The 115,343-nt window shown below is 46.2% G+C and carries 103 protein-coding genes (1 of these 103 running past the window's edge); 58 read left to right on the top strand and 45 right to left on the bottom strand.

The features are described from left to right. The 11 genes from porM to pgi all read right to left on the bottom strand — a co-directional run. A protein-coding gene (gene porM, locus I5M27_RS14875) for a type IX secretion system motor protein PorM/GldM (protein WP_200507118.1) crosses the window boundary here: on the bottom strand, positions 1-652 show its 5' portion. 929 nt of this gene lie to the left of the window's left edge; the window shows 652 of its 1,581 coding nt (coding positions 1-652); its start codon is at positions 650-652; its stop codon lies beyond the left edge, outside the window. A 61-nt stretch (positions 653-713) separates the two neighbouring features. After that, entirely contained in the window at positions 714-1,502 is a 789-nt protein-coding gene (gene porL, locus I5M27_RS14870) for a type IX secretion system motor protein PorL/GldL (protein ID WP_200507117.1), read from the bottom strand. Between the two features lie 66 nt (positions 1,503-1,568). Further along, entirely contained in the window at positions 1,569-2,585 is a 1,017-nt protein-coding gene (porK, locus tag I5M27_RS14865) for a T9SS ring complex lipoprotein PorK/GldK (RefSeq protein WP_200507116.1), read from the bottom strand. A gap of 207 nt (positions 2,586-2,792) precedes the next feature. Next, entirely contained in the window at positions 2,793-3,761 is a 969-nt protein-coding gene (locus I5M27_RS14860; protein ID WP_200507115.1) for a PorP/SprF family type IX secretion system membrane protein, read from the bottom strand. Positions 3,762-3,919: 158 nt separating this feature from the next. Then, the gene (locus I5M27_RS14855) at positions 3,920-4,714 is read right to left on the bottom strand and encodes a uroporphyrinogen-III synthase (protein WP_200507114.1); all 795 of its coding nucleotides are present in this window, start codon (positions 4,712-4,714) and stop codon (positions 3,920-3,922) included. Between the two features lie 55 nt (positions 4,715-4,769). Continuing rightward, complete coding sequence (locus tag I5M27_RS14850; protein ID WP_317193603.1) at positions 4,770-5,966, bottom strand: DUF4271 domain-containing protein; 1,197 nt, start codon at positions 5,964-5,966, stop codon at positions 4,770-4,772. Beyond that, complete coding sequence (locus tag I5M27_RS14845) at positions 5,944-6,987, bottom strand: MraY family glycosyltransferase (protein ID WP_234462540.1); 1,044 nt, start codon at positions 6,985-6,987, stop codon at positions 5,944-5,946. Before I5M27_RS14845 ends, I5M27_RS14850 begins: the two co-directional genes overlap by 23 nt. Before the next feature lie 140 nt (positions 6,988-7,127). Further along, the gene (locus I5M27_RS14840) at positions 7,128-7,532 is read right to left on the bottom strand and encodes a hypothetical protein (protein ID WP_200507113.1); all 405 of its coding nucleotides are present in this window, start codon (positions 7,530-7,532) and stop codon (positions 7,128-7,130) included. Next, positions 7,516-8,259 carry a lipoyl(octanoyl) transferase LipB gene (lipB, locus tag I5M27_RS14835; protein WP_200507112.1) on the bottom strand — a complete coding sequence of 248 codons (744 nt, stop codon included), beginning with the start codon at positions 8,257-8,259 and terminating at the stop codon, positions 7,516-7,518. Before lipB ends, I5M27_RS14840 begins: the two co-directional genes overlap by 17 nt. Positions 8,260-8,298: 39 nt before the next feature. Then, positions 8,299-9,276: a type I phosphomannose isomerase catalytic subunit gene (locus tag I5M27_RS14830; protein WP_200507111.1), complete on the bottom strand. Its 978-nt coding sequence runs from the start codon at positions 9,274-9,276 to the stop codon at positions 8,299-8,301. A gap of 58 nt (positions 9,277-9,334) precedes the next feature. Next, positions 9,335-10,987 (bottom strand): glucose-6-phosphate isomerase, encoded by a 1,653-nt coding sequence (gene pgi / locus I5M27_RS14825; protein WP_200507110.1) that lies wholly within the window; start codon positions 10,985-10,987, stop codon positions 9,335-9,337. Positions 10,988-11,104: 117 nt separating this feature from the next. Here pgi and I5M27_RS14820 point away from each other — a divergent pair, with 117 nt between their 5' ends. Continuing rightward, entirely contained in the window at positions 11,105-11,461 is a 357-nt protein-coding gene (locus tag I5M27_RS14820; RefSeq protein WP_200507109.1) for a YraN family protein, read from the top strand. Positions 11,462-11,598: 137 nt separating this feature from the next. Here the strand turns inward: I5M27_RS14820 and I5M27_RS14815 are convergent, their stop codons facing one another. Continuing rightward, positions 11,599-12,531, bottom strand: coding sequence for a toxin-antitoxin system YwqK family antitoxin (locus tag I5M27_RS14815; RefSeq protein ID WP_200507108.1), 933 nt, complete (start codon positions 12,529-12,531; stop codon positions 11,599-11,601). A 330-nt stretch (positions 12,532-12,861) separates the two neighbouring features. Between I5M27_RS14815 and I5M27_RS14810 the strand changes: the two genes are divergently transcribed. Then, positions 12,862-14,286, top strand: a complete 1,425-nt coding sequence (locus I5M27_RS14810) for an MATE family efflux transporter (RefSeq protein WP_200507107.1) — start codon at positions 12,862-12,864, stop codon at positions 14,284-14,286. 59 nt (positions 14,287-14,345) lie between these two features. Here I5M27_RS14810 and I5M27_RS14805 read toward each other — a convergent pair whose 3' ends face one another. After that, positions 14,346-15,038 (bottom strand): hypothetical protein, encoded by a 693-nt coding sequence (locus tag I5M27_RS14805; RefSeq protein WP_200507106.1) that lies wholly within the window; start codon positions 15,036-15,038, stop codon positions 14,346-14,348. A 190-nt stretch (positions 15,039-15,228) separates the two neighbouring features. After that, on the bottom strand, positions 15,229-17,055 hold the full coding sequence (gene htpG / locus I5M27_RS14800; RefSeq protein WP_200507105.1) for a molecular chaperone HtpG: 1,827 nt from the start codon (positions 17,053-17,055) through the stop codon (positions 15,229-15,231). 258 nt (positions 17,056-17,313) lie between these two features. Between htpG and I5M27_RS14795 the strand changes: the two genes are divergently transcribed. From I5M27_RS14795 to I5M27_RS14770, 6 genes are all read left to right on the top strand, one after another. Further along, positions 17,314-17,718, top strand: a complete 405-nt coding sequence (locus I5M27_RS14795) for a hypothetical protein (RefSeq protein WP_200507104.1) — start codon at positions 17,314-17,316, stop codon at positions 17,716-17,718. A 231-nt stretch (positions 17,719-17,949) separates the two neighbouring features. After that, positions 17,950-18,354: a hypothetical protein gene (locus tag I5M27_RS14790; protein WP_200507103.1), complete on the top strand. Its 405-nt coding sequence runs from the start codon at positions 17,950-17,952 to the stop codon at positions 18,352-18,354. 74 nt (positions 18,355-18,428) lie between these two features. Then, positions 18,429-18,743, top strand: a complete 315-nt coding sequence (locus I5M27_RS14785; protein ID WP_200507102.1) for a hypothetical protein — start codon at positions 18,429-18,431, stop codon at positions 18,741-18,743. Positions 18,744-19,029: 286 nt separating this feature from the next. Beyond that, complete coding sequence (locus tag I5M27_RS14780; RefSeq protein WP_200507101.1) at positions 19,030-21,483, top strand: TonB-dependent receptor; 2,454 nt, start codon at positions 19,030-19,032, stop codon at positions 21,481-21,483. Positions 21,484-21,656: 173 nt separating this feature from the next. Continuing rightward, the gene (locus I5M27_RS14775; RefSeq protein WP_200507100.1) at positions 21,657-22,886 is read left to right on the top strand and encodes an MFS transporter; all 1,230 of its coding nucleotides are present in this window, start codon (positions 21,657-21,659) and stop codon (positions 22,884-22,886) included. Positions 22,887-22,948: 62 nt separating this feature from the next. After that, a complete protein-coding gene (locus I5M27_RS14770; protein ID WP_200507099.1) occupies positions 22,949-23,254 on the top strand; it encodes a DUF4286 family protein in 306 nt (101 codons plus the stop codon). A 59-nt stretch (positions 23,255-23,313) separates the two neighbouring features. On the opposite strand, the gene I5M27_RS14765 is transcribed toward I5M27_RS14770, so the two are convergent. Beyond that, positions 23,314-23,799, bottom strand: a complete 486-nt coding sequence (locus I5M27_RS14765) for a GNAT family N-acetyltransferase (protein WP_200507098.1) — start codon at positions 23,797-23,799, stop codon at positions 23,314-23,316. A gap of 304 nt (positions 23,800-24,103) precedes the next feature. On the opposite strand from I5M27_RS14765, the gene I5M27_RS14760 reads away from it, so the two are divergent. Next, positions 24,104-25,180 (top strand): sensor histidine kinase, encoded by a 1,077-nt coding sequence (locus I5M27_RS14760; RefSeq protein WP_200507097.1) that lies wholly within the window; start codon positions 24,104-24,106, stop codon positions 25,178-25,180. Positions 25,181-25,287: 107 nt separating this feature from the next. On the opposite strand, the gene I5M27_RS14755 is transcribed toward I5M27_RS14760, so the two are convergent. Further along, a complete protein-coding gene (locus I5M27_RS14755; protein ID WP_200507096.1) occupies positions 25,288-27,504 on the bottom strand; it encodes a prolyl oligopeptidase family serine peptidase in 2,217 nt (738 codons plus the stop codon). A gap of 285 nt (positions 27,505-27,789) precedes the next feature. Here I5M27_RS14755 and I5M27_RS14750 point away from each other — a divergent pair, with 285 nt between their 5' ends. Beyond that, the gene (locus I5M27_RS14750; protein WP_200507095.1) at positions 27,790-28,659 is read left to right on the top strand and encodes a glycosyltransferase family protein; all 870 of its coding nucleotides are present in this window, start codon (positions 27,790-27,792) and stop codon (positions 28,657-28,659) included. Between the two features lie 750 nt (positions 28,660-29,409). Here the strand turns inward: I5M27_RS14750 and I5M27_RS14745 are convergent. Together I5M27_RS14745 and I5M27_RS14740 are read right to left on the bottom strand one after the other, a co-directional pair. Beyond that, positions 29,410-29,652, bottom strand: a complete 243-nt coding sequence (locus I5M27_RS14745; protein ID WP_200507094.1) for a DUF6952 family protein — start codon at positions 29,650-29,652, stop codon at positions 29,410-29,412. 6 nt (positions 29,653-29,658) lie between these two features. Continuing rightward, on the bottom strand, positions 29,659-29,976 hold the full coding sequence (locus tag I5M27_RS14740; RefSeq protein ID WP_200507093.1) for a thioredoxin family protein: 318 nt from the start codon (positions 29,974-29,976) through the stop codon (positions 29,659-29,661). Positions 29,977-30,186: 210 nt separating this feature from the next. Between I5M27_RS14740 and I5M27_RS14735 the strand changes: the two genes are divergently transcribed. Continuing rightward, positions 30,187-31,953, top strand: a complete 1,767-nt coding sequence (locus I5M27_RS14735; RefSeq protein WP_200507092.1) for an APC family permease — start codon at positions 30,187-30,189, stop codon at positions 31,951-31,953. A 53-nt stretch (positions 31,954-32,006) separates the two neighbouring features. Here I5M27_RS14735 and I5M27_RS14730 read toward each other — a convergent pair whose 3' ends face one another. Then, positions 32,007-32,576 (bottom strand): hypothetical protein, encoded by a 570-nt coding sequence (locus I5M27_RS14730; RefSeq protein ID WP_200507091.1) that lies wholly within the window; start codon positions 32,574-32,576, stop codon positions 32,007-32,009. A gap of 86 nt (positions 32,577-32,662) precedes the next feature. Between I5M27_RS14730 and prfA the strand changes: the two genes are divergently transcribed. From prfA to I5M27_RS14700, 6 genes are all read left to right on the top strand, one after another. Next, a complete protein-coding gene (prfA, locus tag I5M27_RS14725; protein WP_200507090.1) occupies positions 32,663-33,733 on the top strand; it encodes a peptide chain release factor 1 in 1,071 nt (356 codons plus the stop codon). A gap of 148 nt (positions 33,734-33,881) precedes the next feature. After that, positions 33,882-34,442: a hypothetical protein gene (locus I5M27_RS14720; RefSeq protein ID WP_200507089.1), complete on the top strand. Its 561-nt coding sequence runs from the start codon at positions 33,882-33,884 to the stop codon at positions 34,440-34,442. 110 nt (positions 34,443-34,552) lie between these two features. Then, the gene (locus I5M27_RS14715) at positions 34,553-35,071 is read left to right on the top strand and encodes a HEAT repeat domain-containing protein (protein WP_200507088.1); all 519 of its coding nucleotides are present in this window, start codon (positions 34,553-34,555) and stop codon (positions 35,069-35,071) included. A gap of 245 nt (positions 35,072-35,316) precedes the next feature. Next, the gene (locus tag I5M27_RS14710; RefSeq protein ID WP_200507087.1) at positions 35,317-36,741 is read left to right on the top strand and encodes a choice-of-anchor Q domain-containing protein; all 1,425 of its coding nucleotides are present in this window, start codon (positions 35,317-35,319) and stop codon (positions 36,739-36,741) included. 9 nt (positions 36,742-36,750) lie between these two features. Then, the gene (locus I5M27_RS14705; protein WP_200507086.1) at positions 36,751-37,173 is read left to right on the top strand and encodes a secondary thiamine-phosphate synthase enzyme YjbQ; all 423 of its coding nucleotides are present in this window, start codon (positions 36,751-36,753) and stop codon (positions 37,171-37,173) included. A 124-nt stretch (positions 37,174-37,297) separates the two neighbouring features. Then, entirely contained in the window at positions 37,298-37,516 is a 219-nt protein-coding gene (locus I5M27_RS14700; protein ID WP_200507085.1) for a hypothetical protein, read from the top strand. A 309-nt stretch (positions 37,517-37,825) separates the two neighbouring features. On the opposite strand, the gene I5M27_RS14695 is transcribed toward I5M27_RS14700, so the two are convergent. Then, complete coding sequence (locus tag I5M27_RS14695) at positions 37,826-39,232, bottom strand: hypothetical protein (protein WP_200507084.1); 1,407 nt, start codon at positions 39,230-39,232, stop codon at positions 37,826-37,828. A gap of 74 nt (positions 39,233-39,306) precedes the next feature. Here I5M27_RS14695 and rbfA point away from each other — a divergent pair, with 74 nt between their 5' ends. The 5 genes from rbfA (at position 39,307) to I5M27_RS14670 (ending at position 43,628) form a co-directional block, all read left to right on the top strand. After that, entirely contained in the window at positions 39,307-39,744 is a 438-nt protein-coding gene (gene rbfA, locus I5M27_RS14690; protein WP_200507083.1) for a 30S ribosome-binding factor RbfA, read from the top strand. Between the two features lie 149 nt (positions 39,745-39,893). Further along, the gene (locus I5M27_RS14685; protein WP_200507082.1) at positions 39,894-40,706 is read left to right on the top strand and encodes a class I SAM-dependent methyltransferase; all 813 of its coding nucleotides are present in this window, start codon (positions 39,894-39,896) and stop codon (positions 40,704-40,706) included. Positions 40,707-40,769: 63 nt separating this feature from the next. Next, the gene (locus tag I5M27_RS14680; protein ID WP_200507081.1) at positions 40,770-41,234 is read left to right on the top strand and encodes a hypothetical protein; all 465 of its coding nucleotides are present in this window, start codon (positions 40,770-40,772) and stop codon (positions 41,232-41,234) included. Positions 41,235-41,353: 119 nt separating this feature from the next. After that, positions 41,354-42,103, top strand: coding sequence for a DUF4262 domain-containing protein (locus I5M27_RS14675; protein ID WP_200507080.1), 750 nt, complete (start codon positions 41,354-41,356; stop codon positions 42,101-42,103). A 301-nt stretch (positions 42,104-42,404) separates the two neighbouring features. After that, on the top strand, positions 42,405-43,628 hold the full coding sequence (locus tag I5M27_RS14670; RefSeq protein ID WP_200507079.1) for an ABC transporter permease: 1,224 nt from the start codon (positions 42,405-42,407) through the stop codon (positions 43,626-43,628). Positions 43,629-44,214: 586 nt separating this feature from the next. Here the strand turns inward: I5M27_RS14670 and I5M27_RS14665 are convergent. Further along, positions 44,215-46,644 carry an outer membrane beta-barrel family protein gene (locus I5M27_RS14665; protein ID WP_200507078.1) on the bottom strand — a complete coding sequence of 810 codons (2,430 nt, stop codon included), beginning with the start codon at positions 46,642-46,644 and terminating at the stop codon, positions 44,215-44,217. Positions 46,645-47,005: 361 nt separating this feature from the next. Here I5M27_RS14665 and I5M27_RS14660 point away from each other — a divergent pair, with 361 nt between their 5' ends. The 6 genes from I5M27_RS14660 (at position 47,006) to I5M27_RS14635 (ending at position 54,867) form a co-directional block, all read left to right on the top strand. Then, positions 47,006-49,930, top strand: coding sequence for a DEAD/DEAH box helicase (locus I5M27_RS14660; RefSeq protein WP_200507077.1), 2,925 nt, complete (start codon positions 47,006-47,008; stop codon positions 49,928-49,930). 514 nt (positions 49,931-50,444) lie between these two features. Beyond that, positions 50,445-51,923 (top strand): 1-hydroxycarotenoid 3,4-desaturase CrtD, encoded by a 1,479-nt coding sequence (gene crtD / locus I5M27_RS14655; RefSeq protein ID WP_200507076.1) that lies wholly within the window; start codon positions 50,445-50,447, stop codon positions 51,921-51,923. Continuing rightward, entirely contained in the window at positions 51,910-52,590 is a 681-nt protein-coding gene (locus I5M27_RS14650) for a carotenoid biosynthesis protein (protein ID WP_200507075.1), read from the top strand. The genes crtD and I5M27_RS14650 overlap by 14 nt, the downstream gene beginning before the upstream one ends. Positions 52,591-52,679: 89 nt before the next feature. Continuing rightward, positions 52,680-53,291, top strand: a complete 612-nt coding sequence (locus tag I5M27_RS14645; RefSeq protein ID WP_200507074.1) for a TetR/AcrR family transcriptional regulator — start codon at positions 52,680-52,682, stop codon at positions 53,289-53,291. A 182-nt stretch (positions 53,292-53,473) separates the two neighbouring features. Beyond that, positions 53,474-54,085: a TetR/AcrR family transcriptional regulator gene (locus I5M27_RS14640; protein WP_200507073.1), complete on the top strand. Its 612-nt coding sequence runs from the start codon at positions 53,474-53,476 to the stop codon at positions 54,083-54,085. 182 nt (positions 54,086-54,267) lie between these two features. Further along, positions 54,268-54,867 (top strand): TetR/AcrR family transcriptional regulator, encoded by a 600-nt coding sequence (locus I5M27_RS14635; RefSeq protein ID WP_200507072.1) that lies wholly within the window; start codon positions 54,268-54,270, stop codon positions 54,865-54,867. A gap of 94 nt (positions 54,868-54,961) precedes the next feature. On the opposite strand, the gene I5M27_RS14630 is transcribed toward I5M27_RS14635, so the two are convergent. The 5 genes from I5M27_RS14630 to I5M27_RS14610 all read right to left on the bottom strand — a co-directional run bounded on the left by I5M27_RS14630 (position 54,962) and on the right by I5M27_RS14610 (position 59,645). Beyond that, positions 54,962-56,329 carry an FAD-dependent oxidoreductase gene (locus I5M27_RS14630; protein WP_200507071.1) on the bottom strand — a complete coding sequence of 456 codons (1,368 nt, stop codon included), beginning with the start codon at positions 56,327-56,329 and terminating at the stop codon, positions 54,962-54,964. 106 nt (positions 56,330-56,435) lie between these two features. Further along, a complete protein-coding gene (locus I5M27_RS14625) occupies positions 56,436-56,666 on the bottom strand; it encodes a hypothetical protein (protein WP_200507070.1) in 231 nt (76 codons plus the stop codon). Positions 56,667-57,197: 531 nt separating this feature from the next. Then, positions 57,198-57,686, bottom strand: a complete 489-nt coding sequence (locus I5M27_RS14620; RefSeq protein WP_200507069.1) for a YybH family protein — start codon at positions 57,684-57,686, stop codon at positions 57,198-57,200. Between the two features lie 278 nt (positions 57,687-57,964). After that, complete coding sequence (locus I5M27_RS14615) at positions 57,965-58,717, bottom strand: hypothetical protein (protein ID WP_200507068.1); 753 nt, start codon at positions 58,715-58,717, stop codon at positions 57,965-57,967. A gap of 169 nt (positions 58,718-58,886) precedes the next feature. After that, positions 58,887-59,645, bottom strand: a complete 759-nt coding sequence (locus I5M27_RS14610) for a DUF3575 domain-containing protein (protein WP_200507067.1) — start codon at positions 59,643-59,645, stop codon at positions 58,887-58,889. 83 nt (positions 59,646-59,728) lie between these two features. Here I5M27_RS14610 and I5M27_RS14605 point away from each other — a divergent pair, with 83 nt between their 5' ends. Then, positions 59,729-61,291, top strand: a complete 1,563-nt coding sequence (locus I5M27_RS14605; protein ID WP_200507066.1) for a hypothetical protein — start codon at positions 59,729-59,731, stop codon at positions 61,289-61,291. 337 nt (positions 61,292-61,628) lie between these two features. Here the strand turns inward: I5M27_RS14605 and I5M27_RS14600 are convergent, their stop codons facing one another. The 3 genes from I5M27_RS14600 to kynU form a co-directional block, all read right to left on the bottom strand. Next, positions 61,629-61,865 (bottom strand): hypothetical protein, encoded by a 237-nt coding sequence (locus I5M27_RS14600; protein ID WP_200507065.1) that lies wholly within the window; start codon positions 61,863-61,865, stop codon positions 61,629-61,631. A 78-nt stretch (positions 61,866-61,943) separates the two neighbouring features. After that, positions 61,944-62,288 carry a hypothetical protein gene (locus I5M27_RS14595; protein WP_200507064.1) on the bottom strand — a complete coding sequence of 115 codons (345 nt, stop codon included), beginning with the start codon at positions 62,286-62,288 and terminating at the stop codon, positions 61,944-61,946. 122 nt (positions 62,289-62,410) lie between these two features. Then, positions 62,411-63,682, bottom strand: a complete 1,272-nt coding sequence (kynU, locus tag I5M27_RS14590; RefSeq protein WP_200507063.1) for a kynureninase — start codon at positions 63,680-63,682, stop codon at positions 62,411-62,413. A gap of 237 nt (positions 63,683-63,919) precedes the next feature. On the opposite strand from kynU, the gene I5M27_RS14585 reads away from it, so the two are divergent. The 3 genes from I5M27_RS14585 (at position 63,920) to I5M27_RS14575 (ending at position 65,506) form a co-directional block, all read left to right on the top strand. Beyond that, the gene (locus I5M27_RS14585) at positions 63,920-64,447 is read left to right on the top strand and encodes a P-loop NTPase family protein (RefSeq protein ID WP_200507062.1); all 528 of its coding nucleotides are present in this window, start codon (positions 63,920-63,922) and stop codon (positions 64,445-64,447) included. Positions 64,448-64,582: 135 nt separating this feature from the next. After that, entirely contained in the window at positions 64,583-65,125 is a 543-nt protein-coding gene (locus tag I5M27_RS14580) for a GNAT family N-acetyltransferase (RefSeq protein ID WP_200507061.1), read from the top strand. 9 nt (positions 65,126-65,134) lie between these two features. Continuing rightward, positions 65,135-65,506: a VOC family protein gene (locus tag I5M27_RS14575; protein ID WP_200507060.1), complete on the top strand. Its 372-nt coding sequence runs from the start codon at positions 65,135-65,137 to the stop codon at positions 65,504-65,506. Positions 65,507-65,608: 102 nt separating this feature from the next. On the opposite strand, the gene I5M27_RS14570 is transcribed toward I5M27_RS14575, so the two are convergent. Both I5M27_RS14570 and I5M27_RS14565 read right to left on the bottom strand, forming a co-directional pair. Beyond that, positions 65,609-66,676, bottom strand: coding sequence for an amidohydrolase family protein (locus I5M27_RS14570; protein ID WP_200507059.1), 1,068 nt, complete (start codon positions 66,674-66,676; stop codon positions 65,609-65,611). A 211-nt stretch (positions 66,677-66,887) separates the two neighbouring features. Then, positions 66,888-67,424, bottom strand: a complete 537-nt coding sequence (locus tag I5M27_RS14565) for a 3-hydroxyanthranilate 3,4-dioxygenase (protein ID WP_200507058.1) — start codon at positions 67,422-67,424, stop codon at positions 66,888-66,890. 185 nt (positions 67,425-67,609) lie between these two features. On the opposite strand from I5M27_RS14565, the gene I5M27_RS14560 reads away from it, so the two are divergent. From I5M27_RS14560 to I5M27_RS14525, 8 genes are all read left to right on the top strand, one after another. Continuing rightward, positions 67,610-68,398: an SDR family oxidoreductase gene (locus tag I5M27_RS14560; protein ID WP_200507057.1), complete on the top strand. Its 789-nt coding sequence runs from the start codon at positions 67,610-67,612 to the stop codon at positions 68,396-68,398. A 41-nt stretch (positions 68,399-68,439) separates the two neighbouring features. After that, entirely contained in the window at positions 68,440-69,168 is a 729-nt protein-coding gene (locus tag I5M27_RS14555; RefSeq protein WP_200507056.1) for a glycosyltransferase family 2 protein, read from the top strand. A gap of 183 nt (positions 69,169-69,351) precedes the next feature. After that, complete coding sequence (locus I5M27_RS14550; RefSeq protein WP_200507055.1) at positions 69,352-71,613, top strand: hypothetical protein; 2,262 nt, start codon at positions 69,352-69,354, stop codon at positions 71,611-71,613. Positions 71,614-71,872: 259 nt separating this feature from the next. Next, positions 71,873-73,189, top strand: a complete 1,317-nt coding sequence (locus I5M27_RS14545) for a hypothetical protein (protein WP_200507054.1) — start codon at positions 71,873-71,875, stop codon at positions 73,187-73,189. 253 nt (positions 73,190-73,442) lie between these two features. Then, on the top strand, positions 73,443-74,162 hold the full coding sequence (locus tag I5M27_RS14540; protein WP_200507053.1) for a glycosyltransferase family 2 protein: 720 nt from the start codon (positions 73,443-73,445) through the stop codon (positions 74,160-74,162). A 58-nt stretch (positions 74,163-74,220) separates the two neighbouring features. Next, positions 74,221-75,738 carry a DUF2079 domain-containing protein gene (locus tag I5M27_RS14535; protein ID WP_200507052.1) on the top strand — a complete coding sequence of 506 codons (1,518 nt, stop codon included), beginning with the start codon at positions 74,221-74,223 and terminating at the stop codon, positions 75,736-75,738. A 29-nt stretch (positions 75,739-75,767) separates the two neighbouring features. Next, positions 75,768-76,250, top strand: a complete 483-nt coding sequence (locus tag I5M27_RS14530; protein ID WP_200507051.1) for a hypothetical protein — start codon at positions 75,768-75,770, stop codon at positions 76,248-76,250. A gap of 96 nt (positions 76,251-76,346) precedes the next feature. Beyond that, positions 76,347-78,644, top strand: a complete 2,298-nt coding sequence (locus tag I5M27_RS14525; RefSeq protein ID WP_200507050.1) for a hypothetical protein — start codon at positions 76,347-76,349, stop codon at positions 78,642-78,644. A gap of 161 nt (positions 78,645-78,805) precedes the next feature. Here the strand turns inward: I5M27_RS14525 and I5M27_RS14520 are convergent, their stop codons facing one another. Continuing rightward, positions 78,806-80,680, bottom strand: a complete 1,875-nt coding sequence (locus I5M27_RS14520) for a hypothetical protein (RefSeq protein WP_200507049.1) — start codon at positions 80,678-80,680, stop codon at positions 78,806-78,808. Positions 80,681-80,881: 201 nt separating this feature from the next. Here I5M27_RS14520 and I5M27_RS14515 point away from each other — a divergent pair, with 201 nt between their 5' ends. From I5M27_RS14515 to I5M27_RS14505, 3 genes are all read left to right on the top strand, one after another. After that, positions 80,882-82,324, top strand: a complete 1,443-nt coding sequence (locus I5M27_RS14515) for an aldehyde dehydrogenase (protein ID WP_200507048.1) — start codon at positions 80,882-80,884, stop codon at positions 82,322-82,324. 54 nt (positions 82,325-82,378) lie between these two features. Continuing rightward, on the top strand, positions 82,379-82,711 hold the full coding sequence (locus I5M27_RS14510) for a DUF3817 domain-containing protein (protein ID WP_200507047.1): 333 nt from the start codon (positions 82,379-82,381) through the stop codon (positions 82,709-82,711). A gap of 160 nt (positions 82,712-82,871) precedes the next feature. Continuing rightward, positions 82,872-83,600, top strand: coding sequence for a hypothetical protein (locus tag I5M27_RS14505; protein ID WP_200507046.1), 729 nt, complete (start codon positions 82,872-82,874; stop codon positions 83,598-83,600). A 62-nt stretch (positions 83,601-83,662) separates the two neighbouring features. Here the strand turns inward: I5M27_RS14505 and I5M27_RS14500 are convergent, their stop codons facing one another. Both I5M27_RS14500 and I5M27_RS14495 read right to left on the bottom strand, forming a co-directional pair. After that, entirely contained in the window at positions 83,663-84,631 is a 969-nt protein-coding gene (locus I5M27_RS14500; protein ID WP_200507045.1) for a glycosyltransferase family 2 protein, read from the bottom strand. Between the two features lie 46 nt (positions 84,632-84,677). After that, positions 84,678-86,885, bottom strand: a complete 2,208-nt coding sequence (locus I5M27_RS14495) for a S9 family peptidase (protein WP_200507044.1) — start codon at positions 86,883-86,885, stop codon at positions 84,678-84,680. Positions 86,886-87,080: 195 nt separating this feature from the next. Here I5M27_RS14495 and I5M27_RS14490 point away from each other — a divergent pair, with 195 nt between their 5' ends. Further along, complete coding sequence (locus I5M27_RS14490) at positions 87,081-87,728, top strand: hypothetical protein (protein ID WP_200507043.1); 648 nt, start codon at positions 87,081-87,083, stop codon at positions 87,726-87,728. A gap of 468 nt (positions 87,729-88,196) precedes the next feature. Here the strand turns inward: I5M27_RS14490 and I5M27_RS14485 are convergent, their stop codons facing one another. Next, positions 88,197-89,720: an OmpP1/FadL family transporter gene (locus tag I5M27_RS14485; RefSeq protein ID WP_200507042.1), complete on the bottom strand. Its 1,524-nt coding sequence runs from the start codon at positions 89,718-89,720 to the stop codon at positions 88,197-88,199. Between the two features lie 18 nt (positions 89,721-89,738). Beyond that, a complete protein-coding gene (locus I5M27_RS14480; protein WP_200507041.1) occupies positions 89,739-91,025 on the bottom strand; it encodes a hypothetical protein in 1,287 nt (428 codons plus the stop codon). 212 nt (positions 91,026-91,237) lie between these two features. Between I5M27_RS14480 and proS the strand changes: the two genes are divergently transcribed. Further along, a complete protein-coding gene (gene proS, locus I5M27_RS14475; protein ID WP_200507040.1) occupies positions 91,238-92,716 on the top strand; it encodes a proline--tRNA ligase in 1,479 nt (492 codons plus the stop codon). 102 nt (positions 92,717-92,818) lie between these two features. On the opposite strand, the gene I5M27_RS14470 is transcribed toward proS, so the two are convergent. Continuing rightward, the gene (locus I5M27_RS14470; RefSeq protein ID WP_200507039.1) at positions 92,819-93,391 is read right to left on the bottom strand and encodes a hypothetical protein; all 573 of its coding nucleotides are present in this window, start codon (positions 93,389-93,391) and stop codon (positions 92,819-92,821) included. A gap of 362 nt (positions 93,392-93,753) precedes the next feature. Between I5M27_RS14470 and I5M27_RS14465 the strand changes: the two genes are divergently transcribed. From I5M27_RS14465 to I5M27_RS14435, 7 genes are all read left to right on the top strand, one after another. Beyond that, on the top strand, positions 93,754-94,230 hold the full coding sequence (locus tag I5M27_RS14465) for an NfeD family protein (protein ID WP_200507038.1): 477 nt from the start codon (positions 93,754-93,756) through the stop codon (positions 94,228-94,230). A gap of 205 nt (positions 94,231-94,435) precedes the next feature. Beyond that, the gene (gene floA / locus I5M27_RS14460) at positions 94,436-95,443 is read left to right on the top strand and encodes a flotillin-like protein FloA (RefSeq protein WP_200507037.1); all 1,008 of its coding nucleotides are present in this window, start codon (positions 94,436-94,438) and stop codon (positions 95,441-95,443) included. A 14-nt stretch (positions 95,444-95,457) separates the two neighbouring features. Continuing rightward, positions 95,458-96,024 carry a Crp/Fnr family transcriptional regulator gene (locus I5M27_RS14455; protein ID WP_200507036.1) on the top strand — a complete coding sequence of 189 codons (567 nt, stop codon included), beginning with the start codon at positions 95,458-95,460 and terminating at the stop codon, positions 96,022-96,024. Positions 96,025-96,096: 72 nt separating this feature from the next. Continuing rightward, complete coding sequence (locus I5M27_RS14450) at positions 96,097-96,429, top strand: DMT family transporter (protein WP_200507035.1); 333 nt, start codon at positions 96,097-96,099, stop codon at positions 96,427-96,429. Positions 96,430-96,519: 90 nt separating this feature from the next. After that, positions 96,520-96,987, top strand: a complete 468-nt coding sequence (locus tag I5M27_RS14445; protein WP_200507034.1) for a CYTH domain-containing protein — start codon at positions 96,520-96,522, stop codon at positions 96,985-96,987. Positions 96,988-97,011: 24 nt separating this feature from the next. After that, positions 97,012-97,392, top strand: coding sequence for an SRPBCC domain-containing protein (locus I5M27_RS14440; RefSeq protein WP_200507033.1), 381 nt, complete (start codon positions 97,012-97,014; stop codon positions 97,390-97,392). Positions 97,393-97,445: 53 nt separating this feature from the next. Next, the gene (locus tag I5M27_RS14435; RefSeq protein WP_200507032.1) at positions 97,446-97,673 is read left to right on the top strand and encodes a VF530 family protein; all 228 of its coding nucleotides are present in this window, start codon (positions 97,446-97,448) and stop codon (positions 97,671-97,673) included. A 127-nt stretch (positions 97,674-97,800) separates the two neighbouring features. Here the strand turns inward: I5M27_RS14435 and I5M27_RS14430 are convergent, their stop codons facing one another. Next, on the bottom strand, positions 97,801-99,834 hold the full coding sequence (locus I5M27_RS14430) for an OmpA family protein (protein WP_200507031.1): 2,034 nt from the start codon (positions 99,832-99,834) through the stop codon (positions 97,801-97,803). A 457-nt stretch (positions 99,835-100,291) separates the two neighbouring features. On the opposite strand from I5M27_RS14430, the gene I5M27_RS14425 reads away from it, so the two are divergent. Then, positions 100,292-102,196, top strand: coding sequence for a hypothetical protein (locus I5M27_RS14425; protein WP_200507030.1), 1,905 nt, complete (start codon positions 100,292-100,294; stop codon positions 102,194-102,196). Positions 102,197-102,474: 278 nt separating this feature from the next. Here the strand turns inward: I5M27_RS14425 and I5M27_RS14420 are convergent, their stop codons facing one another. Then, complete coding sequence (locus I5M27_RS14420) at positions 102,475-103,314, bottom strand: hypothetical protein (protein ID WP_200507029.1); 840 nt, start codon at positions 103,312-103,314, stop codon at positions 102,475-102,477. A 105-nt stretch (positions 103,315-103,419) separates the two neighbouring features. Between I5M27_RS14420 and I5M27_RS14415 the strand changes: the two genes are divergently transcribed. Both I5M27_RS14415 and chrA read left to right on the top strand, forming a co-directional pair. Further along, positions 103,420-104,394 (top strand): isopenicillin N synthase family dioxygenase, encoded by a 975-nt coding sequence (locus I5M27_RS14415; protein ID WP_200507028.1) that lies wholly within the window; start codon positions 103,420-103,422, stop codon positions 104,392-104,394. 113 nt (positions 104,395-104,507) lie between these two features. Continuing rightward, entirely contained in the window at positions 104,508-105,680 is a 1,173-nt protein-coding gene (gene chrA, locus I5M27_RS14410; RefSeq protein WP_200507027.1) for a chromate efflux transporter, read from the top strand. A gap of 178 nt (positions 105,681-105,858) precedes the next feature. Here the strand turns inward: chrA and rfbA are convergent, their stop codons facing one another. The 6 genes from rfbA to prmC form a co-directional block, all read right to left on the bottom strand. Next, complete coding sequence (gene rfbA / locus I5M27_RS14405; RefSeq protein WP_200507026.1) at positions 105,859-106,737, bottom strand: glucose-1-phosphate thymidylyltransferase RfbA; 879 nt, start codon at positions 106,735-106,737, stop codon at positions 105,859-105,861. A gap of 96 nt (positions 106,738-106,833) precedes the next feature. Beyond that, positions 106,834-107,835, bottom strand: a complete 1,002-nt coding sequence (locus tag I5M27_RS14400; protein ID WP_200507025.1) for an SDR family oxidoreductase — start codon at positions 107,833-107,835, stop codon at positions 106,834-106,836. A gap of 140 nt (positions 107,836-107,975) precedes the next feature. Further along, the gene (gene rfbB, locus I5M27_RS14395) at positions 107,976-109,022 is read right to left on the bottom strand and encodes a dTDP-glucose 4,6-dehydratase (protein WP_200507024.1); all 1,047 of its coding nucleotides are present in this window, start codon (positions 109,020-109,022) and stop codon (positions 107,976-107,978) included. Positions 109,023-109,033: 11 nt separating this feature from the next. Beyond that, positions 109,034-110,074: a UDP-glucose 4-epimerase GalE gene (galE, locus tag I5M27_RS14390; protein WP_200507023.1), complete on the bottom strand. Its 1,041-nt coding sequence runs from the start codon at positions 110,072-110,074 to the stop codon at positions 109,034-109,036. Between the two features lie 18 nt (positions 110,075-110,092). Further along, on the bottom strand, positions 110,093-111,385 hold the full coding sequence (locus I5M27_RS14385; RefSeq protein WP_200507022.1) for a nucleotide sugar dehydrogenase: 1,293 nt from the start codon (positions 111,383-111,385) through the stop codon (positions 110,093-110,095). A 170-nt stretch (positions 111,386-111,555) separates the two neighbouring features. Further along, positions 111,556-112,422, bottom strand: a complete 867-nt coding sequence (gene prmC, locus I5M27_RS14380) for a peptide chain release factor N(5)-glutamine methyltransferase (protein ID WP_200507021.1) — start codon at positions 112,420-112,422, stop codon at positions 111,556-111,558. A gap of 189 nt (positions 112,423-112,611) precedes the next feature. Between prmC and ribD the strand changes: the two genes are divergently transcribed. The 3 genes from ribD (at position 112,612) to I5M27_RS14365 (ending at position 114,873) form a co-directional block, all read left to right on the top strand. Beyond that, the gene (gene ribD / locus I5M27_RS14375) at positions 112,612-113,649 is read left to right on the top strand and encodes a bifunctional diaminohydroxyphosphoribosylaminopyrimidine deaminase/5-amino-6-(5-phosphoribosylamino)uracil reductase RibD (RefSeq protein ID WP_200507020.1); all 1,038 of its coding nucleotides are present in this window, start codon (positions 112,612-112,614) and stop codon (positions 113,647-113,649) included. 187 nt (positions 113,650-113,836) lie between these two features. Continuing rightward, a complete protein-coding gene (locus tag I5M27_RS14370) occupies positions 113,837-114,319 on the top strand; it encodes a GAF domain-containing protein (protein WP_200507019.1) in 483 nt (160 codons plus the stop codon). 29 nt (positions 114,320-114,348) lie between these two features. After that, the gene (locus I5M27_RS14365) at positions 114,349-114,873 is read left to right on the top strand and encodes an energy transducer TonB (protein WP_200507018.1); all 525 of its coding nucleotides are present in this window, start codon (positions 114,349-114,351) and stop codon (positions 114,871-114,873) included. Positions 114,874-115,343: the final 470 nt, after the last annotated feature.

Raw genomic sequence — 115,343 nt, 5'->3', positions numbered from 1 at the left:
AAGCCAAAGTAGAAAGAGCGTCAGCTTCATATTTCAGAATCTCGCTTTCTTTCTGAGCAATTACCGCTAAAGCTGCAGTTAATGGGGTTGCTTCGAAGTTTAGTTCAGCAAAATCTTTACCTTTAGAGTTTACATCTTTGCTGGCAACTGGATCTTCTTTCGCATCAATTGCTAATTTAGGTACAGTTGGATTATAAGCTTTCATAAAGCTAGCGTATTGATTCAGTTTGTCCTTCATCTTATACGCCTCCCCATTCTTATTAGGGCCGATCATGATATTAGCCACTTTATCTTCCGCATTCGGATCTTTATATTGGCCATTTTCCATACCGCCGGAAGCATCTACCAATTTTTTCCGGGTTGCCTCCAAATAGGTAATGATCTCAGCAGTTTTAGTACGTACCTGATTAGCATCGTCAACGACTTTTTTATCGGCTGCACGGTTACCAGCTTTGGTTACCGCAGCTTCAATTCCTTTTGTTACGTTAACGTTATTGGTGATAGTTTTACGGTTTACGTCCATTAAACTGTCATCCAGGAATTTAAATTTCAACATGATTGATGAACTCACCTGTAGCGCGAGCAGAGCGGTTAGTACCAAGTACATCATACCGATCAGCTTTTGCCGAGGTGTTTCTTTTCCTCCAGCCATAGTTATGCCTTATTTAAAAAATTAAAACTGAGTCTATGTTATTCTTTGATAGCAGAGAGGATTAACCTCTCATTGCAGCCAGCATATTGCCGTACACGTTGTTCAGGGAGCTCAGGTTCTGCGTTAACTTCGCAACCTCATCCTTGAACTGAGCAGTGTCTTTGCTTGCATCTGTCAGGTTTTCCATAGCGGCGCTCAGGCTGCCATAGAATTTATTCATAGACTTCAGGTGGTTGTTGGCATCCTGGAGTTCCATTTCATAAACGGCATTCAGGGCACCTAAATTCTTGGTTACGTTCTGAACCTGCTCATGATATTCGCGGGCATCGGTAGTAGCTCCAGCCATTTGGGTGATCGCTTCTACAGTATGCGAATAAGCTTCGTTGATTTTCTCTAATGAATTGGCTGCTGACTTTACTTTAGAAGTATATTCATCAGTAGCTAAAGTTGCATCGCTTAGGTCAGCCATCTGCGCAGTTGTAGCGCTTAAACGGGATAAACCCTGGCCTAATGAGCCGATTGCATCTGGTGTAACGTTTGCATCTTTCAGCATGTCGTCTAACTTCTTGGTTAAGGAACCGCCGTTAGCACCGCCAACTGCAGTATCACCCTGATAGTCATCAGCTAATTGTGGATAAACGCGTGCCCAATCCGGATCGTGTGGTTGTGGCTGGAAAGCACTTAAGAAGAAGATAGCTGCCTCAGTTAAAAGACCTACGGTAAGCATCAAACCGGCACCTTCCCAGTGCTGGATTTTGAAAAGTGCTCCTACGATTACGATTGCTGCACCAATACCATAGATCTTAGGCATTAATACGTCAAACAGGAAATTGCCGCCTTTTTTGCTCATTGTTTAAGAGTGTTTAATTGTTTAAAGTGATGAAAGTTTAATTAATTAGAATTGGGTTAATCTCGGTTAAAATTCGCTTCCGGATGAACGGCCTAAATAGATCATGGCGCTACGGAAACCAATATAGGAACGGGCCGAATCCTGATATTCAAAATTACGGGTACCTGTTTCCAAGAAGTAAGCGATATCTTTCCAGGAGCCGCCACGAACGATCTTACGCGGTTCGCTATCGTTGTAATAGGTAGGGTTCAAATCCCAAACTACCGGTACAGCAGCTTCGTAGTAAGCATCTTCACACCATTCGGAAACGTTTCCAGACATATCGTATAATCCAAAATCGTTCGGGAAGTAAGCACCTACAGGGCCGGTATAGGTATAACCATCGCTGTAATAATCACCACGACCTGGTTTAAAGTTGGCCAGCATACAACCTTTTGCGTTTCTCAGGTAAGGGCCACCCCAAGGGAAAGCTGCCATATCGCGGCCACCGCGGGAAGCATATTCCCATTCTGCTTCTGAAGGCAGACGGAAGTTAGGCATAGGTGCCATACCATTTTCTTTATTGTAAGTATTTTTCAGCTTGGTTCTCCAGTCGCAGAAATACTTAGCTGCAAACCAGTCTACTCCCACTACCGGATAGTCATCAAAAGCCGGATGTGTGTAGTAGTATTCCATAAGCGGATCGCCCATGTGATAAGTAAAATCGCGTACCCAAACTGTAGTATCCGGATATAATTCCGTCATTACATATTCTTCGCCTAATACATCAATAGAATCCTGGCGGATCGCATTCATGAACTGGCGATACTCGTTGTTGGTAACCTCCGTTTCATCCATGTAGAAACCGCCAATCGTAACCTGCTTGTTGAGGTTAGTCATAGAAGCCGCAATGTCTTCATCGGTTTGACCCATATGGAATGTCCCGCCCGGGCATGGCACCATCCCGAAGGGCACCTCCTGAGGATTGAATTCAGGGCGGTCCTGGGCGCCGATCACATCGCCTTGTGGACCTTTTCGCATACCGCAGCTTCCTAATAAGGCAATCATTAGCGCCACAGAAGACAATTTCACGAATTTGTTCATGATGACTAAAAAAGAATAAAAATTATGGTAATGGGTACTAGTTACAGTTTTACTAATTAGCAAATATATAAAGGGCAATTATTAAATACAATAGTAATTGCCCTTTATGCTAAAAATTATTTTAAAAACGCAGTTAAGTGCTATTTATTATAGACTCCTTAACACAAATTAATATGATCGGTAGAAAGCGTTGTTGCAGACAGCGTATTAGAAGCTGTAGCGTGGCGTTCTGATTGCCGGCTTGGTAGCCAGCGGAGACTGTGGAATTCTGTATGACAGCATGATTTCGTGTGAGCCCATTTCCTTGGCTTCTTCTCCGAAAGTGGTAAGGTCGAAAGCATAGCCTAAGCGAATAGCATTATCTTTCATAAAGCTGATACCAGCCATACCGGTTACAGCTTCCTGATGACGATAATTCAAACCAACCCAGTATTTTCCATTGAAAGTACCACGGGCACCCAGATCAAATGAAGGGTCGCTGTTCAGATCGTATTTTACGAGCGCAGTTGGCGTTACTACCACAGATGCTGAAGCATCGATATCGTAACCAGCTGTCAAGTACAAGTGACGGGCGGAAGTAAGGGATGCAGTTCCATCTTTACCTAAAACTTTTTCTGCCTCGAACTGGTATTTGCTACCCATTAAGTTATCAGCACCTACACCAACATAATATTTATCGGCCTGGTACCACAAACCTGCTCCCAGGTCAAATTTAGTATCGTTGCTGTTGAACGGAATATGCGGGTCACCAGCATCCATGTAGCGATAATCGCCTTTAGAAAGGTTGGTTACAATTGCCTGACCGCCAATACCCAGTTTACCACTACCCAATGCCAGATGATAAGCATAAGAAAGTGAACCAGTCTTTACTTTGGTAGCGCCATATTCTTCAGCAAGCAGGTTTACACCTATGCCACCTTTAATAGCCCGAACCGGAATAGAAACGTTGAAAAGCGCCGTTTTCGGTGAACCACCTTCATCAAAATCGCCATCGTAGTTAAACCACTGGTATCTCCCGATCATGTTGAATTCAGTAGCATTTCTCATACCGGAATAGCCGGGACTTAAATACATTCCATTAAAACCGTAATGGCTGAACTGTGGCTTCTGCTGCGCCATAGCACTGCCACCTGCTAACAGAGAGAAAAAGAAAACCGCGTATAAAAATCGTTTCATAGAACAGGGAAAAAGGTTTAAAATTTATTTTAGCTGACTACCAGTGGTATAGTGGTTTCAAATTTAAATAAATTTAGCTCAAAAGCAAAAGCTAAAAAAAAAAGATGCTCTTTTTTTTTGAACATCTTTTTATGGAATACTGCTACCGTTTTTTAATCCTATTTCTTGGCACTTTGTTGCTTCTGAATGTACAATTCTATCGCGCCGGTCATAGATGGAGCATTTGGCATCGGCGCTTCAATATCTAATTCCAGGCCGGCATCGCGCACTGCCTGGGCTGTGGTAGGACCGAAAGCAGCAATGCGGGTATTGTTTTGCACAAAATCCGGGAAGTTTATAAAAAGCGAACTAATACCGGATGGCGAAAAGAATGCGATACAGTCATATTTTACTTCTGCCAGGTCCGAAAGATCGGAAGCTACGGTCTTGTAAATTACTGCTTCGGTAAAATCGAGATTGTTGGCTGCCATAAAATCCGGAATATCATTCTTGCGGATGTTAGAACAAGGGTACAAAAACTTTTCATTTTTATGCTTCTTAATGATCTCGAACAGATCAGTAGCGGTTTTTTCGCCGGTAAACAATTTACGTTTGCGCAGCACAATGTATTTTTGCAGGTAATATGCGGTTTGCTCCGAAATGCAGAAATACTTCATCTCGGCCGGCATTTCCACTTTTGCTTCCTGGCAGATCCGGAAGAAATGATCTACGGCATTGCGGCTCGTAAAAATAATGGCCGTATAGTCCAGTAAATTAATCTTATCCTTCCGGAATTCTTTGTAAGGTACCGGATCTACCTGAATAAACTCCCGAAAATCAACTTTAATCCCGTATTTTTTGGCAATTGCTAAATATGGAGAATTATCGTTGGTAGGTTTTGGTTGGGTAACCAATATGCTTTGGATCTTCTTCGCGTTTTTGCTCACTCCCAGCTTTTCTTTACTCTCAGCCATATTTCTTATAAATGTTAGATCAGTCGGAAAGAACCGGTTTGTTATAAAGCCATATTTAAGCGTAGTTAAATATGATCAATTTTAACATAACAGACAGGGGTATTATTTCCGTGGCGCAAATGTACGAAAATAAATGCAGGTTTCGAAGGGAGGCTTTTTTATTTAAGGTGTAAACGATCCGTAACGTAGTTACGATCAGCAAGGTAGATACCGCCAGGGTAGAAATCAGTAAAACAGTATCGGAATGCGTGGCATTGAAGGCCAGATAAAGCAACATGACAAACGGTAGGAAAACGCCCATAAAAAGTATGCTGCGCAGAAATTCGCGGTACTGGGTTAACACCAGGGCTGAAAGATCGAAAATATAGCCCATGAGTTGCAGGAAAAGGAATTTCAGAAAGATAAAGCCGAAAATAATAATGGCGTAGTAAGCAATGCGGGAAGTGATATCAGATTCTGAAACCCAGAAGATGCGGTTAAAGATAAAGCTGTTCTGAATATTGGTATGAATGGCTACTATGAGCAGGGCAAACGACAATGAAAAAGCAACCACAAACAAAATACTCGACCAGCTACTGATCGGCTTGGCCAGAAAACCTTCTTCGAGCGAAGTTTGCCGAAACAAGTTCCCAACCCGGAAAACGCTATTAAAATCGGTTGAAAAACTCGTACGTAAACTCCCGTAGATCAACCCGATCAGGAGTAAAAATAAAATAAAGGCGTTTTGATTAAGGGTAGCGCGGGGCTTGTTTTTAATCGGTTCGGCGGTGGCACCAGCCAAGGCGTTTAAAGATTCTTCTTCGGAAAGATTTTTAAAATCTGATAGCTTTGGCAAAACATCCGGGCTCCAGACAGCCAGCAAATACTTTTTTTCCTGCGCCGGTAAGCTAATTATTCCGGTTAAATTAATAGTATAATTAGCAGTAGAGTCGGCCTTAAAAATGAGGCGGTTATCTAAAAAAAGCGAAAGACCGCGACTTGCCGGAAACGTAATTTCGAAAGGATAACCGGGCCGGAGGCGCACCCATTGATAAAACGCCCGCTTGCCGGCATTATCAGCGGGCACAAAGGGCACCAATTGTTTTTTGCTGCCCTCGTAAACCAGCCAGTCTGAAGAAAGCGTATTGGTAGATGTTACCGCAACCGGTTTCCGATCGGGAGTTTGCGCCTGAACCGGCAGGATTACTTTAAAAGCCAATAAAGCCGTTAAAAGCCAGCCTGCAACTTTATTAAGAAGCAATGGTCTGCGCACCTCTTGCTTTGTAAACACCCAGAAACAAACTTAAAACCAGCGAGAAGGCCAATAAAGCCGAGAGCAGGTATAAATTTCCCCAATCCGAAAAACTCAGCACAAACAGAATTACAATGGCGTTAATAAAACCAAGTAACAAAACGGTGCTCATCTGCCGGAAACCCATAGCTAAAATGCGGTGGTGAATGTGGTTTTTATCGGGTGCAAACGGCGACATGCCTTTCATAACCCGGATAAACGAAACCCGAAGCGTATCGAAAAGGGGAATAAAAAGAATACCTAACGCAACCGAAGGAGCAGAATCTACGGCCCGCATTTCGATGAACTGAATGGTAAGAATTGAAATAATGAAGCCGCAGACCAGCGAGCCGGTATCGCCCATAAAAATGGTAGCTTTATGAAAATTGTACCGCAGAAAACCCAGCAAGCCGCCTACCAGGCAAAGCGATACCATGGCATAATTCCCGAATTTTTCGCCCCCGAACTGGTAAAAATACCACCCGAGCGTTGCCGCAATAATGGTTACGATCGTGCCTGCCAAACCATCTAAACCGTCTATCAGGTTAATAGCATTAGTAACCCCGATAATAACCAGAAAAGTAAAGGCGTAACTCATGCCGATCGGCAGGGTTTCGATACCGAAAACGCCCTGAAAACTGGTTATGCGAATATTAGCCATGAACATGACAATGCCGGTGGCCAGCAGCTGCACTACAAATTTCTTGAATGCCGAAATGGTTACCAGGTCGTCTTTCAGACCGATAAAGAACAGGATGATACAGCCGGCCAGCAATTGTTGTACGCCGTTACCCAAGTCGCCGAAAATGGTAAGCGCAGAAGTAAAACCCGCAAAAACGGCTACGCCACCCAGGCGCGGCGTAAGCGACTCGTGAACGGTACGCAGGTTGGGCTGATCGAGAATATTTTTGAGGTGTGCCACGTAAATAATGGATGGCACGGCAAAAATAGCGATCAGGAAAGCCCAGCTGAACGATAAAAGATAATTGATCGGGATAATCATGGTGTGTGCTACGCAAAAGTAAAAAAATTACTTCCTTTTCCTACTTCCGGGTTGTTTTTTTATCTGTGGCGGTTTGGCAAAGTTTTGTGATCCATACGCAGGTTAAACTACTTTTTCAAGCAAAAACCATAGCGTTTTTTTTAGTAATGCAAAATTCCTTTGGCATTCAAAAGCGAAATATCTACGAGGTTTTCGGCAATGATAGATTCCGGCACAAATATGTATTTCTTATCGAATATCTTTTCGCCCACGTAATAGCTAACCCAGTATTCGTTCGTAATATGAAAAATGGCCGGATCGATGGGTTCTACTTTTACGGCACTTTTGGGCGGAACCTGCTCGAACAGGTGGCGAAGCACCGAGGTTTTCACTTCCACGCCTTCGTGTATGCCGTAGCCTTTAGAAGCCACTAATACGTTATCGAGGTAATAAGGATTATTGTTCAGCAGAAACACATTCCAGAGATCTTCCCCTACTTCATTCTGCTCTACGGCAATAGCAATGGCTACGCCTTCTACCGGCTCAAAATTAATATGCGCTTTCATCAGCATTTATATGCAGGGCCGCTTCGAAAAGTTGCGACAGATGATTTAATAGTTTTTCTTCTACCTCTGCCATGGGTATTTCCCGGCCCAGTTCTTTCTGCATAGAGGTAACGGCTTTATCGGTTATCCCACAGGGCACAATGTAATTGAAATATTCCAGATCGGTATTTACGTTAAGCGCAAAACCGTGCATGGTTACCCAGCGGCTGCATTTCACGCCCATAGCGCAGATCTTGCGGGGTTGCTTCTGCGCTTCATGATCGAGCCACACGCCCGTTAAACCGGCAATGCGGCCGGCCGTTATTCCGTATTCGGCCAGCATTAAAATTACGGCTTCCTCCAGCAAACGCAGGTATTTATGAATATCGTTGAAGAAATTATCGAGGTCGAAGATCGGGTAACCAACCAGCTGCCCGGGACCGTGATACGTAATATCGCCGCCGCGATTAATTTTATAAAATGTAGCGCCTTTTTGTTTCAGAAAAGCCTCGTTTATAAGCAGGTTATTTTCCGAACCGCTTTTGCCCAGGGTATAAACATGCGGGTGCTGGCAGAAAATAAGGTAATTGGGCGTTACTTTTTCTTCTTCCGGCGATACCGTTTTGCGGTTATAGGTCTTCAGTTCCAGGCTTTCAGCAAAGAGCTTTTCCTGAAAATCCCAGGCTTCCTGATAATCTATCGTGCCGAGGTGGATGAAGTTGACTTCTTTATTTAAGGTATGATTCACGGTGTAGGGGCTTCTGGAAAGATATCTGCGTTTGCAAAGTTACGCGAAACATTCGAGCATTTTAAATTCTTCTAAAGGCCTGATGGTTATTTGCTTAATGGCAGCCGGCAATAAATAGCAATCGCCGGTTTTCAGGGCAATTTCCGTACCGTTATACTGCAAAACCGCTTTTCCCTGCACGCAGATCAGGATCACAAACGAATCGTGAAGGGTATAATCACGGGTTAGCGGCTGATCGAGGTGCAATAAATTGGTGGTAAAATAATTGCTTTTCGCCAGTTCAACCGGCTTATTCAATTCATCCTGATAGGTGTTTTTATAGGAAGGATAATGCTGGTAATCGATCGCGGCCAAGGCTTCTTCGGTATGCAGTTCGCGTTTGTTACCCTCGTCATCGGTGCGGTCGAAATCGTAAATGCGGTAGGTAATATCGCTGCTTTGCTGAATTTCAGCTAATAGCAAACCCTTGCCAATGGTATGTACGCGGCCTCCGGGAATAAAAAACACATCGCCGGCTTTCACGTCTTCCTTGTTCAGGATTTCACCCAGGCGGTTTCCTTCCAGGTGTTTCAAATAGGTTGGCTCATCCATTTCGCGGTTAAAGCCACTGATCAGCGTAGCGCCTTCGTCAGCCTGCATGATGTACCAGACTTCGGTCTTGCCCAGACTTTTATGGCGGCTCCAGGCAATTTCATCGTTGGGATGCACCTGAATAGAAAGATCCTCGTTGGCATCGATGAATTTTACCAGCAACGGAAATTCGTCGCCGGATTTTTCGTAATTTTTCTCGCCCAGCAACTCGCCTTTGTAGTTTCTGATAAGCTCCGACAGGGTTTTGCCGGCCAAAGGCCCTTCCGCCACTACCGATTCATTCTCTTTCACGCCGGAAATCTCCCAGGTTTCGCCGCAGTTTTTTAGCGGAGCGAACTCTTTATGGAGTACGGTTCTGATTTTTTCTCCCCCCCAGATCTTTTCTTTGAATATGGTTTTAAATTTCAGCGGATATAATTCGGACATTTCTTTTAATCAACACAACGCCGGAGCGCATTATTTTATCTTTAAACGGCGGCTAAAACTACCGGCGCATGGTTTTCCAGGCATTTATCAGCCCGTTGGTAGAAGCATCGTGCGAGGTGATCTCTTTTTCATTTTGTAGCTCCGGAAGCACTTTTTTGGCCAGCTGTTTTCCTAATTCCACGCCCCACTGGTCATAGCTATAGATATTCCAGATAACGCCCTGCACAAATATTTTATGTTCGTACATGGCAATTAAACTGCCCAGCGTACGCGGATCGAGCTTTTTAAACAGAATAGAATTGGTTGGTTTGTTGCCGGGAAAAACTTTGAAAGGCGCCAGTTCCTCTATTTCTTCTTCCGTTTTTCCTTCTTTCCGAAGTTCTTCGGTAACTTCTTCCATGGTTTTGCCATTCATTAAGGCTTCGGTCTGGGCTATAAAATTGGAAAGCAGGATTTCATGGTGTTCACCCAGCGGATTCTGACTGATAGCGGGCACGAGAAAATCGGCAGGAATGAGATGCGTGCCCTGGTGAATAAGCTGGTAAAAAGCGTGCTGCCCGTTTACGCCGGGTTCCCCCCACACTATCGGGCCAGTTTTATAGCCTACTTCCCTACCGTTCCGGTTTACGGACTTGCCGTTGCTTTCCATATTGGCCTGCTGGAAATAAGCCGGAAAACGGTGCATGTATTGGTTATAGGGCAGAATTACTTCGGTGCAGGCGTTAAAAAAGTCGGAATACCAGATACCGATCAGTGCCAGTAATACCGGAATATTGTTTCTAAACTCGGTCTCGCGGAAATGTTTATCCATCGCATGGGCGCCTTCGAGCAATTGTACGAAATTTTCAAAGCCCAACATACAGGCAATGGAAAGCCCGATGGAAGACCACAATGAAAAACGGCCGCCCACCCAATCCCAGAAAACAAACATGTTCTCTTCGGCAATGCCAAAGGCTTTTACAGCTTCCAGGTTAGTAGAAATGGCTACGAAATGTTTGGCTACTTCTTTTTCAACTTTGGCAGATTCCAGAAACCATTTTTTAGCCGAGGCGGCATTGGTCATGGTTTCCTGGGTGGTGAACGTTTTGGAAGCAATGAGAAATAACGTGGTTTCCGGATCCACTTTTTTCAGCACCTCTACCAGATGCGTGCCATCGATATTGGAAACAAAAAAAGCTTCGAGATGCGGTTGCTTATAAGGCTTAAGCGCTTCGGTTACCATATAAGGCCCCAGATCGGAACCACCAATGCCGATGTTCACAATAGACTTTATGGGTTTGCCGGTATAGCCTTTCCAGTTACCATTTATGATGCTTTCGGAGAATTTTTTTACCTGCTCCAGCACCCGGTTCACTTCGGGCATTACATCCTGACCGTCTACCATTACCGGTTCATTAGAACGGTTGCGCAAAGCTGTATGTAAAACGGCCCGGTTCTCGAGCTTGTTTATTTTATCGCCGGCAAACATTCTCTCCATGGCATCGGGCAGTTCACACTCCCGGGCCAGTTCGAGCAAGGCTTGCAGGGTTGCTTCGTCGAGCAGATTTTTTGAATAATCTACCAGCATGGTTTCGAAGCGGGCAGAGAAGGTAGCAAAACGGCCCGGATCTTCCGCAAAAAGCGTTTTGATATGCTGGTCTTTTAATGCTGCATAGCAATGCCCTAATTTTTCCCAGGCATGGGTCTCTACAGGATCTATGTTTTTCAGCATGCGTTTTTCTTGTGTATCAGCAAAATTAGCAACTATCATGGACATAACGCTACGTAATTTGCGTATACCAGTTTGGCTGGCTACGAGGTTGAAGATAAAGTTAAAAAACTAAACCGCATGGCAGAACATCATAAATTAGGCGCGACTGGTGAAACGCTCGCAGCTAACCACCTGATAAATAAAGGCTTTAGCATTCTGGCACAAAATTACCGATATAAAAAAGCCGAAGTTGACCTGATTGCCTGTAAAGATAATTTACTGGTATTTGTCGAAATAAAAACCCGCAGTTCCGATAAATTTGGTTTCCCGGAAACATTTGTCAGCCCCCGGAAGATCGAACTTTTTCTGATGGCTGCCGACGAATACATTTTTCAGCAGAACTGGCTTCACGACATCCGCTTCGATATTATTTCAGTAACGGCTATGGGCAAAGGCACTTTCAATATTCATCACATTGAAGATGCTTTTCATTAACTTCTTAAGCAGCTGAAATGTTTAAAGAATTTTATGTTGTAATAATATGAAGACTTTTGAGAGCTGAAACCATAGCGTTTTTTACGACCGTATTTCAATCCCGGACTATGGAACAAGGTAGCAATTTAACAATTGCATTATTTCTGCTGGTCGCGTTTATCGAGTTTTCCTTTCTGGTAGATCAGCGAGTTATTTTTGTTCCACTCGCGGTATAAATAAGGCTCGAAAGGTTCGTCGTAGGCCGATTCCGGATATTTATATTCGTAGCGCTTGCGGTTCCGGAAAGGCCAGAATTCAATCCAGGAACCCACTTTTTTACCTTTTTCGTATTGGCCTTCCCGTTCCAGCAGACCATCGGGCCGGAACTTCACGTAATCGCCTTCCACTTCGCCGTTCATATACGGAATAACTTCTTTCACTTTCTGCTGGGCAGCATCGTAATACGTGATCTGGGCATCGCGCGGGAAGCCTTTCTCGAAATGCGTTTTGCCTAAAAGCAGGCCGTCGCGGTTATATTTTTCCCAACGCAGATGCTTGGTTCCGACGTAAAAATAACCTTCTTCAAGCACTTTCCCGTTCTGCAGTTTCTTATAATGCCCGTGCAGGATCTTGGAAACTTTGGGATCGATGGTGCGGCCTTTGAAGATCTTCCGGCGGCGGACATTGTAATAGTATTTGGCCGGCGCATAAGCGCTGGGTTCTTTGTAAGTGCGCAGGTAATGGAACACTTCGGTAACCGCGCCTTTGCCGGAACCGCTTCGTGCCACGCCTTTTTTAATGCGGTAGCCCAGAAAAACCTTCTTTTTCTTTTTAGTTTTCTTTTCTTCCTTAACCGTGCTTTTTGCTCCGGCAAGCGCCGCCGCTTCAGCCGCCTGCCTTACCGAATCCTGCGGCGTGGCTTTTACCAGCGTATCGGGTTTGGCTCCGGCTGGGGCCGTTGCATTTTTTACCTCTCCGGGTTTAGGCTCCGGCTTGGGTTTCATATCTACGTTGTAATTGCGCTGCGAACAGGCAACCATACTCAGCAGGAAAAAAAACGGTATTATTTTATTCAGAAAAACTAAACGCATTGGCAGGAAAATTCAATAATCAGCTAAGAGCTAAAACGTAAAGATGGCAATATTTCGTATTCCGGCAAAAACGTTGTTTAGCGAAGTTTGTTATTATTCTTTATGAGAAGAAATACCGGGAACGCATAAACCTGAAACAGAAAATTTCATTACCTCGTTAATCTTTGCATTTTAATTCCATAAATTTGCATTTCAGACATTACATTTTATGATTGTTTTAGCCGCCGCCCGCATCCGTTAGCCAGGGCACTTCTCTTCTTATTTTTAAAAACAGGCAGCTTATCTGAAAACGCTGCCCGGTATTTTCTGCGATCATAAATTTTTACGAACATGTCTTTTACTGAAGTTTCTAAAACGAAGCGGCCTTCCCTATTTTCCATAATAAAACAGGCGCTGCAAGGCGGCGAAGAAGATTTTACTACCGGCAGCATCCGTCGCGCTGTAATTTTGCTGGCCATTCCCATGATGCTCGAAATGGTGATGGAATCGGTGTTTGCTTTGGTAGACCTGTACTTTGTAGGCCATTTGCACAACAGCAGCTTCGCCATTCAAACCGTTGGCTTAACCGAATCGGTCCTGACGGTAATTTATTCGCTGGCCATTGGCATCAGCATGGCGGCCACGGCTATGGTTTCGCGGCGGGTTGGTGAAAAAGATTATGCCGCCGCCGCCAAAGCCGGCATGCAGGCTATTCTCATTGCAACCGGCTTAAATGTAGTGATCAGCATTTTCGGCGTGGTTTATGCAAACGAAATCCTGCTCCTAATGGGCGCTTCGCCGGAAGCTGCCGCGCATGGCACGCTGTTTATGCAGATCATGATGGGCAGCAGCATTTTTATTATGCTGTTGTTTCTGATAAACGGGATTTTCCGGGGCGCCGGTAACGCGGCTATTGCCATGAAAAGCTTAACGGTTGCGAACGTAGCCAACATTATTTTCTGCCCCATTTTCATCAACGGCCTCGGTCCCATTCCGGCGTTTGGGTTAACCGGCGCCGCCATTGCTACTACCCTGGGAAGAGGGTTGGGGGTAGCGTACCAACTTTACCATTTATTCAACGGGAAGCATTTGCTGAAGATCTACTTTTCGCATTTCATTCCCGACTGGGCCCAGATAAAAGCCATTGCTGAAGTGGCCGCGCCCGCCGTTTTGCAGTTCGTAATTGCTTCCTGCAGCTGGATCTTTCTGGCGCAACTGGTAGCGACCACCGGCGGCGACCACGGCTCAGCGGGTTACCAGACAGCCTTGCGTTTGCTGATGTTTTTTATGCTGCCGGCCTGGGGTTTGAGCAATGCCGCGGCTACGCTGGTTGGTCAGAATCTTGGAGCGCAGCAAATAAAACGGGCCGAAGATTCGGTGATAACGACCGCGAAATACAACGTCATTTTCATGGCCGTAATTACGGTGCTGAGTTTAAGCGGCGCGCACATTTTCGTTGCTTTCTTTACCAACGATGTACAGGTGCAGGAAGTCGCTATTCAGGCCATCCGAATCATGAGCGTGGGCTATATTTTCTACGGCATCGGCATGGTTTTAATCAACGCTTTCAACGGTGCCGGCGATACCTGGACTCCAACCTGGGTAAACTTTTTCGGCTTCTGGCTTTTCCAGATCCCGCTGGCGTATTTCCTGGCCAAAGGAATGGATTTTGGTCCAACGGGCGTGTTCATTGCTATTCCGGTTGCCGAAACTTCTATTACCATTGCCGGCATTATTCTCTTTAAAAAAGGAAGGTGGAAAAGGGTGAAGATCTAAAAATGCTATGGTTTGATCATAAAAAAGTAAGCCTGAACAATCTGATCAGGCCTACTTTTTTAGTTTTTTAGATCCAGGTCTTTCCCTGAAAGCAGTTGCCGGATGGCCGCCAAATGCGCCAGCAGCACTACCGGAACAATAAACCCAGCCAGCCAGACAAACGGGAAATACAGGATGGCAATATTCGGTTGGTCAAAAGCAAACTGCTGAATTGGTGTTGGCGCGGAAAGGATTGCGTTGATCACAATATTGAACAGCAAACCCAGACAAACGAAGTTCCAGATCAATATTACCTTCGGGCTCAGGCTCTTTTTAACGAAGGCAAAATAATAAACCAGGGGCGCCGTTAACCCGGAAATTATATCAAAATTCCGGCCTTCAAACGTCATCAGTTCGGGCACGCCTTTATAGAGAAAAAGCCAGTACAAAACCAGTTCTACCGGCACTCTTACTATGTGCAGTAAAGTTAAAAATTTCAGATTGAGGCTGTCTAAAAATTGCTTCCCTTTGGTGAAAAAAAAAAAGGAAATAATAAACAACACTACGGGCGGCGCCTGCAATACTAACCGGGGCGGAACGGTATGGGTAACGGCAAAAAAACCGGTTAAAGCCAGCGCCATTTGAATTACCAAAAACAAAAGCGCAATTATTAAAGCCACGCGGGAACGGTTCGTGGCGCGGTAAAAAAACCAACCGGTTAAGCCGGTGGTCAGGATGAAGAACGCCGGTATGTAGAAAGGCAGATTTCCCATTACGTTGTTAAACGCAAAAGCCTTCCTCAGAGGAATATCTGCTGCCTAAATAAATCCAGCCAATTACTTCTTAATGCCTCTTAAAACTGCTATGCTTTTAAAGCAAAAAAGTCCGCTTATGCAGCGGACTTTTTTGATGGGGTATTACGAAAAAGTCCTCCCCTGTTTTTAGGAGAGGATTTAGACGTGGTTACTCTTTCTCGATCAGCTCCACGCTCCGCTTCACGAACGCTGTAAGGGCCGCCCCCGAAAGCAAATTCTGCGAAAGTAAAGCCAGATCAAACGCCTGACGGGCAATTTTTTCCTTGCTTTCTTCGCGGGCTTTTAAAATGCGCTGGATGATTGGGTGGTTGCCGTTCACGCTCACGTTATAAGAATCCGGCATGTTGCCCATGAACATCATGCCGCCGCCACCGGTTTTGGCCATGTCTTTCATGCGGCGCATAAACTCAGGCATGGTAATGATTACCGGCTGGTCTTCCGGGGAAAGCGGCTCAATGGAAACCATCATGTTCTTGTTATCGATGGCTTTTTCGAAGATCTCTTTCAGCTTGGTTTTTTCGTCTTCAGAAAGCACCATGTCTTTCGTTTCATCTTTTTCGATCAGCTTATCGATCGTTTCAGAATCCACGCGCTTCAGGGTAGTTTTTTCTACTTTCTGCTCCAGCAATCCGATGAAGTGGCTGTCAATCACGCTGTCCAGTTTCAGCACATCATAGCTACGGTTCTGGGCGGCTTCGATAAAGGCGTGCTGTTTTTCTTCGTCGGTAGCGTAGATCCAAACCTGGTTGCCGTCTTTAGCGGTCTGGTTAGCCTGCACGAAAGTCTTGTATTCCTCCATCGTGAAAAACTTACCATCGATATTCTGCAACAGCCCGAAATCTTTGGCTTTGTCATAGAACTTTTCGTCGCTCAACATACCGTATTTCACGAACACGTTAATGTCGTTCCATTTGGCTTCGTAACCGGCCCGGTCTTTTTTGAAGATCTCGTTCAGCTTGTCGGCCACCTTCTTCGTGATGTAAGTATTGATCTTTTTCACGTTGCTGTCGGCCTGCAGGAAGCTGCGGCTTACATTCAGCGGAATGTCCGGTGAATCGATCACGCCGTGCAACAGCATCAGGAATTCCGGCACCACGTCTTTTACCTCGTCGGTAATGAAAACCTGCTTGCTGTAAAGCTGGATCTTGTTTTTGGTGAATTCGAACTCGTTCTTGATCTTCGGAAAATAAAGAATGCCGGTCAGGTTGAACGGATAATCTACGTTCAAATGGATCCAGAAAAGCGGCGGCTCGGAGAACGGGTAAAGCTCGCTGTAGAATTTGGTGTAATCTTCGTCGGTTAATTCAGAAGGCTGCTTCGTCCAGATCGGGTTCGGATTGTTGATCACTTCACCTTCGAACTCTACTTCCACCGGCAGGAATTTGCAGTATTTGGTCAGAATAGTGCGCAAACGGGACGGCTCCAGAAACTCATCCGAATCAGCGGCTACGTTCAGAATAATATCGGTGCCGCGTTCGGTTTTCTCGGAAGCGGTTATTTCAAATTCAGTAGAACCGTCGCAGATCCAACGCGCCGCTTCGGTGCCTTCTTTGAACGATTTGGTGTCGATTTCCACGGTTTCGGCTACCATAAATGCCGAGTAGAAACCCAAACCAAACTGACCGATGATCTGGTTCGCATCGGGCTTATCTTTGTATTTCTCTACGAATTCGGTAGCGCCGGAAAAAGCGATCTGGTTGATGTATTTCTTGATTTCTTCGGCCGTCATCCCAATGCCGCGGTCCGAAATAACGATCTTGCGGGCTTCTTTATCCACGCTAACCTTTACTTTCAGGTCTTCGCCTACTTCGCCTTTATACTCTCCAATGGCCGATAAACGCTTCAGTTTCTGGGTAGCATCCACGGCATTTGAAACCAGCTCGCGCAGGAAAATCTCATGATCGGAATACAGGAATTTTTTAATGATCGGGAAAATGTTCTCGGTGTGGATCGAGATCGTACCTTTTTCTGCCATAATTTTATAATGTGCTTATGAATGAATGTGCTAATGTTTTATTTAAAACGCTATACTTTTTGCCTGAAAAAGTGCTTAACCGGCAAAGCCCGCTTTTCAAAAGTTGTTCCAGCCTGAAATTTATGACAGGATGGCAGGTGTTTTGGTTTAATTTTTGCTCTGTGAGGGGCTTTTCATCAGCAGGCTTTCTGAAAAAATTACAGCCCGGTATTTAACCTTACTTAAAACTATTTGAATAAACTTTTACCTCCATCCCTAATGCTTAGTTTAAAATATATCCGGATCCGCAACGAACGCCCGCTGGAGCAACGGCTGGCCAGCATCTGGCGGGCCGCCTGCACAGAATTCAAAATTCCCTGCATCCTTATTTACCTCGAAGAAAATGCTGCCTACATTTCGGCCAACCTGAAACACTTAGCCGAAAAGCCGGACTTCCAAGAAAAAAAAGCCTTTACCCAGCAAACGTTGCAGGCGCTTCAGTACCAATATACCGGCAGCGCCCGGGGCTACTGGAAACACAACGACTATTATTATACCTTCGAAGCCATTCCGCGCAGCGAAGCCCAGGCGCTGGCAACCGAGATTTTCCAAACCCTGATAGCCGAAGTTCCTGAAACTGCAGCGGAAAAAACGCTGAAACCAGTTCCGTTAGCGAAATCATGAAAGCGGCAGGAGCACCTGAAAGATCAGCTGGAGATATGACTCGCTTTGCAACTTGCACTTTTTTTATTTTATGATTTGATAATATTGAGATAACCTAAAGGCCGCTTCTGAAAATGGCATAAATTGACAACCTTTAATGTATTATCCGGTTGAAACCTTTATCTGACAATTACTATATTTTTATTCATAAAGATATGGTTTCGGTTAATTCACTTTAGATAGTTGTATCAGATGCACAGCTCAAAATATATCCAGATCCGCAAAGAGAGAAGTGTAGAACAGCGCCTGGCCAGTATCTGGCTCGATGCCTGTTCGGAACTAGAAATTCCCTGCATTCTGATCTACCAGAGCCACTGGAATGCATACATTTCGCTGAATCTAAAGTTTATTCCGGAGAGTTTGCTTCAGAGCCTAGACTCTGAACAGCTTCAGGAAAAGCTAAGCCAGATACAGCAGAAATATACGAATACCGCCACCGGTTATTGCCAGCACAACAGCACCTATCACACCTTCGATTCTATTCCGAACACCTTTGCCGCCCAGGCGGCGGCCGAAATTTTTGACACCATTATGGATCCCGGCTATTTCCAGGAACATGTTTTAAGACTGGAAGAGCAACAACTGAGCGCTTTATAACGCCCGTCGTAAAAAAGCTGAAAGGGAATTCCTGCTTAATTTTGTATCTTTGCTGCCAGTATTAAGATTATAACGTGTTCCGGCAATTCCTTGCATATTTCCTGCTCTTGCTTTTCTGCCGCGTTCTGGCGCCGGAAGAAGCCGTGCTGGCTTTGCACAGCCACGAACACACTACCTGCGCCCACGACGAAAACGTAACGCACTTCGATGTAAAGCACACGCATTGCCAGGTAGATAATTTTTTCGATGCCCCTTTTCAGCCGGCCACCCAGCACTTTAAATTTGTCCGGCCACTGGAATTTGCGGTGCATGCTTTTGTTTACCAGTCGGTCTGGAAATTTACTTTCCCCAATAACGTTTGCCTTCGCGGCCCGCCCGCATTAAGCTAAATTTTCTTTTTAGCCTGCTTTTCCTGTAAGCCGGAAACTGCTGATCTTGCTTTGATCCTGAAAGAACCGGGTATTGCTGCGCGTATAAGCTATATTTTTCTTTTAGCCTGGTAACGCAAGCAAACAGCAAACAGCATTTCCTCCTTCCGAAAAACGCTATGCTTTCAGGCCAAAAAACTGGTTTGAAACGGCATTGCAGGCTCCTGTTATTTAGTTTAATTATTGGCTTTAAGCGCTACCGGCACTTTTTAGTGCTCCGGGCATAGCGTTTTGCAACGTACCTTATATGAAATTCCCTTTCTTATTTATCCTGCTTTTTATCGCTTTAAAGGCCTTTCCGCAAAACAGCCTTTCCGGCAAAATAACCGACCAAACCACCCAGGAACCCATAATTGGCGCCACCATTTATTTACCCGACCTGCGCCAGGGTGCCTCTACTAATGTGGACGGTGCGTATGAAGTAATAAACCTGCCCAAAGGCAAATTCCTGGCGCAGATCCGTTACGTAGGCTATAATGCGATCACCAAATACGTAACCATAAACGGTGAAACCTCGGTGGATTTCACGCTTTCGCCATCGGTTACCGAACTGGGCGCAGTGATCATTACCGGCGTTTCGGCGTCTACGCAACGGCACCAGAACCCGGTTCCTACCGAAGTGGTTACCCACGACGAACTTCAGCAACGCACTGCTACCAACGTAGTAGATGCCATTGCCAAGACACCCGGGATTTCGCAGATCAGCACCGGCGCAGCCATTTCCAAACCCGTGATCAGGGGTTTAAGTGGCAACCGGGTGGTAACGTTAAACAACGGCATGCGTCAGGAAGGGCAGCAGTGGGGCGACGAACACGGCATTGAAATAGACGAATTTTCGGTGGACCGCGCCGAGATCGTAAAAGGCCCCGGCAGCATCATGTATGGGTCCGATGCCATGGCCGGCGTCATAAATTTTATATCTCCGGACCCGGTAGAGAATGGCAGGATCATTGGTTCCTATTCCGGAAATTATCAGACGAACAACAACCTGATCGGCAATTCGCTTTTCAACGCGGGCAACCTGAACGGCTTTAACTGGCAAGCGCGCGCGAGCCACAAAATTGCCGGCAACTACCAGAACCGTTACGACGGCAAGGTGTACAATTCCGGTTTCGAGGAAAAAAGCGCCAGCGGTTACGTGGGCATTAATAAAAGCTGGGGGTTTTCGCACTTAAATTTCAGCACCTTCAACCAGGAAATTGGTTTAGTGGAAGGCGAACGCGACTCTCTGGGCAACTTCTTAAAACTTGCTGAAATAGACGGCGAAGAAAAAGAAGTGGCGGTAACTTCCAAAGACCTGAAAGGCTACCACATCCACGAACCTTACCAGACCATCAACCATTTACGGTTTTCATCGCAGAATAACTTTATTCTGGGCCGTTCGCGCGCTACCTTAAACGTGGACTGGCAACGCAACCTGCGGCAGGAATTTGGCCACCACCACGCCGAAGAAGATCACGACCACGGCCATGACCACGGACACGACGAAGCGGAAAGCGCCGGTTTAATTTTTGATCTGCAAACCTGGGGCTACGATGCCAAATATTTCTTACCCGAATTTTCGGGCTGGAATACGACCGTCGGCCTATCCGGAATGCACCAGAATAACCAGAACAAAGGCGAAGAATTCCTGATCCCGGAGTACCGCCTCACCGACCTGGGCGTTTTCGGTTTCATTACCAACAACCACCCTACCCTGCACGTAAGCGGCGGCCTGCGTTTCGACCAACGGAATTTACATTCCGGGGAATTGCTTTTAACCGAAGAAGAAACGCCCACCGAAAACCCTACCGAAGCTTCCGAAACAAAATTCAAGGGCTTCGAACGCAACTTTTCCAGCATTTCGGCCAGTGCCGGCGCAGCCTACGATTTTTCCGAAAAACTTACCGGTAAATTGAATGTGGCGCGCGGTTTCCGGGCTCCTAATATTGCAGAACTCGCTTCTAATGGTCGCCACGAAGGCAGCTTACGGTTCGAAATCGGCAACCCCGATCTGAAACCCGAGACCAGTTTACAACTTGATGCGGGGCTGATCCTGGAAACCGAACACGTAAACTTCGAACTTACCGGTTTCAGCAACCACATTCAGCACTACATTTTCCCGGAAAAGCTGCGCAGCGTTTTGGGCAGCGATTCTATAAGTGATGAAGCAGAACCGGTGCCCACCTTTAAATTCACGCAGGGCAATGCGCATTTATTCGGCGGCGAGATTATGGTGGATCTGCACCCGCACCCTTTAGACTGGCTGCATTTTGAAAACAGCTTTTCTTTTGTGCGCGGCCGCCAGCTAAACCAGCCCGATTCTACCGGCAACCTGCCCTTCATTCCCGCGCCGCGTTTGCAATCGGAGCTCCGCATTGATTTCAGCCCTAAAAATGCCCTGGTGAAAAACTGGTTTGCCCGCCTGGAAATGGAACATTATTTTGCCCAAAACCACTTTTATGCCGCCAACCAGACCGAAACCGCTACGCCCGGCTACACGCTTTTTAACCTGGGCGCAGGAATAGATGTACCGAACGGTAAAAATGCTACGCTGTTTTCTGTGTACCTAACGGCCAACAATCTTTTCGATAAAGCTTACCAGCACCATTTAAGCCGCCTGAAATACGCCGCCATAAACGAAGCCACCGGCCGCCCCGGCGTGTTCAATATGGGCCGGAACGTGAGCTTTAAAGTAATTGTGCCGCTGAGTTTTAAGTAACCCCACCCAGCCCTCTCCTGAATCAGGGAGGGCTTTTATCGGATAATGTAGCAACCACCCCCAGCTCCTCCTTGAAAAGGAAGGGTTGGGGGTGATTGTTTTCTTTCCCCTCATTTTGAAATACCACAATTTCGCCGTTACTTTTAAGCCCCAATTTCCTAGCGTTTTTATTTATGTCCGAAGATTTTAAAACGAACCGTTCTGTAATCTTAAATACTGCCGTAATTGTGGCTGCCTTAGGGTACTTTGTAGATATTTACGACCTGATTTTGTTCAGTGTGGTGCGGGTGCAAAGCTTAACCGATCTGGGCATTCCGGCGGCCGAAAACCTGGACAAAGGCGTGCTGCTCATAAACATGCAAATGGCGGGCATGCTGATCGGGGGAATTTTATGGGGCATTCTGGGTGATAAACGCGGCCGGCTAACGGTACTTTTCGGCTCGATCTTACTTTATTCCTTAGCCAATATTGCCAACGGTTTTGTGCAGAATATCGAGCAATATGCCCTTTTACGGTTTATTGCGGGGGTAGGCCTGGCCGGTGAATTAGGTGCGGGCGTAACCTTGGTTTCGGAAGTGTTGCCGAAGGAAAAACGCGGCCTGGGAACCATGATCGTGGCTACGGTGGGCGTTTCCGGGGCTTTGCTGGCGTTTTGGGTAGGCGATTTTTTTGGCTGGCGGAACGCGTATTTTATTGGCGGCGGCCTGGGTTTGCTGCTTTTGTTTCTGCGGGTGAGCGTTTACGAAAGTGGCATGTTCAAAAACCTGCAAGAAACCGGCGTAAGCCGCGGCAATTTCTTCAGTTTGTTTACCAACGGGCAGCGCTTTAAAAAGTATTTGATGTGCATTCTGGTGGGCATTCCGCTGTGGTACGTGATCGGGATCTTAATTACGTTTTCGCCCGAATTTGGCAGAAGTTTAGGCGTGCAGGGCGAAGTTTCGGCGGGGAAAGCGGTTTTCTATTCTTATTTCGGCTTGATCTTTGGCGATTTTCTGAGCGGTTATTTAAGCCAGATCCTGAAAAGCCGCAACAAAGTAGTGGTGATTTTCCTGCTTGCCAGCGCCACCATGATCGCGGTATTTTTCCTGAGCCAGAACGTTTCGCTGCCCATTTTTTACTTTGTTTGCTTCGGGCTGGGCATTACCTCGGGTTTCTGGGCGGTTTTCGTTACCATTGCCGCCGAGCAGTTCGGCACCAACCTGCGCGCTACCGTTGCCACCACCGTCCCGAATTTTGTACGCGGCTCGGTAGTGCCCATGACCTTAGCTTTCAGCGCCATGCGGCAGGGATTCGGGTTGCAGACCAGCGCCATTATTCTGGCGGCCGTAACCATTACGCTGGCTTTAATTTCGGTAAGCCAGTTAAAAGAAAGCTTCGGGAAAGACCTGGATTACTACGAATAGGAATTTTCCGGCAACTACGCTTGTTCCGTTAATGTTTAAAATTGGATTCGTAAATTTGTACCATGATCATATACAACGTAACCGTTAGCATCGAGAATTCTGTGGCCGAAGAATGGCTTAAATGGATGAAAGAAGTGCATATTCCGGAAGTGATGGCCACTACCTATTTCATTAAAAGCCAGATTGCCCGGGTAATGGAAGATGAAGACCACGGCGGCACCAGCTACGCCATTCAGTACACCGCCCGCAACCTGGAAGATTTAATGGAATACCAGCGCGACCACGCCCCGGCCCTGCAAGCCAAACATTCCGAACGCTACAAAGACCGCTACGTAGCCTTCCGCACCGTGCTTGAAATTATTGACTAAGCTTAAAACGCTATTGTTTTTAAACGAAAAACCCCGAAGCAATTCGGGGTTTTGTTTTTTCAGACTCTTTGTTTCCAGTTATATTCGTGCAGCTCTTTATCGTTCATGCGGCAGTTTATCCATTCCGGGTCTAAATTGGCTTTGGCTTTCTGGTAGAACTTAATGGCTGGTTCGTTCCACTCCAAAACCTGCCAGGCAAACCGTTTCGCGCCCAGTTTTTCTGCTTTTCGGGCCACTGCATCGAAAAGCTTCTTACCAATGCCAAAGCGCCGGTACTTCTCGGTAACCACCAGGTCTTCGAGGTAAATGGTTTTGCCTTTCCAGGTAGAATACGCCGTAAAATAAATGGCAATGCCAATAATACCCACCTCGTTTTCTGCTACAAAGAATTTAAAGATCGGGTTTTTGCCAAAACCATCTTCGCGCATCATGTCCAGACTATTGGTTACTTCCTGCGGCGCTTTTTCGTATTCGGCCAACTCCTGAATTAACGCCAGCGTTTGCGGCAGATCTTCTTCTTTCCCTTCGCGGATGGTGATGTTCATAGATTTAATGTAAAAATGTGGAAATGAAAACGGTAGGGTTTTAGGGTGAAAAAGTAAAGATAGACAATTGAGGAACGAATTTTTGGTGAATCTGTACAAGCTGGAGTTCCTCTTTTGGCGGTGGCATCATAATTTGTTTAAAGTTTTTTAAATCTGAGGGTGAAGCAAGCATATTGCGTAACAACCAAATAAATTTACTTCCAAAAAAGGTTGTGTTACTGTATTCATACGTATAGCCATTAATTAAATCTCCTTTCTGGCTAAAGGTTAACACCGTTTCCCTAAACAACCGATCTAAAACCCAATGCAAGAAGTAAAAATAACCCTGGAAGACCAGATAGAACTATTGCCCGATGCAGTACTGATCGTAAACCAGAAAGGCAAACTGGTAGAAGTAAACCTGGAGGTCTACACGATTTTCGGCTATCGCCCGGACGAATTGATCGGGATGGACCTGACTGTATTGCTACCGGTACGTTATCGGGCTTTTCTCAAGAAGTATTTTAAGAAGTATTTCGAAAACCCTACCAAGCGCCGGATGAAATCGGGCGATGACCTGTACGGCCTCCGAAAAAATGGGAAAGAAATAGACATAAACATCTCGCTGGCACCAATTGAGGTAGGTTCTGAAACAATGGCCATGGCGGTAATCCGCGATATTTCGGAGGTTAAACTACTGGAGCGGGTATTGCTAAAAAAGAACGAAGACCTGAGCCTGACCAATACCCAGTTAGAAAGGCTGGGTTATATAATTGCTCACGACTTAAAATCGCCGCTGCTCAACATCCATGCCCTCTTAACCTTCCTGGAACGTGAATTGGCGAGTCATTCTACACCAATTATAAACGGCTATATAAAAGATATGAAAGACATTTCCTTGTCTATGATGGATCTGATTGCCGGCGTAGCCGATTATTCCCGCATCGGTTTTCAGGAAAACATAGAGCAGCAGGTTGATCTGAACCTTATTCTGAAAGAGGTGCAGGCATTGGTTCATTTCCCGCCGAATTTCCGGTTTATTGTTATAGGGCCGTTGCCGGTAATTAAAGGCAATAAAACCAAAATAATCCAGGTTTTCCTGAATCTGGTAAACAACGCCATGAAATATAACGATAAACCGGAAGGCATTATTGAAGTACGGGCCGAAGCCGGGGAAAAGGTGTGTAACATTAGCATTGCCGATAACGGCCCGGGCGTACCCGAAGAATTACGAAAAAAGATCTTCGAATTGTTCAGGCAAGGTTTGGTTGAACAGAAAGGATCGCAGGGAATTGGCCTGGCCGTGGTAAAGAAAATCATTGAAAGCCAGGGCGGCACTATCAGGGTAGAAACCAGCCGGCTAGGCGGCGCCGACTTTATTTTCACGTGGCCCTGCACCTAATGCACCTGCCCCAAAACGCTATCCTTTTCTCCCTGAAAACTAAAAATCAGCAGCAACGAAACGCTACTGCTGATTTTTAAAAAAGTCTGGAATCCAGATACTACAACCTATTTTCCAGCATACGGATCTACGCCCATGTTGTAATAAGCGAACGACCAGATATCGGCCCATTCCTGTATCTGCAGCGAAGTTGGTTTGCCGGCGCCGTGGCCCGCTTTCACATCTACTCTGATCAGGTACGGGTTCGTTCCTCCGCCTTTGGCCTGCAATTCGGAAATGAATTTAAAGCTGTGCGATGGCACTACGCGGTCGTCGTGATCTGCCGTGGTAACCATGGTAGCCGGGTAAGCCACGCCTGCTTTAATGTTGTGCAGCGGCGAGAATTTGTACAGGTTTTCGAACTGCGCTTTATCGTCTGATGAACCATATTCCGGTACCCAGGCCCAGCCAATGGTGAATTTATGGAAACGCAGCATGTCCAGTACGCCTACGCCCGGGAAAGCCACTTTTGCCAGATCCGGTTTTTGGATCATGGTTGCGCCCACCAGTAAACCACCGTTCGAGCGTCCGGAAATAGCCAGCTTTTCAGTGGAAGTATAGCCTTCTTTTTTCAGGTATTCGCCGGCTGCTATAAAGTCATCGAACACGTTTTGCTTGTTCGGGGTCATGCCGCCTTTGTGCCATTTTTCGCCGTATTCGCCGCCGCCGCGCAGGTTTGGCATGGCATAAACACCACCATTTTCCAGCCACAGCAAATTAACCGCACTGAAACTTGGGGTAAGCGAAATATTGAAACCGCCGTACGCATACAGATAGGTCGGGTTCTGGCCATCCATTTTCAGGCCTTTTTTGTGCACAATAAACATGGGCACCTTGGTTCCGTCTTTGCTGGTGTAGAAAACCTGCTTGGTTTCGTAGGCTTCCGGGTTTATATCCAGTTTTGGCTGCCAGTATAATTCGCTTTTGTTGTTGGCAATGTCGTAGCGGTAAACTGTAGTCGGGTAGGTGAAAGAAGTAAAGGTGTAGAACGTTTCCTTATCGTCTTTATCGCCGGCAAAACCTGCTACCGTACCAATAGCCGGGAATTCCAGTTCGTTTTGTTTCTTACCGTTCACATCGTAAACAATAACCTGACTGGCCGCATCTTTCAGGAACGTAGCCATGATTTTTCCGCCTACCATCGTAACGCCCGTCATTACATTCTGGCTTTCCGGAATAACGGTTTTCCAGTTCGATTCGGCCGGTTTTTTCGGGTCGAGCAATACCACTTTGTAATTCGGCGCATTTTTATTGGTATGTACCAAAAGCTTGTCGCCCACGTTATCGATCACGTTATATTCCGATTCGTAAGTGGTTACCAGCCAGTTGATCTTGCCTTTCGGGTCTTTCAGATCTTTGTAAGCCAGCGTTCCGCCAGAAGTTCCTTCCGAACCATAAATGAGCAGGAAACGCTCGTCTTCGGTGGTTTGGGCGCTGAAGTTCAGCAAAGGTTTTTCCTTGTTTTCGTAGATCAGCTTATCGGTGCTTTGCGGCGTACCGATCTTGTGGAAATAGATCTTATGGAATTCGTTTTTATTGGAAAGGGCTTTGTCTTTTGGAGCATCGTAGCGGCTGTAGTAAAAACCATCGCCCTGCCAGGCCGCGCTGCTGAACTTGATCCATTCCAGTTTATCGGCGAGCGGCTTTTTCGTAGCCACATCCATCACATACCAGGTATTCCAGTCGGAACCGCCGCCGGAAGTGCCGTACGCCATGTACTTGTTATTTTTCGAGAATTTAAAGCCCGAAAGCGAAGTCGTGCCATCGGCCGAAAGCTTGTTCGGGTCCAGGAAAACTTCTTCCTGCCCGTTCAGGCCCGTTTTTTTATACAGCACTGCCTGGTTTTGCAGGCCGTCGTTTTTAAAGAAATAGAAATTATTCCCTTTTTTGAAAGGCGCGCTCAGTTTTTCGTAATTCCAGAGTTGGGTTAAACGCTCCTTAATTCTATCGCGGAAGGGAATTTGCGCCAGGTAACCAAACGTCACTTTGTTTTGGGCCTCTACCCATTGGGCCGTTTCCTGAGAATACTGGTCTTCGAGCCAGCGGTACGGGTCCGTAACGTTGGTGCCGAAATACTCATCAGTCTGATCCCCTTTTTTGGTTTCCGGATAATCGAGGCGCTGTTTTAAAGGTTCCGGAATTTCTTTCGTTTTCACTTCCGTTACCATGGCCGGATTTCCTTTCACTTTCACGTCGGAGCCTTCTATTTTCATTTTTGTTTCAGCAGATTTGCAGGCATTTAGCGCCGTAGCGCCGGCCAGCAAAAACAGAGTTGCTTTTTTCATAATGGCAGAAAAATGTTTACCCGGCTAAGTTACGCAATTTTTACCCCACCCCAACGGCTGATTCAGGAGAGGGAGTTTTTTTCTTTTCGCCTCGTTCAGGTTAATTAAAAAGGACATGCGGCTTTTTTGGCTTTAAACCATACCGTTTTTCAGGAAAATTTAGACTAGCGCAGGGTTTAAACCCTATGCTACTTTGAATTCACGCATTCCAAATCCCTTCCCCTGAATCAACCATTAGGGTGGGGTAAATTCCTTACCTTTGCCCTCTCAATTTCTGAAAGCCACATGAAAGTTTCCGGTTTCACCTTCGTAAAAAACGCCGTGCAGTTCAGCTACCCCATCGTGGAAGCCATCACCTCCATCCTGCCGGTCTGCGACGAATTTATTGTAAGCGTTGGCGATTGCGAAGACGGCACCCTGGAACTGATCCAAAGCATCAATTCGCCCAAGATAAAGATCATCCGCAGCGTTTGGGACAACAGTCTGCGCGAAGGCGGGAAAGTGCTGGCCGTAGAAACGAACAAAGCTTTAGATGCCATTTCCGAAGACAGCGATTGGGCTTTTTACATTCAGGGCGACGAAGTGGTGCACGAAAAGTACCTGGATACCATTAAACAGGAAATGCAGCGCTGGAAAGACAAACCGGAAGTGGAAGGCCTGCTTTTTAAATACCTGCACTTTTACGGCACTTACGATTTTGTGGCTAACTCGCGCGGCTGGTACCGCCACGAGATCCGTATCATCCGCAACGATAAAGCCATCCGGAGTTTTAAAGATGCACAGGGTTTCCGGAAGAACGACCGCAAACTGCGCGTAAAACCCATAGATGCTTACGTATACCATTACGGCTGGGTAAAACACCCCGCCGATATGAAAAAGAAGGAAGCCACTTTTCATAAACTCTGGCACGACGATGCCTGGGTAAAAGAAAAAGTAGAAACCTCCGCCGTGTTCGATTATTCTAAAATAGACAGCCTGGGTAAATTTACAGGCACGCACCCGGCCGTAATGCAAAAGCGCCTGCAGGAAGTAAACTGGCACCTCAACTTCGACCCCAGCCGCAAAAACCTGAGTCTGAAAAAACGCCTGCTGCACTGGTTCGAACAAAAAACCGGCGTGCGCCTATTTGAATATAAAAACTACCAGATCATTTAAAAAACGGTAGGGTTTAGGGCTGAAAAACTCTGAATCAGGATTTTCAGAAACGAAGTTCGGAGCATCCAATTAAAGGATTTACAGAATTTAAGATCAGTATTTAATGTATGGGCACCTCTTGTGGGTGCCCTTTCACGTTATCCGATTTCATGTTTATGTCCGGACACGATTTTAAAGATTTAAAGGATAGGCAGGATTTTCCTTTGTAGTTTCCTGTTTTAGATTTAGCAATCGCCAGTGCAGGTCCACCACCCCAACCCCTCCTATCCGGGAGGCGAGCTTGAAAACCGTCAGCTGAAGCATACGGCAATGAATATTCTAAACCTTTTCTTCTTTCACGCATTTCGCCAGCGCAGCGTAACTTGAAAATCGCGCACTGCGAGCAAGTAAAATAAGAAGAAGTTCACGACGAAGGGAAACCGACACCAGTTTCTGTTCCAAAGACTTTGGATTAACCGGTGGCTTTAGCCAGCCCGGAAGGGCAGGTGAATCCACAGCTTTGGAGCAGAAACGAAGCCGCCCGGCTTGAGGGAAAAGCTAACGATGAAAAAACTAGTTAGTAATTAAAACCAGCAAGCTACCTATGATAAACGCTATGCTTTTCAGCCTAAAAAGTATGTAACCAGAAAACACCAACAACGGCAATAAATGATTCACTCTAAAAACGCTATCCTTTCCGCACTAAAAACTAAAAAGCCGCCCGAAAAATCTCCGAAACGGCCTTTATTCAATAATTCTCCAATCCAATCATTAAGAGATCGAAGCCCGTACTTTCTTCGTGTATTCGCGCAGCGCGGTGGTGAAATCGGTTTTATAATCTTCCATGTGGTTGAGGATGAAAATGGCCGCAAAAATATGGGTCAGTTTTTCGCCTTCATCGTCGCCGGGAATATCAAAACCAACGGGTTTTTCGTCGAGCAACGCTTCTTCGGCCTGTACCAGCTGGTGCAGCGTGTGGTTCTCTACAATGTGTTTTATAGCCGGAATTTTCATAATACGCTAGTTTAATTTATGGATCAAAGCAGTCACGGCTTCTTCTTTACTCGCTGCCACAGTATCTACCAGTTCGCCATTCCTGAAAACCGCAAAGAAAGGCAGGTTGGTTACGTTAGCGGCCTTCCGGGCTTCCGGATTGGTTTCGGCGTTCACGTCTAAAAAAGCAATGCCTTTAAAATCTTCACTCTCCGACATGCGCTTGAATTTAGGCGAAAACAGCCGGCAATTGCCGCACCAGTCGGCGTAATATTTCACTACCACTTTCTCGTTTTCTGCCAGTTGCGCGGCAAACTCAGTATCGGTTACTTGCTGTACAGCCATAAAAATGCTATCGTTTTAAGGTAAAAACTACTTCAGAATAAACATACTGCCCGTATACATAAAAGTTGCAAGAGCAGCACGCCGCAAAGATAGCCACAGCCTGCCAAGGAAAGCAATTATCCGAACAACAATTCTGCATTAGCCCGCGTACCTTACAAGCCCTTTATTTTTCCGCGTTCCGAACCATTTCTTTACTATCCGCCCAACCTTATGGATAAAGACTTGACCCATGCTGTAGCCCCGGCGCACGCGCCCAAGCTAACCGAACTGCCTGCTACAGCCATTTGCGGTAACGATATTACTTCCTCCTGCTTATATGTTTCGTCGCTGGCTATTATTTATTCGGGTCAATATGCCTGGATAGCGCTTTTAATGGTGGGCGGCGTGCTTTTTTTATTCCGCAAAATTTACGGCGAAGTAGTAGGGGCTTTACCTTTAAACGGCGGCGCTTACAATGCCCTGCTGAATACTACCAGTAAAAGAACGGCTTCGCTGGCAGCTTGTTTAACCTTGCTTTCTTACATGGCTACGGCCGTAATTTCTGCCTCCGAAGGCATGCATTATGTGCACCACCTCTGGAACGGGTTGCCGGTAATGTACGCTACGGTTGGTTTGCTGGCTTTTTTCATGGGGCTAACCATCATGGGCATTGGCGAATCTTCTATTGTGGCGGTGGTTATTTTTATTACGCATATTGCCACGCTTACCTTGCTCATCGTGATCGGGGCTATCTTTCTTTTCAATCACGGCTTCGAAATTCTGCAGCTCAATTACAGCCACCCGGTTGAAGAAAGTATCTGGCAGGCTTTATTTTTCGGGTTTTGTGCCGCCATGCTCGGCATTTCGGGATTTGAAAGCTCGGCCAATTTTGTGGAAGAACAGGCGCCCGGCGTATTTTTAAAGACCCTACGCAACATGTGGCTGGCCGTTACGGTTTTCAACCCGCTTACCGCCTTTCTAGCCCTGGCCATTATCCCCATTTCGCAGGTTGCCCCCCACAAAGAAGCCTTACTGGCCTACCTGGGCGAAGTGGCCGGCGGGCCCTGGCTGGCAACGTTGGTTTCTATAAATGCCGCTATGGTGTTGAGTGGTGCCGTGTTAACTTCTTATGTGGGCGTAACCGGTTTGGTGCACCGCATGACCTTAGACCGCTGTTTGCCGCAATTTCTGTTAAAAACCAACCGCAGAGGAACCGCTTACCTCATCATGATCGCTTTTTTTCTGCTTTGCGTTTCTATTTTACTCATAACCCAGGGCAATTTAGGCGCTTTAGCAGGCGTATATACCATCTCGTTTCTTTCGGTTATGGCCCTGTTTGGTTTCGGAAATATTCTGCTTAAAATAAAACGCAACCGCCTGCCGCGCCCGGTGCGGGCTACGCCTATAACAGTTATGCTGGCTATTGCCGCGGTTGGCGCTGCACTTATTGGAAATGCGATTTTAAACCCGGCCTACGTATTGGTTTTTCTGCAGTATTTTATTCCAACGGCCGCCCTGGTTTTTATTATGCTTTACCGCACTACTTTACTGGGAATAATTGCTTATGCCGTGCGGCAGATAAGAGGCCCGTTTGCCCGTTACCTGCCTTTCAATTCTTACATGGTAAAGAGGCTAATCGGCCAGATCCGAAGCCAGGAATTCGTGTTCTTTACCCGGGGCGACAATATTGCCAACATAAACAAGGTAATGCGCTACATAGACGAAAACGAGCACACCCGCCGCATTAAAATTGTGAACGTGATAAAAGAAGGCGAAATACCGGATAAAAAACTGATCCACGAAGTAGATGTGCTGGACCGCGCTTACCCAAGTTTTGTGGTAGATTTTGTGATCATAAAAGGCCATTTCGGGCCCGAACTCATCCAGGAACTTTCCGACAAATGGCACATCCCCAAAAACTTCATGTTCATCGGCTCCCCCGGCGACCGCTTTATTTACGGCCTTGAAGAACTGGGCGGTGTAAGGCTGGTAATCTGATACAGATCCGCAAAAAATGATCTTGCCACATATAGGAGAATATCCAGGAGAGGTTACCAGTTCGGCCCCTTCGCCGGTTTTGGCTTCACTTTCACGGTCTTAATTTCAATTAAGCGCTGCTTCGGCATTCTAAAAACCCAGAAACCCTGTTGCCCCGCTTTTTCCGGTGCACAAACCAGTTCCTTATTTTTAACCGGCCGCACGTACAAAAGGCTATCGGTTAAGGTCTGAAAAGTAGCCGGCAATTTGCCTTCGTTCTCCGAAAGCTCGTTGCGGTATTTGCGTAATTCCGCCATTTCATTTTCCAGTTTTTTCAAATCTTCCGCATCCGCAACCATAACCGCCCGGCCGTGGTACTTCTGCTGAAACTGCCGGTATGGTTTGGTAAAAACAAAATTGCAGGCCGAATCTTTAGCCGCTAATTCCTGCTGGTTTTTAAACACCAGCGTCAATACACTATCGGCTACCCGTTGCGTTTCAGCAGCAATCTGCTCGCGGCTCATGCGTTTTACTTTTCGTTGTTCCACGGCCAAAGCCACTTCTTTCAGGTTATCCAGAGGCTTGGGTTTACACGAAAAACCAAAAAACGCTAGCAAAAACGAACAAAAAAGTACTGATCTCATGTTAACAAGGTTGGTAAATAATACCGGGAATAAAATTTCTCCGCTGCTATTTACTATCTTTGCAGTAAAATCCCAATTCCGGAGTAATGTTAGATAAATTAGAAGCCATAAAAGAACGTTTTGAAGAAGTAAGTCAGCTCCTCATCCAGCCCGATGCCATGGAAGACCTGAAACGCTTCAAAACGCTGAATAAAGAATACAAAGATCTGGAAAAGATCGTAATCGAATATAAAAATTACCAGAACCTGCTCGGCAACATCGAGAACGCCAAACAGGTTATTGCTACCGAAAAAGACGAGGAGTTCCGCGAAATGGCCAAGGAAGAACTCGACGAATTGCTGCCGCAGCGCGAAATTATGGAGGAGCAGATCAAAGAAATGCTCATCCCCAAAGATCCCAACGACAGCAAAGACATCATCGTGGAGATCCGCGCGGGTGCGGGCGGCGACGAAGCTTCTATTTTTGCCGGCGACATTCAACGCATGTACTACCGTTTTGCTGAAAAGCAGGGCTGGAAAACCGAACTTATTGATGCGACCGAAGGTACTTCCGGCGGTTACAAAGAGATCATTTTCGGGGTTTCCGGCGAAGACGTTTACGGCAAAATGAAATACGAATCGGGTGTGCACCGCGTGCAGCGCGTTCCGGCCACCGAAACCCAGGGTCGCATTCACACTTCCGTAGCTTCGGTGGTAGTACTGCCAGAGGTAGAAGAATTTGACGTGCAGCTCGACATGAACGACATCCGGAAAGACCTTTTCTGTTCTTCCGGTCCGGGTGGTCAGTCTGTAAACACTACGTATTCTGCGGTTCGCTTAACGCACTTACCTTCCGGTTTGGTAGCGCAGTGCCAGGACCAGAAATCGCAGATGAAAAACTTCGAGAAAGCCCTGAAAGTATTGCGTTCGCGCGTATACGAAGTAGAATTGGCCAAGAAACTCGAAGCCGAAGGTGCCCAGCGTAAAACTATGGTGGGCGGCGGCGACCGTTCCGACAAGATCCGTACCTACAACTATCCGCAAGGCCGTGTAACCGATCACCGCATTGGCTACACCGTTTACAACCTCCCAACCGTGATGGACGGCGGCATCGAAGATTTCATTTCCGAACTTCGCCTGGCCGAAAACGCTGAGCGTCTGAAAGAAGGAGCGGTTTAAGAAGATTTGAAGATTTGAAAATGTGGAGATTTGAAAATGTGGAGATTTGAAAATGATTTCTGCTAAAGATAAAGGAGCCGGTAGCAGAGATGTTATCGGCTTTTTTGTTAGCTTTCGCTTTTACAACTCAAGATGATTGCTCTTAACTATGAAGCTCGCAGGTATGGAAATAGAAAAAATTATTGCAGAGATTAAATCATTAAAACCTTCAATAGAAGAAGTAAGCAGTAGTTATAAGGAGGCAGATGAAGATTATTGGAATTATTTGTTGGATAACTTTAATGTAAATTATGATCTTCAATGTAATACTTTTAGCAACCTGATTGACGATCTAATTTCCTGTACAGACCTTGACAAGGTTGATTTTGGAGGCATACGTTTTAATAACGAAATCACAAGTTTACAAGTCGAGAATTTAGCATTAAAATCAATAGCTTCTTTCCAGGAAAATAGATTAGCAGTAAATACTACATATGATGAATTCTTCTATATCGATTTTTATGACCCTAATGATGAGCCGATAATAGTAAGGGAAAAATTCAATGGTGTCAATTTCATTTCAGCAATGCTTTATTTATTGGAACTAGATACCAATTTTAAATTTAAGAATCAGAAAATTGATAAAGATGCGCTAGATAAATTATCTAATTTGGCTGGAGGCACTGGATACAAAAAGTTTTTTGAAATCGTTTTATCTCAATATGAATAATATACATTCAAGGAGTTTATTAATGAAGTATAATGTAAAACGGTATCCCTTTCATCAAAAAACTCATAACAGTATCTTTTCAGCTTTCTTATCTTCCGAAATTGAAATCCATGAACTTTGCCGAACTACTTTCCGATAAAATCCAGAAACCGAAAGCTAAAACCGAGATCCTGAGCTACTGGCTGGCCGAAAATCCACCGGAATTAACCAGTCTCATCGAATTTGCCAGAACCGCCAAAGATCCCGTAAAAGCCACATGCATCGAAGCCATCGAGTTTGCTACCAAACAAAAGCCCGAAATTGCCGATCTGAAATGCCTTGATTTTGTTTCGGAAACGCTTACCGCCAAAGCCCCGCGCCTGAAATGGGAATCGGCAAAAGTGATTGGCAACGTGGCGCACCTGTTCCCCGAAAACCTGGAAACCGCCGTTACAAACCTGCTCGTCAATACCGAACACGAAGGAACCGTAGTGCGCTGGTCGGCTGCTTTTGCGCTAGGCCAGATCCTCAAAACCAAAGCCCCGGTCACCAAAGACCTTATTCCCGCCGCCGAAAATATTGCCAGCCGTGAAGAAAAAAACAGCATCCGGAAATTCTACCTCGATGCATTGAAGCAGATAAAAAAGTAAAATCCGAGATCCGTTAGTTAAAGCAGACGGCAGGGAATACCTGAAAAACGCTATGCCTTTCAACTAAAAAACTAAAAGCCGGCCGCAGAAATGTTACCGGCTTTTTCTATCATAAAAACCTATCTTTGTCCGTTAAGGTAAAACGGTATGGTTTTGCACCCAAAAACTGCCTGAACCAAAACTGCTGCTGGCAAACTTCTTTTAAAAAAATAGCACTAGCACATTAAAAAATTAGCACATTAAAAATGAAATACTGCTTCGCGGCCCTTGTTCCTTTGCTTCTGCTTTTCTCGGTTTTCAGCTGCAAACCCGACGACGAAATCCTTACCCGCGATGCCGGCGCTAAACTCGAATTTTCAACCGATACTATTTTCTTCGACACCGTTTTTGTTTCTACCGGCAGCGTGAGCAAACGCCTTAAGATCTATAACCGTAACAAAAAAGCCGTAAAAATAGACCAGATAAAATTAGAAAAACTCGGCGCCTCCGATTTCGACCTCATCATAGACGGCGAAGCCAAAGACATGGCATCGGGCATCACGCTCCGCGGCGAAGACAGCTTATTGATTTTAGTAAAAGTTTACGTCGATCCGAACAATTCCGCCAAGCCGTTTATCATCGAAGACAACCTGCAATTCGAAACCAATGGCAACCGCCAGCAGGTTGTTTTGCGCGCCTACGGCCAGAACGCTAACTTTTTCCGCAACGAAGAACTCGACTGCAATTCCGTTTGGGAAGGCCCGAAAGCCTATGTTTTATATGGCATTGTGGTGGTTCCCGAAAACTGCACGCTTACCATCCGGCCGGGCACGAAAGTTTATGGGCACGCGGGCGCAATTTTATATGTGCAGGGCACTTTAAAGGTAGAAGGAACCGCCGGCAAACGTGTTTTCTTCCAGAACGACCGCCGCGATTCTGCTTTTGCCAACGTACCAGGTCAATGGGAAGGGCTTTTCTTCGACACCATGAGCCGCAATAATAAAATTCAGTTCACCGAAATAAAAAATGCAACGTATGGCCTAAGGCTTATCAATTTTGACGGCAACCAGTCTGAAATTGAAAATACGGTTATAAAAAATATATTCTACGCCGGAATATTAGGCTTAGATACCGATGTAAAACTTACCAACTCGTTAATAACCAATTGCGGCCAGTACGCATTTGCCGGAATTGGCGGCGGAAAATACGATTTCAATTACTGCACCATTGCCAATTACACCCCGGAATTTAAACGCGATAACGAAGCGGTTGCCTTTTCCGACAGCGCAATTTACGATAATGCCCTGCGGCCTATTAAAGACCCGATCGTAACGTTCAGAAACAGCATTATCTGGAACGGAACCCGCAACGGAAAAATGGAAAACGAACTTTTATTCCTCACCCGCGAAGGCCTGAAAAACGTAACGATCCAGAATAGCCTGATCCAGACCACAAAATATCAGAACGAAGCCAAATTTACCGGCAACGGCAACCTGCTGAACCAGGATCCCAAATTCGTGCAACCCGGCGACGGCTTTGTTCCGGCCCGCAAAATCAATTACAGCCTCAAAGAAGATTCTCCGGCCATTGGCGGCGCCCGCAACGGCGTGAATATAGATCTGACCGGCGAGCCGCGCCCGCAAGGCTCCAATCCGAACCCAGACATGGGCGCTTACGAAAACAAAGACTAAAAAAACGCTATGGTTTGGCTCCAGAAAAGTATCCGTTTCCCTGCTGTGCCGCGCGGCTTTCATTTAATTACCGATCTGCTTGAAGCCCAGCTTCCAGAACTCGAGCAAATTGAAGTCGGTCTGGCGCATATTTTCATCCAGCATACCTCCGCCAGCCTCACCATCTCCGAAAATGCTGACCCGGATGTCAGAAAAGACTTCGAAAGTCATTTCAACGTACTGGCCCCGGAAAACGCCCCCTACTACCGCCACACTTTTGAAGGCCCCGATGACATGCCCGCGCATTTAAAAGCTGCCCTGTTAGGCACCTCCGTAACCATTCCCATCACCAAAGGGCGCTTCAATTTAGGCACCTGGCAAGGCGTTTATCTCTGCGAACACCGCAACCACGCCGGCAAACGCACCGTGATCGTTACGTTGCAAGGAAATTGATGCAGCAAACTGCTTTGATCGGCAAACGTGTTCAACCACCCAACCTTTATCTCACTCCAACCCTCTCCTGATTCAGGGGAGGGAGATTTCGTCTGTACCGTTAGCTGAAGCAAACGGGAATGATTTGTCTGAACACGATTTTAAGGATTTTTGGGATGAACAGGATTATTTGGCTGAATTTGGATTTATAGGATTCAGGAATTTAAGGATTATTTGTCTGAATCCACAAATAGAATTTCTTTGTAAAACAACCTTTGTGGTTGCCTTTCTTAGACTTTCTGCCATCACGGATATCGCCAGCGCAACGCTCTCGAAAATCACGCTATCTGAGAGAGTAAACTAAAAAGAAGCTAACTAAGGAGGAAACTGACACCAGTTTCTGTGAGAGCGGCCTCCAAGACTTCCGGTGCCACAGGCAGCCCGCAAGGGCAGGAAGGGTTGCAGCCGCGAACGCAGAAACGAAGCCACCCGGCTGGAGGGAGAAAGTTTAATTAATAATTAAAAATTAATAATTAAGAACTAAAGCTTGCTATGATAAACGGTATCCTTTCAAGTATAAAAACTCTTTAGCAAACTTAGTAATTAGCTTAAATAGATCCCTCCTATCGTCGAGATGACAAAGAAAAAAAGGCTATACTTTTAACCTTCAAAACTATCGTTTCAACCGATACAACCCCACTGCACCAGCCGGCTCATACCTGCCAAAAACCAGCGGCAGCTTATAAGCCAGTTCCGGCATTAAATGCACCTCATCTACAATAAACTCAGGCGGGTTCTGCACAATGTTTTCCTGAATGGCTAAAACAGCTTCGTAGGTATCTAAATTCCTGAAATCCTTTTGTGCCAGGCTCCAGTTCAGGTACGGCGAAGCAGCATAATTATAGGCGTAATACTGAAAATCAGGCCCTAAAACCAACAGCTGGCCATTTACGATCTTCTTGTATTTTTCGTCAGTTTTGAGGTGCAGCGCACTCGTGTTAATGTTTAAATATTGCTCAATGTGCAGCGGAACTGCGTAGCGCACCGCCAGCAGCAGCGTAAGTAAAACCAGGAAAATTACTTCCGGGATCCACCAGCGGGCACCGGGGCGGAAAAGGTAAAAACTATAATACGCCAGCACCGGCAGGAAATAAATAAAATTCAGTACCGAGATCTGGGGCGAAGCCAGCAGCATAACCACCGCTACCCAAAACCAGACGAACATCAGCTGCTGCATTTTCTGCTGAAAAACCAGGCCCTGGTTCGCGCTGGCCGCCATAAAAATTCCCGCCAGTATCAGCAGCAATGGCAGCGCCAGCAATTTCAGAAGATCGGCGAGCGGCAACTGCAAATGAAAACTGAACAAGCCTTCCGCCGATAAATAAAATTCCTGAAAATTATCGAGCGCGCCGTTGTAGAGATAATACGTAGCCACCACCGCAAACGGGAAAAAGAAACCGGTGAGCAACAGCAGGAAACTCCGGAAAGTATTGGAGGCAAACGAAGCCACCGCAAAATAAGCCACGATCAGGAAAAACGAGAACGGCAGGTAACTCAGCGCGGCCAGCCCGATAAAAAAACCAGCCTTAAAAAGCTTCGGATTGTTAGAGCCTTCCTTGGAAACAATAACCAGGTAGCGAATGGAAAATACCAGGAAAGTTTGCCCCAAAAGCACCGGCGAAAGGGTATCGAATTCGAAGAAAAAACTCCCGCCCAGCATGTAGAGAAGCGCCGGCAAGTACGTTTTCTGCGCAAAAACGTGTTGCCGGTTAAAAATAAAATTCATGTTCAGTGCCTGGAAAAGCAGTAAAAATGCCGCCACCAGCCGGTACATTAAAAGCGAACGGCCGTCCAGCAGATCTATTACCCAAAAAACCAAAGCCGCCAGCGGTCCGGTGGTATCGAACACGTCGCGGTACATGGCGGCGCCTTCCTGCAGGCGTTCGCCGAGCACCATAAATTTAAGTTCGGGTAAGGTAACCGGCACGCCCATGAGCACCAACGGCAGGTTTATGGCTACAAAAAGCAGCAACAAAAAAATGGGCCGGGTAACGAATGCGCTGTTAAAAAATCGGATCACAGTAAAAAGCTACGGCTTACGAGCCGTTTATTCCCGTAAAATTGCCAAATTAATCCGATATATTTGCAGTTCTTATGGAAAGTAAAAGACAACAAAAATTTGCGCGCCTGCTGCAGAAAGAACTCGCCGAAGTGTTTCAGCGCGATGTTCCGCACCTTTTCAACGGCGCTTATATCAGCATCAGTACCGTGCGCACCTCGCCTGACCTGGGTGTGGTGAAAGTATATTTAAGTTTACTGCTGGCAAAAGAACCAAAGGAAGTCATTGCCACCGTGCGCGAAAACACCAAGGCCATTCGCCACGCGCTGGCGCAACGCATTAAAAACCAGGTGCGCGTAATTCCGGAACTCAATTTCTTTTTAGACGACAGCGCCGAATACGCCGCCAAAATGGACAAGATCATTTCCGATCTCGATATTCCGGCCGCACCCGCAGAAGATGAAAACAACGATGGCATTCCGGACAACGATTTTACCAGAGCCGAATCGGACGAAGACGAGGAAGAAATTTAATACCCGGAAGAAAGTAGAAAGATAAAGGACTTTTTAAGCCCGAAACCCTAGCGTTTTTTCTTTTGAAAAGAGCAACAGCAATTAATAGTTAAGCCCGAATACTGCGAATAATTATTAATTCTTAATTATTAATTCTTAATTAAACAGAAATGCAATACGATCCGATAAAGCGGGTTTTAGGTAACGTTTTCAACCAGACGCCGTTCCTGCGCCGAATCTTTTACAACATGCTCGATCTGCTTTTGCTGCGTACCTGGCACGTGCACAAAGAGCTGAAAGCTTGGGGCAAAGGCAAGGAAAACGTACCGATAAAAATTCTGGATGCGGGCTCGGGTTATGGCCAGTACACCTATTTTATGAGCAGCATGTTCCCCAAAGCCGAAATTCTGGCCGTGGACGTGAAAGAAGAACAGATTGCCGACAGCAACCGCTTTTTCAAGGAAATTGACCGCGCCGACCGCGTAAATTTTGCCGTTGCCGACCTCGTTACCTTTCAGCAACCGAATACTTACGATCTGGCGCTAAGCGTAGACGTGATGGAGCATATTCTGGAAGACGTGGAAGTTTTCAAAAACATTTATGCATCGCTCAAACCGGGCGGCATGATCCTGATCTCCACGCCATCGGACCAGGGCGGTTCGGATGTGCATGAAGGCGAGGATAGTTCCTTTATCGAAGAACACGTGCGCGACGGCTACAACATTCAGGAAATTCAGGACAAGTTAAAATTAGCCGGCTTCACCAAAACCGAAGCGCGTTATTCGTATGGCAAACCGGGCCAGGTTTCGTGGCGCTTATCCATGAAATATCCGATCCAGATGCTGGGCGCCACCAAAGCCTTCTTCGCGCTGCTGCCGTTCTACTACGTACTTACTTTCCCGGTAAGCTTCATCCTGAACTGGTTCGACGCGAATAAAAAACACCCCACAGGCACCGGTTTAATTGTGAAAGCCTGGAAGTAAGTTCTGAGGTTTTTAGTGGTTTTGGATAGCGTTTTTGAAGAGAGAAAATCAGATTTTAAAGCCATGAAATCTATTCGCTTTAATTTTTTGGCCTTCTTTCTTATTTTCTTTTTAATTGGCTGTCAGCAAAATACCGCTACAAGTAAAATGCAATATGTAGACTCTAAATATAAAGAAGGACAAATTTGGTCTTATCAAACCAGGAGCAACGAAAAAGAATCTTTTCTGACAATCCTAAAAGTTGAGAAAGAGGCTGAAGGAATAATTATTCATATTGCTGTAGATAGCGCTAAAATCAAAAATCCAAATCTTAAAGTAGGTTATTCTTCTTCAATTGGACATTTACCATTTAGTAAAGAAGCGTTAAACAAAAGCGTTACTATGTTAATTAGTAACAATAATGAACCACCTAACTATCTGGATGGATATCAAGAATGGAGACAAGCTTATAATAAAGGAGAAGCTGGTATTTTCTCAATAACTGTTGCTAAAGCAGTTGCTTATGTCGAAGAAACTATGAATAAATAATCGTTTCATCTTAACTTCTTAGTTGTTGGTGAAAACACCAACAACTGCAGCCAAACAGTATCATCAAAAGGAAACCTTTTACTTTTTCACCCAATCAGCATACCGTTTTTAAACCAATCATGCGTAAAAAGCAGCCTTACAACGAAGCAACCCAAAGCATTATTAACGCCGACCTTGAAAATAATGGCTGCCACATTGTAGTAGTAGAAGCCGACGATTATCTGCCGGCTTTTGCGTATACCATTGGGTTGTTTCAAACCTACGGGCACCCGGAAGTTATTTGTTTTGGTCTCGCGCCGGAAGTGCTGAAAACGCTATTGCAGGATGCCAAAAAACTCATCAAGCAAGGCAAGAAATTAATTCCCGGCTATTTGTTTCCGGAGTTTCTGAAAGGCTATAAGGCGCAGTTTCTGCGGGTAAATCCGGAATATTACGCCAATTACTTCAACCTGGCGCAGCACTTTTACAATTCCCGGAGTTTCCCGGCTTTGCAACTCGTATGGCCTGATAAACAACAAAAATTTCCCTGGGAAGCTGGCTTTAACGCCGATCTGAAATTCAACCAGCCGCTTTTAGACCGCAACACCGATTTTAAATTCCTGGAAGAGCGCGACGTACGAACCTTTACCACCAAACAAGTGCTGGAAGGCCAGTTGATTTCCTACGTATACCACAACGAGCAAGGCGACTGGCAGTTCATGTCCGATTCCAAGCCGAACGCCAAAGATGCGAGAATTGTGTGCCTGGAAGATATTACCCGCCTCGACCCGAGCGTAAACGATATTTATTTTTTACCTTTCGGCTGGTACGCCTGGCGCAACTCCAGAGAAGAAAAATGGGTAACCGAAAAACTACCGGAAGAAGCTTAACTTCAGGTCATTACGAGCTTGTCGAGATAAATCGAAGATTCAGCGCAGCTAAACTTATGGGAATTACAAGGAATTTTGAGCGACTGAGCGATAAACGCAGTTCGGCGTAGCCAAATTCCTTTCATAAGTTAGCTTTCTTGCGGGTTCGGTACGCGATAGTTCCTTCGACAAGCTCAGGATGACGCAATAAATTAGCTTGAATTTTATAGCGAAAGCACGAATTTTGCTGTTGTTGATGTTTTCTCCAACAACTTAACTTTAGCGCTTTAATTAGCACATTAAAAATTAGCACATTAAGCAAATGAACGTTTCCTTTCTCATCGCAAAGCGGTACTTCCGGTCGAAGAAAAAGCGGAACATCATCAGCATTATTTCCAATATTTCCATGATCGGGGTGGCCGTGGGAACCATGGCTTTGATCATTGTGCTGTCGGTTTTTAACGGCATCGAAGACCTGATCCGCTCGCTTTACGGTTCCTTCGATCCGGACCTGAAAATTACTGCCGTAGAAGGCAAGAATTTTGAAGTCACGCCCGAATTTCTCAAAAATATTTCCGGCATAAAAGGTGTAGACCTGGTTTCGGAAACGGTGGAAGACAACGCCCTGCTCCGCTACCAGGACCGCCAGATGATCGTAAAACTCAAAGGCGTAAGCGACAATTATTTCCTGCAAAACGGCATCGATTCTTCCCTGACCGAAGGCAATGCAAACTTAAAGAAAGGCGGTTTACATTACGCCTTACTAGGCCGGGGCGTGCAGGTGCAACTTTCGGTGCGCACCGATAATCCGTTCGTAGGGTTGCAGGTATTATATCCGAAGGCAAGTAAAAAAGTCTCGCTCAATCCCGAAAATGCGTTCAACGAAAAAAGCATTATGCCGGCCGGCGTATTTGCCATCGAACGCCAATACGACGATAATTACGTGTTCGTACCCCTGGAATTTGCCCGCGATTTATTTAGCTACGGCGAAAAACGCAGCGCCCTGGAAGTAAAAGTGACCGAAGGCACCAATCCTGATAAAGTTAAACGCCAGCTCAAAAAACTGCTCGGCCCGAAATTCCAGGTACAAAACTCCGACGAGCAACATACCAGTTTACTCCGCGCGGTTAAAGTAGAAAAGCTGTTCGTATTCATCACCTTCGCCTTTATTTTACTTATTGCCTCTTTAAACATTTTCTTCTCGCTTTCCATGCTCGTGATCGATAAGAAGAAGGACATTGCCATTCTGGCTTCCATGGGAGCCAGTTCCACCACCATTCGCAACATATTCCTCTTCGAAGGCGCGATCGTAGCGTTATCGGGTGCCGGCGCAGGCTTATTTATTGGCATGATCATTTGCTGGGCGCAGCAAACCTTCGGCCTCATTTCCATGGGCATGACCACCGCCGTGGTAGACTCTTACCCCGTAAAAATGCAGCTGCTCGATTTTGTTTTCACCGGCGTGGCTATTATTGCCATTACCCTCATCGTTTCCATCCGTCCGGCACGCCGGGCCGCTGCCTTGCAGATCAAAGATAATTTGTAAGCTGTTTTTACCCCAACCCAACCCTGATTTAGGGGAGGTAGCTTTTTTCTCCTGTCGTACCGTCAGCTGAATCAGACAGCAATGAAATTTGCCTGAACGCGATTTTCAGGATTGAAGAGATTATAATGATTAACAAGGCAGGATTTAATGAACAAGATTTCTCACGTATATCGCTAGCGCAGCGTATGCTGAAAATCACGTTATCCGGGAAACTAAACTAAAAAGAAGCGAACTACGGAGGCAAACTGACAACAGTTTCTGTGAGAGCGGCCTCCAAGACTTCCGGTGCCGAGGCACGAGGCAGCCCGCAAGGGCAGGAAGGGTTGCAGCCGCGAACGCAGAAACGAAGCCACCCGGCTGGAGGGAAAAAGTTTAATTGAAAGTAAAAGGTTGCAGGTTAAAAGTAGAAAGCAGACTATAAAAACCGTATCGTTTTGAGCTTCAAAAGTCAAAAACAAACTTACTTATCAGCTTAAATAGATCCCTTCTAACGTCGGGATGACTACAAAAAAACGCTATACTTTCAAATCAAAAAACTCCTTGAAATCCAAAAAATCCCTTTAAAATCAGCGATTCCAAAACACCATTAATTTCCACCACCGCTCTTACCACCTTTCACATCATCATTCTCAATGCCGCGTTTTTTCTGCGCTATACCGCCTTTCAGCTCGCCAAATTTATAAGTAAACGCAAGCCCCACCCTACGGATAATAAACTCCGATTCCTGACGCTGATAAAACCGCGGATCGTTCACTTCGTTTATCCAGCGGCGCGTTTTCTGAAACGGGTTATTCACAGAAAGGGAAATAGTAGCTTTGTCGTTTTTCAGGAAGGTTTTGGTAACCATGAGGTTGGAATGAAAATAACCGCCGGAACGGCCCTGCAACTGCACCCAGCGCGAAGAAAACCCACCGCTCGCATTCAGTTTCCAGTTCTTTTCAAATTTATAACCCGTAGAACCAAAGGCACTGCCGGCAAAACCTTCGTTGCTTACCGTTTTCCCGTTTAGTGCGCCTTTCAGAAATACGTAATTCAGGGAGGTATTCAGGTTCAGGTTCAGTTTTTTGGTCAGGTTCAGGTTGCCGTTTAAGCTAATGCCTACATTCTGTTCTTTCCCGATATTGGCATAAGTGGTAATAGACGTATCGCCGCGCAAGGTGGTGACTTCCTGAATGGCGTTGTTGGTGAAATTATAGAACAAGCTCGAATTGAGCGAAGAATTTTTCACGAAAGCGCTGTGCGCCAACTCAAATGCGTGGCTCGTGGTAGCTTCCAGGCCGGGGTTACCAAAGGAAATATTTTTCGGATCGAGGCGGTTTATGTAGGGGTTCAGAAACCACAAACCGGGCCGCTCCAGGCGCTGGGTATAACTCAGTTTCAGGTCCTGCATTTCTTTCAGCTTGCGCGAAACCGCCACCGAAGGAATCAGGTTGAAATAATCTTGCCTGGCAGCGGTATCGGAAGTTTTGAAAGTAGCATCTACCCGCGTTTCTTCCAGCCTTGCCCCCGCCCGTAAACCCCAGTCTTTCACTTTCAGGCTTACCGAAGTGTAGCCGGCCAAAACATCCTGGCGATAATCAAAATCGTTGCTCTGGGCCGGATCTGGTACAAAAACCCCATTATCCGGATCCTGCAATGCATAAAAATAAGAGCTCTGGTTTAAGCGCGAAATGGTTTTCAGGCCAACTTCCCAGGTGTTTTCGCCGAACGGCTGTACATAATCGGCCTGAACGGTATGTTCGGATTCTTTGCTGTCGTTGCTGGTTTTACCGGTCTGGGCTTCGTAATTCAGCAGCGGCACAAAGTTGAAATCAGAAAAATCGCCGTTGCCGTTGGTGCTGTATTTATAGGAAAGCGTAAAAACCTGCTCTTCATTTTTGCGGAAACTGCGCTGGTAATCGAGGCTTATATCGTTGCCTTTCCAGCTTTCTTCCTGCGTATTGCTGCGCAAATATTGTTGAACCGGAATACTAAGGGAATCGGATAAAACGTTCAGCGAGGCTTCAATATCGTTTCCACCGCCAAAAAAACTGAAACTACCGGTAAACAAATTCAACGAATCGAGCTCAAAGCTCAGCTGACCGCTTCCGTAATGATAATTGCCATTGTTTTTTCCAATGCCGTTCTGAGTAAGATTCCGGCCATTGGTTTCGCGGCGAACAAACAAACTGGAATTTTCCGGCGATTGCCAGGTATTGGCTCCTACATTGCCTGAGAAACCGAACTTGCCCGTTTTTACCGTTAAATATGCGCCGCCGTTATAGCCGGTTGGCGTCCGCAAACCAGCGGTTACCGAACCGTTGTAGCCGCCCGGATTATCTTTATTGGTAATAATATTAATGATCCCGCCCACGCCTTCGGCCTCGTACTTGGCCGGCGGATTGGTAAGCACTTCAATTTTTTTTATGCTGCTGGCCGGCATGCTTTTCAGAACGTCTTTGGGGTTCTGCACAAAAAGTGCGGACGTTTTGCCGTTTATTAAAACGCGGTAACTGCTGCTGCCTTTCAATTGAATATTATCGTCGCCGTCTACGGTTACCATGGGCACTTTCCGGAGCATATCCAGCACGGTCTCGGTTTTGCTTTCGGGGTCGGCTTCCACATCGTAACTGATCTTGTCAATATCCTGCGTAATCAGCATTTTCTGGGTGGTAATTTCCACTTCTTTCAATTGCCGCGCATCGGGTTGCAACTTTATGGCCGGCAAATTTACGAGGGCATTTCCGGCGGAAAGATTTTCGGTTTTAATAATTACCGGCTTAAAACCTACGTAAGAAATCACCACTTCGTAAGGCTTAAAAGCTAATCCGGTGAACTGGAAAGTGCCTTTTTCGTCGGTATAAGTGCTTTTCAGGAAGGTGGTCTGGCCCGTTTCGCGCAGGCTGACGGTTACAAAACTAAGCGCCGCTACTTTTACCGAATCCGATACAGCGCCTTTAATTACGCCGGAATTACTTTGCGAAAAAGCAGGAAAATAAACAGCCAGCGAAGCCAGCAGCAAAAAAATATATTTCATAGTTCGGGCAAAAAAGCGGCTGATTCCGGGAGAAGCTACTTACAAAATACAAAGGTAAAATAAATAACAACCAATTATTGCACTTTTCCGCAGACACACTTTTTTAACGCGGAAACCTACCGTTTTTGTATGCCGGAATGCCAGATACCGGGCACTTTTTCCGCCGAAAAGCATAGCGGTTTTCTGCGCATAATTTTGCCGGCCATAAGCGGGATTAGCAAAACGCTATGCTTTTTCCGGGAAAAAGTCAAAACCCGCGAAAAACAAGCGAAACTCCTTGCTGAAAACCAAAATATTCACCCAAAACTTCTGCGCTTTTACCAAAAAGAGCTATCTTTAAAGTCCGATATAGCGTTTGGGGATGAAGGTTTTTACAACACAGCCGTTTCAGGCAGTTTATTCGCTTTTTGAGCACGAGTATTTAGGTTACTTATTCGAGTCGTTTGTTGTTCAGGTAAACTCCCGCAACCATCTCACGCTGCAGCACCAGAATATTTCGGCCAAAAACGCCGACGAATTCGCTTCGCGTCTCGACGCTACCGATTTTAAGCTCGTGGCCCTCATGGACCAGATCCAGCAGGATGCGGTTTACAAGCGTTTCAGCACCAAAAAATTAACCCTTACCGATTTCTTCCTCAAAACCTTCGACCCCGAAAAAGGCGACAAAGACCTGCAGGAAAACATTAAAAGCTACGTGGAAACCCGCATGGCCAAAATACTGGCTTTGCTGGCAAACAAGAAGGTTTTTATAATGGGCAAGGACGGCGAACCGACCTGGAAAGAAATTGAAATGGCCGGCGAAAAAGCGACCGTGCTTTTCCATTTCCGGCGAAACGAAGAAAACACGCACTATTTCCCCACCATAAAACACAACGGCCAGAAACTCGATTTTCAGTATAAAGATGCCGCTTTGATCTGCAACGAACCGGCCTGGCTTTTGCTCGAAGACAAACTCTATTCTTTTGAAAAAGAAGTAGATGGCAAAAAACTACAGCCGTTTCTGCGCAAAAATTTCATTGTAATTCCGCGCAAAGTAGAAGAAACCTACTTCACCAAATTTGTAGCGCCGCTGGTAGAATCGTTTGATGTTTATGCGAAGGGTTTTGAAATAAAATCGGAACGGTACGAACCGCAGCCGCACTTAACGTTTACCGAAGTAAGCTCCGGCGTGCCGGCCAAAGATATGTTCCAGGGTAAAAACGGCGCCGATAAAAAAGCGCTTTCCGAAAAGATCCTGTTCAACCTGGCTTTTCAGTACGGAAAGTATACCGTTGTGAATCACGAACCGAAGCGCATCAGCGTAAACATCGAAAAAACCCAGGATTCCTACATTTTCCACCGCCTGATCCGCGACGTAAGCCACGAAAAGGAATTCCTGAAAAAACTCTCCGACCGCGAACTGGAAGTAAAAAACGGCAAAGCGGTGCTGGATAAATCACTGGCTTTCAGCTGGCTGAACCAACACGCCCAAGAACTCGAGAAACAGGGTTTTATTATTGAACAGGCCAACCAGACGAATAAAAATTACTTTATCGGCGAAATTTCTTTGAACGTAGGCATTACCGAAAACAACGACTGGTTCGATATTTACGGCACCGTGCGTTTCGGCGAATTTGAGATCCCGTTCATCAAGCTGCGGCCTTATATTCTGAACCGCAAAAACGAATACCGCCTGCCTAACGGCCAGATCGTGATCATTCCCGAAGAATGGTTTACGCAGTACATCGAGCTTTTTGCTTTCTCCGACGGCGAAGAAGAACTCACGATCAAGAAGCATCACCTGGCTTTGATAACCGACCTGCAGAACGGCAACCTGGCTACCGTAACCATGACCCGGAAGCTGGAAAAACTGCGCGAATTCGAGGAAATTGAAGACAAACCGCTGCCGGAAGGCTTTAAAGGCACGCTCCGGCCTTACCAGAAAGCGGGTTACAACTGGCTGCATTTCGTGAAAGATTACAAGTTTGGCGGTTGCCTGGCCGACGACATGGGCCTTGGAAAAACCGTGCAAACGCTGGCCATGCTGCAGCACCGCAAAGAAAACGGCGCCGATTCGGCCACGCTTTTGGTAATGCCTACTTCGCTGATCTATAACTGGCTGAACGAAGCGCAGAAATTTACGCCCAACCTGCGCATTCTGAATTACACCGGCACGTACCGCGAAAAAACGGTTTCCATTTTCAAGCATTACGACGTGGTGCTGACTTCCTACGGCATTGTGCGCCTGGATACTGAATTGCTCAAAAAGTACTATTTCGATTACATCATACTCGACGAATCGCAGGCCATTAAAAACCCGAATTCCAATACTTCACTTTCGGTACGGGAACTGAAATCACGGCACCGCCTGATCTTAACCGGAACGCCGGTTGAAAACAGCACGATGGATCTTTGGAGCCAGATGAGTTTCATTAATCCGGGGCTTTTGGGTTCGCAAAATTTCTTCCGCAACGAGTTTTTAAAACCGATCGAAAAAGACAAGGACGAAGTAAAAACCAAAAAACTGCACGCGCTTATCAAGCCCTTCATTCTGCGTCGCCATAAAAGCCAGGTTGCCACCGAACTTCCGGCCAAGGTAGAGCACACCACCTACTGCCAGATGACCGAAGAACAGGAACACGCTTACGAAGAAACCAAGAGCTATTACCGCAATAAGATCCTGAAAAGCATTGAAGAGCACGGCGCCAATAAAAGCCAGTTCATGCTTTTGCAGGGTCTCATGAAACTGCGGCAGATCGCCAACCATCCGTTCATGGCCGACCCGAATTACGAAGGCGAAAGCGGTAAACTGAAAGAAGTGATCCGGATGACGCGCAACGTGGTAGCTAAAGGGCACAAAGTTTTAATTTTCAGCCAGTTCGTAAAACACTTAGACCTGGTGCGGCAGGCGCTGAACGAAAAGAAAATTTCCTACACGTATCTCGATGGAAACACCAAAGACCGGCAGGCGCAGGTAGACCGTTTCCAGAAAGATACAAGCATTCAGGTATTCTTAATTTCCCTCAAAGCCGGCGGCGTGGGGTTGAATTTAACGGCTGCAGATTACGTGTTCATTCTGGACCCTTGGTGGAACCCGGCCGTAGAAGCCCAGGCCATAGACCGCGCGCATCGCATCGGGCAGCAAAACACGGTTTTCACCTATAAATTCATTGCCAAAAATACCGTGGAAGAAAAGATCCTGGCGCTGCAAGGCAAGAAAATTCAGCTGGTAACCGATCTTATTTCTACGGATGAAACCGTGATCAAGAGTTTAACCAAAGAAGATATAGAGAACCTGCTTTCCTAAGATTTAGCCCGGAGCTAAACCTCCGGGCGTCAACTTCAGAATTTTATTAGGTCATCCTGAGCCTGTCGTGGGAATTAACGCGAACCGAACCTGCACGAAAACTAATCTTAGCCTTTGAGCGGCAGGAATTTATTGCTTCGCTCAAATTCCATGGGAGTACCCGTTAGGTTCTTCGACAAGCTCAGAATGACTGGCAGGTTATTTATCTTTCTAAACCTTACAATTCAGGGGCTAAATCGCCATGGTTTGGAGGTTAGTTTTTTGGCCCTAAATTCCAGCGTTTTTATATCTTGTTCATCTTGTTTTCCGTTCTTCGATACATCTGTGTTCCGAAGCAAGCTGCCAGGGAGATCCTTTTTCCGGCTTGATAAAAAAGAGGAAGCACGCCGCAACGGATTCATTTCCAGACGAATACTTCCGACACAGCTTTTTTTTCAAAACATATTGTCTTGTTTAACGGTTTAACCAGATAAGCAAACGCTATGCTTGGGGCACTGAAAACTATTAATCTCTTATGAAAACAGCCGCCGTGATCGGTTCCGGAGTGGCAGGCCTGGCTACGGCCATCCGGCTGGCACTGCAGCATTTTGAAGTCACCGTTTTTGAAGCCAATAGTACTTTTGGCGGCAAAATGACGGAGTTCAGCATGGAGGGCTATCGGTTTGACAAAGGCCCTTCGCTGTTCACCATGCCACACCTGGTAGACGATCTTTTTTACGCCGCCGGCCGCTTCCCAACCGATTATTTCCGATACCAGATCCTGGAAATCATTACCAAATACCATTTTGCCGACGGCACCGAGCTGCACGCCTACCACGATCCGCATAAATTTCAGGAGGAAGTAGAGAGAACGCTGGGCATTCCGAAGAAAAAAGTAAAGTGGTTTTTAAAACGCAGCGCGCAATTATACAACGCCACCTCGTCCACGTTCCTGCACAAATCCCTGCACAAGTTTTCTACTTATTTCAGCCCCGATATTCTGAAAACCTTGGCAGCCGTGCCGCGGCTGGGTCTGCGAAAAACCATGCACCAAACCAATGCCCGGGATTTCGAAGATCCCCGCTTTGTGCAATTGCTCGACCGATTTGCCACTTACAATGGTTCAGACCCTTACCAGGCCCCGGCCACACTCAACATTATTCCGCATTTAGAGCATAATATCGGCGCTTTTTACCCCGAAAACGGTATCATTTCCATTGCCAAAAGTCTGCATAAACTGGCCGTAGAACTGGGCGTAAAATTCCGGTTCAACGAAAAAGCTGAAGAAATAACGCTGGCCGAAAACCGCAAAAAAGTAACGGGCCTGCGCACCGCCCAAGCAACCTATCAATTCGATGCTGTGGTGAGCAATATGGATGTGGTGCCCACTTACCGGAAACTTCTGCCAACCTTAAAAGCCCCCGAAAAAACGTTAAGGCAGCCGCGCAGCAGCTCGGCGCTCATTTTTTACTGGGGCATCAACCGCACCTTTCCGGATTTGCACCTGCACAACATTTTCTTCAGCCAGGATTATAAAAAGGAATTCGAGCATATTTTCAAACATAAAACCATTTCCCAGGATCCCACCATTTACGTGAACATTACCTCGAAATTTACCAAAAGCGATGCGCCCGAAAATGCCGAAAACTGGTTTGTAATGGTAAACGTGCCGCACAACGAAGGCCAGGACTGGGATAAACTAATTGCCGAAACCCGCCAGCATGTGCTTCAAAAGCTAAGCCGCCACCTAAAAACCGACCTGCAAAACCATCTGGCCTGCGAAAAAACCTGGGACCCGCGCGGCATCGAGCTCGAAACCGGCTCGGTGGGCGGCGCCTTATACGGCAGCAGTTCCAATAATGCCATGGCGGCTTTTTTGCGGCACCCCAATTTTAAGCGCAAGGTAAAAGGGTTGTATTTTTGCGGCGGCAGTGTGCACCCCGGAGGCGGCATTCCGTTATGTTTGTTAAGTGCCAAAATTGTAAGCAACCTCGTAAAAAATGATTACCGCTGAAACCCTGAAAACCGTTTCTACTTCCCGACTTTTTACCGATAAAAAGCTAGCGTTTTCGGCGGCCATATTGGTTATTTTTCACGCCGTAGGTTTCTTGGGCCTGGTTTTTAGCGGCCAGTCGGAAACGTACCAGAATTTAACGCCGCTGCACTTGCTGCTCACCAATGCCCTGCTTTTCCTCAACCATAAAAACTTCAACGCTGCCTTCTTTCTTTTTGCCTGGGTTACTTTTCTGGCAGGTTTTCTGGCCGAAGTGCTGGGCGTACATACGGGCCTGCTCTTCGGGAATTATGTTTACGGCCAGGCGCTGGGTTTTAAACTCTGGAATGTGCCTTTGCTTATTGGGCTGAACTGGGTGATGCTGGTTTACTGCATTGGCATAACGGTACGGAATTGGACTAAAAAACCCTGGCTGGCAACTATTCTTGCGGCCGGTATTATGGTTTTGCTCGATCATTTTATTGAACCCGTAGCCATGCGTTTCGATTTCTGGAGCTGGCAGAACCACCAGATCCCGTTGCAGAATTACGCCGGCTGGCTCCTGCTTTCGCTGATTTTACAATTTTATTTTCAACGAAGCAACGTTACCAAAACCAACCCGCTGGCGCCGCTCGTATTCGGGCTGCAAGCCTTGTTTTTTATTGCACTAAATATTATGAATAAATAAATTTTCCAAGTTTCCCGCATTTTGCCGGCCCGGGCTCTGTTGTCGTTCGTTTTTTTCGCGTAGCTTTATGAAAAATATGCTCGCAAGGCATGGATGTGAGAACGGAGATACTAGACAAAGCAATTACCTGGTTTTATCAGAATGGCGTTAAAGACCTGACTGAGAGCCGTATTTGCGCCCAGTTGCAGATCAGCGAGCAAACATTCCCGCAGGTTTTCCGCGACAAGGAAGATCTGGTGCACCAAGCTGTAGAATATAGCCTGAACGCTGCCGACGTTTTTCCGGCAGAAGTGATGGCCGCGGCCCAGAATCCGGTAGAAGAAATAATCCTGATGTTTAAAAGCTGCGCCGACCAGGTGAAAGATGTGCATCCGGGCTTTTTTATTCAGATCCAGTACCTCTACCCGTCTGCCTGGAATACCTACCAGCGCCACCTGCAGATCAACTATTATTACCAGTTCTACGATCTTCTGAACGAAGGCATCCGGCAGAAGCTCTTCCGCCACGACATTAACCTCGAGATCGTTACCAAGGTGCTTATCGAGCAGCTGAACGTAATGCACAACACCCATTTATTCCCCAAGCACCGCTACAATATGGGCGAAGTTTTCCGGAATATTTTCCTGAATTACCTGCGCGGCATTTGCACCGAAACGGGCAGCCAGATTGCCGATGCTTTTTTCTCGGATAATACTTTTTAAGGCCTTTCCCCTACCGTTTTCCTTATTTTCTGTATAGGAATTCACTATTTTTCCGCTAACAACGAATTAAAACAAGCCAGTACCGGTGCAGTTTACTTGTTATTACAGTCTGAAAAACTTAAATTTACAACCCGGTTCCTGTACTTTTCTAATTTTTCTTAACTCCGGCAAACCCATTACGCATGACCTTTAAAGAAACCCTGTTAGATGAAGCCCTTGCGTTGTTTCAGCAGGAAGGAGTAGAAGCTAATACGGAACCTGAATTGCGGAGCAAACTCGATATTTCGCAGGCAACTTTTAACGAATTATTTGCCAGCAAAGCCAGCCTGGTGCGCGAAACCGTATTACACGATATTGAAAAGCAGAAAAAGCACCACCTCAACATTACCCAAAACGCGCACAGCGCCATCGAAGAGATCCTGATCCTGCTCCAGGACGGCATTAAAAACATAAAAGTAACCAACCCGGCCTACGTAACAGACCTGCAGCAGCATTACCCGGAGGTATGGGAAATTGCCCTCGATCATTTAAACACCTATTCCTACCACCAGATCTACGACATTCTGAATCGGGGCGTACAAGCCGGCGAATTCCGCAAAGACATAAACCTGCAGCTGGTTACCAAGATCATGCTCGAAATGGTGGGTTTGCTGCTTAATCCGCAAACCTTCCCGCCCGATCGCTACAACCTGTCGGAAGTTTACCGCAGCATCTACCTGTATTACATCCGGGGCATCTGCACCGATAGCGGCAGCAAAGTAGCCGAAAAGTTTTTTTCTACCTACAACATTTAACGCGAAGCCGGCCCTAAACAGCCGGCTTTTTCATTTCACTTCCCATTTCCCGAACCCGGATAAATCATATTAAGGCGCTTCCCTAGGTTTTAGTGGCGGTCGGCTCCTATTTTTCAACGACAGACAAATTTACAACGTTAACACAAAGAGCTGGCAATTACCTATTTAGCTAGCTCCTACTCATGAACGTAAAAGAAACCATACTGGAAGAAAGCCTCTATTTATTCTCAAGGCATGGCATCAGGGCTTTATCTAAAGCTCAGTTAGAGGCCCACTTAGGTATTTCGCACGCTGCTTTCGATGAAATTTTCCAAAATAAAGCCGATCTGGTACAAAAAACGGTAGCTTATTTAACAAAAAAACTCAGGTATGAATACGGCAAAACCTATGTCCAGAGCCAAAGCGCCATAGAAGCAACCCTTTTAATGTTAAAAAATGCCTCAAGCCGGTTAGAGAACTTTAACCCGTTCTTTTTCCGCGACCTGCAGAAATACTACCCCAGTGCCTGGCAGTTATACCTGGACTATATCCACACCCACGTTTACCAAGCCATTTTCAAGATCCTGAACCGGGGCGTGATCCGGGGCGAATTCCGCAAAGACATAAACCTGGAACTGGTCACCAAGATCATGCTCGAAATGTACATTCAAATGCTGAATCCCCTCGTCTTCCCGCCCTCCCGTTACAACCTGGCCGAAGTATTCCGCTGCTTTTTTCTGTATTATATGGAGGGCTTATGCGTTGCCAATACCTACCGCATGGTAGACGAATTCTTCGCCTAAGCATATAAACCAATCTTAGAAAAAAAGCACCTAGCCTGAGTCAGGCCGGGTGCTTAAAACGCTATGGTTTCGGGCTTAAAAAGTGCCGTAAATATTACACGCTGAATTTCTCGGCCATTTTCTGCTGCAGAATTTCCTGCACTTCCGGCTTTTCAAAATCAGCTTCAGTCTGAATATAAGGCATCAGCTTTTTCATGATCCTTTCCTGCTTACGGCCGTTTTTAAGCGCTTTGGCATACGGAATATCCGGGCTGAATGTAACCATGGTATAAAGCGGGATCCATTGCTCGGGGTACATGGCGTTTATCTTCGCCTCTATCTTTTTCTGCAATAAGAACTGCGGATCAGCCACTTTATCGCGCATTTCCACAAAGTTCATTACGGCTAAGTCGGCAATGGCATCGGCATTTGGCTTGCGCGATTTTTCGAAGGCCTTAAATATCGTTTCCCAATCGTTGCCGTGCGCTTCCATAAGCTGGTTCAGCACCGTGCAATCCTCAAAGCCGGCGTTCATACCCTGACCATAAAAAGGAACCACTGCGTGCGCCGCGTCGCCAATTAAAGCTACTTTATCTTCGAACGTCCACGGAAAACATTTTACCGTTACCAGCGTGCCGGTCGGGTTGCCGAAATAATCTTCCAGCAACGTTGGCATCAGCGGCACCGCATCCGGAAAAACTTCCCCGAAAAATCTGGTAACGTCGGCTTCGGTTTTTAAAGCGCTGAAAGAATGTTCGCCTTCGTACGGGAAAAACATGGTGCAGGTAAAGCTACCATCCAAGTTGGGTAAGGCGATCATCATGTACTGGCCGCGCGGCCAGATGTGCAGGGCATTTTTTTCGAGCTGCCAGGTACCGTTTTCGCCGGGCGCAATGGTCAGTTCTTTGTAGCCGTATTCTAAAAAACTTTGCGAATATTCGAAACGCTCGGTTTTCTGCAAGGTATTCCGCACCGCCGAAAAAGCCCCATCGGCCCCAAAAATACGTTCGGCCTGCACCCAGGTATCCTGGTTGGTTTGCGGATTATGAAATTCTAAGGTATTGGTTTTAAGATCGAGGTTGGTAAGTTGCTGGTTAAACTGCAGGCTAATGTTTGGGTTTTCTTCCGCCAGATCCATGAGTTTCATGTTGAGACCGCCGCGCGAAACCGAATAAATGGCCTGCCCTTCTTTGCCGTAAGGCTGCGACGTTAAGTTGCCTTTCACGTCGTGCATAATGCGCTTATCCATCGGGATGCCTACTTTCCGGATATCGTCGCCAATACCAATGCCTTCCAGCGCCCGCCAGCCGCGGTCGCTAAGGGCCAGGTTTATGGAACGGCCGCCGCCAATATCGGCTTTGCGCATGTCGGGCCGGCGTTCGAAGATGGTTACTTTATTGCCTTTTTTAGCGAGGTAAAGCGCCAGCAGCGAGCCGACCAGGCCGGCTCCTACGATGGTGGCGTTTGGGTTAGATTCGGGCATACTTTATCCTTCTGAAATAAATATTAATCGGGTTCAGAAAGTAAAGGTAAAAAGATTCAGGTTTTTTGAAAGCGGAAAATCTTTAAATTGAAAGGAAACAGCTTTATTACTTTACCAGCGGCCGCGCCATGGCAAGGTGGCCGGTAGTATTATTTGCCTTCATGCAGCACGTATTTTTAGCTTGCCGGCACAGTTCAAAAGACCAATGGTTAAGCTTTTTAATAGAAACCTCCGCCGCGTTGGGCATCTGGATCTGCAGAAACAAAAATATGCTCAGGCCGGCTTTCAGCAATAAACGTTTCTGATTTTTTGGGGTAGTTTTTATTATTCTGGCCATAGCATTCTGGTTTACTCGTGAGAGAATCGGGTAAAAACAGGGAAGCGAAATTGCTTTTCAGATTTTTACTTTATCAAAACTACAGCTTTAAAATACCAAAACCACACAAAATTTTGCTACTTTAGTAAAGTGTTCTTTTTCAAAGGTAAGGGTTGCATTTTAGAAGGTAAACATTTCTAAGAGAAAGTTCAATTGTGCTTAAAATAGTTTTTATAGCAACTTTCGGAGCTTTCTGTGAGATTTAGAAGTTACATCCATAAAAAAACCTTACCAGCATTGGCGCTGGCGTTAGGGTTGATTTATGCGAATAGGAATTCGACCTGGCCAGAAGCACACAGGGCAAAGCAATAAGGTTAAAGATTCAGGTTACTTTCAAATAAATTGTAGCAGAGCCTTTTTGAAGCTGCCGCCTCCCTGAAAGTATAAACTTCACACCATTCACAGGCCCAGGCCTGAAAAGCTGAACCAGCAAATTTGAACCTGAAACGCCTTTGGGTACGGGTTTTCCGGACTAAAAGCATAGCGTTTTTTTTAAGGTCTTAACCCCTGGTTCCCCGAATCGAGCACGTAGCGCCAGAAGCCTTTGGCATCTTTCCGCCAGATCGAAACATAAGTACCGTCAGAAGTAATTACTTTGCCATCTATGTCGCGGGTTTCCATTAAATATGTGCCGTAAGTATAAGCCAGGTCGCCGGAGGCTGCAATATCGGCGTATTGCGGCGACCACGTTAAGCGAATACCATCATCAGAAGTTTTAGACATGTACATCCGGATATTTTCGCGGCCGGTAATGGGTTGGGTTTTGGCGCGCAGCAGCACGGCATCGTCGGCGGCGTAGGCAATAAAAGCAGTGTTCAGGCCCTTTTCTTCGCTCATTTTGGAGAAATCGCGGTCGGCCTGCATTACCGCTTCGCGGGTATCGCCGGTATTCTGGGGGCTGGCCAAACGCGAGGTGCCGGTACAGGCGCAGGCAAACATCAATGCAAAGGCAGGTAAGAACTGAGAAAACAGGTTTTTCATAGTATCAGAAATATAGCGGACAACGGGCCGGTAAACGGCAGATCTTCCAGGCATACAGATATACTGGCTTGTGTTTAGTATACTGTTTTTGGCCGAAAAAGGTATTTTTTAAAAACGCAAAAGCCCGGCTAATTAGCAGGGCTCTCACGGTTTCTGACAAAACAAGGTAATGAATGATGAAAAGGGCTGCACATAGTGCAACCCTAATATACAACTATTTGTTATGAAACCTAAATTCATGCAACTATTTTCTTACTTCTAAGATCCAGTTAATTTCATCAGAAAGCAAAACCCAGTTTAAAACCCAGCGAAAGCAGCAAACCGCGGCGCAGTTCGTCGTTCAATTTCAGATGCGTGGAGGTTTGGCCGGTAGCCGGATCGTAGATCACGCTGTAATTTTCGATGCGGTCTTTATAGAATTTATAACGCATGCCAATGCCGCCGTAAAAATCGAAAAAGATGCGGTCACTGGTCTGGTTAATGTAGCCGATCACCAGTTTGCCGTCTAAGATCTGCCGGCCCTGTTTCAGGTTAACATCTTCGCCGCCAACCTTGGTAACCAGACTGCGGTAATCGCGGAAACGCACTTCCGGCGAGAAATAATAGCCCTGCAAAGCGCTGCCTTCTACTGATGGATAATGCCGCAGCGCCGCCGAAAAACTGTAGCTGTTCAGTCCTTCTTTGGTAATGCTCAGGTCCGGCTGGCTTGCGCTTTCCAGAATATCCGAAAGCACATTATCGTAGGTTGAACCCACCGAAATTTCGGCGCTCAGGTTTTTCTTTAATTCGTGCTCAACGTAAACGGGCATATCGCCGCTTAAAATTAGCAGCGGATTTATTTTTACGCGGGTAATTCTGGGATTGTGGCGGTTTTGGACCTTTTCAGAAGCAGTTTGTTGGGAGTACGTTACGCGTCGAGAAGTTTGCGCGGGCTTTATGGCGGCAGAATCTGGGGCAGCTGTGGTGCTCTGGCCAAAAGCAACATTCGTGGCAAAAATGCCGGCCGTTAAAAACAGGAAAAAGGTACGCATAAGCATAAATTTAATAGTTGATCCCCGCTGTAAATTGCGGTATATGCTTAAGACAACTTTAGAAGAGCGTACCCTTAGTGCAGAATTAAACTATAAAAAAAATCCCGGAAAGGCTCTTTAAGCTTTTCCGGGATCTGAAAAAAACGGTAGGGTTTTAAGGAAAAAAACGCTAGAAGGCAAATCCGATTTTGGCGCCCAATGAGAATAGCGGCACCATTTTATTTTCGTTCCACACTTCGTAGGTTTCTACCGTAGTAGTGCCATTATAAACGGTTTCTCCGTCTCTGACCATATTATGGTATTTGCGGTTGCGCATACCAATACCGGTATACATATCTATAAAAATACGGTCTTCAATAAAATCTACGTAGCCAAAACCCAGTTTAAAATCGGTAAGATCGCGGCCCTGCTTTACATCTATGGTTTCTTCCAGGTATTGGTTGGCAATGGATTTATACTGGCGGTAACGGATCTCCGGGGCAAAATAATAGCCTTCCATGGTTTCGTAGGTGCTGGACGGGTAATACCGCAAACCGGCCGCAATACTATACCCCATCAGGTTTTCTTTCTGGGTGCTTTCCGAATAATGATCCGGGTCCAGCGCATCGGTTATCACGTTATCGTAGGTCATACCCAGGCCCAGCTCGATGGTGAGCTTTTTGGCTACTTTCTGTTCAATATAAACCGGAATATCGCCCTGAAGCAGCAATAAAGGGTTCATTTTAATGCTGGTGCGGAGCGGTGTTTTTTCGGCTACTTTTTTGGTGGTGAAATAAGTTGCCGGACTTCCTTCGGTTACAATGATCTGTGGGCTTTGCGGCCTGGCAGAATCAGGGGCACTTTGGAACGTTCGCTGTGCAAACGCCTGATTTAGGGAAAATAATACGCAGCAGCAGAAAAACAGAATTCCAGGTATTACAGGGGCCATAATTAAAATGGGTCGCTTTTTTGAGATTGCAAAAGTATAAGTTAGTTTTGTTACTGCAATAAAAAATTTCCATCTAAAACATTATGAAAAAAACAGTTTTAGCCGCCTGGCTTTTACTAACCGGCTTGCTTTTTGGCGCCGCCGAAACCGCTTTGGCCCAGGTAAACACCAAAGTTGTGTGGGGCCCGGCCCTGAAAGACCCCCGGAAAACCTCTACTATCAGAATTATTGGCAACGACAGGACCGGCTTTTTCACGCTGCGTAACGATTATTCCAGTGTATCGCTTTTCAGCCGCGAAAACCAGAAATACTTCCTGGAACGCTACGATCTGCAAAACAAACTGGCTTTTTCGAAAGAACTCAGCATTCCGAATCCGGTAAAAAGCAAGCAACGCCCGGCCTACGAAGCCATTTACTACCTGGACGGTCAGCTGGTGCTTTTCTCTTCTTATTTCGACAAGGACAACGACCGCAACGTGGCTTTTGCCAATAAAGTAAACGCCGACGGAACGGTAGATCCTAAAACGGTAGACGTTTCGGTAATTGAAGGCGCTACCTCCCGAAGAAAATCCGGCGGGTTCAGCTTTTCACTTTCTAACGACAGCTCTAAAATACTGGTGTACCAGGACATGCCTTATGACCGGAAAGAAAACGAGAAATTCCAGTTCAAGGTGCTCGATAAAGAGCTGAATATTCTGGTAAACAAAGCCGTAACCCTGCCGCAGCTGGACAAAGAAACTCAGCTCAGCGACTACCGCGTAGACAACGATGGCAACGTGTATGTGCTGGCTTCTACCCTGAAAAAACGCGAAGAAAGAAAAAGCAAGGAGCAGAAATACCTGTGCCAGGTGTATGGTTATTTCCGCGATTCGGACCAGGTAAAAAGCTATACCATTCAGATTCCCAGCAAATTTGTAACCGATATTACCTTCGACCTCGATAACCAAAAGAACCTGATCGTGGCAGGATTTTATGCCGACGACAAAAAACTGAAAGCCAGCGGCACCTTTTTCATGAAGGTTGATTTTGCCACCAAAAAGATCCTGACGCAGGGCGTAAAAGACTTCAGCAAAGAATTCCTGGAAATGTTTATGAGCAAAACCCGCGCGAAAAACGAAAACGCCGGCGTAGCCAACATGGACCTGGACAAGCTGATTGTAAGAGAAGATGGCGGCGCCCTTTTAGTAGGCGAACAGGCGTATGAATATGTGGTCCAAAACAAAACCCAGTACACCTACCACTACGTGCGCAACGACATTGTTTTTATAAACATTAACCCGGACGGCTCTATTGAGTGGATGAAACGCGTGCCTAAAAAGCAACACACGGTTAACGATGGCGGCATTTACTCTTCTTATTCGGTTAGCGTAATGAAAGATAAGATCTACCTGATCTATAATGACCACGTAAAAAATATTGGCAGAACAGACCCTAAAAAGCTGAAGTTTATGAAAAAGCCAGCGAAAGCCGTAACCATGCTGGCGGTGATGGATGCGAGCGGCGAAGTGCAGAAAAAAGCTCTTTTCCCGGCCAAAGATCATAAAACCATTGTGCGCCCCGGCTTTTACCTGCAAGACAGCAAAAGCGTAATTATTTACAGCGAAAACGGCCGTAACTACCGCTTCGGCAACATTGAATTCAACTAAGATCTAAGATCTACTAATCGCATAAAAAAAGGCTGCAAATCTGATTTGCAGCCTTTTTTTATGCCCAAAACGCTATGGTTTAAGCTGCAAAAACTATGAAGAGAAAAACCTTCCCAGGAAGGGAAAAGCGATTCGCGTAATCAAAAAATCTCCGTAGCGCGGGGTTTAAATCCCGCGCTACGGAGATTTTTTTTGCTGAAGCAATTTTAATACTACTTCGCGTAATCAGGAGATTTAGACAAACCAAGATTTTCTGAATATTAACTATGACAACGATATACCTATGTCCAATAATTGGACATGTTATTGACCTTTGTTTTTTTAAATACTGAGGCTGTTAATTCTTACCTGATTCTTTTAATAAATCTTTAATGTTTTTGGTTTGATTTAATTCATTGTAATTAACTTTTCGGTAATTTCCAGTAACTGCATCATAAACATAGCCTCCTCCTGCTAAAAATGTAAGGTGATACCTTGGGGTTTCTTCATTTAGGGATGAGTTCATTTTTGCACTCAGGAGAAGCATAAAGCCGCAACCGGCTAAAAATCCGTAAAACAGGTTCGATTTTTTCATACTGATTTGTTTGTCACCAAAGATAGTTACATACCTTTAATTTGCATTCTGCGTGTAAAAGGAGATAGCTATCTAAGTTTAACGTGAATATTTTTTTAAAATATTTTCTAATTCATCATAATCAGAAACAGTTGTTCCCGTAAACTTGAAGAGGCTGGCTAAAATTTCTACTCTCGCGGCATCCGGAATTTTATCCCCAATTTCATCTAAAGAATCAATAATTTGAACCGCCGTCAGGATTTCAGTAGTTGGTTGGGCTGCTTCCTCTTCATCTTTAAACTTAGCAACTATCTGCTTACAAAGTTCAACTATCCTAAGCCTGAAAATAAACTCACGATCCATTGAGGTATTATCCCAATTTTCCACCACATCTTTCATAGCTTCGTAAGTTTCCTCCATCCGGCAGTACGGCAGGTATTTCATATTATCTGAAAGCTTTTAGATTTTAAATTACCTCAATTGATTTGACAATCCCAAACACAGAATTCTCAATGTTCCAAATTTATTTGGTGTAAATTGATATTGCCTTAATTCTTATCTGTTTCTTACACGTTCGCTCTTAGAATTTCAGCGAACCGGAACACATCTTCAAAAGAATTGTAAAGCGGCACCGGCGCTACGCGGATCACGTTTGGTTCGCGCCAGTCGGCAATTACGCCGGCTTCGGAGAGTTTTTTAAATAATTCCCTACCGTTTTTATGCGCTAGTAGGGAAATCTGCGCACCGCGGTCTTTGGGGCTAGCGGGCGTGATCATTTCGAAATCCGGAGTTTTGGCTTCGGAATTTATACCGTTTATAAGGAATTCTAAATAGCCGGTCAGTTTTTCGCTTTTTTCGCGTAGCGTTTTCATGCCCACTTCATCGAAAATTTTAAGCGACGCATTGTGAACGGCCATGGGCAGAATTTGTGCGTTGCTGATCTGCCAGCCGGCCGCACCCTGCATCGGTTTAAAGCCTTTCTGCATCTTGAAGCGTACTTCTTTGTCGTGGCCCCACCAGCCGGCAAAACGCGGCAGATCCGGATTATTGGCGTGGCGCTCGTGCACAAAAACGCCCGAAGTGCCGCCTGGTCCGGAATTCAGGTATTTATACGTACACCAAACCGCAAAATCTACGTTCCAGTCGTGCAGGTGCAATTCCAGGTTGCCAGCCGCGTGCGCCAGATCGAAACCAACGGTAGCGCCGATCACGTGGCCGGCTTTGGTAATGGTTTCCATATCGAAAGCCTGGCCGGTATAGTAATTCACGCCGCCCATCATGATCAACGCAACCGAACCGGCATTGGCGTTAATCACGTCGATAATGTCGGCAGTGCGCAAGGTATGTTCACCTTCGCGCGGGGCAATTTCAATGATGGCTTCGTCGGGATTAAACCCGTGGAATTTCACCTGGGTTTCCAACGCGTACTGGTCCGATGGGAATGCGCCGGCTTCGGTAATGATCTTGAAACGCTCTTTGGTTGGGCAGTAAAAACTCACCATCATCAGGTGCAAATTCACCGTGAGCGTGTTCATGATTACCACTTCCAGCGGATTGGCCCCTACCACGCGGGCGGCTTTCTCGGTCAGGAATTCGTGGTAATGCATCCAGGGATTGCGGCCTTCAAAATGTCCTTCTACGCCTAAATTTGCCCAGTCTTCCAGCTCCAGTTCAATGGCTGCTTTGGCCGCTTTTGGTTGCAGACCCAGCGAGTTGCCGGTGAAATAAATGGCATCGCGGCCGTTTACCTGCGGGAAATAGAATTGTTCGCGGTATTGGCGCAAGGGATCTTGCTGGTCTTGCGTTTGGGCGTATTGGAGGGTGTTTTCGTAAGTCATTTTTTCGGAGCTAATCAATTATAAGCGAAGCAGCTGTTTAAAAACTGCTATGGTTTCAGGTTGTAAATTTGGGAAATTTTGGGGAGTTAATTTCCGGATTTTTCATTTCCTTACCTTAGCGCGGTCTGCCATGACTTTTCAGGCCATTTTGCGTGCCGTTTCCAGTAGTTTTCAAGCTGATATCCCTACCGTTTTCGCTCAAAAACCAGGCACTAAACCTATCCGTTTAAACCAGCTATGGCCATTATGCAGCGCATTACTATTTGCGGAAATTCTGCTTCCGGAAAATCTACTTTTTCAGAGCAATTAGCTACCGTTTCGGGTTTGCCGGTTTATCATTTAGATCTTATTCAGTTTCAGCCGGGCTGGCAGAAAACGCCGGAAAGAGAATTTGCAGCAATTCACAACCAATGGCTGGCGCAACCAAATTGGATCATCGATGGCGTAGGCGACTGGGAACCCTTAAAGCAGCGTTTCGAAGCCGCGGATACGATCCTTTACCTCGATTTTCCGGTGGAATATTGCTTGCAGCGCGCGCAGGAACGGCTGAAAAAAGACAAAATTTCGCCTGACCCGTTCGTACCGGAAAATTCGCCTTACGAAGCCAAAGCCGACCAGCAGGAAAAAGTGATAAAATTCTTTCAGCAGGAATGGCGACCGAAAATTTTACGGTTAATGGCAAGCCTGCGCGAAGGGCGGAATTTATTCGTGTTTACGCAGCCGCAAATGCTGGAGGATTTTCTGGCGGAAAACTTCAATGCCTGAACTTCTGACTCCGGAAATTACCATATCTTAGCGAAGCAATGATGTTGGCGGCTGGATCAGCGAAGATTCCTCAAAATCTAAAAAGTTGCCGCTCCAAAAAACATTTACAATTATTAACCTGGCAATTGCGCACGCATGGAAACGATTGATATACAAAAAGTAACGCTGCCCGATATTGGCCAATTGCAGCAAATTGGCCGGCAAACATTTGTCCAGGCGTTCTCTGCCGGAAACGATGAAGAGAATCTGAAAAAATACCTGGCAGAAGGATTTTCTACCGAAAAACTGACCGCAGAACTCCGTAACCCGGACTCGGAATTTTATTTTGCGCTGCTCGGCCAGCAAGTAATTGGTTATTTAAAGCTGAACGTTGGCAAAGCGCAAACGGAGTTGAAAGACGACAAAGCGCTGGAAATTGAACGGATCTATGTATTGCAGGAATTTTACGGCAAAAAGGTAGGGCAAGTGCTTTATGAAAAGGTTTTGGAGGTAGCAAAAGCGCGGAACGTAGATTATGTGTGGCTGGGCGTTTGGGAAGAAAACCAGCGGGCCATCAATTTTTATCAGAAAAACGGTTTCGTGGCCTTCGACAAGCACATTTTTAAATTAGGAAACGAGGAGCAGACCGATATCATGATGAAGCTGCCTTTGAAAGCCAATCAGGAAAACAAACTTTAAACAAACCTTATGAAATTAGGAGCATTTTCCATCAGCCTGGCGGTAAAAGATATTCAGGCTTCCAAAGCATTCTATGAAAAGTTAGGATTCACAAGCCTGGGCGGCAACATCGATCAGAAATGGCTGATCCTGAAAAACGGCAGTGCCATTATTGGTTTGTTTGAAGGCATGTTCGATAAAAATATCATTACCTTCAACCCGGGCTGGGATGAAAACGCGCAGCAGGTTGATCCTTTTGATGATGTTCGGGCGATTGAAACGCATCTGAAAAACGCGGGCATTGCATTAACCAGCGAACCGATCGAAAGCCTAACCGGTCCGGCGCATATTACTTTAACCGATCCGGACGGAAATAATATTCTGATCGATCAGCACAGATAGAATATCTTCGAACCAAACGATCCCTTTTTTCCACTAAAACAAAATTGCCGCACCTTCTCCAGCTGCGGCAATTACTTTTTCAGGCCAAAACCCTACCGTTTCTTACAGAATAGCAGCAGACTTCGGAATATTTTTCATGAATTTCTCTTTGCTCATTCCCAGCCAATTCAACGCCGAACCGTGCAGCATCAGGTCTTTTATATCCTGCGAGTACGGCATAGAATGAATGAGTTTCCCGGGTTCAAGTTCGCCGAGCGGGAACGGATAATCGGTGCCTAACGCAATCTTTTCGGGGCCAACCAGTTTTACTAGCATATCGAAAGCGGTTGGGTCGTGCACCAAAGAATCTACCCAGAACTTGCCCAGGTATTCGCGTGGGTTTACATTATTATCTACCGCGCAAAGGTCCGGACGTACGTTGAAACCGTGCTCGATGCGGCCGATGGAAGCGGCAAACGAACCGCCGCCGTGCGCAAATGCCACGCGTAAATTCGGAAGTTTTTCTAATACGCCGCCAAAGATCATGGAGCAAATGGCCAGGGTACTTTCCGCCGGCATACCCACCAGCCACGGCAGCCAGTATTTCGGCATTTTCTCTTTGGCCATCATGTCCCAGGGGTGCACAAAAACCGCCGCGCCAAGTTTTTCTGCGGCTTCAAAAATAGGGAATAATTCCGGCGCATCCAGGTTCCAGTCATTGATGTGGGAGCCAATTTGTACACCCGCCAGGCCAAGTTCTTTCACGCAACGCTCCAGTTCTTTTATAGCCAGATCGGGCGCCTGCATCGGGATGGTTCCGAGGCCAACAAACCGATCCGGATAATCGGCTACGATCCCGGCAATGTGATCGTTCAGAAACATGGAAAGATCGAGCGCATCGTGGGGTTTGGCCCAGTAGCTGAACATTACCGGCACGGTAGAAAGCACCTGTACGTGCACGCCGTGGTGGTTACACTCTTTCATGCGCACTTCCGGGTCCCAGCAATTATCCTGAATTTCGCGAAAGAATTTATCGTCCTGCATCATGCGCGCGCAGCAAGGCTTGTGGTGCTCCAGCCGGATAAAGCCGCCGTAACCGTAGCGTTCCTTTAAGTTCGGCCAGTTCTTGGGCAGAATGTGCGTGTGAATATCAATGTGAAGCGGCGTGTGCCCGGTACTGTGGTGATGCATTGTATTATCGTTGTTCGTTATTCGTTGCACGTTGTTCGTTCTGACTTTTTTCCGCGAAAACGATAGCGTTTTATTTCGATTGTTCGAATGTTCGAGGTTCGAATATTCGACTTTTTAAGGTCGAAACCATAGCGTTTTAGAAATTAAATACGGTTATTAAGTTGTTGGTTAAAACACCAACAACGGCGTAAAACTCATTTCTAATTTTTAATTAGGCGTCAGCCTTAGGCGGTTGCGGGGGCTCCATTACGGTGCCGCATTTTTTGCAGGTGCGCTTTTCTACGTCGCCGTAAAAATTTTTCATTACTTCGGGCAGCTGCTTTACAATGTCGGTCATCTCGAAATATTCTTCGTAAAGTTTATTGTCGCAGTTTTCGCAGAGCCAGATAAAGCCATCTTTTTCGCCGTCCTGCCGGTAACGCTCTATTACCAGACCAACCGTGTTGGCCGGACGCTGGGGTGAGTGCGGTACGCCGCCGGGCAGCAGGAAAATATCGCCTTCTTTAATATCGATGGTGCGTGGCTTGTCGTTTTCAATAATCTTTACCTGAATATCGCCTTCCAGCTGGTAAAAAAACTCTTCACCTTCGTTGTAGTGGTAATCTTTGCGCGAGTTCGGACCGCCAACCACCATTACAATAAAATCTTTGTTATCTTTATAAACCTGCTGGTTGCCCACCGGCGGCTTGAGCAAATGCCGGTTCTCGTCGATCCACTTTTTAAAATTGAAAGGTGCTGCTACGGCCATATCTTTTTAATTAGAAATTCAAAAATTGGAAATTGACTTCAAATAAGTCCGGATACCTGATACCAGACACTTTCTACCAAAATCAATCTCCGAAAATACGGAATTTTTGCGGCACTTTCCAAAGCCAGCCGCCTTTTCAGGTTTCTTTGCTACGCCGGAAAGGAATTTTGCCTATTTTTGACCTTATGAATTTAAGCCTGAAAGATAAAAACGCCATCGTGTGCGGCAGCACGCAGGGAATTGGCAAAGCCATTGCTGTAGAATTAGCTTTATTGGGAGCTAGTGTTACTTTAATTGCCCGCAACGAAGAAAAACTGCAAACGGTAGTAAAAGAACTTTCCGCTTCCGAAGGCCAGCAACACGATTACCTGGTAGCCGATTTCAGCAAACCCGAAGAACTTCAGCAGAAAATCGGTAGCTTTTTAGCGCAAAAAAGTGCCGTGCATATTCTCATCAACAACACCGGCGGCCCGGCCGGCGGACCAATCATCGAAGCGACTTTAGATCAGTTCACGCAAACCTTTTCGAACCATTTGCTTTGCAACCACATTCTGGCGCAGGCTACGGTTCCATTCATGAAACAAGCCGGCTACGGCCGCATTATCAATATCATTTCCACTTCGGTAAAACAGCCTATTAAAGGCCTTGGCGTGAGCAACACCATTCGCGGGGCGGTAGGCAACTGGGCAAAAACGTTATCGCTGGAACTGGCGCAGTTTGGCATTACCGTAAACAACGTGCTGCCGGGCGCAACCTTAACCGGCCGCCTAGAATCCATCATCGAAACCAAAGCGGGCAAAACCGGGCATTCTTCCGATGAGGTTTCGGGCGAAATGATGGCGGAAATTCCGGCGGGCCGGTTTGGCAAACCCGAAGAAATTGCGGCGGCGGCAGCCTTTTTAGCCACGCCGGCAGCAGCTTACATTAACGGCATAAACGTACCGGTAGACGGCGGCCGCACCGGAAATCTGTAACCTGGCCCATTACTACGGCCCACGCTTAACCCGAACACCAAGTGGTAAAATTCGACAAATTATCTATCGTAATCCCGGTTTACAACGAAGCCCGTACCATTCATCAGATTCTGGATGAGTTGCACAAGCTGGTTTTGATCCATAATATTCAGAAAGAAATAATTCTGGTGGATGATTGTTCCCGCGATAATTCTGCCGAAACCATTGTCCAATACATAGCTGAACATCCGGGTCTGAATATGCGCTTGCTGCGGCACGAAAAAAACCAAGGCAAAGGTGCAGCTTTGCATACCGGCATCCGGGAGGCCACCGGCGACTACGTTATTATTCAGGATGCAGACCTGGAATACGACCCCGAGGAATACAATGTGCTGGTAAAACCCATTCTAAAGGGCTTTGCCGATGTGGTTTATGGTTCGCGGTTTATGGGCGGCAAGCCGCACCGCATTTTGTTTTTCTGGCATTCCATCGGCAATAAATTCCTCACCTTCCTCAGCAATATGTTCACCGACCTGAACCTGACGGACATGGAAACCTGCTACAAACTTTTCCGCCGCGATATTATCCAAAGCCTGCATTTAGTAGAAAACCGTTTTGGGTTCGAGCCCGAAGTTACCGCCAAAATGGCCCGCATTCCCAAGATCCGGGTTTACGAAGTAGGCATTTCTTATTACGGCCGCACCTACGAAGAAGGCAAGAAAATTGGCTGGCGCGATGGCTTCCGGGCTATTTACTGCATTCTGAAATACGGTTTGTTTAAAGCGAAATAAACACTTAAAACGCTATCGTTTTAGGGCTTAAAAGTCGAATAATCGAATCTCGAAAATTCGAATAAGCGAAAAAAAAACGCTATGCTTTTAAGCGGAAAAAGTCAGGTTTTAAAGGCCTGACTTTTTACTGATTTTTGCTACCGTTTTTTTGATCTTAACCTATACCATTTCACCCGTTTTTTAATGTCAGACCGCCGGGCCATTTTACTGTTACTTGTGCTGCTTACCGGCCTGCTGGCGCTTATTTTTGGCGACGTTTTTTTGCACCCCAACCGCTACCTTTTCGGCACGATGGGCGACAGCATTAAAAGCCTGTTCACGTTTGCCTGGTACGTAAAATTCGATTCCGGCCTGCATTTTTCGGGCATGAATTATCCTTGGGGCGAGCACATTATTTTTACCGATAACCAGCCGCTTTTTTCCATTCCGCTCCGCTACATAAACCGCTATCTTTTTCCGCTCGAAAACCACCTGGCAGGCATCATAAACGGCCTGGTTTTTTTCAGCATGCTGGCCTCGGCGGTGGTACTGTTTTTCATTCTGCGCAAGTGTTTACTGCCGGCCTGGTACGCCATTTTAGGGGCAATTTTAATCGTGTTGCTTTCGCCGCAGCATTACATCATTTCGCACCAGTATGCTTTAACCAACACCTTGGTTTTGCCGGCGATCTGGCTCACGATCATCCGCTTATTCGAAAACCCCGGTAAGGTTAGTCGTTACGTTTGGGTGCTGCTGGTTTTGCTGGCCGCCGGTTTTGTGCACGTATATTTCCTGCCCATGGGCGTTTTGCTGCTGGCCGGTCATCTGCTTTGGTTTGCCGTGCAGCAATGGCGGAAAAAAAGCTTTCACTGGAAGCAAATTGCAGCCTTACTCCTAGCCGCAACACTGCCCTTACTCATTTTCAAAGCCTTCCTTTTCTTTACCGATACTATTACCGACCGCCCCGAAACGCCCGGTAATTTTATTGAAGGTAAAGCCAATATTGCCGGCTTGTTTTATCCGGTAAAATCGTTGGCGGCGGAAGTTCTGAAAACGGTATCACCCGCCCCGGTTCCGGCGGAACAGAACTTTGGCTATGTTGGCCTGGCTACTATTTTGTGCCTGCTGCTGGCCGCGCTAAAGGCTTTCGGGTATTTACGGAAAGGCAATTTTAAGCAGCTTGTAAATCCGGTTTTGCCGAAGCTTTTGCAGATGGGTTTATGGGCCGGCATCCTCATTTTAATTTTTGCCGCCGCTATTCCGTTCCGTTTCGGGCTGATGCATTTGCTCGATTATCTGCCGCCGCTAAAGCAGTTCCGGGTTTTGCACCGCTTTGTGTGGCTGTATTATTACGTATTTACCGTATTTGGCATTTTCACCATTTACCAGATTTTCAGGTTTCTGAAGCTCCGAAAAAAACGGCTTCTGGCAAATGGCTGGCTCACGTTTATGCTTTTGCTTTGGCTGGCCGATGCACTGGTTTTACTAAAAGTGGAAGCTGATATCGTAAACATGAACAAGCTGGCAAATGCGTTTTACGGCAAAGAAGCCTATCACCTGTCAGACCTGTTAAAGCAAGCTAACCGCCAGGCTTCCGACTTCCAGATGATCATTCCCATCCCCTATTTTTCCGATGGCTCCGAGAAGATCGGCTATCATAACTGGGGCGGCACCATGTACCAGTCCATGAAAGGTGCTTACCAGAGCGGCATTCCGTTAAGCACGGCTTCGCTGGCGCGCACCTCTTTAAACCAGGTTTTGCTGCGTACCCAGTTATTAAGCTCCGATTCCATTCAGAAAGAACTTTTACCGCAGCTGCCCAACCAGAAACCGATCCTGATAACGGTAACCGATTCGGCGGAAAAAGATTACGAAAAACGGCTGGTGCAGAAAGCTGCTTTCCTGACGCGTTATAAAAATATTACGCTTTACGAGCTTCCGCTGGCGACTTTAAAAACGGTATACCGGGAGCCCGAAAAACCCGCAAAAGACGCGCTGCAACTCTTACCGGCCAATGTGGTTTACGAGACGTTTTCCAACAGAAATTCTGCTAAATGGCTTTACCGGAAAGGCGCTCTTACGGCTGAAACCGGCCCGGCAGTTTTATTCAACAATATTTTGCCAAACGCTTCCGACAGCCTGACTTATGAATTTTCGGTGTGGGTAAATGCTACGGCTGCCATTGGCATTCCAACCATAAAACTGGAAGAAATAAACGCCCGCCACGAAGTGGTAAACCAGCAAAGTGTGAACCTGCGCGGCGCTACCGAAATTTATAAAGACTGGCTGAAAACCACGATCCCTTTCAGGCTAAAAAACACACAGAACCGCATTAAAATCACTGCCGAAGGAAAAAATATTGTGGCCGATGAGCTCATCATCAGGCCGGTAAAACAGCCGTTCTATTTTTACGCCGAAGACCAGAAACAGCTTATCCGTAACAATTACCCGGTTTATCAGCCATAAATTCCCCAGGATCTCCGTCGGAAAAACACTATGCTTTCCGGCCGGAAAAGTAAAAGCACCTGTACTTTTTAAGGCTAAAAGCCTACCGTTTTCTGGTAAATCAGCGCTTTATAAGCCGTTCATTTTGGCTTGTTGTAGTCTGTTTGTTATCCTGATGCCACGAACTTTGAATAATATACTAGATTTGTATTTTATCTGCCCTTGCAGGAAGTGAACTGCAAAGCCGGTTTGTGTACAGCAAACGGAAGAACTTCTTTTTATGAAAAACAATTTTATTTCGCAGCCCTGGCAGGCAACAACCCTGATCTGCGCTTTATTTACGTTTGAACTTCTCCTGATTACTTACTGGCGCAATAAATTCGGCGTGCTTTTAAGCCCGGTCTTATTCCTTTTCTTTTCCGTGGCTTTATCCATTGCCTGCTTCAAGATCCAGCTCGACCGGCCGGTTGCGCCCCTGCTACAATATTATAAATCCAACTTTACTGCTAAGATCGCCCTTACGGCTATTGTAGCTTTTACAACCGGCCTGATCTTCATAAAAGAGTTAAAAATAATTATTGCCAGTTTTGCCATCGACCCAAAGTTCTCCGACGTAATACCCGCCTTGCAGGTGTATGTGCGGCGTTTTCTGGCAGATGAGTTTGTGTATGTTCCTTTTTCAGACTTTGGTTGGGAAATATTCCCGAATTACCTGCCCATGCAGTGGCTTCCATCTGTAGCAGCACACTGGTTAGGCATAGACTACCGGTTAATGGCGGGCATGGTTTTATTGGCCGGGTTTGCAGGTTACTGGGTATTGGTAGCCAGTCATGCAAAAAGCCCTTCCGAGCTGCTTTTAAAAGCCCTTCTTCCGCTGGCGGCAATTTTAAGCCTGCTCCGCACCGACCCTGCTACGTTTGGGTATACCATAGAAATACTGATCTTTGGTTATTACTTTATTCTGGCCACCGGCATTTTTGTAAAGTCTCCGGTTTTAAGAGCAATCGGTATTGTGCTGTGTATCTTATCGCGGTTTTCCTTTGTTTTCTGGTTGCCGCTTTATTTTCTGATCTTATTTTTTGATGAAAGCCGCAAAAGAGCCCTCGTTACTGCCGGTTTGGTAATGCTGGGAATTGTAGCCATTTACGTAATCCCGTTTTTATCGAAAGACTGGTCTATTTTTATAAAAGCCCAGCAAATGTACAGTGGAGCGGCTGTAGGAGAATGGCTGCACATGAATGAAAAGCAGCAGCCCATGCACTTATATAACGGAATAGGCTTGGCGGTTTACTTTCATAAATTCCTTGACTGGGAACTGGCGGAGCGGATCCGTGCCTTAAGAATTACCATGATCATCATGTCTTTATTAACGGTAATAGTCAGCGGCTGGGTTTATATGAAATACCGGACACGAATTGATTACCGCATTTTTCTGCTCATAAGCCTGAAATTATACTTAAGCGTTTTTTATGCTTTTATGCAGGTGCCCTATATTTATTTAACGGCGCTGCCGGTACTATTATCCTGCTTTATGGTCAGCCGAATAGTTTTAGATCGCCAGGAGAATTTTGTGATCCGCGAAAAACAAATAACATAACCAACCGGCGTAGCCAGCCATTGAGCTGCTCAGACTGAATATACTGCCGCCGAAAAAACCACCTTGAACCGCCGCACAAAGCTTTAATTACCCGCCTTTCGTTCGCTTCGCCTGCTGTTTTTCCAGTCGCAATTTCCCGGAAGTTCCGCTTTCAGAAGCCGCAAGATTTCGGGGAGTTTGCCTGCAGTGTTTGGTTTTTGTGCTATCTTTGCGGTTCTTTTAACAAATTGTTACGCTACTATTATTTTACCGAATGCCTGCCCACGCTTTAGATATCGTACTTCCCTGTTACAACCCGATACCGAACTGGGCCCAGAATCTGGTAAACAACGTGAACAGCCTGCGCCAGCGTTTGCCCGCAACCGAGCTGCATGTATACCTGGTAAACGATGGCTCCAGCAAAGGCGTAACCGACGAAGACCTGGTTTTTCTGCGTAAAAACATAGCGTTTTTAAACTACATTCATTACACCCAGAACGAAGGCAAAGGGCACGCGCTGCGCGAAGGCGTGCTGCAAACCAAACACGAATACTGCATTTATACCGACATCGATTTCCCGTATACCGAAGAAAGTTTTATGCGCGTTTACGAAGCGCTGCGCAACAAGGAAGCCGATATTGTGGTGGGAATCCGCGACGAAGAATATTATGCCAGCGTGCCGCCTACCCGGGTCAAGATCAGCAAAACGCTACGGTTTTTTGCTAAAAAAATGCTTTCGCTGCCCGTAAACGATACCCAGGCCGGCCTGAAAGGCTTTAACCGCAAAGGCCGCGCAACTTTCCTGAAAACCACCATAGACCGTTACCTTTTTGACCTGGAGTTTTTGTTTGAAGCCAATAAACAAAAGAACCTGCGCATTAAAGGCCTGAAAGTTACGCTTCGCCCCGGCATTGTTTTCTCCAAAATGAATTCAAAAATTCTGCTGGAAGAAGGCTACAGCTTTGGCAAGATCTTTATGAAACGTTTTTTCTAACCCGTTTTCCGGCACGCAGCCTTCCGGTTTTCACTGCTTCCCCGATACCGTTTTTCAAATGAGATTTTCGAAACTTGAGGCTTTTTCCGAGAAACACCAGCGGCGCATTTTAATCGGTATCCTGGCATTTTTCGGCATCTGCTTTTCGCTGCTTTCGCTGGGCAATCATTACTTTTTCCGCACCTACGCCTACGATCTGGGCCTTTTTAACAATGCGGTTTACGATTATGCCCACTTCCGCTGGAACGACAATACCGTAAAACTTTACCAGAACATTCTCAGCGACCATTTTACGCTGCTCCACATTCCGTTCTCGCTTTTTTACCGGCTTTTTGGTTCTTATACTTTACTCGTTTTCCAGATCGTGGCCATTATTTTCGGAGCCGTTGGCGCGTACCGGTTCCATTTGCTCAAATTTGGCAAACCCTTGCTGAGTTTTATCCTGCTGCTGCATTTTCTGAGTATCTGGGGCATTTATTCGGCGCTGGCTTACGATTACCACGATAATATTATTGCCGCCATGATGGTGCCGTGGTTCTTTCTTTATTTCCACCGCCGGAAATGGCTCAAAGCAAGCATCTTCTTTGCCGTAATTCTCATCAGCAAGGAGAACATGGCTTTGTGGGCTATTTTTCTGAGTTTAGGCTTGGGCTTGATGTATTTCCGGAGTAAACCGCAACTGAAACGCGCCTTAGTTTATGCCCTGGTAGCGGCCGTTTATTTTGTGGTGGTAGTTAAATTTATAGTGCCGGCCTTGGCCGTTGGCGATCGCAGCTACGATTATGTGAACAAATACGCCGTGCTCGGCAATGGTTTTTCGGAGATCATTACCAATTCGCTTACCAACCCGTGGCGGATCATAAAACTGCTTTTCATAAACCATACCCCGGAACCGGAAAACGACTGGGCTAAAACCGAATTACACGCCATGATCGTTGCTTCGGGTGGTTGGTCGCTACTTTTGCAACCGGCTTACCTGCTCATGCTCATTCCCATCTACGCGCAGAAATTATTCAGTAACCACGCTTTAGCCTGGGGCATAAACTATCAGTATTCTATTGAGTATGTGCCCGTTATCAATTTCGCCCTTGCTGCTACGTTGGGTTGGTTTTCGGCGCAGCGCCGGGTTTTGGTAGCTTTGTTCGTGCTGGTGCTTACTATTGCGGCTACTTTCCGGAGTTTCGACACCCGAATCAGCTGTTGCCTGGACCGGCCGGCCATGCAGTTCTACAAGAAGAAACATTACCGCCGCTTTTTCGATGTGTCGGAGGCATACCAGGCTTTAAAACTCATTCCGGACGGCGTTCCGGTAAGTGCTTCGCCGGTTTTTGTACCGCACCTGGCCAACCGCGATTTTGTTTTTGAACTGCCCTTTGTTGGAAACTCAGAATACGTGATGTACCTGCAAAACGAATACCCGGAGAAAATCACCGATAAAGCGGAACTGAGCCTTTTGCACCGGGTTGAAAAATTGCAGGCTTCGCCGAACTGGGAACAGATCTACCACCAGAATTTTATTTTAATTCTGAAGCGCAAGCCCGGTACGCCGGCTGAAGAACCGGTAATTTTTAAATAGAAAGTCCTCATATAGGTGCCGTGTAAGCTATGGAAAAAAAACTTACTCAAGAAGAATTACTCTTCATTAAAGAGGCAATTGACTTTTATAAAAATTTTGCCGCTAAAACTCTTAAAATGGGTGCTTTAATTACCGCACTTGGTGTATTATTTGGACACCTCGTAATAGGATTTTCCCTAAATGATACGATGCTAATGACGGTGGGGACTTCCCTGATTATCATCTATACCTGGTACAATGTATTTGAAAAACCAAAGAATAGGTTGAAGCAGGACTTTGAAAGAGGGATAAAGATTATTCAAGTAGCGACTGTCAATAAGATAAAGAAAAGTAAGGAAGGTAAAATCTACCTAATGAACAATGAGTTAGAAGTTAAAGAAAGTGACTTTGATGATGACGAAGAAATAAAGGGAAGTATAGATAAAGGTAGTGAGCTTATATTAACCTATACTCCTTACCATAAAATGATTCTAAACATACAAAGAAATAGAACGGCACCTAACCAAGTATAACAGGCAAACTTTGGTTATGCATCCTTCGCCTTCTATACTCTATATAAGCCGAAAATGGTAGGAAAACTGCCTTAAAAACCCGAAAACACTGCTGCAATGAAAAACCGGATAGCCGTACCAATAGTAATTTTGCTGAGCCTGGCGTTATTATGGCTGCTTTTCGGAAATGTATTGCTGCAGCCCGGTCAATACATGTTCGGCTACCTCGAAGATGGCACCAAAAACTACTATACCGCCGCTTATTTCATTAAATACGATCAGGGCTTATGGTTTTCAGGGCTTAATTTCCCCTTCGGCGAACACATAACCTACACCGATAACCAGCCGCTTTTTGCCGTACTGCTTAACCTCATAAACCAGCACTTTGCGCCCGTTGCCGGCCATACTATCGGCATTTACAACGGCATTATGCTTTTCGGGATCGTGGCTTGTGCGGTTTTCCTTTTCCTGATCTTAAGGGAAATAAAACTTCCGGTCTGGTACGCAGTTTTGGCAGCCATTATCATAGCGTTTTTATCGCCGCAGCTTTTCCGCATCCGGGCGCATTACGCGTTGGGTTACACCTTCATGATCCCGATGTTCTGGTACCTTATCATTCGCATTTTCCGGGCTCCGAAAGCGATCATCTGGTACGTGGTTTATGCGCTTACCGGTTTGCTTGCGGTGTTAATTCACCCATATTATGCGCTGATAAACCTGCTTTTGCTCGTTTCTTATTTGCTGGTCTATTACTTCCAGGAAAAGAAAATTCAGAAAATTAACAGTAAGCTTTTCATCGGACTTTTAGCGGCCGTTCTGATACCGTTACTGGTTTTCCAGGTTTACATGAAGCTCACCGACCCGGTTCCGGACCGCCCGGAATCGCCTTATGGTTTCACGGCGTACCGCACCAGTTTCAAAGCTTTATTTTTTCCGCAGGAAGCACCTTTGCAAAAACCTTGGCAAGCGGTTTTCGGTGATAAAGAAGTGATCTGGGAAGGTTATGCCTATCTGGGCCAGGCGGCTTTTGTGGTGTTGCTGCTTACCCTTTTTAAATTCTTTAAATTCGGGAAACGCAAACTCTGGAAACGCATTTTCCGACCGGCTTTGCCTGCGCCACTGCGGGTTGGTTTGTGGGCCTCGGTGCTGGTGCTGCTTTTTGCGCTCGCTATTCCTATTAAATGGGGCCTGGAAGGCATTCTGGATATTGTTCCGCCGCTGAAGCAATTCCGTTCTATCGGCCGTTTTGCCTGGATCTTCTATTACATTTTCTCGGTTTACGCGGCTTATTACCTTTTCCAGTTAGCGCGCCGTTTCCGGTTGCAGCGTAAACCGGTTTTAGCTTTTGCAATCCCCGGAATTCTGCTGGCTTTCTGGGCTTTCGAAGCGATCAATAACGTGCACCAAAAAGCTGTAACCATAAAAGAGAACCGCGTGGCGGCCAATTTCAACGGCGAAACCGGCAACTATACCCAACTCCTGCAAAAGCATAACCTGAAACCGGACGATTTTCAGGCCATTTTACCGCTGCCGTATTTTAACGTAGGTTCCGAAAAGATCACCATTTTCCGCAACCCCGAAGCCGCCAACGAAGCCATGCGCGCCTCGCTGCACACCGGCCTGCCCATTGCCGCCAACCTGCTTTCGCGCACCTCACTGAACCAAGCTCTACAGCAACTGCAACTGCTCAGCAGTCCGTTCACCCCAAAGGCGATCCTGGAAAAATATCCTTCCCAAAAACCCTTGCTGCTGCTCGTTGTACCCGATTCTTTAGAACCCGCCGAAGCGAATCTGGTAAAAAAAGCCAGCCTGATCACAAAACAAAAAGCCTACAGTTTGTACCGGCTTCCGCTCGATAGTTTGTACGCCTCCCGGAATACGAATAAAACTTTACCCGAAGATTTGCAGCAAAAAGCCGGCATGTTTATTTCTGATTCAGAAGGCATCGTGATTAGGAAAGATTTTGCCGGAAACGAAGGAAATGGCATGTTCGGGAAAGGCGCTTTAGCTTTAAAAGAACGCAAAACGATCCTGATCGATACCTTACTAACGGTTGCGGCCGGAGGCGAAACGTACGAATTTTCGGGTTGGGCTTCGGCGCTTACGCCAAACATGCCTTCGTTAACGCTGGAAGTTAAAAACCAGGCCAGCGAAGTACTGCGCGAAGAAAAAATTTATTTCAATGCATCAACTGAAGTCTGGAACAATTGGCTTTTCAGCAGCCACGTATTCAACGTTCCGGCCGGCAAAATGAAGCTTACCATCAGCACCAAAAGCAAAAAAGCCACCCTCGATAACCTGCTGCTGCGCCCGGTAAAAACTGATGTTTATTTTTACTTTGGCAAGCAACAGATCTTATTCAGAAACAACCTTCCAGCTTCATATTTAAGGTACGTTACACTTAGAAAACGGTAGGATTCTGCGGTTAAAAAGTCAGGAACAAAATAACTGGCTGAGAAGCTTTCTTCAGATATCGGCATAAATAAACAAATCAGCGAAATCCACTGATCCGTAAAATCAGTGATCAAAAACGCTATGGTTTCAGGCCTGAAAACTATTGCATCCGGTTTTCAGTGTTACTTCAGATAAGCTTTATACAGCACATAATCGCCTTGCTGCGCCAGCATTTCCCAACCTTTTTCGGCCGAAAGGTTTTTGCCTTTTTTATAAGCCGATAAGGCAGGTTCCCGTTTCAGATCCTGATAAAAATTATTTTGGCCGTTGTAATACGCGCGGTTGTAAAGCACCAGAACCGGTTTTGCGTTCAGCCGGTTGGTTAAAGCCGTATCGGGTTTGAGCGCCAGAAAAATGCTTAAGAAGTGCTGCACCTGCACCGGCGGCGTGCGCGATAACTTACTGGCCATGATTGGCAAACCGGTTACTTCCGAAAGCTGAATGCTGCCCCGGTAAAATGCATCGTCAGGAAAAAGGCTGATGTCGTAATCTTCGGAACCTTCGTGGTAAAACGGTATTGGCAGGATGGCCTGGAATTCCTGCGGGTCAAGATTGCCGGCAAGGTTGCGCATAAATTGCAGGTGCTTCGGGTGCGACATCACATTTTCACCTTTCACTTTTGAAATGTGTTTCCGCATGTCACGCATATCGATGGCTAAAAGCAGCAGTAATCCGGGCACTACGAGCAATTTCAGCCAGACCGGTTGCGTATAATGTTTCCAGACGAAACCCAGCCAGTACACCGCCGCAATGTTGCAGAACCAGAAAACGATCCAGGCAAACCGCGAAAGTACCCGGAACTGCGTTACCACTTCCGAAAACTGGTGAATGTAAAAGAAAAGGTTAAAGTAATTGGTAAAAGTAAAAGCGCCGCCAAAAAAAGCATAGGTTTCGCCCATAGCAATGAAAGTGCAACCCAGCGCTGAAAGGCCGAAAAGCCAGAGAAAAGGTTTTATCAGTTCCGGTTCTTTTTCAGAAAGCCGGTTTATTTTCACCAGCCCGATTCTCAGTAAAACCATCATTATCAGCCAGACAATAAAGCTTCCCAGCACAAACCCACCCAGATACAACCACGATTCGTAGGGAATTTCCGGGTAGCGCAAAAATTCGAGTTTCAGTTTATTGTATGGGTACGGCGTAATGAATGCTTCCAGGTTCAGTTTCCAGTCCAGGCGGTCGTAGCCTTCGGCAATGCTGCGGCGTAAGTGGTAATTTTCATCGGGCAACCGGATAATGGCTAAAACCAACGCCGGCGGAATACACACATTGATCAGCCCCAGCACTCCTACCCACACATTTATTTCACGCTTTTTAAGCAAACACCGAAGGAACCAGAACAGGAAAAAGAACCCGATAAACGACAGATTCAGCAGCAGGTAATACATGTGCAAAAAAGAACTGAGCACCAGCGTTACTACCAAAGCCCCAGAAAGCTGCAGCGTTTTCCGGCGGTCGGGGAAGTGCTGGTACAGCTTTAAAAGCAAATAAACTACCAGCAGCAGCACCCACGAAAACGACAGGTTATAATGCCCCAGCTTCAGGCGCAGGAGCTGCGGACTGATCCAGGGCAGAAAGAAAGCCGCCGCAAAAGCAATGCCCTGTGGCGTGCGCAGCAGCCGGAAGATCCGGTATAAAATAAGCGAAGCAACGGCCAGTCCGGCCACCATAAACGCATTGTGCAGCGAAAGCGCGTAGGGAGTAAGATCAAAAACCCAGCGCGAAAAAACCTTTACCAAAGCAGCAAACAACGGCGTGTTGTCGGTATACAGCACGGTTTCGCCGAAGGGGTAATTATGCTGCGTAAAATGAAAGAACGGGGCGGTTTCGGGTTGCTTTAACCAGGCATAATACGTGAAATAATTCTTTAAACCATCCCAGGAATTTACCAGCAGAAATTCATCGCTGGTGCTCAGCACATCACGGAAAGTGTAAAAAATTATTACGGCCTGCAGCACCAAAAGCGCCAGCATAAAAACGTTATCGCGGTTACGAAACATCAAAAAAAGGAATAAGCGGATTGCAACAAGCGGCAAAGGTACAATTTATTGCAGCGGTTAAAAAAACGCTATGCTTTTGGCCCGAAAAACTGCCTGCCGGGGTTAATCTGAAAATTTGTAACTTTACCTTTATAAGTGGAGCTTCGGAAACTGGTTTTTCATTTTCAAATCTCCAAATTTCCAAATTTCCAAATTGACAGCATGTTCCGCATTCAGAATTATATAAACGGCGAATTTCGCGCCCCGATTTCCGACACGTACATCGATAATTACAACCCGGCCACCGGCGAAGTGTATTCGTTGATCCCGGATTCGGATGCGGCCGATGTGGAAATGGCAGTATTGGCAGCCAAAGCCGCTTTCCCGGCCTGGAGCAACACTTCGGCCGAAAAACGCGGCAAAATGCTGATGAAAATTGCGAGCCTGATCGACCAAAACCTGGAAAAACTGACCCGCGCCGAATCCATCGACAACGGCAAACCCATCAGCCTGGCCCGCACCGTAGATATTCCGCGCGCAAGTTCGAATCTGGAATTTTTCGGCACCGCCATTCAGCATTTTTCTTCGGAATCGCATTACATGGAGGGCACAGCTATCAATTACACGCTGCGCCGCCCCTACGGCATTGCCGGTTGCATTTCGCCGTGGAATTTGCCGCTTTATTTATTTACCTGGAAAATTGCCCCAGCTCTGGCCGCCGGAAACTGCGTAATTGCCAAACCTTCGGAAATTACGCCCATGACGGCCTATTTGCTTTCGGAACTTTGCGCGGAAGCAGGGTTACCGGCCGGCGTTTTGAATATTATTCACGGCTACGGCCATAAAGTAGGCGCGGCCATCACTGAAAACCCGGATATCCCGATCATTTCCTTTACCGGCGGCACCAAAACCGGCGAAACCATTGCCAGAGTGGCCGCGCCGATGTTCAAAAAATTAAGCCTGGAATTAGGCGGCAAAAACCCGAACCTCATTTTTGCCGATTGCGACCTGGAAAAAGCCATTGCCACCAGCATTAATTCTTCGTTTGCCAACCAGGGACAAATTTGTTTGTGCGGCTCCCGCATTTTTATCGAGCGCAGCATTTATGAGCAATTCAAGGAAGGCTTTTTAACCAAAGTTGCTGAACTTAAAAACGGTAACCCTTTAGATGAAAAAACCAAACAAGGTGCCGTGGTTTCGCAGGCGCACATGGAAAAGGTGCTTTCTTACATTGATCTGGCCAAAGAAGAAGGCGGCAAAATTCTGGCCGGCGGCAAGCAGATAAAACTGGAAGGCGAAAATGCGAACGGCTGGTTTATTGCCCCAACCGTGATAGAAGGCCTGGCTTATAACTGCCGCACAAACCTGGAAGAAATTTTCGGGCCGGTAGTTACGCTCACGCCTTTCGATACGGAAGAAGAAGTGCTGGAATACGCTAATTGCACCGACTACGGCCTGGCCGCCACCATCTGGACCGAGAACCTGACCAAAGCGCACCGCGTAGCCCATCAGATAAAATGCGGAATTATTTGGGTAAATTGCTGGTTACTACGCGACTTACGCACACCTTTCGGGGGGATGAAGCAATCGGGCGTGGGCCGCGAAGGTGGCCTGGAGGCGCTACGATTCTTTACCGAGCCCCAAAATGTTTGCGTGAAACTATAATAAACCTGATAATCAGGCGTTAACGACTTTATTAATTTAAAAACTGCTCGCACAATGAACAAATTTTTAACCACCGCTCTCGGGCGCCTGCGCTTAATCGGTTTACTGGAAGGCCTTTCTTATCTTGTTTTATTATGCATTGCCATGCCGCTGAAATATTATTTTGACCAGCCGCTGGTGGTAAAATACACGGGTTGGGCGCATGGCGTGTTGTTTGTGCTTTACATTGCCGCCGTTTTTCAGGTAGCCGTGCAGCGCCGCTGGTCGTTTATGAAAGGCATCTGGGCGCTGGTGGCTTCGTTGATCCCGCTCGGCACATTTGCCCTGGACCGCCAACTGGTACGGGAACAACGCGAAGCTGCTTATAAAAGCAAAGTAGCGGCTTAATTTATTATTGAAAGCATCTTCGAAAGTCTGCAAAAGCGAATTTTGCAGACTTTTTTGCGTTAAAACCATAGCGTTTTCCGGCAGATAAAATAACACAGTTTCGCGCAGGTATTCCGGAATTTGAATAACTTAGCGTGCCTGTTCTATTCTGAAGCCTGCCATGAAACGCTTTCTTTTTTTCGCTTTTGGTTTATTGCTTACTTCGTGCGTGAGCCCCTACAATATTTCTAAAATTTCGCCAACCGAAGAAAACACCAACTGGGCTTGGGGACGCGAATTTGTACACAAAACTGTAGATAGCGTGGTGGTGAAAATTGCCTACGAAACGAACGACCGGAATAACGCCATTTTCAACGTGGAAGTGGAGAATAATTCCAGCCGGCCGGTTTTGGTAGCCCCTGAAAGATTCTGGTCGAATATGAGCGGCGCGAACCTGCCCCAAAGCATTGTGCAGCAACAAAAAGCCGTAGATCCGGAAAGCTATTACCTGGATCTGGCCAAACAAAAATCGCGGCAGGAAGCAGAAGAAATGAATACCGCTATTAGCCACGTTACCCTTTCCCTGTTAGAAACAACTTCGGCCGTTGCCAGCATTGCCGACAAGGAAACACCTGAAGAGCGTGAACAACGGCAGCAGATGCGGGATGAATCAGCCCATAACCGCGAAATTGACCTATATAGATTAGAAAACAAACGGATTTCTTTGAACGACCGCAAACGCTTTTTAGACCAGACCATTCTGCGAAAAAGCACGTTGCCGCCCAACTCGGTTATTTACGGCGAAGTTTACTTCCAACGTCACGACCAGGCCACCAGCTACGAGATCAACATTCCGATAAACGACAAACTGCTGAAGTTTCATTTTAAGCAGCAAATCGTTCGGCCGTAAACAAAAAGTCTGGCAACCTTACCAGACTTTTTTGCTTTCAAACCCTAGCGTTTTTCAGATTTCTAAAACACCTGCGCATGCGCCGGAACCTGGGCTGGCTGCGTGTTCACATTGGTATCGGAGATGATATAAAGCGGCCGGCCGCGTACGTTATTGCTGATCCGGCTGATGTATTCGCCGATGATGCCGATGGAAATAAGCTGAATGCCGCCCAGAAACAACACACTCAGTATGGTGGAAGTCCAGCCGGGAACAGTATCGTTGGTAACAAACCGGGAATAAAGCGCATACAGCATAACCAGAAAAGCTATTCCGGAAACTGCAAAACCCGACATGGTAGCCACTTTCAACGGGAAATCGGAAAAAGAAGTAATCCCATCGAGCGCGAAGCGGATCATTTTGCGGTAGGTGTAGCCGGTTTCGCCTTCGGCCCGTTCGGCTCGGTCGTATTCTACATAGGTTTGCTTAAAACCCGCCCAGGAAATTTGCCCGCGCAGGAATTTGTTGCGTTCCGGCATGTTGCGCAGCACCTGCACAATCTTATCGCTCATGATCCGGAAATCGCCGGTATCAACCGGAATTTCTACGGAAGTAATGTTGGCTAAAATCCGGTAGAACCATTTGGCGGTAAGCAGTTTTAAGTAGCTTTCCCCTACCCTTTTCCGGCGGCGCGCATACACCACTTCGTAGCCTTCCTGCATTTTTTTGTACAGGTCAATGATGAGTTCCGGCGGGTCCTGCAGATCGGCATCTATAATTACAATGGCTTTACCACGCGTATGATCCAGGCCGGCGCTCACCGCAATCTGGTGCCCGAAATTACGGCTGAAGTTGATGAATTTGACTTTTTCGTCGCGTTGGGCTAGGGTTTTTATAAGTGCCAGCGAGTTATCGCGACTGCCGTCGTTCACAAAAATGAATTCATACGTTTCGCCTAGGGTTTGCATTACCCCGGTGAGCCGGTCGTATAAATTGAAAATATTCTTTTCTTCGTTGTAGATCGGAATAATTACGGAAATTGTCGGATTCATCAATTCAGTATTTTACCATCGCAGCTTTTTCAGCCGGTACGCTTGCTTACAAACTGCGTTCAATAAAGCTGGTCATCTGGTTGTAAAGGTGCAAACGGGTATTGCCGCCATAAATGCCGTGGTTGCGGTTCGGGTAATAAAAAGTCTCGAATTGCTTGTTGGCTTTTACCAGGGCGTCGGTCATGGCAATGGCGTTCTGTACGTGCACGTTATCGTCGCCGGTACCGTGAATTAAAAGCAGCTTTGCTTTCAGTTTGTCGGCGTACTGTACCGGAGAATTATCGTCGTAACCGGCGGCATTTTCCTGCGGGGTTTTCAGGAAGCGTTCGGTGTAAACGGTATCGTAATAACGCCAGTTGGTAACCGGGGCCACCGCAATGCCGGCCTTGAAATAATCGGCACCTTTGGTTAAGGCCAGCAGCGTCATATAACCGCCGTAGCTCCAGCCCCAGATCCCGATGCGCGCTTTATCTACGTACGGCAGACCGCCTAGATATTTGGCAGTTTCGATCTGATCATGGGCTTCGTATTTGCCTAAGTTGGCGTAGGTGCTTTTCTTGAAATCGGCGCCGCGGCCACCGGTGCCGCGGTTATCTACGCACACGATCATGTAGCCTTTTTGGGCCAGCATCTGGTACCACATAAAATCTTTAGAATTCCAGGCGTCGTTTACCTGCTGATTACCCGGACCACCGTACACAAACATCAGTACCGGATACTTTTTATTCGGATCGAAATTGGAAGGTTTGATCATCCAGCCGTTCAGGCTTACGTTTTCGGTAGTTTTAAAATTGAAGAATTCCAGCGGCGAGATTTCGTATTGGGTTAAACGGCTTTTCAAGGCGGCGTTATCTTCCAGCATTTTAATTTGTTTGCCGTCTTTTCCAGAATTCAGGCTAACAGCTAATGGCGCGTTGGCGGTAGAAAAATAATCGAGGTAATACTGAAAATCGGGGCTCATGTTAATGTTGTGCGTACCGTTTTCCTTCGTTAAGCGGGTTTTATCTTTTCCTTTCAGGCTGATGCGGTAAAGCTGGCGCGTCATGGGCGAAACTTCGGTACTTGTATAGAAAACGGTATTGTTTTTCTCGTCAAAACCCAGCACGTTGCTGATCTCCCAGTTGCCTTTGGTAATCTGGCGCTTTTCCTTGCCTTTCATATCGAAGAGGTACAAATGGCGAAAACCGTCTTTCTCGGAGCTCATCACGAAGTGCTTGCCGTCTTTGAGGTACGTCAGGTCGTCGGTAATTTCTACGTAGGCTTTGTCTTTTTCCGTCAGAATCACTTTGCTTTCGCCGGTGTTGGCGTTGGCGTGCAGAATCTCCAGGGTGTTCTGCAAACGGTTCATTCTTCTTATAGAAAGCAGGTTGTTGTCGGTGGTCCAGTTAATGCGCGGAATGTATTGGTCTTGCTGCGGACCCACGTTCATTGGGGTGGTTTTTCCGTTTTTCAGGTCGTAAACTGAAATAGAAACGATGGAATTGGCTTCGCCGGCTTTCGGGTATTTAAAGCGGTAATCGGTTGGGTATAAATTGCCCCACATTTGCATGTTGTATTCCGGCACGCGGCTTTCATCGAAGGTATAAAAGGCGATCCGGTCAGAATTCGGGCTCCAGAAAAAGGCTTTCGCAAACTCGAATTCTTCTTCGTAAACCCAATCGGCAGAACCGTTAATAATGTGGTTGAATTTACCGTTGTTGGTGAGTTGTTTTTCCTGCATGGTGGCCAGGTCTACCACAAACATGTTGTTGTCGCGGGCAAAAGCAACCTGCTTACCGTCCGGCGAATACGTGGCGTACGATTGCTTGCCACCGTTGCTGAGCTTTACCAGTTTTTTAGAATCGAGGTCGTAAACGTAATATTCGGCTTTGGAAGAACGGCGGTAAATAGGTTCGGTCTGGGTAGAGAAAAGCACCTTCTTCTCATCGGCACTGAATTCGTAACCATCGTAGGCAATTGGTTCCTGGCTGCCTTCTACGCGCAACCCTTCGCCTTCAATGATCGTACTTACCGGCTGGCCGGTAGTAACGTCTACTTTTACAATATCGGTTACCTTGTTGGCGTTATCTGCCAGCTGTGAAGAATAATAGCGGCCGTCTTTCATCCAGTTTACGCCGTGCACCGACTTTGCGGCAAACGTAGGTTTGGCCCAAATATCTTCTACCGTAATTTTAAGCTTTTGCTGGGCCTCTGCAAACTGCGAACCCAAAAGAAGAATGAAGGCAAAGAGGATAGTTTTTACCTGAAAATGCATAGCGTTTTATTTGTAAACCAGATTTAAACGCTAAATTTAACCTGAAAAATTGGCTTTGCAAAAGCGGAAAAGCATTTACGGCCTTATTTTATCAAATAGCAATAGGCTATATTTAAAAATGGTATTAAGTTTGCGAACAAACCCGATAGAATTAAAATCTTAACTTTATAATCAATTTAAAATTTAATGAAAACCATGAAAAAACTGAGAACCTTTTACCTGTCGATGTTAACTGTTGCGAGCTTAGGATTAATGACCAGCTGCGGCGATGACAATGATGATCCGCAACCAGTAACGCCTCCTGCTGCGGCAGAAATGAATACTTTCTCAGCCAGAATTTTAGGTAACCAGAATAACGCTACTTCCGGAAGCTTCTTCTCTGCTACAGATGGTGTGGTAAGAAACTCAACTGATGCGAAAACCAATTCCGGCCTGATAGACCTGATTTACTACCATAGCAGCCCTTTGAGCGGCGATACTGCTGCTGCTAACCATGCAGCCACGCTTGCTTCTCCGGAAGACACCAAGGCTGGTGAAGTTTACAACAACGCAAACAATGGAATCCAGACCTGGACCACTACAAATACCACCATGTTCAAGCGTATTGGCACTAACACTGCTACTTACACAAACCTGACAAACGGCGATCAAGTTGCGGCAGTTTACACCAATAGCACTGCAACCCCAACTACTTCTGTTAAAAAACTAAAAGCGAACGATGTTTTTGCTTTTGTAACTTCTACCGGCAAACATGGCGTAGCTAAAATTAACAGCATTGTTGCTCCTACTGCAGCCAATAACAACCAGAGCGAATTAAGAATGGACGTTAAAATGGAAAAATAAGCATTAGCTTAAATCCCATTTTTGAAAAAGCCCTGCAGCAATGCGGGGCTTTTTTTTGCCCTCCAGGCTTTTCCCGATCCTGAAAAAGGTATTAACAATGTTCTGCAATTGAATGCTGAATACTGGCAAGCAAAACCATAATTCGTCACTTACTTACAGACTTTTATTGCCTGAAACCATACCGTTTTTTGCCTTTATTCCTTTGCAAGGCGCATTTTACAAAGGAATTGTAATGGAAAACGGGAAGAATATTTTGTTCCGAATTGTCCCGGCTCAGGATAAATGCAATTCAGATCAAATTTAATTTTCACACAAATTGATTCTCTGCACATCGACCTGGAATACATTCTGAATTTCCCCTTGTTCAGATATTCAGCTAGACTTACAAACAAAAGAAAAAGCAGCTATCCGGAGAAGGATCGCTGCTTTTTCTTTTAAAGAACGGTAGGGTTTGAAGCCTGAAAAGTCTTAAAAATTGAAACCGCCGGTAATTACAAAGCTGGTATTTTTATTTTCGGTAGTTACCACGGGCTGCGAATTATCGTTCAGTATGTAAGGTGAATAATAGCTGTTCCATTTCCCGAATACATAAGCGGCATCCAGGAAATAGTTTTTCTCTTTCAGACCAATACCGCCGGTAAAATATTTACGGGCCCGGTCTAAATTACTATCGAACGCATCGCCGTAGTGTGCAAAACCTGCCCGCACCCGGAACACATCAAAACGCGCTTCCGCCCCGATCCGGTAGTTCATGGCTCCGGAATAAGTATCGGAAATACGGCGGTTCTGCTGGCTGAAATAACCGGTGCCCGGATCTAACCCATACGGATTATCGTCGGAAATACTAAAGCGCGCATCGCTGTAATCTAAATATTCCACATCGGCCGAAATAAACCCGTATTTACCAATAAAATAAGCAATACCGCCATTAGCCCGGAACGGCGTGGTTAAGTTATATTCAAATTCGCCATCCAGGGCTTGCGCATAAATGCTATTGGTAGTAAAAACGCCTGGTTTGTAATTGGCCTGCATAGCAGAACTATACCTGTCTTCCAGTCCGTAAAAAGTTGGCGTCTGAATAGTAGCACCCAACCGCAAAGCATCTACGGGTTTGTAGATCAGGCCGACTTTAAAATTAATGCCGGCACCGCTGGTTTTAAAATAATCGGTAAGTGTAAGCGAAGAGAAATATGGTTCGTCGTTGCCGGCTATTTCGGTATAAGTGCGGGTTTGTTCATAGCTCACTGTAGCAAGTCCAAGCGAACCGCCAATAAACAATTTATCCTGATAGCTGGCGCCGTAGCTAAAATCCCACTGGTTTTGAGCGCCGCGACTGTAAATGTTTTCTCCCTGAGTAAGCACCCCCTGCCGCGCCGGCACATACACGTTACCAGTAGAATCTACATCTATTAAATACGTGGCATACGCCAGGCCTTCCAGGGTTGTAATATTATTGCCGCCAGACCCGTATTCGGCATCCAGTTGGGCCTGCGTAATGTTGAAATTCCTGATATTATCGTCGAACGATTGCAAAAGAGAATTCTTATCTTCTACCTGTCCGGTATAGCTGGTATTGGCCTGAAAGGAATTCAGCCTGGTAAAGCCAATCCCGAAGCTTCCACTCCGCCAATCACTTACTACATCATCGGCTTTGCGGTCGGTAAAAACGGCTCCCACCTGCGAGATATTAAAATTGTTGCGGGAGTCAGGCGTGGACGTATTTCCCAGAAAACTTTCGGTATTGTTAAAACTAAAACCAGGGCTGAAGGTAAATTCACTTCTGCGGTAAAGCCCTAAACCGGCCGGGTTACCAGCCATAGTAGATGCATCGGCGCCTAAAGCTATCTGGGCGCCGGCTATACCCTGAATACGGGCCGTACCGCCAAAACCGAGTTGTGAATAACGCAGTGCATCGGTTTCGTTTTGCGCCAAAGCGCAGCTACTCCAGGCCAGCAAAGCCAGCCCGGTAGCTAATATTTTCAAATTCTTCATAAGGGTCTGCTTGTTTAATTATCGTCTTGGCCGTCCGCCGCCACCGCTTGGCTGGCTGGAACCAGGTGAACTGCTCCGGCTAGGCGCCTGATAAGAACCGCTGTTGTCGCTGCTGCGCGCCGGACGGCTGTTTTCATAAACCGGGGCGCTGCGTTGCGGCGCTGACTGGTAGGTTGGTTGCGATTGCGGCTGCGATTGCATACGACGCTGTTCCCGACGGCTCGGTTGCTCTATCTGAACCGGTTGCGATGGTTGTGATCTGGATGGCGTTACTTCCTGCGTTGGCACTCTATCGGCAGGCACTCTGCCTCCCGGGCTTGCCTGCGCAGGAACGGTGGCATTATCACGGGCCGGACGGCTGTACTCTACACCTGGCTGGGCATTGTTCTGGAACTGGTAATTTTCCGGCTGAATATTCTGCGTTTCGCGCCCCCCCGGACGTGCATTTTGCGCCGGACGGCCCTGCTGTTCGCGGCCATTTTGGGGAGTATTATTATTAACCGGCTGACCTGCCCGGCCCGGAGTAGAGGTTCCCGGTTGGGAAATCCGGTTCGGACGGCTGCCCGGAATTACGGTACCAGTATTCGGGTTAGCATCTGCCACCCGGCCACCCGGCACCGAAGGACGACCGGTTGCATTATTTACCGGCGCATTACCCGGCACATTGCTGCGGTTGGTACGCGGCGCGTAATTTACCCGGTGGCGGTTGTAACCATAGCCATAGCCACCGCCACCCGCATAATATCCGTCATAAAATCCCTGGTAGTATCCACCGTAACCACCCCGGTAACCATAACCGTAATAATCGTAAGGGCTATAACCGTAACCGTAAGGCCGGTAGCCATAGCCATAGCCATAACCAATGCCAAAGCTGATGGTCAGACCACGCGAAGGATAGCAATACGGATACCAGAACGGATCATACAGATTGTAGCAATACGCCGCAGAATAACCAAAAGGCGAATAGAACGGATCGTAAAAAGGATCGGCGCTGTAATAATTATAATTCCGGAACCGGCTGCCCGCATAGCTACGGGTAGAATACCGGTCGTTGTCGTAGTAATTATAGTTGTTCGTAATCGAATTCTGACCGCTTCCTGCATCTCCGTATTCCGGATTGGAAACTTCTTCAGAGCCCGATACGCTTTCAGAACCTGTATAAGCCAGCTCCGGCCGCACCGTTCTGTCAGTAGAAGCATAATACAGATCGTCGTTTTCGGAGGACTGCAGCGCCGTGGTGCTGGTACAGCTAAAAGCCAACCCGGCCAACAGCGGCAACAAAGCAGTAGTAATTATATTTTTCATAATTTTATATTTTTAAACGGTATAGCCGGAAGCACGAAAATGCACTAAGCATTAAACACGGCCGGTTTACTGGTTAATACAGTTTTATTAACGTATTTTTGGGCCGAAATGATATTCCCATTTCTGTAATATTCTGTAATATATAACGCAAAATCCATACCGGAAAATAACTATTCCCGGATTGGCATTGCCTTTAACAAAGATACTGAATTATGAGCAAAGCTTTACCGAAAAGAAGTGAAGATTATTCACTCTGGTACAATGAGTTAGTGAAGCGTGCCGGCCTGGCCGAAAACTCCGGCGTACGGGGCTGTATGGTTATTAAACCTTATGGTTTTGCCATCTGGGAAAAGATGCAGCGCGTACTCGATGATATGTTCAAAAAGACTGGTCACTCCAACGCATATTTCCCGCTTTTCATCCCGAAAAGCATGTTCGAGGCGGAAGAAAAAAACGCCGAAGGCTTTGCTAAAGAATGCGCCGTGGTAACCCATTACCGCCTGCAGACCGATCCGGAAAATGCCGGCAAATTACGCGTAGATCCGGAAGCCAAACTGGAAGAAGAACTCGTAGTACGACCTACTTCCGAAGCCATTATCTGGAGCACTTACAAAGGCTGGATCCAGAGTTACCGCGATCTTCCTTTGCTCATTAACCAGTGGGCTAACGTAGTGCGTTGGGAAATGCGTACCCGTTTATTTTTACGCACCGCCGAATTCTTATGGCAGGAAGGCCACACGGCTCACGCCACCGCCGAAGAAGCCGTAGCCGAAACCGTACAAATGCTGAACGTATACGCCGATTTCGCCGAAAATTTCCTAGCATTACCGGTGGTAAAAGGCGTAAAAACTCCCAACGAACGTTTTGCAGGCGCTTTAGACACGTATTGCATAGAAGGTTTGATGCAGGATGGTAAAGCCCTGCAGGCCGGAACGTCGCACTTTTTAGGGCAGAATTTCGCGCAGGCTTTCGATGTAAAATTTACCAACAAAGAAGGCAAACAGGAATACGTTTGGGGTACCAGCTGGGGCGTAAGTACGCGTTTGATGGGTGCCTTGGTTATGGCGCACTCCGACGATGAAGGTTTGGTTTTACCTCCGAAATTAGCCCCGATCCAGGTAGTTTTTGTGCCGATCTTCCGCAAAGACGAAGAACTGGCGCAGATCTCCGAAACGGTAGGCAAACTGAAGGAAAAACTCGAAGCCAAAGGCATTTCCGTAAAATACGACGACCGCGACACTGAACGCCCGGGCTTTAAATTTGCCGAATGGGAACTGAAAGGCGTTCCGGTGCGCGTAGCCATTGGCCCGCGCGACCTGGAAAACGGCACCGCCGAAGTGGCCCGCCGCGACACCAAAGAAAAGCAAAGCATGCAGCTCGAAGGCCTGGAAAACACCATCGAAAACCTGCTCAACGACATCCAGGAAAACATCTACAATAAAGCCCTGCAATTCCGTCAGGAAAACACCGTAAAAGTAGATTCTTACGAAGATTTCAAACGCGTTTTAGACGAGAAACCAGGTTTCGTATTAGCGCACTGGGACGGCACGCCGGAAACCGAAGAACGCATTAAAGAAGAAACCAAAGCAACCATCCGCTGCATTGCCTTAGATACGCCGGAAGAAAACGGCGTGGATATGGTAACCGGCAAACCTTCTTCGCGCCGCGTTTACTTTGCCAGAGCCTATTAGAAAAACGGTAGCATTTTAAGCGGAAAAACTGCTTTATCTAAACCTTCCAGGTCTTGAAAACCTGGAAGGTTTTTTGTTTTCAGGAAAATGCTATGGCTTCAATCATTTATGCCTCTTTCCGAAACTATAACCAAAACTCAGGCCGCCGAAAGGAACAACCGGAAATTTATAAACGGGAGAATCATCCCCGAAAAATAAAGGCGTAAATCCAAGCCGGACTAAATATGGTTTAGCTCTTGGTTGCCACCGGGCACCAATCCTGAGAACCGGAATAAACTCCCAATAATTACCTGAATGCCCATAAGCTTCATTATAGCCCTGTGAATCAGTATAAACGGTGACACCAAAACCAGATTCAAATTTCACAGCTCTTTTCCCTGAGAAAAAAGTAACCTCACCAACAGCAATCATTTGATATTCGAACGTTCCTCCTACTTGTCCAGCTTCAAGTAATAATCCACCTACCCGAGCTGCAACCGTAGTCTCAGAAGCAGGAATCCAGAATAACCTTTCATAATTCAGCGAGCCAAAAACCCCATTGCCTAACAATTCGGCATAAACTGAATTCCTATAAAATTGCGAATTTACAACAGAATCAACTTCAACTTCATGCGCCAAAACCTTTCCGGAAAACGCTATCAAAAACAGGCAAAAAAGTAAAAGTTTCTTTTCCATGCGAAGTCTGGATTATCTGTAGTTTCGGGAATGCTTAAAAGTAAATACTTTATTTCCCCCAACACAAACCAAATTTTATCGAAATCAGACCTCAAGGCAACAACAGGCGCAGCCATAAAAATCTGCAAAACAGGCAATTATTACAAAACACATCAGACTTTTCAGCCCGGTTTAATTTATACATGGAATGAAAAAAACTATGGCAAGGGACAGAAAAAGCATAACAGTTTTCCTCGTTTCTAAACCTGTCTTAAAATATCAGAAAACATGTTACTTCAGATTAAGCCTGAAAACCCGCGCGGAGGATTTCTTTTCCCCTGGAAAATCGTATCTTTAAACAAATCATAGTTTTCGGAATAAAAATGGAATGGATCACGATCGTTTCGCTGCTGGTTTTTGGCATTCTGCTGCTGGTAGTGGAAATTGTACTGGTGCCCGGCACCACGCTGGTTGGGTTAGCCGGCATTATTTTAATGGCTATTGGTATCTGGCTTGGTTTCCGTGACCTGGGGCTGGTTTATGGTTACTGGATGCTCGGCATTTCGGTGCTGCTTACGGCGGGCGCCGTTTATTTCGGGCTGAAAAAACAAACTTGGCAGCGCTTCACCCTCACTACGGTAAACAAAGCACGGGTAAATGAAGATGACCGCCCGGCTGTAGAAGTAGGCGAGGTCGGCAAAGCGCTTTCTGCTTTACGCCCCGCCGGAACCGGATACTTCCACGGCAAAACGTTTGAAGTAACCACCAACGGCGAATTCATTCAAACCGATACTGCGATCCGCATTCTGAAGGTCGAGCCGCATAGAATCGTGGTGGAGCGGGCTATTCAAACGGCCTGATTGTGTAATGGTTGAATGGCTAAATGCCTGAATTGCAGACTGTTTTTTCCACCTAAAGCCATCGTATTTTTTAAGCATTTGGGCTGAATTTATGCGTTATGGGTTGCCGGATTCTGCCTAACTTGTATGCCCCAAAATCGAACGAACAACGAACAACGAACAACGAACAACGAACAACGAACAACGAACAACGAAAATATAAACTATGGATAATCTTTCCCCCGCGTTTCTTATTGCCGGAATTGTCATTCTTTTTCTGGTATTCCTGTACTTTTTCCCGATCAACCTTTGGATCACAGCACTTTTTTCGGGCGTAAAAGTCAACCTGTTCGATCTGGTTTTTATGCGCATCCGGAAAGTGCCGCCGAGCTTAATTGTGAACTCCATGATCACGAGTACCAAAGCCGGCATTCACATTACCAGTTCCGAACTCGAAACGCATTACCTGGCCGGCGGCAACGTGCCAACCGTTATCAAAGCTTTAATTTCCGCCGACAAAGCCAACATTCCGTTAAGTTTTAAACAGGCAACTGCTATCGATTTAGCTGGCCGTAACGTTTTTGAAGCCGTAACCACTTCCGTAAACCCGAAAGTGATCAACACGCCCAATGTGGCCGCAGTTGCGCAGGACGGTATTCAGTTAATTGTTATAGCCCGCGTTACGGTTAGAGCCAATATTGCCCAGTTAGTAGGCGGCGCCGGCGAAGAAACCATTTTAGCGCGCGTTGGCGAAGGCATTGTAACGAGCATCGGTTCGTCTAAATCGCATAAAGAAGTACTCGAAAATCCGGATAAGATCTCGAAACTGGTTTTACAAAAAGGCCTGGATGCGGGCACCGCGTACGAAATTCTGTCTATTGATATTGCTGACGTGGACATCGGAGAAAACATTGGGGCGAAACTGCAGATCGACCAGGCTAACGCCGATTTAAAAGTAGCCGAAGCCCGCGCCGAAGAACGCCGCGCCATGGCCGTAGCTGTGGAGCAGGAAATGCGCGCCGAAACCCAGAAAGCCAAAGCCCTGGTAGTACAAGCCGAAGCCGAAGTGCCAAGAGCCATCGCCGAAGCCTTCCGTTCCGGCAACTTAGGAATTATGGATTACTACAAAATGCGCAACATTCAGGCCGACACCGGCATGCGCGATTCCATTGCCAATCCGGAAGGCGGCTCGGGCAGCACCAAACCGGGCCGCGAAGAAGGCCGCCAGAGCTAAGATCTTTTACAACTTTGAAGGCCCTGCTTTCCCGGATCAGCGCGTATTATCCGTTGCCGGAAACGTCGCTGAAAACGCTATCGGATTCGCTGCAAAAAGTGGAGCTCCCCAAAGGACATTTGCTTTTTAAAGCCGGAAAAACGGACCGGAACCTGTACTTTATTGAAAAAGGAATTGCGCGGGCATTCTGCTTTCAGAATGAGAAAGAAGTCACGTTCTGGTTCGGTTCCGAAGGCGATGCGGTGCTTTCCTTTAACAGTTACATTGCAGGCAAACCCGGCTACGAAAACATTGAATTACTGGAAGCTTCGGTTTTATACAAGATCGAACACGCGGTTTTGCAGCAGTTTTTTGCCACCGATATTGCGCTGGCCAACTGGGGAAGAAAAATGGCTGAACGCGAGCTCGTAAAAACGGAGGAACGCTTTATTTCCCGGCAATTTAAAACGGCTTCGGAACGCTACCACGAACTGATTACAAGAAATCCACAACTGCTGCAGCGCGTGCAACTAGGTCATATTGCTTCGTTTTTAGGCGTTACCCAGGTTACCTTAAGCCGCATCCGGAGCGAAAACAGTTAATTTTTTTAACATTTGTAAAATTTTGTTCCCGGGTTTTAACCGACCTTTGCGATAAACAAAAACAATTACAAAATGGCCTGGTTCATGTTAATTATTGCCGGCTTGTTCGAAGTAGGCTTTACCACCTGCCTGAGCAAAGCCAAAGAAACTTCCGGTACCGAATCTATCCTCTGGATCGTTGGTTTTTTCGTTTCGCTTACGGCCAGTATGTTCCTGCTTTATAAAGCCACGCAAACCCTGCCCATGGGCACCGCTTACGCCGTCTGGACCGGAATTGGCGCCGTAGGAACGGTTTTAATGGGCATTATTTTCTTTAAAGAACCGGTTTTCTTTTGGCGCATGTTCTTCATTTTCCTGCTCATCGGTTCCATCATTGGTTTGAAATTCGTTTCTTCCAGCGAGTAGTTTTTAGCCGGAAAACGGTAGCGTTTCATAGCAAAAAAGTCTGAAATGGGTTTGCCTTTCATCCTTCATCTTTCTTCCTTCCTCTAAAATATGCCTGTAGAAATAGAACGCAAATTCCTGGTAGACAAAACACTATGGCAAAAACTCGAAAAACCCGAAGCCAACTTCTTCCGCCAGGGCTACCTGCACACCGATCCTGAAAAAACCATCCGGGTGCGCGTTACCAATACTTCCGGCTATATCACCATAAAAGGCGCGACTACGGGTGCGAGCCGTTTGGAATACGAATATGAGATTCCGAAAACCGAAGCGACCGAATTGCTCGATCAGTTTGCAGAAACCAGCTTAATCAAAAACCGTTACATCCTTATTTTCGAAGGCAAAACCTGGGAAGTAGACGAATTCCTGGCCGAAAATGAAGGTTTGCTCGTTGCAGAAATTGAACTGGAAAGCGAAGATGAAAAATTTGAGAAACCGGATTGGGTAACGGAAGAAGTAACCGGTCAGAAAAAATATTATAATGCGCAGCTGGCGGTAAACCCGTATAAAAACTGGTAAATTGCCGCTTTAAATTTTGCCTGCATGAAAGATTACAAGAAATACTACATTATTCCGGCCGAGCCCGAAGAAGTTTATTCGGCGCTTACCAACCCCAACGAACTCGAAATCTGGACCGGCGATCCGGCGGAAATGAGCACCGAACCCGGCTCCGAATTTTCGCTCTGGGATGGCAGCATTGCGGGCAAGAACCTGGAATTTGAGGCCGGTAAAAAAATTGTGCAGGAATGGTATTTCGGCGAACAGGAAGAACCTTCTATCGTAACTATAAAGCTGCACCCCCACAAATACGGCACTTCGGCAGAATTGCGCCACACCAATATTCCCGACGAAGCCTTTCAGGATATTTCCGAAGGCTGGGATGAAAGTTATTTCGGCGCCTTAATTGGTTTCTACGAAGGTTAAAAAACGGTAGGCTTTCGGGCATAAAAAGTCTGAAGACCGCAAAAAATTAAGAGATGGAAACGCAACCCAATAACCCGCTGCACGGCAAAACCCTGGAAAACGTGATCAGCGAACTGGTAGGCTTTTACGGCTGGAAAATGCTGGGCAACATGATCAACATCCGCTGCTTCACCCACGATCCGAGCATAAAATCGAGCCTGAAATTTCTGCGCGCTACGCCCTGGGCCCGCAAGCAGGTAGAAGACCTGTACGTGCATTACGTAACGAACAAAAAGAAATAATTGCACCGCATTTTCAAGTCCGGAACGGTAGCATTTTTAAAGTAAAAAGTAAGGCCTGCATTTCTGAAATGCAGGCCTTACTTTTTACTTTAAACCGATATTGGAGAAACACCTAAATGGGGCTTTCCTACTTTTTCAGGATGGTAAATTCTACGCGGCGGTTCATGCGGCGGGTTTCTTCTTTCACGTTACTGGCTACCGGCCGGCTATCGCCGAAGCCTACGGTTTCGATGCGTTTCTTTTCGATGCCTTTATCTACCAGGTATTTCCTTACGGCATTAACGCGGTCTATCGAAAGCTGCATATTCAGTTTGGAATCACCCTGGTTATCGGTGTGGCCTTCCAGGCGAATGGTTACAGCCGGGTTATCTTTCATGATCTTTACCAGGCGGTTGAGTTCTGAATAAGAGCTTTCGCGCAGGAAAGAACGGCTTTGGGCAAAGAAAATATTGTTCAGCGTAATTTTAGCCCCAACTTCGAACGGCACCAAATAGAGGTCGCGGTTAATTTCAGTGTATTTGGTGGTTTCGGTAGCGTCTATGTTTTCGTTTACGGCAATGTAACCTTCGGCCTCGGCCATATAACCATAACTCGTGCCGGAAGGCAATACGATGGTGTAAGAACCGTCTACGGGGTTGGTTTGCGCCACGCCTAATTCCTCGCCGGTTACCAGGCTTTCGTACACGATCTTGGCTTCGAGCGGCTTTTGAGTTTTCGCGTCCAGCACTTTTCCGGTTACCAGAATTACCGGCTCGGGCTTGAACTGCGAAACCAGTTTAATTTTAAAAATATCTTCGGAATTTCCAGTACCGTTACGCGTGGAAACCAGGTAAGCATAATCGCCGGCGGCCGCCACGGTATAATAAGCATCCCAGTCTTTGGAATTGATATTCGGCCCCAGATTGAGCGGCGTGCTCCAGTTTTGCCAGGTATCGTCGAGGCGCTTGGAGTAAAAAATATCGCTTTTACCGTAGCCTTTATGCCCATCCGAAGCAAAGAATAAAGTCTTGCCATCGGCGGCCAGAAAAGGCGCAAATTCCGATTTTCTGGTATTAATAGTTTTGCCCAGGTTCAAAGGCTTGCTCCAAACCCCGAATTTCTGCAGAAAACTCACAAACAGGTCCTGCCCGCCTACGCCATCGTTGCGGGTTACGGCCATGAGCAGGGTTTTGCCCGAGTTAGCCAGGAAGTAATCTACATTTTCGTTCGATTTATTGTAGTAATTCAGAATATTCAGCTTCACGGGCAAACTCCACCCGGTTTTGGTACGCGTACTGATCGAAGCGCCTTCCGGGCTGATCGTGCCGTCGGGATTATAAGTATTGATGAGCAGCAAGGTGTTGCCGTCGGCGGAAACCGAAGTTACCCCGTTGTTGCCGCTGTTGTTGATCGGGCTGCCTAAGTTCCGGGCCGGGCCCCAGGTTTGTTCTTTCGGATCTGTTACCGGCGAATACCATACATCCTGGCCATCGCTGGTACCCCCCGTGTTTTTGGGGTGATTCTGGCGGGCAAAGAAAAGCGTTTTACCATCGGAAGAAATTACCGGGCGCGTTTCGGTGTACATGGAATTTACGGTTTCGCCAATGTTTTCCATTACCGTATCGAAGGCAATTTCCTGCTTTCCTTTCAGTTCCTTTTTCACGAAAGATTCTTCGGTATCGGCAATACCAATGGCATCTATCTGATTTACGCCGCCCACCGCGGCCGTATTCATGGTAACGCGAACGCCAATGGTGCGGTATTTGGCGGCCGGAAAAGCAACCGAAAGCACGCGATGCCTCACCGATAGCGGCCCGGGTTTATTGTTGGTATACACTTCGTGCGGTTTGCCGCCGGTATCTATCAGCTCAATTTTGGTTACTGTGCCGGGGTTGGCATTTTCTACCACCGAAACCTGGCGCGCCACCAACGATTTTACAAACCGGATCTCGATGAATTCCTCTTTTTCGTCGTCTTTTTTCGGGCTCCATGCCTGGCTGTTCGGTTCGCCCAAAGGCAGTGCATTCGGTTCGCCTAACACCTGGTCGGGGGCAAAAGGATCTTTACCGGTTGCGCGCTGCGACGAAACTTTATGCACTTTCCAGGCCCATACGTATTTCTGGGCCGAAGCAACGTGCGCTGCCAAAAGCAGAATTATTGCTACAAGTAATTTTTTAGGCATAAATCAGGAGTTCAGGTATAAAATTGCACAGTTTCAAGACACAGATGCCCAGGAGCAGGTTCCAAAATTTGTGTTAAATCTTCGGTTTTAAATTTGCACGCTTTACCGCAAAAAACAAAGACGATAGCTGAATATTTACGCTATTCCACAAATTAATCCAGCAACTCTTGTTGCTTTATTTAAAATGAGAAGACAAGCGTTTTAAAAATCTGGTTGCCTGAGGCCGGAAAATTTATCCGGAGCAAGAGCAGTTTTTGGATGTTTTCTGATAGCGTTTTACCGGGACTTAAGAAAAAAGGCGAACGGATTTTAGTTTTCGGCTCCGAAAGCATAGCGTTTTTCAAACCAAACTACTTCCTCACGTGCACCCGGTTACAATTCCGGCTTTTAACGCCCTAACTAAGGAGATTTGCAGCCTTGAGGCAGAATCAGTAATTTAGGAAAATTGTTTTTTGCCGTGTCCAGACTGTTTGCCTTTGTATTTCTGCTTTTTCTGGCTCCGGCTCTAAAAGCGGCTATTCCGGACAGCACGGCCGTTTACGAGATGAAAGCGGTTCGGATTGGCATTAACACGTTTTCCTTCCGGAATTTTTTGGCCGGGGCCGACAGCGTAAATAAAAAGCACCTGTTGCGTTATTATCTCGGTCAGGATCATGTTTATAATACTGCTTTAGCCGAAAACCCTTTTACCCGCGAAGATTACCTGGCCAACGTAATGCATAGCTGGAATTTCCGGAAGAACTGGGCTTTGGAAGAACAAGTGTTTTACCAGAACAACCGCGCCAGCCAGACCGAGGTAGCCAGCTTTACCGAACATGTTCGGTTTTTGCTTAAGCCCCTGCCCGACTGGCAAATGCAATACAGCGTTTTTGCCGGTTTACGCCGCGATTCCCGCAGCCGGCGCAGCGATACCGGTCCGGAATATGGCGGCAGTTTACTGGCCGGCTGGTCGCAGCCCGCAGACCTGGAATCGGCTTCCGGAAATATTTTTTTCAGCCGCGCCAGCCTTTTGCCCCGCACGTTTCAGCGCTTAATTGCCGATGCCCGTTACGATAAGCAGTTCAGTACTTTTGCCGCCATTGGTTTACGCGGCGAATACCGCCAGAACCGCACCGAAGATTATACCGGCAACAACGTGCAGCGCATCCAGAGCGATACGGTGGCCCTTTATTTTACCGGCACCTACAACATCACCAGCGCGCTGGCTTTCCGGAGCTCCAACCGCCTGGCTTTGCCCAAACGCACATTTTCTTACCAGCCTTTAACCGAAAACACGACTCCCCTTGCCGATTCCCGGTACGACCAGTTTGAGCTGGAAACGCTTCAGGAAATGCTTTACCAGACCCAGAAACTGCGCGGAAATCTGCAATTAGGCTACCGGGAAAGAAACCGCCGCTACGCCACTTCCAAAGATCTTTTAAAAGATCTGCTGCAAAATACCACTTCATGGGGCGCGGGCCTTACCTGGTTATTCACCGAAAAGCATAGCGTTTCTACCCAGAATCAGGGCGAACTTTTGCGGGTAAATACGCCCAGCGAAGAAAACAACGAGGACCGCGACGAAGTTTTCTACGAAAGCCGCTTGCAATTTACTTCCCGCTGGCGCCCGAATTTCCGGACGAACTTTGGTTTGGTGGGCGCCTACAAGCAATACGTTTTTATAAAAGCCGCGCAAAGTGCCGAAAACTATACCGAACGCAGCCTTTTTTACGAACCGGGTTTTGTGTGGGCGCCGGGCAAATTCAGCTGGGATGCGCAGATGCAGTTACAGGCCAATTACCAGGTGCGCAGCTTAACTTCCGAACAACTGAAAAACCGCGCCAACCGCACCTTTAACCAAACGCATTTATTCCGCTACGATATTACCCCAAAACTGGCCTTGCAACTGGAATATTACCGCCGCGAAAACCGCCTGGGGCTTTTGAACTGGGAACGTTTTTCAGAAAGCCCTCTGGATACTACCATAAGCAATACGCTGGCTTTGTTTGCTAAAAAAGCGGTTTCGGGCAGAAAAATGCACAGTAGTTTCCGGGGTGGTTACCGGTATTTTGAGCAGCGCATTCGTAGCAAAGCAGGTTTAAGCATTCCGGGAGAAACGCCGGCGCTTATTTATCTGCACCAGGTTACGCGCCAGCATGGTCCGGAAATTAGTTACGAAGGTCGTACGCACAAAAACATGCGGGTTTATGCCAGCTTATGGCTGCAGCGCCTGCATACTTTCAAAACCTACCGCACCGCCGATATTCCGTATTTAGGCAGCACCTTTACCCCCGAAGAACTCGCTGCAGATCAAAAGAACTGGTACCCGTATTTTGATGTTTCCGTGCACTGGCCTTTACGCTTTTCGCGGTATGGGAAATAATGTGTTAATGGATTAATGTGCTAATGTGGAAATTAGTAAATGACTTTTAAAGCTTGAAAGAATAGCGTTTTGGGATCGCGTTTTTAAACCTGACAGGTCTTTAAAGCTTGTGAGGTTCTTGCTTCCGGTTCAGACTTTTTCCTGTAAAAACCCAACCGTTTTTAAGCAAAAAAAAGGGGCTTCCGTTTCCGGAACCCCCTTTTTTTATCAGCAAATGTTTAGATCAGCTAACAATCAGATCATTAGCACATTTTCACATTAAAAAATCAGCACATTAGTTAAGCTGCTTTTAACGTAATAGTGCGCTCTACGGTGTTGTACGGGCCCGGAATTACGTTACCGGCATTATCCAGCAGTTCGAGTTTGATCTTGTTTTCGCCCATTGGCAGGCCTTCGATGGTGTATGGCAACCAGCGGTTCAGCATAAATTCGGTGCCGTTAATGGTAGCGCGTACTTTATTGCCTTCCGGCGAAAGATCGGTGTTTACCAGGTAGAAATCGAGCATAACCTTTTTGGTGTCGTTGCCAACGTATTCGCCTTTCGGGCGGCTGTAGAACATGTGCTGCGCATTTAAATCGAAGGTATTGGCTTCTTTAGGCTTGCCTATCGAGAAAGTACGCAGGTCGTAAGCCGATTTGTGCTTCAGGCTTTCGTGGTAAGAACGCGATAAAAACGACAACACCACGTGGTTTCCGGCTTTTACATCTTTCGTAAATTTGGTTTCGTAGTGCGCCGTGTAAGGCTCGTTGTCAACAATATTATGAATGTGCTGCCCTTGCATGGAATTGGCCATTTCTTTGGAATGATCGTGGCCGGTCATGTCGGTAAGCTTAAAATTGGTTATTTCGTACTGAAAATTAACCGCGCTGCTTGGCAGCGAAGCCCCGGTAACGGGTTCTACCAATCTAATGGCTGCTTCAGCCATTTTCGGCGAATCATCGAAGGAATAAACTCTCAGGCCGTTCTTTTCCATCACCTCGTTGGCGGGTTGCTGTGCTACCGTTTGGGTGCCGTTTGGAGTAGTAGTGGTTTCGTTAGTAGTTTGCTTGGTTGTATCGCAGGCAGAAAAGGCCAGCATAAACGACCCGGCAAGGAATAAGGAATAATGTTTCTTCATAGTTTTTTTAGTTAAAGGAGTACCGTTTGGGCTCTCAAGTTATGAAATTTTTATTTACCTTGCGAGGTACGACAATTTATGTTTTAAAGATTACTAATATTTACCATGAGCGAGAAATTATTAGATAAAATACCATCGCTGGATCTTGCCGATTTCCTTTCCGGAGACCCGGCTCGTAAGCAGAAATTTGTAGAGGAACTCGGAGCGGCTTACAATAATATTGGCTTTATTGCTTTACGCAATCATGGTCTTTCCGATGATCTTTCAAACCGTCTGTACGCTTCCACCAAAAAATTCTTCGACCTGCCCGACGATGTAAAGCAAAAATACGAGAACCCGGCTTTAGCGGGTCAACGCGGCTACGTAGGCAAAGGCAAGGAACACGCCAAAGGCCGCAATACCGGCGATCTGAAAGAATTCTACCACGTAGGCCAGGAGCTTAGCGCAGAAGAGCTGAAAAAAGAAGATTACCCGGCCAATATCTGGCCTGCCGAAGTTCCGGAATTTAAAGAAACCACCCTGGCGGCTTATAAAGCGCTGGAAAACGCCGGTAAAGAAATTCTGCGCGCCCTGGCCATTTATTTAGGCCTGGATGAAAATTATTTCGACGATAAAGTTTACCACGGCAACAGCATTCTGCGCCCGATCCATTACTTCCCGATCGAAAATCCGGACAGCGTGCCGGCCGATGCTGTTCGCGCCGCCGAACACGGCGACATTAACCTGATCACGCTGCTGATGGGCGCTTCGGCCGATGGTTTGCAGGTATTGCGCCGCGATGGCAAATGGATCCCGATCACGGCGCTGCCGGAGCAGATTGTGGTGAACGTAGGCGATATGCTGGCGCGTTTAACCAACAACAAACTTAAATCTACCATTCACCGCGTAGTAAATCCGCCGCGCGAACTGATGCACACGTCGCGTTATTCTATTCCGTTCTTTATGCACCCGCGTTCCGAAATGGACCTGACCTGCCTGGAAAGCTGCATCGACGAGCAAAACCCAAAAGCATATCCGGATGCCACCGCCGGCGAATACTTAACCGAGCGCTTAATTGAACTTGGATTATTGAAGAAATAACTGTATTCTTAAAGTAGAAATCCTGGGGACACCAAATCAGGGTTTCTACTTTTTTCAGTAAATACCCTACCGTTTTTCGGGCTTTTTCAAACACTGACTAACCAACGTAGTTTTTGAGCCTTCGCCACTATATTTTTCTGAAGGATGTACTGATCCTGGCGCTTACTGCTTTTGGCGGCCCGCAGGCGCATGTGGCTATGATGTTCAAATTGCTGGTCGAAAAACGGCGTTACCTCACCGAAAAAGAACTCGTTGAACTCAACGCCCTTTGCCAGATCCTGCCTGGCCCCAGTTCCACCCAAACCCTTACGGCAATCGGTTTCCGTTTAGGCGGCCCGAACCTGGCTTACCTTACTTTACTGGTCTGGATCATTCCGGCTTTTATTTTTATGACCCTGGCGGCATTGGCGGTAACGTTTCTGCAGAACCGTAATATTTCGCTGCACTTTACCCGTTATATTCAACCCATTGCGGTTGGTTTTGTGGCTTTTGCCGCTTATAAGATCAGCACCAAAGTTATTGAAAGCAAAACCGGCATCGGGCTGATGGTTATTTCTGCCATTCTCTCCTATTTCTTTCGTTCGCCCTGGGTTTTTCCGGTGCTGCTATTGGCGGGTGGCGCCGTTACGGCCATTCGTTTCAAAAATCATCCGCTGGAACCCGATAAAAAGCTGAAAATAGAATGGAGCAACTTTATTCTTTTTGTGGCGGTGCTGGTTACGGCGGCCGTTTTGGGTAGCATAACCAAGTGGCGGGCCATCTTACTTTTCGAGAACTTTTACCGGAACGGCACCCTGGTTTTTGGGGGCGGACAGGTGCTTATCCCGCTGCTTTTTACGGAATTTGTAGAGTTCAAACAGTATTTAACTTCCGAAGAATTTCTTTCGGGCTACGCGTTTTTACAAGCTTTGCCGGGCCCCGTTTTCGCTTTTACGCCTTACATCGGCGCTTTAGCCATGCGCGATTATGGCGTAGGCGGACAGATTTTAGGTTCGATCGCGGGCACGGCCGGCATTTTTCTTCCCGGTACGTTCTTTATCTTCTTCGTGATCCGCTTTTGGAACGAACTGAAAAAATACCGCGTAGTAAAAGCCTCGCTGGAAGGAATAAATGCGGTAAGTTCCGGAATGGTTTGTGCGGCCGCGATTTTACTTTTTCACCCAATAGAAACGAACTGGCTGAACATCAGCATTGTGGTTATCACGTTCGCGGTACTCCTCTGGACGAAAGTTCCGCCGCCATTCCTGATCATTCTGGGTTTATTGCTGGGTTTGTTCATTCCATAAACGGCAATTTTATTACCGAAAACCATAGCATTTTATAATCTTACTTCCAGGCTTAAAAACCATAGCATTTACAAATGCTTTCCGTGTAGCATTTACTTCTGAAACCGATGATTTTTTCAAACAAAAAAACCCGCAACCATTAATGCTGCGGGTTTTTCTGTTAAAAAGGATACCGTTTTTAGGCGCTGAAAACTTTCTCTTCGGCCAGATTCAGTAAATATTGGCCATAGCCGCTTTTCGTTAATGGTCTGGCAATTTCCTGTAGTTCATCGGTAGAAATAAAACCCATCCGCCAGGCAATCTCTTCTATGCAACCCACTTTCAGACCCTGACGCTCTTCAATGATCTGCACAAAATTTCCGGCCTGCATCAAAGAATCGAACGTACCGGTATCGAGCCAGGCCGTGCCACGCCCCAGGATGCCTACCTTAAGTTTTCCCCGGCGCAGGTATTCTTTATTTACGTCGGTAATCTCGTATTCACCACGCGGGCTTGGCTCCAGATTTTTGGCAATTTCTACCACCTCGTTATCGTAGAAATACAAGCCCGGCACCGCATAATTTGATTTTGGGTTGGCCGGTTTTTCTTCAATGGAAAGCACATTCTTTTTTTCATCGAAGCCTACTACGCCATAACGCTCCGGGTCATGCACATGATAGGCATACACCACGCCGCCATCCGGATCATTGTTGCTTTGCAGGAGCTCAGCCAGGCCACTTCCGTAGAAAATATTATCGCCTAAAACCAAGGCCACTTTATCGTTCCCGATAAACTCTTCACCAATTACAAACGCCTGCGCCAGTCCGTTCGGCACTTCCTGAATGGCATAGGTAAATTCACAGCCCAGATTCTTACCATCGCCAAGCAGCTTTTTAAACATCGGCATATCGTGCGGCGTGCTGATGATCAGAATTTCGCGGATACCGGCCATCATAAGAATAGACAGCGGATAATAGATCATCGGCTTATCGTAAACCGGCATTAACTGCTTGCTTACGGCTAAGGTTAAGGGGTGCAAACGGGTGCCGGAACCGCCGGCCAGGATTATGCCTTTCATTTTCTTCTAATTGTTTAATTGTTGCATTGTTAAATGGTTGACATTTCTGAGAAAGGTGATCAACAATTTAATAATTAAGCCATTTAGCAATTTGATCTAGTTATAAATAAATTCCTGGTTGTTCAGGAACCATTGATACGTCTTTTGCAGACCTTCCCGGATGCGTACCTGCGGATTGTAGTCAAGCAGATTTTTTGCTTTGGAGATATCGGCTAAGCTGTCGCGGATGTCGCCGGCGCGGTCGGGGCCGTAAATTGGTTCGATATCAGTTTTGGCTTCTTCTTTGAGGATGTTGAACAGGTCGTTGAGCGAAGTTCTGTCGCCAACGGCAATGTTGTAAACCTGGTTTATTGCTTCCGGTTCTACTACTAAAGCCGCTTTAATATTGGCCTGCACGCAATTTTCTACGAAAGTAAAATCGCGGGTCTGCCCACCGTCGCCGTTCATTTTAGGGGGCTGGTTTTTCATTACCGCATCTATAAACAACGGAATTACTGCCGCATACGCCCCGTTCGGATCCTGGCGCGGCCCGAAAATATTAAAGTAGCGCAGCCCGATTATTTCCATGCCGTAGGTTTTTCCGAAAACATCGGCGTAAAGCTCGTTGGCATATTTGGTAACGGCATAAGGCGAGAGCGGCTTGCCAATTTTATCTTCAACCTTTGGTAATGCCTTGCTGTCGCCATAAGTAGAGGAGGAAGCGGCGTAAACAAAACGCTTTACCTTTTGATCTTTGGCCGCTGTAAGCATATTCACAAACCCGCCAATGTTTACATTATTGGTCGTAATTGGGTCGTTAATGCTGCGCGGAACAGAACCTAAAGCTGCCTGATGCAATACAATATCCATCCCTTCGCAAGCCTGCTGGCAAACTTCCGGATCGCGGATATCTCCTTCCATCAATTCAAAAGCCGGGTTATCCAGGAATTGCTGAATGTTTTTAAAATAGCCGTTAGAATAATTATCGAGCACACGCACCTTTCCGGCATTGTACTTCAGTAAATATTCTACCAGATTGGAGCCGATAAAACCCGCGCCACCGGTTACTAAAAAACGCAGCTTGCCGAGCGGTTCGTTATGGAAAGGATGTTCGTACACTGTTTATTTAATTAGAAATTACGAATTAGAAATTAGAAATTAATTTAATCAGAACGCTGGAAAACGATATGGTTTGGACCTCCAAAAGTCGAAGATTGATTCAACCATTTCTAATTTTGAATTTCTAATTTCTAATTAAACTATCGGTTATATTGTTCTTCGTAGTAATGCTGGTAAGCGCCGGAAGTTACGTGTTTGAGCCACTCCGGGTTTTCTAAGTACCAGTCTACGGTTTTTGCTAAGCCTTCTTCAAACGTTACCGATGGTTTCCAGCCCAATTCGTTCATGATCTTGGAAGAATCGATGGCGTAGCGCAGGTCGTGGCCCGCGCGGTCGGTTACGAAGGTGATCAGTTTCTGGGAAGTACCTTTTTCACGGCCCAGTTTTTCGTCCATAGTATCGCACAGCAAACGGATCAGGTCAATGTTCTTCCATTCGTTTACGCCGCCAATGTTATAAGTTTCGCCCACTTTGCCTTTATGGAAAACCGCATCGATAGCGGTAGCATGATCTTTCACAAATAACCAGTCGCGCACATTTTCGCCTTTGCCGTAAACCGGCACGGGTTTCATGTTCTGAATATTGTTAATTGCCAGCGGAATCAGTTTTTCCGGGAAATGGTTCGGACCGTAGTTGTTCGAGCAATTCGAAACTTTTACCAGAATGCCGTACGTGTCGTAATACGCGCGCACGAAATGGTCGGAACTAGCTTTGGAAGCCGAATAAGGGGAATGCGGATCGTATTTGGTTTCTTCGGTAAACATGCCGGTTTCGCCCAGCGTGCCATACACCTCATCGGTAGAAACGTGGTAGAACAGGTGCTTGCTGTAATTTCCTTTCCAGGTTTCGCGGGCCGCGTTCAACAGGTTGCAGGTACCAATAACGTTCGTTTTTACGAAAGCCATCGGGTCGGTAATAGAGCGGTCTACGTGGCTTTCAGCAGCTAAATGTATTACGGCATCGAACTGGTTTTCCTGAAAAATCTCGTTCATGAAAGCTTCGTCCACGATATCGCCTTTAATAAAGGTGTAGTTCGGCTGATCTTCGATGTCTTTCAGGTTTTCCAAATTCCCGGCGTAGGTTAGTTTATCTAGGTTGAATATCTGGTATTCCGGATATTTGGTAACAAACAAACGTACCACATGTGAACCAATAAAGCCGGCGCCGCCGGTGATCAGGATTTTCATACTTTTTTATGCTATTTCGATACCGTTTCTTTTTCTAAGGCTACTTGCCAGTTCCAGGCACTGCGCAGGGAATCTTCCAGGCTGGTTTCGGTTTTAAAACCAAGTTCACTCGTAGCTTTGGTTACGTCGGCATAGATCTTGGGCACATCGCCTTCACGCCGCGGCCCGATCACGTAATTCAGTTTCCGGCCGGAAGCTTTTTCGAATGCCTGAATTACTTCCAGAACGCTGTTTCCCTCGCCGGTGCCTACGTTATAAACTTCGAGTTTTTCGGCGTTTCCGGATAGCAATTTGTTAATAGCTACCACGTGCGCTTTGGCCAGATCTACTACATGAATATAATCGCGGATGTTAGTTCCGTCCGGGGTATCGTAATCGTTACCGAAAACAGTTAACTTTTCGCGGATGCCGGCAGCAGTTTGGGTAATAAAAGGCACCAAATTATTGGGAACGCCTAGAGGCAATTCGCCGATCTTCGCAGAAGCATGTGCGCCGATCGGGTTGAAATACCGCAGCGCAATCGTTTTGATTTCAGTGCCGCTATCAGCCAAATCAGAAAGAATATCTTCACAAATCTGTTTGGTATTGCCGTATGGTGAATTTGCTTTTTTAACCGGCGTAGCCTCCGTAACCGGAAGTTCATCCGGAATGCCATAAACCGTACAGCTCGACGAGAAAACGAGGTTTTTCACCCTGAATTCTTCCATAACCTGCAGCAGCGCTACCAAAGAACCAACATTATTATGGTAATACTTCAGCGGTTCTTTTACCGATTCGCCAACGGCTTTATAAGCAGCAAAATGAATAACCCCGGCAATGTCTTTTTCCGAAGCAAAAACCTCGCGTAAGGCCTGTGCATCTGTGCAATCAGTCCGGTAGCATTTTACTTCCTGACCCAGAATTTCGGCAATGCCGCGCAATGCGCTTTCCTGCGAATTGGAAAAATTATCGACGATCACCGGCTCGAAACCGGCTTCGGTCAGTTCTACCACGGCGTGGGAACCAATGAAGCCGGCGCCGCCAGTTACCAATATTTTTTTGCTGTTATTCAATCTTATTTTCTCCTTTTATTACAAACTCCAGTACAGCATGCCATTGCTGAATTTATTCCGGTAAATGCCTTTAATATCCATCACCACCGGATTTTCAGTGGTAATAGACTCGAAATATTTTTCGTCTAAATTCAGGTAACTTTTGTGGTTTACGGCTACAATAACGGCGTCGTACTCATTACCTGGTTTTTCTACCAGGCTGAAACCGTATTCATGGTTTAGTTCTTCCGAATCGGCGTGCGGATCTACTACGTCTACGTTCACGCTGAAATCCTTCAGTTCTTTGATCACGTCGGCGACTTTAGAATTGCGGATATCTTCTACGTTCTCTTTGAAAGTAGCGCCCATTACCAGCACCTTAACTTTGGAAATATCTTTGCCTTGCTTTACCATTAACTGAACGGCTTTTTTAGCAATGTAAGCGCCCATATTGTCGTTGGTGGTGCGGCCGCTCAGAATTACTTTGGCATCGTAACCTAGTTCTTTGGCTTTGTAAGTCAGGTAGTAAGGATCTACTCCAATGCAGTGACCGCCTACTAAACCCGGCGAAAATTTCAGGAAGTTCCATTTCGTACCGGCTGCTTCTAAAACTTCGTACGTGTTAATGTTCAGGCGATCGAAAATCAGCGAAAGCTCGTTCATGAGCGCAATATTTACGTCGCGCTGGGTGTTTTCGATGATCTTGGCCGCTTCAGCAACTTTAATAGATGACGCGCGGTGTACGCCAGCCTCTACTACTAATTCATAAGTTTTAGCAATTATATCCGAAGATTCGGCATCGCAACCGGAAACTACTTTTATAATTTTAGTGAGCGTGTGCTCTTTATCGCCGGGGTTGATGCGTTCCGGGGAATAACCCACTTTGAAGTCTTTGTGGAATTTCAGGCCGGATTCCTGTTCTAAAACCGGAATACAATCTTCTTCGGTACAACCCGGATAAACGGTAGATTCATACACTACGTAATCGCCTTTTTTCAGCACTTTGCCTACCGTTTTAGAAGCCGAAAGCAAGGGTTTCAGATCTGGCATGGCGTGCTCATCTATTGGCGTAGGTACGGCTACAATAAAAAACTGCGCTTCGCGAAGCACGTCCAGATTATCGGTAAATGTAATATCGGTTCCTTCAAAAGCAGAGGCTTCCAGTTCGCCGCTCGGATCGATATTATTTTTCATCATCTCCACGCGTTTGGCGTTGATATCGAAACCGATAACCTTTATTTTTTTGGCAAATTCTAAAGCAATGGGCAAGCCAACGTAACCTAAACCGATCACGGCCAGAGTTGCTTCTTTGTTTACTAATTTTTCGTACACAGTTTTATGCTATTTTATTTGTTTCTGATTGTAATTGTGGGATGACTTTTGAGGGCTAAAATCATAGCTTTTTTACTCAAACACACCTTACCAGCGGCCGCAACACTTTAACGGCGAACAAATTTAGAAGAAAATCCTTAAAATTCCTGAATTATTATGTGATGGGAAATTTAACTTTTGGCAGGCAACGCCGCACTTACAAAACGGTCTTTCCCAAATAAATCGCGGCTAATGGACAGACTTTGGTATTTTTGATTCCGAAGCATTTCCAGTAACGGATCGGCAAATTGTTCATTTATTTCGAAATATAATTTCCCGCCGGGCTTGAGCCATTTTTTTCCGACTTCCGCAATGCGTTTGTAATAAAGCAAGGCATCGTTATCGGGTACAAATAAAGCCAGGTGTGGTTCGTGGTCCAATACGTTTCTGCGCATTTTTGGTTTTTCGTTTTCCAAAACGTAAGGCGGGTTACTAACAATTATATCTAAACTGTGCGCCTTTAGCGGTACTTTATCGGAGAATATATCGGCATGAATCCACTGCACTGGCTGGCTGTATTTCAGGGCGTTTTCATGGGCTACTTCCAACGCTTTTTCAGAAATATCCAGACCGTAAACCTGGGTACAATCTAATATTTCGGCCAGGGAAATGGCAATACAGCCGCTGCCGGTTCCAATATCCAAAATATGTAGCTCGGGCAGATGCTGGTTTTCCTTTATGATTAGCCCAACCAGTTCTTCGGTTTCGGGACGCGGAATTAAAACGGCAGGCGTAACTTTCAGCTCCAGATCCATAAAATACGCCACTCCCAATACGTACTGGAGCGGTTCATGATTTAAAAGCCGCTGAACGATCTTCTCGGTTTTTTCTTCGGCTTCATGCGGAACCAGATCGTGGCGCTGCATGCTGAGTTCCAAACGGCTGAGGCCTAAAACATTTCCGGCTACGGCAAAAGCAATTGCCGAAGCTTCGGGTTCTTCATAAATGCTGGCAAGCGTAGTGCGGATATGATTTATGAGTTCCTGCGTTTTTTTCACAGTAATATTTTTAATAAGAAGTATGAAAGATAAAGGTAGAAGGAATTTTAATGATTTGCATGGCCTGGAATCAATTTGCCGTGAGTTTTTAACCTCAAAATCCTAGCCTTTTTTGACCGAATTAGCCTACCCGTTTTTCTTTTCAGCTTCAACTGTTATCTTTCTACTTTCATTCTTTTATTATAAGCAATGACTTCCGCCGACGAACTTTTTATGCAACGGGCTTTGGAACTAGCCGAAAATGGGGCTGGTTTCGTGCGCCCGAATCCCATGGTGGGCTGCGTAATTGTGCACAACAACCAAATAATTGGTGAAGGCTGGCATCAGAAATTTGGCGGGCCCCATGCGGAAGTGAACGCCATAATTTCGGTAAAAGATAAAAATTTGCTGAAAGAAAGTACGGTTTACGTAACCCTGGAGCCTTGTTCGCATTTCGGAAAAACTCCTCCTTGTGCAGATCTGCTCATAAAATACGGCGTGCAGAAGGTGATCATTTGCAACGAGGATCCAAACCCCTTAGTAGCAGGACGCGGCATCATTAAACTCCGGGAGGCTGGAATTGTTGTACAAAGCGGTTTTTTAGCTGAAAAAGGTAGCGTTTTAAACCGGCGGTTCTTTTGTTTTCACCAGAAACAACGCCCTTATATTGTTTTGAAATGGGCAGAAACTGCCGATGGTTTTATTGCGAAAGAAAACTATGAACCAGTGGCCATTTCCGGATCCCTTGCCAAAAACCTGGTCCACAAATGGCGAACTGAAGAAGCAGCAATCTTTGTCGGATCCAATACAGCTAAATTCGATAATCCAAAACTAAGCATCCGCGAATGGTTCGGCCCGCCTCCGGTGCGCCTGGTAATTGATAAAAATTTGAGTTTGTCACCACATTTGCATTTGTTCGATAAAAGCCAGCCGACCATCGTATTAAACTTCCAGCGCGATGAAGTTTTACACGAAAACCTGGAACTTGTACGTTTAGAATTGGAAGCCAATTTTTTAAGTCAAATGCTCTACCATTTACACCAAAAACAAATACAATCAGTATTGGTTGAAGGCGGAACATTTTTATTGAAAGCATTTTTACAGGCCGGAACCTGGGATGAAGCCCGCGTTTTTCGAAGTTCCGAACGTTTAGGAAGCGGAATTCCTGCCCCGGAGCTTTCGCTGCATAAGCTTGCTGAAACCACTTCAATTGGCGAAAACCAGTTGTTTTTGCACCGGAATGTTTAATATTGAATTTCGCTTCTATACTTTAGGGTCAAAAACCTGGGCAAGCGAACACCTGATACACATTTACTTTTAAAAGGGTAGTCTTTTCTGTCTTTAAACTGCTGAAAGCCGTTAGAAGACATAATATCTAAGTAATTCATTTTCACCTTTCTCATTATTACCTTAAATCGTTAGCACATTAAATATCATGGCCGAAACCATTGCTATAAATCCAGGCAGCACAAAAGCTGAAAAATACGAACAACTTTTACCTCAGCTCGAAGCTTTAACTTCCGGCGAAACAGACCTGATCGCGAATCTTTCGAACACGATGGCAGCTTTGAAGGAAGTTTTCGGTTTCTTTTGGGTAGGCGCTTATTTAACTAAAGATAATCAGTTGATTCTAGGGCCATTCCAGGGGCCGGTAGCCTGTACGCGTATTGCTTTTAACCGAGGGGTTTGCGGTGCTGCCTACACGCAGAAAGCCACAATTCTGGTACCAGATGTTGAGGCCTTTCCTGGCCATATTGCCTGCAGCAGCGCTTCTAAATCAGAAATTGTGGTTCCTGTTTTTAAAAACAGTGAAGTAGTAATGGTGTTGGATGTAGACAGCGATCAACTTAATGATTTTGATGAAACGGACAAAGTTTACCTGGAGAAACTAGCTAAGATCATGACTGCCTGGTTTTAATCAAAAACTAAAATTCTAAATTCCTTAAGATGAAAATCATACTCTCTGTATTGTTTCTGATATGTATCCCCAATATTGCAATGAGCCAGAAACACGAATGGTCGGCATTGTATTCCAATAATGGTACGTTACGGGCAGATAGTAGTTTTAAGATTTCGGACAGTCAATTTCAGGTTTGGCAAAGAATTGAGGGAAATGTATGTACCTTGATCAGCTCTAATCTGATGTATCCAAGCATTGCTGAAAGGAACGGCGTAGAAGGAAATGTCATTATTGCTTTTAATTACAAAAAAGGTGTCCTTGATCATATTCGGATAGTTCGGGGTGAATTTGATTTTTTTAATCAATCAGGCCTGGAAAGCATGCAAAAAGCTTCTGCATATATTCTTAGAGAATTCAAATATTGGCAAAATAAAATGCGTGATAATTTTGATGGCACTTATTACGTTGCCATTGATTTCAGCTTAATTCCTTATCAAAAAGCATTAAAAGAAAAGCAGGCAATTCCTGTCATTAAATTATCTCCCGGACCCTTTAGTGGACATGGCCATTAAGGTTTTTAACTTAATCAACTTATAGGCAATTCAGGATTTTAAGAAACTGATTTATTAACAAAAGCGCTATGACTTTCTCAACGAAAAGTCATAGCGCTTTTGTTTGTGACTAATATTAAAATAATAAGAGAGAATAAACACAGTAATTGAATCAGGCGAAATAGTAAGGTCAAAATAACCTCGGAAGTATAAATGATTAATTTAACGGTATTTGATTTGGCTCTGAAACTTAAAGCTTAGCAAATAGTTCATTTCGGTAATACCCAATTCTTTTCTGAACTGAGTAAAAAATTGGAATACTTTAATGCTGTCTTCTACATTAGTAACTCCTATCCTTTTGTAAATGGTATTGCTTAGCATTAAAAACTCCTATCATAAACCCTTGTAAAGCTCCCAAACGCAAAAACCCCAACCTATTTCTAAGTTGGGGTTTTTGGATAAATGGGGTTGGCGGCTACCTACTCTCCCAC

The organism is Adhaeribacter terrigena (assembly GCF_016623615.1).
GTDB classification, from domain to species: domain Bacteria; phylum Bacteroidota; class Bacteroidia; order Cytophagales; family Hymenobacteraceae; genus Adhaeribacter_A; species Adhaeribacter_A terrigena.
This window is presented reverse-complemented; position numbering and strand designations above follow the sequence as displayed.

Bases quoted from the DNA above. Each gene is read 5' to 3' on its own strand.
- porL (WP_200507117.1), bottom strand. From the start codon at position 1,502: ATGAGCAAAAAAGGCGGCAATTTCCTGTTTGACGTATTAATGCCTAAG.
- porK (WP_200507116.1), bottom strand. From the start codon at position 2,585: ATGAACAAATTCGTGAAATTGTCTTCTGTGGCGCTAATGATTGCCTTA.
- I5M27_RS14860 (WP_200507115.1), bottom strand. From the start codon at position 3,761: ATGAAACGATTTTTATACGCGGTTTTCTTTTTCTCTCTGTTAGCAGGT.
- I5M27_RS14855 (WP_200507114.1), bottom strand. From the start codon at position 4,714: ATGGCTGAGAGTAAAGAAAAGCTGGGAGTGAGCAAAAACGCGAAGAAG.
- I5M27_RS14845 (WP_234462540.1), bottom strand. From the start codon at position 6,987: ATGATTATCCCGATCAATTATCTTTTATCGTTCAGCTGGGCTTTCCTG.
- I5M27_RS14840 (WP_200507113.1), bottom strand. From the start codon at position 7,532: ATGAAAGCGCATATTAATTTTGAGCCGGTAGAAGGCGTAGCCATTGCT.
- I5M27_RS14830 (WP_200507111.1), bottom strand. From the start codon at position 9,276: ATGTCCGAATTATATCCGCTGAAATTTAAAACCATATTCAAAGAAAAG.
- pgi (WP_200507110.1), bottom strand. From the start codon at position 10,987: ATGCTGAAAAACATAGATCCTGTAGAGACCCATGCCTGGGAAAAATTA.
- I5M27_RS14820 (WP_200507109.1), top strand. From the start codon at position 11,105: ATGGCAGAACATCATAAATTAGGCGCGACTGGTGAAACGCTCGCAGCT.
- I5M27_RS14815 (WP_200507108.1), bottom strand. From the start codon at position 12,531: ATGCGTTTAGTTTTTCTGAATAAAATAATACCGTTTTTTTTCCTGCTG.
- I5M27_RS14810 (WP_200507107.1), top strand. From the start codon at position 12,862: ATGTCTTTTACTGAAGTTTCTAAAACGAAGCGGCCTTCCCTATTTTCC.
- I5M27_RS14805 (WP_200507106.1), bottom strand. From the start codon at position 15,038: ATGGGAAATCTGCCTTTCTACATACCGGCGTTCTTCATCCTGACCACC.
- htpG (WP_200507105.1), bottom strand. From the start codon at position 17,055: ATGGCAGAAAAAGGTACGATCTCGATCCACACCGAGAACATTTTCCCG.
- I5M27_RS14795 (WP_200507104.1), top strand. From the start codon at position 17,314: ATGCTTAGTTTAAAATATATCCGGATCCGCAACGAACGCCCGCTGGAG.
- I5M27_RS14790 (WP_200507103.1), top strand. From the start codon at position 17,950: ATGCACAGCTCAAAATATATCCAGATCCGCAAAGAGAGAAGTGTAGAA.
- I5M27_RS14780 (WP_200507101.1), top strand. From the start codon at position 19,030: ATGAAATTCCCTTTCTTATTTATCCTGCTTTTTATCGCTTTAAAGGCC.
- I5M27_RS14775 (WP_200507100.1), top strand. From the start codon at position 21,657: ATGTCCGAAGATTTTAAAACGAACCGTTCTGTAATCTTAAATACTGCC.
- I5M27_RS14770 (WP_200507099.1), top strand. From the start codon at position 22,949: ATGATCATATACAACGTAACCGTTAGCATCGAGAATTCTGTGGCCGAA.
- I5M27_RS14765 (WP_200507098.1), bottom strand. From the start codon at position 23,799: ATGAACATCACCATCCGCGAAGGGAAAGAAGAAGATCTGCCGCAAACG.
- I5M27_RS14760 (WP_200507097.1), top strand. From the start codon at position 24,104: ATGCAAGAAGTAAAAATAACCCTGGAAGACCAGATAGAACTATTGCCC.
- I5M27_RS14755 (WP_200507096.1), bottom strand. From the start codon at position 27,504: ATGAAAAAAGCAACTCTGTTTTTGCTGGCCGGCGCTACGGCGCTAAAT.
- I5M27_RS14750 (WP_200507095.1), top strand. From the start codon at position 27,790: ATGAAAGTTTCCGGTTTCACCTTCGTAAAAAACGCCGTGCAGTTCAGC.
- I5M27_RS14745 (WP_200507094.1), bottom strand. From the start codon at position 29,652: ATGAAAATTCCGGCTATAAAACACATTGTAGAGAACCACACGCTGCAC.
- I5M27_RS14740 (WP_200507093.1), bottom strand. From the start codon at position 29,976: ATGGCTGTACAGCAAGTAACCGATACTGAGTTTGCCGCGCAACTGGCA.
- I5M27_RS14735 (WP_200507092.1), top strand. From the start codon at position 30,187: ATGGATAAAGACTTGACCCATGCTGTAGCCCCGGCGCACGCGCCCAAG.
- I5M27_RS14730 (WP_200507091.1), bottom strand. From the start codon at position 32,576: ATGAGATCAGTACTTTTTTGTTCGTTTTTGCTAGCGTTTTTTGGTTTT.
- prfA (WP_200507090.1), top strand. From the start codon at position 32,663: ATGTTAGATAAATTAGAAGCCATAAAAGAACGTTTTGAAGAAGTAAGT.
- I5M27_RS14720 (WP_200507089.1), top strand. From the start codon at position 33,882: ATGAAGCTCGCAGGTATGGAAATAGAAAAAATTATTGCAGAGATTAAA.
- I5M27_RS14715 (WP_200507088.1), top strand. From the start codon at position 34,553: ATGAACTTTGCCGAACTACTTTCCGATAAAATCCAGAAACCGAAAGCT.
- I5M27_RS14710 (WP_200507087.1), top strand. From the start codon at position 35,317: ATGAAATACTGCTTCGCGGCCCTTGTTCCTTTGCTTCTGCTTTTCTCG.
- I5M27_RS14705 (WP_200507086.1), top strand. From the start codon at position 36,751: ATGGTTTGGCTCCAGAAAAGTATCCGTTTCCCTGCTGTGCCGCGCGGC.
- rbfA (WP_200507083.1), top strand. From the start codon at position 39,307: ATGGAAAGTAAAAGACAACAAAAATTTGCGCGCCTGCTGCAGAAAGAA.
- I5M27_RS14685 (WP_200507082.1), top strand. From the start codon at position 39,894: ATGCAATACGATCCGATAAAGCGGGTTTTAGGTAACGTTTTCAACCAG.
- I5M27_RS14680 (WP_200507081.1), top strand. From the start codon at position 40,770: ATGAAATCTATTCGCTTTAATTTTTTGGCCTTCTTTCTTATTTTCTTT.
- I5M27_RS14675 (WP_200507080.1), top strand. From the start codon at position 41,354: ATGCGTAAAAAGCAGCCTTACAACGAAGCAACCCAAAGCATTATTAAC.
- I5M27_RS14670 (WP_200507079.1), top strand. From the start codon at position 42,405: ATGAACGTTTCCTTTCTCATCGCAAAGCGGTACTTCCGGTCGAAGAAA.
- I5M27_RS14665 (WP_200507078.1), bottom strand. From the start codon at position 46,644: ATGAAATATATTTTTTTGCTGCTGGCTTCGCTGGCTGTTTATTTTCCT.
- I5M27_RS14660 (WP_200507077.1), top strand. From the start codon at position 47,006: ATGAAGGTTTTTACAACACAGCCGTTTCAGGCAGTTTATTCGCTTTTT.
- crtD (WP_200507076.1), top strand. From the start codon at position 50,445: ATGAAAACAGCCGCCGTGATCGGTTCCGGAGTGGCAGGCCTGGCTACG.
- I5M27_RS14650 (WP_200507075.1), top strand. From the start codon at position 51,910: ATGATTACCGCTGAAACCCTGAAAACCGTTTCTACTTCCCGACTTTTT.
- I5M27_RS14645 (WP_200507074.1), top strand. From the start codon at position 52,680: ATGGATGTGAGAACGGAGATACTAGACAAAGCAATTACCTGGTTTTAT.
- I5M27_RS14640 (WP_200507073.1), top strand. From the start codon at position 53,474: ATGACCTTTAAAGAAACCCTGTTAGATGAAGCCCTTGCGTTGTTTCAG.
- I5M27_RS14635 (WP_200507072.1), top strand. From the start codon at position 54,268: ATGAACGTAAAAGAAACCATACTGGAAGAAAGCCTCTATTTATTCTCA.
- I5M27_RS14630 (WP_200507071.1), bottom strand. From the start codon at position 56,329: ATGCCCGAATCTAACCCAAACGCCACCATCGTAGGAGCCGGCCTGGTC.
- I5M27_RS14625 (WP_200507070.1), bottom strand. From the start codon at position 56,666: ATGGCCAGAATAATAAAAACTACCCCAAAAAATCAGAAACGTTTATTG.
- I5M27_RS14620 (WP_200507069.1), bottom strand. From the start codon at position 57,686: ATGAAAAACCTGTTTTCTCAGTTCTTACCTGCCTTTGCATTGATGTTT.
- I5M27_RS14615 (WP_200507068.1), bottom strand. From the start codon at position 58,717: ATGCGTACCTTTTTCCTGTTTTTAACGGCCGGCATTTTTGCCACGAAT.
- I5M27_RS14610 (WP_200507067.1), bottom strand. From the start codon at position 59,645: ATGGCCCCTGTAATACCTGGAATTCTGTTTTTCTGCTGCTGCGTATTA.
- I5M27_RS14605 (WP_200507066.1), top strand. From the start codon at position 59,729: ATGAAAAAAACAGTTTTAGCCGCCTGGCTTTTACTAACCGGCTTGCTT.
- I5M27_RS14600 (WP_200507065.1), bottom strand. From the start codon at position 61,865: ATGAAAAAATCGAACCTGTTTTACGGATTTTTAGCCGGTTGCGGCTTT.
- I5M27_RS14595 (WP_200507064.1), bottom strand. From the start codon at position 62,288: ATGAAATACCTGCCGTACTGCCGGATGGAGGAAACTTACGAAGCTATG.
- kynU (WP_200507063.1), bottom strand. From the start codon at position 63,682: ATGACTTACGAAAACACCCTCCAATACGCCCAAACGCAAGACCAGCAA.
- I5M27_RS14585 (WP_200507062.1), top strand. From the start codon at position 63,920: ATGGCCATTATGCAGCGCATTACTATTTGCGGAAATTCTGCTTCCGGA.
- I5M27_RS14580 (WP_200507061.1), top strand. From the start codon at position 64,583: ATGGAAACGATTGATATACAAAAAGTAACGCTGCCCGATATTGGCCAA.
- I5M27_RS14575 (WP_200507060.1), top strand. From the start codon at position 65,135: ATGAAATTAGGAGCATTTTCCATCAGCCTGGCGGTAAAAGATATTCAG.
- I5M27_RS14570 (WP_200507059.1), bottom strand. From the start codon at position 66,676: ATGCATCACCACAGTACCGGGCACACGCCGCTTCACATTGATATTCAC.
- I5M27_RS14565 (WP_200507058.1), bottom strand. From the start codon at position 67,424: ATGGCCGTAGCAGCACCTTTCAATTTTAAAAAGTGGATCGACGAGAAC.
- I5M27_RS14560 (WP_200507057.1), top strand. From the start codon at position 67,610: ATGAATTTAAGCCTGAAAGATAAAAACGCCATCGTGTGCGGCAGCACG.
- I5M27_RS14550 (WP_200507055.1), top strand. From the start codon at position 69,352: ATGTCAGACCGCCGGGCCATTTTACTGTTACTTGTGCTGCTTACCGGC.
- I5M27_RS14545 (WP_200507054.1), top strand. From the start codon at position 71,873: ATGAAAAACAATTTTATTTCGCAGCCCTGGCAGGCAACAACCCTGATC.
- I5M27_RS14540 (WP_200507053.1), top strand. From the start codon at position 73,443: ATGCCTGCCCACGCTTTAGATATCGTACTTCCCTGTTACAACCCGATA.
- I5M27_RS14535 (WP_200507052.1), top strand. From the start codon at position 74,221: ATGAGATTTTCGAAACTTGAGGCTTTTTCCGAGAAACACCAGCGGCGC.
- I5M27_RS14530 (WP_200507051.1), top strand. From the start codon at position 75,768: ATGGAAAAAAAACTTACTCAAGAAGAATTACTCTTCATTAAAGAGGCA.
- I5M27_RS14525 (WP_200507050.1), top strand. From the start codon at position 76,347: ATGAAAAACCGGATAGCCGTACCAATAGTAATTTTGCTGAGCCTGGCG.
- I5M27_RS14520 (WP_200507049.1), bottom strand. From the start codon at position 80,680: ATGTTTCGTAACCGCGATAACGTTTTTATGCTGGCGCTTTTGGTGCTG.
- I5M27_RS14515 (WP_200507048.1), top strand. From the start codon at position 80,882: ATGTTCCGCATTCAGAATTATATAAACGGCGAATTTCGCGCCCCGATT.
- I5M27_RS14510 (WP_200507047.1), top strand. From the start codon at position 82,379: ATGAACAAATTTTTAACCACCGCTCTCGGGCGCCTGCGCTTAATCGGT.
- I5M27_RS14505 (WP_200507046.1), top strand. From the start codon at position 82,872: ATGAAACGCTTTCTTTTTTTCGCTTTTGGTTTATTGCTTACTTCGTGC.
- I5M27_RS14500 (WP_200507045.1), bottom strand. From the start codon at position 84,631: ATGAATCCGACAATTTCCGTAATTATTCCGATCTACAACGAAGAAAAG.
- I5M27_RS14495 (WP_200507044.1), bottom strand. From the start codon at position 86,885: ATGCATTTTCAGGTAAAAACTATCCTCTTTGCCTTCATTCTTCTTTTG.
- I5M27_RS14490 (WP_200507043.1), top strand. From the start codon at position 87,081: ATGAAAAAACTGAGAACCTTTTACCTGTCGATGTTAACTGTTGCGAGC.
- I5M27_RS14485 (WP_200507042.1), bottom strand. From the start codon at position 89,720: ATGAAGAATTTGAAAATATTAGCTACCGGGCTGGCTTTGCTGGCCTGG.
- I5M27_RS14480 (WP_200507041.1), bottom strand. From the start codon at position 91,025: ATGAAAAATATAATTACTACTGCTTTGTTGCCGCTGTTGGCCGGGTTG.
- proS (WP_200507040.1), top strand. From the start codon at position 91,238: ATGAGCAAAGCTTTACCGAAAAGAAGTGAAGATTATTCACTCTGGTAC.
- I5M27_RS14470 (WP_200507039.1), bottom strand. From the start codon at position 93,391: ATGGAAAAGAAACTTTTACTTTTTTGCCTGTTTTTGATAGCGTTTTCC.
- I5M27_RS14465 (WP_200507038.1), top strand. From the start codon at position 93,754: ATGGAATGGATCACGATCGTTTCGCTGCTGGTTTTTGGCATTCTGCTG.
- floA (WP_200507037.1), top strand. From the start codon at position 94,436: ATGGATAATCTTTCCCCCGCGTTTCTTATTGCCGGAATTGTCATTCTT.
- I5M27_RS14450 (WP_200507035.1), top strand. From the start codon at position 96,097: ATGGCCTGGTTCATGTTAATTATTGCCGGCTTGTTCGAAGTAGGCTTT.
- I5M27_RS14445 (WP_200507034.1), top strand. From the start codon at position 96,520: ATGCCTGTAGAAATAGAACGCAAATTCCTGGTAGACAAAACACTATGG.
- I5M27_RS14440 (WP_200507033.1), top strand. From the start codon at position 97,012: ATGAAAGATTACAAGAAATACTACATTATTCCGGCCGAGCCCGAAGAA.
- I5M27_RS14435 (WP_200507032.1), top strand. From the start codon at position 97,446: ATGGAAACGCAACCCAATAACCCGCTGCACGGCAAAACCCTGGAAAAC.
- I5M27_RS14430 (WP_200507031.1), bottom strand. From the start codon at position 99,834: ATGCCTAAAAAATTACTTGTAGCAATAATTCTGCTTTTGGCAGCGCAC.
- I5M27_RS14420 (WP_200507029.1), bottom strand. From the start codon at position 103,314: ATGAAGAAACATTATTCCTTATTCCTTGCCGGGTCGTTTATGCTGGCC.
- I5M27_RS14415 (WP_200507028.1), top strand. From the start codon at position 103,420: ATGAGCGAGAAATTATTAGATAAAATACCATCGCTGGATCTTGCCGAT.
- rfbA (WP_200507026.1), bottom strand. From the start codon at position 106,737: ATGAAAGGCATAATCCTGGCCGGCGGTTCCGGCACCCGTTTGCACCCC.
- rfbB (WP_200507024.1), bottom strand. From the start codon at position 109,022: ATGAAAATCCTGATCACCGGCGGCGCCGGCTTTATTGGTTCACATGTG.
- ribD (WP_200507020.1), top strand. From the start codon at position 112,612: ATGACTTCCGCCGACGAACTTTTTATGCAACGGGCTTTGGAACTAGCC.
- I5M27_RS14370 (WP_200507019.1), top strand. From the start codon at position 113,837: ATGGCCGAAACCATTGCTATAAATCCAGGCAGCACAAAAGCTGAAAAA.
- I5M27_RS14365 (WP_200507018.1), top strand. From the start codon at position 114,349: ATGAAAATCATACTCTCTGTATTGTTTCTGATATGTATCCCCAATATT.